This window comes from Occallatibacter riparius (assembly GCF_025264625.1).
GTDB lineage: Bacteria > Acidobacteriota > Terriglobia > Terriglobales > Acidobacteriaceae > Telmatobacter > Telmatobacter riparius.
Map to the genome: position 1 here is coordinate 57,672 of NZ_CP093313.1, position 115,343 is coordinate 173,014.

Here is a 115,343-nt window from a genome sequence, read left to right on the forward strand (position 1 = left end):
AAGGCGCGTATGGACTTGCCGAAGCTGGAAGTGGTCGAATACGTTCCAGTCTTGGAATTGAGCGCCAGTGAAAGATCAGAGTTGGGCAGGTAAAGATTGACGTAATTCAGGATGTTGAAAGCGTCGAGCCGAAGCTGCATCCGAGTCCGGTCCAGCAGGGAGAAGCTCCGGGCCAGTGAGACGTCTGAGTTGATCTGGTGCGGCCCGCGATAGGTGAAGCGTCCCAACGTGCCGTCCTGACCTAGCGAGGGTGTGGGGAAGGCGTTGGGATCGAACAGCCCTGTGAGGAACCGCTTGTGGGAAAACGAAGAGGATACGGTCCCTGGCTTCGGAGCGTTGGGACGATCGTAGTAGCCGCTGAAAATGGCGCCGCCCCCATCGAGGTTGTAATCGCCGCCTGTATTCATCAGCGTTCCGCTGGTGCAACCAGCAGATGGAGCCGGCGTCAGCGTACCGTTGTTGTTGCATTGCAAGTTGGAAGGGGCGCCGTTCCACACCGAGAAAGGACGGCCGGATTGAACCGCTGTAATGGTCGAGAGTTCCCAGTGGTCAGCGACGGCAGCAAGCAGACTCCGCTGCTTGACCGGATTGGGCGCCCAGAGCACCGATGCCGTGAAGCGCTGCGGAATGTCGAACATCGAATGTCCGCGTTCGCAATGCAGGCAGTTGAAATCCTCCGCACCTTTGGCGGGCTCGGAGCTGTCGGTGAACTGGCCCGGCTGCGTGTCGGAGTCTGTATCGAGCCACTTTGAGAAGCGATAGTTCGCCTGCAGCGACAACTGCCCAACATTGTGGCGCACTTCGACCGTGCCTGCGTTGTAGCTGGACGACACGCCATTGGTGACCCAGGTGAGCGTGCCGAAATTGGGGTTGATGCGGTGCAGTTTGCCAATCTGATTGGGGTTGCTGATCAAGTCGCCCTTCATCCGGTTGACATCGTCGAGCCGTTCAAGATTCACACCGGTGGTGCCTACGTAACCCACCTCGATGACCCAGTTTCTAGGAAACTCATGTTCGACGTTGAGGAACCAGCTCTCGCTGTATTGCGTCTTGATGGTCGGATTGACCACGAATCCGGTGATCTGCAGGCCTGGCACACCTCCCTGAGCGTTCAAGCCTCGGGCAAATTGGGGATTGTAGGGGACGGGAATACCGTAGTTGATCTGGGTTCCGATGCCCTGTGCGGGACTCAGCACGCCCTGAATAGCGTCCGGTGGCAACGCGCGAGCACCGGCGATCGATTGGCCGTGATGCGGTTGGAAAGCGAGGCTGAACCCCGCGCGGATGGAAGATTTGCCGTCTCCAAACGGGTCGTAGGCGAAGCCAACGCGCGGAGAGAAGTTGAGCTTTTGTGGAGTATAGAGCCGCTTGACTCGTCCCACAGCGCCAGTGGCCAGCCGCTCGTCGAAGGTGCTTCCGGTCCCAGGAATGAAGGACGAGAGCAAGCCATGTTTCTCGGATGCATCGCCGAAGTAGTCGTGGCGCAGACCGAGGTTCAACGTGAAGCGCGAGCTGATCTTCCAATCGTCCTGGACGAATAGCCCGCTCTCATAAACCGTGAAATAACGCGGAAACCCCGCGGGCTCGCCCGTGTAGGGATTGACAGTAAGGGTCTGCGAGAAGGGCTTATCTCCCGCGAAATCGGTCGCTGTCCTGAAAAAGAACGACCCTGCCGTGGGGGGTGCGAGAGAGATGCCTTTGAAGATCTTGCGGAACTCTCCACCGGTGCGGATGAGTTGGCGACCGTGTTGAATGCTCACAGTATCGCGCCATTCGTAAGTGCGGAGGCGCGTCCCGTTCAGGAAGATATCGCCGAATGGCGCCTGAATGCCGACTATGGTGATCTGCGGTACAACCGCCTTCGGGTTTCCAACTTCGGTATCCAACGCGAGGAAGGAAAACCGCGCGTCATTCACGAGGTGATCGAAGACATGAACATGTCCGAGATTTGCATCTCCGAAGAAGCCATTGAACGGCCCCAGGTAACCTCGAGCCGCCTCTCCCAGGGTGGCAGGTTGCGAGCTGTACCCACCGTTGTCATACTCGTTCTCTGAGATCCATCGGCCGATCACTTTGTCCTTGCCACCGTGGAAGGAGTGATCGACTCTTCCCAGATATTGATCGGCGGTGGAATAGTCACCCAGGATCACCGCAGCCGTCGCCAGTTCAGGGATCGGCGTGCTCGATCCCGAAGGAGTAAAATCGACTTCGCCCGCGTACTTCTGCCCATTCGTACCCGGCAATGGCCTGGGGGCCGGATGCGACTTGAGCAGGCCCGCCGCCACGCTCGAGGGCGCATTGGTCACAACGTAGTTGCTGAACTCGGGCGTCTCCACCTGGAACTGCAGAGCCTGTCCTGAGGCATTGCGGGTTCCTTCATACGAAACAAAGAAGAAAGTCTTGTCCTTGAAAATAGGCCCGCCGAGGATACCGCCGAATTGATTGAAAACCAGGGGAGTCCCGCGCGTCGCGAAGTAGTTCCGTGCGTTCACATCGGTATTGCGAATGTATTCCCAGGCCTTCCCGTGGAACTCGTTCGTACCGGACTTGGTGCGCAGGTTGACGACCGAACCGTTGCCTCGGCCAAACTCCGCAGAAAAGTTTCCGGTTTGTACCTGCACTTCTTCCACGGACTCAAGCGTCGGGACAATGGCGGGCTCGCCGGTGTTGTTGGGATTGGTATCCATGGAGCCGTCAAGCACAAAGTTGTTGCCCCGATAGCGATTCCCGTTCACTGTAACCACGGGTGAGTTGGAGAGCTTGGTGGAACTGGCATTCCCTGGTATGGCGGTTGCGCCTGCGCTCAAGCGAGTGAGACCCGTGACATCGCGCTGCGTGACAGGCAGATCGGTGAGTTGCTCCTGGGCGATGGTGTCAGCGAGCCGGGCATCGCTCGCCACGGCGACCCTGGCTTGATCGGCTTGGACGACAACCACCTCGTTGGCCCCGCCCACTTCCAATTGCGCGTTGAGCTCAGTGGTCTGGCCCACCTTGAGTTCCAGACCCTTCTGTTCGAATACCTTGAATCCGGGCGCCGTGACAGAAACCGTATACGCGCCAGGAGGAAGCTCGGGCATCGCGAATGCGCCACGATTGTCCGTGATGCCCTTGCGGGTCTGTCCTGTTTGCTCGTTCCTGACTTCGACGGAAGAGCTGCTGACAAGCTTGCCGGTGGAATCGGTCACAACGCCCGTGAGCGTCGCTTCCGTCAATTGAGCTGCCAACTGTACTGCGGCGAGCAACGACACTGCGCCTACGAGCCCTGTACGGGCAAGTGACCTCCAAAACATGAATTGCTCCTATCTTTCTGCTCTCTCTGCGATGGGCGCCCAGTTGACCTGCCGGGAGGCAGGCCGGGAAATGCCTGGACTACAGGGGCTTGTGCATCTCATCGCGGAGTATACGGAGTCAATACAGGAACCGGCCTCATCCAAACGGCGGGGTTGTAGATGGACATTTAGTTGAGAACTGGTGTAGATCAGCAGGATGACTGTCAGCATTCTTGGGCATCGATTAGTGAACGACCGCCAATCATGTCTTCTAAGCCGATTAGTACCCGCAAGTCGGCTTGTATTTAGGAATCATGACTTCGATTTGCGATATCAGACCGAGGCACTCATCTAACTCAAGTCGATCAGCGTTCCCGGCACATGTCCGTATAGCGGGCGACGCGCTCTCTTGATCAAACACTTCACGAGCCACGCGGCATAAGGGCGCGTCGGCGACTCTACGTCAATGTGGCCCGATCATCCATCGGTAAACGCATTGGATCGTTAACTCCCTGACGTCCCCGGGGGACCGCGGGCACGATGCCCGTTTTTCGATCCTTGTGCGTTTCTCATCCCAAAATCCCAGATTCAGTGTTCTGAACTGAGAGCATGTTGAAAGTTGGAGTCGCTCAATCAGTGCAAGGGGTTGATGAATCGATAGTCGCTCATCCGTGCGAAATCAAGAGAGATCGATCATGCAGGGTCGACCACACTCGTGGTGGCGCGCTCATCGCACAGAAGCGTCATTTGATGTTCGGGGCTTCCGCCTCGTAGAAAAGCCGCCCGAGGATGGTGAGCGTCTTCGATTGAGACGATGTCCCTGCCTGACAGGAAGCTGACGCACCAGCCGGCAAAGACGCGCGCTTTTCGTTCCCAAGTGGGTATTGCGTAGAGGTGATATGCGCGATGGATCAACCAGGCCAGGAAGCCGGTGAAACCGATTCGACCGGACTGGAAGGCACCTCGTCCCTTACCGAGGGTCGCAATTGTGCCTAGATTGCGATGAAGGTATGGCTTTGTCGGCTTCCCATGAAGAGACGCCACAATATTTGTGGCTAGGAGACGGCCTTGTCGGACTGCGTTTTGCGCGTTCGGCACAGTTCGAGCAGTCCGCGAACCTCCAGAAAGATCCGGAACGCTCGCGTCATCTCCTGCCCCCCAAGCATCGTTGATCACCCGATCTTCCGTTCCAACCTGGAGGTCCGGTCGGACGACCAAGAAACCGCGAGAATCTATGGGAAGATCGGTGTGCCTGGCGACAACTGGGTTGGCACCGTTTCCAGCGGCCCAAACTATGATATGAGCGTCGAACTGCTCACCCGTCGAAAGTACTACATGGCCATCAACTACGGAGACCACCTGGGTATTGAGATGTACGCGCGCTCCCCGGCGTTCAAACGACTTCCTGACGCGGGCGGCAATCTCCTCGGATACTTCTGGCATCAGCCGATTGGCCGCCTGTACCAATCGGAAATCGAGGTCCTCCAGTTTTAGCTCCGGATAGTAGCGCAGTAAGCTCACTGCGAGCGAGAATAACTCACCAAACCCTTCTATACCCGTGAAGCCGCCCCCGACAACCACCGCCGTAAGAAGGCGTTTTCGGTCGGCTCCAAAAGGCAATCCGGCGGCCCGGTCGAAGGAAGCGAGCATTCGATTGCGGATAGCGATCGCTTCCTCAACGTGCTTGAGGCCAATAGCCCCCTCTTTAAGCCCGGCGACGGGGTACAAGCGTGTAACAGCTCCCGCCGTAACCACGACGACATCGTAGTTCAATACGTAGTCGTTCCCCGCATACGGAAGTACAACCACGGATTTCTTTGCGTGAGATATTTCAATGACTGAACCTGAAATCACGCGTGTTCGCGGCAAGTTTTTCCGCAACGAGACAAGAGCGTGGCGCGCCTCAATGGAGCCCGCTACCACCTCGGGAAGAAACGGCTGATAGGTCATGTAGGGACGTGGATCGATCAAAATGACCTCAGCCCCATCGTTGCGCGAAAGCTTCTTTTCCAGTCCCAGGGCGGTATAGAACCCGGAATATCCTCCACCTACGATAACAATCTTCTTCATGGCGTCCCCTAGCATGATGTGAACGAGTTGTGGGTTCCTAGTCGTTGCGCCGTCGTTAACTTCGCAATATTACGGAGGAGATGCGATTTGAATGACTGTCGCGGAGTTACCGAGCACTCCCTTGGGCGACAGCCGCCGGCCAAAAGGGTTCTCCTTCGGGACCATTTCTATTGCAGGGTTCTGTGATGAGCTAACCTCCCATCGATGACTCTTCAGAGCCCGCGCCCGTTCTCTGATCCACCGGAGAAGGGCTTCGACCGCAGACTTCGCGAGCCGTCAAATCCGCCTGGCTTGGTTCGGTCTCGCAGCCCAAGACGGCTTCAAGATGAAGGTTCCCACGCAACAGGGACAGGAAGGCTTGCGACAGTTTTTCAAGCTCGCAATCATGAATGCGCTCGGCGGCCCGGCAGTGGTGAGAAACGACAGCGCTAACTGCTGTTTTCACCTGGAGTGGTCCGTGCGTAAAGAACGCCGCTGCGGCAGTGGGAAACCGGGATCCCTCAGATACAGCAAACCGGGGGAGTGCCAGATACCTTGGAGAGAACATGATGTTGGAGATACGTTCTGCGACGTTCATGAGAGCAGCTTCGGGCTCGAGTCTCAGAAGAGCAGGCAGATGGCCTAAGCCATCACTGATTATCTTCTGAGTCGCGGAGGTGATCGTCGTTTCAAGGAACTCGGTCAAATCGACTCGCTCAACGCCGCATTCTGCTGCGAGCCTTCTATATAGACCATGTGGCGTCCAGCACCAATAGGGGCGGCCCAGCATCAACGAGATTTGCACCGCACAATTTGCCCATCCGCGAGCCTGACTTCCGTCACCAGGTATCTGCTCCCTCACCCTTAATATGCTGCCGGTTGCCCCCCAGCGCAGGAATTTCACAGCTTCATCGATCCATAGGCCGGTCACCATGATGCGATTCCACCATGGCTCGTAAATGACCCACTGGCCCTCTCCAACTGTCTTCAGCGCGAAAACATGTTTGTGCTTTGGATGGGTGAACCTGTGCCACCATTGTCTCTGCAACCCGGGCACGAAACATACGAACCACTCGGAGGGGCGCGTGCTGACAGGGGAACCGTGAACGTCAACTTCCGTAGCCGATTCATCTGGGACACAGGGGGTGCCTTCATTCCGGTTCAGGTTGGACTGCGCGAACCTGTTGTTACGAAAGATGTGCGTCATTGCGCCTCCGCCAGGATGCCCCGGCAAAACAAGTCAACGGCCTCAATCACCGCATCGTCTTGATTCTGGACGCATCCTTTTCCTGCGCTGGCCCTCTCATTGAAGAGCTCAAGGTTGTCTCCTAGGAGGCTGAGGAATGCATCAGCGAGGCGCATCGAGTTGTCTATCTGACACCTGTTGAATTCTGCGGATATTCGTTCCAGGTATTGTGCAAGGCACGTAGTGAGTCTCCCAGGACCTCTCTCGAAAAACTTTCGGCCGATTCCCGAGTGTCTCGTGGCCTCGGTCAGCGCTATCCGATAGAGCGCAACCAGATGAGAGGTGGAGTGGGTGTCAACGACGCAACCTCCGAACTCGATGAGAACGTCACGCAATGTTTGGTGGATTTGTGAGCGATGCAAAGGCCGTACGAGCACGTCGGTCAATTCGGATATCATCTCCAGGATTAGGCCGTGCATCGATCCAAACACAGCAATGATTAACTCTCGATCAATGCCAGCCTTGCCGACCGCCGACTCGATATAAGTGGCTGTCGCCCGCTCTTGCCGCAGCACAAAGGCAACTTTCGCGATGATCTCGGTTCTCGCTTCATTGTTGGCTGTATCGTTTTCCATCAGAGGGCCCTTTCCAATGGGTGTGAATGAACGCCGAGTGAGTCGCCAACGATGTGCCGGCGAAATCGGACCGGAACACCGTAGGTTTTCGATGTTGCGGGGTAGTCACTCCTACCACCGTCTAGGAGTGCAAACCGCTTGCCAACAAACCCCGGTCGCGGCTTATTTTCGTGACCGACGGAACAAAGGACTTAGAACGTTCCGGTGCCTCTGCCGCACGCTCTCGCTTCCGGTATTTCGTCATTTGGCATCCGAAGGTTCTTCGCGTTCACGACATATCGTGCGTCACATGGCATGTGGCGAGCACAGCGCAAGCGGCCGGGGCACTCGAGATCGTGGTAAGGGTCCGGTCGGATCCAGTGCTGTCGGCTCGCTTGACGAAAACATCCGCCGCGTGTGTCCCGAGTATGTGGGCAGAACGGTCGAATGTCCCCACAGCTTCACTGGCCGCGTTGTCGCCCTGGGTTTGCAATTAGGTCGTTTGAGGAAGAGGAAATGGGCATCAAGGAATTGAACGGTACAGAGTAGCCCAACCTTTGTCAGTGTCCACCCACGGCACCTGTTATGTGCGCTTTCTTCATGAAGAAAAGAGCGAAGGCGCTTGCGAGCAACACGCAGCCCAGCATCAGAAAGCAATCACTATACGCGAGCAGAAATGCCTCGCGACGGACTATCCCGCCGAGCGCGCCAATCGCTCGCATTTTGGCCGAAGATGGGTCGCTGCCCTGGAACCTGAAGTAGGCTGCCGAGTGCTCCAGGCGTTCCTGGACGGCGCCTGAATAGACGGTCACTGATTCTCCGATCCGCTCTGAGTGGAACCGCTCTCTGACGGAGAGGAGCGTTGACAGTCCGGCAATACCAATCGAACCGCCGATGTTTCGCATCATGTTGAAGAGCGCAGAAGCCGAACCGCTTTCGCGCCCCTTCGCCATACCTGACGTTGTGACTGCGGAAAGCGGAACCATGATGAGAGGCTGGCCGATCGCGCGGATGACGAGCGGGATGTAGAACTGCGGACCGGCAAAATTCGTATCCAGGTGTGCGGTTAAGAAGGAACTGCCGCCGAAAAACAGGACGCCAATGCCAATGATGATCCGAGCGTCGATATGTTCCATCAGCTTCGGCACGAGCGGGATGATAATCAGTTGCGGCATACCCAGCCAGATGATGACCGTGCCGATCTGAGAGGCATCGTAGCCGTGAATTTGTCCGAGGTATAACGGCAGGATGAAGACGACGCCATAGAGGCCGATTCCAAGAATCACGTTAACGATGCTACCCATTGCGAAGGTCCGGCGCGCAAAGAGGCGAAGATCGACGAGCGGTTCTTTCTTGTCGAGCTCAATGAGGACGAAGGCGGGGATAAAGATCGCCGCGATCCAGGCCAACCTGACGATGCCTGGATCGCCAAACCAATCCTTACGATTTCCATCTTCGAGGACGACTTCGAATGCAGCCAGGCCGACTGCCATGGTAACGATTCCGCCCCAATCACCCCTCTTCAGCAAACCCAGTTTCATCGGCTGGTTTTCCATGGTGAACCAAACCGACGCGATCAGCAGGAGTCCGGGAACGACGTTCATGTAAAAGATGAATGGCCAACCGTAATTGTCAGTCAGCCAGCCTCCGAGCAGAGGTCCGATGGCTGGCGCAAATGTGGCGGTGATGCTGAACAATGCCATCCCTACGGGCTGCTTCGGTGCGGGCAAGTAGGTCAGTATGACGACGAATGAGAGAGGAATCAGGACCCCGCCTGTGAACCCCTGCAGGACTCGGAAGAGAATCATCAAGTCCAGCGAGTGCGCTTGTCCGCAACAAACCGAAAAGAACACGAACAAGATCGAGTTCACCAGCAGATATTTCTTCAGCGAAAAGGCCTCGGACAGCCATGCTGTAAGGGGGATCACGACGATCTCAGCGACCAGATAGGACGTCGGCACCCATGAAATCTCGTCTGCGCTGGCCCCAAGCGTCCCTGCGATGTCGCGCAGTGAGGAATTCGTAACAATGATATTCAGCACCGCCACAAAGCAGCCAAGAAGGACCCCGACCACACCGATCCACGTTTTCACCGTCACTCGATCCGAGGTGCCGGAAGGGCGATCTACCGCAGCTAGCTCCGGATTCATCGTAGTGGTTGCCAACGTAGATCTCCTTATTTCGTAGCTACGGTAACGACAGAAGACATCCCGGGCGAAATCAGGTTCTCATATCCGCGCGTGCTTTCCTGGTCAAGAACGATTTTGACGGGGATGCGCTGCACGATCTTGGTGAAGTTGCCGGTAGCGTTGTCCGGAGGCAACAGGGCAAATTGATTGCCGGAGCCGGGAGCCAGACTGTCCACATGACCGTGAAACTTATGCTTTGGGAAAGTATCGATCTCTACGTCAACGGGTTGACCGGCACGCATCCTATTCAATTGAGTTTCCTTGAAGTTGGCGACCACCCACGGCTGGTCTTCGATGATCGCCATCATCGGCTGTCCAACCTGCACACGCTGGCCGGCCTCTACAGACTTTTTGCCGATCCGGCCACTTACCGGAGCTTTGATGATCGTGTAAGAGAGTTCGAGCTTCGCATTCTCAAGGGCGGCAGCAGCCTCTGCAACAGCGGCCTGCGCGGTGGCAAACTGGCCTTCACGAACGTGAGTATCGAGTCGGGTAGCCTGTGCGGACTGCAATCGTCCTTCTGAGTTTGTCAGCTGGGCTGTTGCTCGAACGACGCCTTGCTGTGCGGCGACCAGTTGTGCCTCAGCCTGGCGTACCTGCTCCTTCGATGCGGCGCGGGCTGCCAGTGCCACTTGATAGCTTGCCTTCTGGTGATCCAGGCTTTGTTTTGAAACCTGCTCTTTCGCGTATAGGTCTTCGTATCTGTGCAGATCGGTCTCATCACGTTGTAAGGTGGCGTCTGCTTCGCTCAACTGAGATTCTGCGCGGGGAACTCCTGCTTCAGCAGCAGTCACGGCGGCTTTCGCCGCCTCGATCGTTGCTTTGGCGTCTCCGATGGAGCCCCGTGCCTCCGTGGTCTGCGCAATTGCCGACTGCGAATTGGAACGAATTGCAGCTTCAGCAGTATCCGCCTGCCGCTTCGCAGCATCGAGCGCGGCCGCGGCGTGATCGAGTCTTATCCTGTAGTCGTTGGGATCGAGGATCACCAGCGTCTGTCCTTCAACCACATGCTGGTTGTCGTCGATCATGACCTGCTGGACCGTGTCCGTGATGCGCGCGCTGATAGGATGCACGTGTCCGGCGAGATATGCATCATCCGTCGACTCGTGATGAGCGGACCAGAGAAGGTAGCGAGCGCCGAAGACCAGCAGGAGGGTCAGTAATGCGGCTCCTCCCCAGATCAGAAGAGTTCTTTTATGCGCAGCGAATTCAGCTCTCCGCGGAAGCTCTTCCTCAATTGCTGCCTTGTCGAGTTGTGGTTCAGCAACTACTTGACTCATGACCTTCTCCTTCCTCGCAAGGGGTCTCAGTGGCTATAGGCTCGTTCGACGGTGCCAACGGCGCGCGCCAACTGCGCTCGAGCGATGTTGTATCGAAACAGCGCGCCGATTTCAGCGTCATTGGCCCGCGCGAGCGAATCCTGAGCGACGATGACCTCGATGTTGTCAGTGACGCCCGACTGAAAGCGGCCCTGCGAGAGAGAAACTTCCTCGTTCGCCAGTTGTACCTCCTGACGTCCAAGGTCTACCTGGTGCAGGGCTGCCTGCAATTCAACTCGCCCATCTCGCACTTGTTCGGTTATGCGGTTGCGTTCCTGAGATAGCTGCTTTCGAGTTTGCTGCTCCACCAGCGCGGTTCGCTTTCGTTCGGCACTGAGCCGGCCGCCAGTGAAGATTGGAATGCCCAGAGTGACCCGGTACTGATATCCGGGAGTAGCCGTGTTGAAGGTCTGTCCCTGTTCATCCCAGAACCCACCAAAGGTCAACTTCGGCAAAGAATTTGCCTCAGCGGCCTTATGCGCGAACTCGGCGACCTTCAGGCCTTCCGACAAGGAGTGAAGTTCAGGCCGCTGTACGAGTGCTATTGGTAGAGAGTCTGAGAAATCGACTGGCGGGGTCGAGAAGAAATCTTGCCGATCAACGAATTCGATCTGCTGGCTATCGGGAATATTCAAGACGCGCTTTAACGCATACAGTGTGGTGTCAGCATCCCTCTGCGCGTCGATCAGTCGCTGCTGTTCTTCTCGCAGCCTCACTTGCGCACGCGACCTATCAATTTTGCTGGCCACCCCATCGCCCAATAAATCATCTGCCTGGTGGGCCAGGCGTTCAGCAAGTTCCATGCGGGACTGCGCAGCTGTAATGCTGGCGAGTGCACGAAGATGCGCCATGTAGCCGCTAACCGCTAGCAGCACCGTTTCCTCGCGGATGGTCTGTTCATCGGCGCGAGTAGCCAGCAGGCGGTGCCCGCTCTCTTGATATTGCCGGATCAGAGTCAGATCGAAAACCGGAGTAGAGAAGGTTGCTCCAATGTGAATTGTCTGAAATGGGCCGACGTCATGGGGGATGATCGAGGGCTGGACGCCGAGTTCAGCCTTTGTGTTGTATCGCGTGACTGTGTCATGCGCAACAAAGCTCGCATTAGGAAGCAACTCAGAACGGGCGATTGCGTGATCCTGCTGACGCGTTGCTGTTTCTATGTTGGCTATTTGGAGATCCAGGTTCTGTTTCAGCGCGAGATCCACAGCGCCCTTCAGGGTCAGGCTCTGCGTTGCGGCTGGCTGGTCCTGACCAATGGCCACTCTTCCTGATGCGGACCAAGCGAAGAGCTGGATGGCCGCCGCGAGTAAACACGATTTGAATCGTTGCCGGCCTGCGATTTTGATGATTATGAACATTTGAATCTCCGCTATCGACCACCCCGTAAGTCGAGGCGCACGCCGAGCCCCGAGGTGCGCCATATGCAAGTCGCGCCTCTGTCGAGACCCCGTCCTTTGATGGGTGTTTCCAGCCTGTCCCGAGAAAGCGAGTGAAACTGCCGCCTGGCACAATCGCTCAGGCTCTTTTCAATTCACGAGGACGTTCATTTTGCGCCCTTTGCACGAATTCCGTACGCGAAGCGCGTCCAGGCTCAGCTTGTCCGGCTTCAAGGTTGCAAGGAGGAACGGTGCCGCCGAGAATACAAAGACTTCGTAGTTGAGCGGCGCGTGAATTCCCAGTACGAACGTCATTGCCGCAGCGAATGTCAGGGCCATTATTCCAGTCAAGCAGCCTGTAACTCGCATCCAGACCCCCAGTATCAAGAGCAGGCCCAGTCCGGCCTCAGCAATAGTCACCACAACTCCAAGCAGTGGGAGGCATACGCCAGGGCACCAAGGATTCAGCTTGGCGGTATAGAGCAGAAAATTATGGAAATTCCCCCATGAAACCAGCGGGGTGCCCGGAGGTCCCCACCATCCCAATCGATCGGCAACTGCAGAAAGGAGCCCAACTCCAAGCCCTATTCGCAAAAAGGCGGCCGCGACGTCGTAGGATCGCGTGGTCGTCAATTCAGTTGAACTTATCTGGACATCGTTCACTGATCGTGCCATGTTCTGACCTCCTAAAGTGGAAACCTCTGTCCTGTCGAGCCCTGGGGAAAATGGCGGCGCCCACTCTGACCTGGATAGGAATTTGAACGTTATCCGTGAAGCCCTATGCGCGACGCGGGTCCTCCAACTGACGGCGATTCTCCTTCGTCGGTGGCAAGCGGAAGAAATCGCGAAAACTCCGCTCCCCTGCGTCCGCGCATAAGCTCCAAATGCCAGTCTTTTAGATGGAGAGAGACTCGATAGCTGGCCGAAATTGGCGGGCTCAGGCGGCCTTGCGGTCCTGATGTACCGACCTGATGAATTCCAGCAAATCCCGGTTAACTTGATCCGCATGCGTGGCTGTGAGGCCGTGCGGTAAACCCGGGTAAAACCGGCCTTTGGCTCCCTTGATGAGCTTGAGCGACTTTTTGCCCGAAAGATCGATCGGCACGATTTGATCGTCCTCGCCATGCATGATCAGCGTCGGGACGTCGAACTTCTTGAGATCTTCGTGAAAATCGGTCTCCGAAAATGCCCTGATGCTGTCGTAGACGTTCTTCAGACCTGCCTGCATGCTCCACAGCCAAAACTGCTCCACCATCCCCAGCGATACCTTCGCGCCAGGTCGATTGGCGCCATAGAACATGATGGCGAAGTCTTTCCAGAATTGTGAGCGGTCGTTGACGAGGCTGCCGCGCAATCCGTCGAAGACTTCGATTGGGATTCCCTCTGGATTTGCAGCGGACTTCACGAGGATTGGAGGGACAGCGCCGATCAAGACTGCCGCGGCCACCCGGCTTGTGCCGTGCCGCCCAATGTAGCGCGTCACTTCGCCGCCGCCCGTAGAGTGTCCCACCAGGGTAACATCGTTAAGATCGAGCGCCTCGATGAGAGCTGCCAGATCGTCGGCGTACCCATTCATATCGTTCCCGAACCAGGCCTGACTAGATCGACCATGGCCTCGCCGGTCGTATGCGATCACGCGAAATCCATTTTCAGCGAGGAACAAGAGTTGACTATCCCATGCATCCGAATTGAGAGGCCAGCCGTGCGAAAACGTGATGGCGGGGCCTTTGCCCCAGTCTTTGTAGTAGATTCGTGTGCCATCCTTCACTGTGATTGTGCTCATTCCAAGATCTCCTTAACTTTGCGGAAGTGCTCGCAGTATGGGTTCAGCTGGCGGGTACCAGCACAGGGGCCCCTTTGTCTTTCACAAGAAACACGACGAATCTCGCCGGCTTGGTCTGGCTCGCGTTCCGCCCAACGACGTGAACATCATCAGGTCCTTCGTAGAAGGTCTGACCCGCTTTGAGAGTCGTTTCCTTTCCACCTCTCACCTGCATCACGATCGAGCCTTCCAGCACGTAAACAAACGCATTCGCGTAGTGCCGATGGGTCGGGTCCGAGCTGCCCGGCGGGTATTCCACTGTAATCATCAGGCCTTCTTTCCCGGGAAGGTTTGGCAGGTCTTTCGACAAGATCGGCGTCACCTTTGCCTCCTGCGCTACCAGCGAGCTGGACATGAGACACGCCAGCGCCAGAACTACTTTCGTGAACGTCATGACTTTAACCTTTCGTGTGATTGATGCCAGTTGAATGTGCGTCAGTACCGACATTGGTGACCGGCGTAGCTTCTCATGGCCGGCTCACCCGGGGTGCCCAGTGCGACAGTATTAGCTGCCTTCTCCAGGGTCGTTCTACTTGGCCACTGCGCCAACGGGCGTAGACTGCGTGAGCCAGGTATCGAAGCGAGTCTCGCCGAGTCGCGCGCCTTTGTCAGGAATCAGGGCCCTCTCGCTCACCTCGATCCCGTAATAGCGCCCATGCGGATCGGAAATCACCTCGCGGGGATCCTGTCGCGCGGCCAGCGAACGGCGGGCAAGTTCATCCAGGCGAAACTGTTCGGGCCCCCCGATTTCGACCGTGCCATTCACTGGTGGGTTCGTCACAATCCTAGCCAACGCACTCGCCACATCATCGGCGGCCATCGGCTGAATAAGGGCCGGGGGCATGCGGACTTTATCGCCCTCTGTGGAATAGTCGACGATCTGCTTTATGAACTCGAAGAACTGCGTCGCGCGGACGATCGTGTAGGGGATCTTCGATGCTTTGATCAGGTTCTCCTGTGCAAGCTTTGCGCGGAAGAACCCGCTGGCAAGCAGGCGCTCGGTTCCCACGACGGAAAGTGCAACGTGATGTCCGACTCCCGCAGTCGCTTCACAGGCGAGAAGATTCCGCGTTGATGTCTCAAAAAACTTCAGCACCGCCGCGTCTTCCCACGAAGGGGAGTTTGTCACATCAACAACCACCGAAGCACCGTTCAGCGCATCTGCCAGTCCGTCCCCCGTAACACTATTTACGCCGGTATTGGGTGACGCGGCTAACGCTTCGTGCCCGTGCTCGCGCAATTTCTTGACAAGCTTCGATCCGATCAGCCCGGTACCGCCAATCACTACGATTTTCATGATCTCTCCTTGTTATCCTCCGAGTGGCTATTCGCTTCTGCCATTCGTATTCGCTAAGACCGAATGCGGTGACGTTTTGTGACACGAAAGAACACCATAATGGCTTCCTCGTTTGTGCTAATCCCAGCGGTCATTCGCGTATGATTTTTGTTCGCTGATTCGCCACGCCACATCGATCGGTCGCCGCATTGCTTTCTTAGCGGTGAGTTCGTGGCGATGGGAACTTATTAGTGCGGCCAACCGTCAGGCCGAGTGGGGGGACAATTGCTTCTCAATTCGCCTGTCAGGAATCACCCACATCAGTGCGGTGCCCACAAGAACCGCCTGGGCAAGCAGGGACGAACGCAGAGTCGCAACACCCGCCACTATGTACAGCACGAGCGACACCTTACCTTTCCAGTCGCGCCCGATCGCCCTTTTCAAGATTGAGTCTTGTCCTTGTGCCCGGATGATTACCAGCTGGAGCATGTAATACGCAACCGCGGCCATGAACAGTACCAACGTGTACAGCGCGGTAGGTAGCGCGGCGAAATGATTTTCACCCATCCACCCGGTTGTGAATGGAAACAACGATAACCAAAACAACAAATGCAGGTTCGCCCAGAGCGTTGCGCCTGTCACGACGGTGCAGACATGCAGCAGGTGGTGGTGGTTGCTCCAATAGATGCCCACAAAAACATAGCTCAGTACGTAGCTCAGAATTATCGGCAGCAATGGCTCAAGGTCTTTCAGACTACCGCCCCGCGGTACCTTCATTTCGAGCACCATGATCGTGATAATGATTGCGATTACCCCGTCACTGAACGCTTCTAACCGTCGCGCAGTCACGCTGCCTCCCTTGAACTCCCGGAGCGTCTCTGATAATGATTGGCCGCAATTTGAGTGACGAACTCACAACCACGGGCCACGAATTGATACAAAGCCACGCATTTCCGGAAAGCACCTCAGAGTATGAGGTGCTCAGCCGCGGTTTGCGATCTAGCTAAAACGCTTCCACGCAGCCACTTTCGCCTTCGACAACAACGGGGAAGGTCTTAAGAGGGTCTGCGGCCGGGTCCCTCAGTACGGCGCCTGTACACACGTTGAACTGAGCGCCATGCCAGGGACAAGTGACCGTCGAGCCGTCAAGGTGGCCTTCGCTTAGAGGACCTCCTCTATGAGTACATCTCGCCTGAGTCGCACAGAATTTCCCCGCTATGTTAAACACGGCTGCTTCGCCCACAGGTAAAGCAGATCCGGGCGGGAGCTCGCTCATCCGAAATTGATTCTTGTTGAGCATCCCTGACTCTTCGTTGGTGGAAGGCGAAACCTCTGTCTGATGTCGATTGATCTGCATAGGGATCCTCGCACTTTTTGATCGATTTGCGGTTAGACCCTCAGGATTGGGGCCTTGGTTCACGCAAAGACCGGGCAGCTCTTCAAAACGTGACAAGGAAATGCGGCCGCAAAAGATCTGATCGAGACGGTCACGAATCGGCGCGCCACCTGGTCTTTGCGTACACAAGCTGTAATGGAGTACTGCGATGGGCAAGCCAGGTTCGAGCGCTCTTCTCATCAGCGCGGCGCCTTCTCCGGCGAAGATGCAAATGCCTTCTCGTTTGGGTCGTACGATCAATTCTCTCGATGGCCTCCGGGAACATTTGCAATGGGCCATCGAGTTGGAGCATTCGACGATCCCACCGTATCTGTGCGCGCTGTATTCAATCGAAGCCGGACACAATTCGGAAGCTGCCGAAGTCTTATCTAGTGTACTTGTTGAGGAGATGTTGCACCTTGCGCTTGCCGCCAATTTACTGAACGCGGTCGGCGGTCAACCACGACTGGTTATCCCGGAGATGCTGCCGGGCTACCCCCGTTATCTGCCACATGGTGACCGCTCCTTTGAGATCTCATTGCTTCGTTTCAGCCCTGAAGCGGTCGAAACATTCTTGAAGATCGAGCAGCCGTCGCCAGCAGGCGCTCCTCCCGAAGATGACAACTATCAGACAATCACTCAGTTTTATGGCGCCATTAAACGAGGAATTTGCGATCTGTCGAGTTCACTCAGCGAATCGACCGTTTTCTGCGGCAACCCGATCCGCCAGATCACCGATCAGCACCTCTACAGTGGTGGCGGACGCATTATCGAGGTCCGTGATCTTTCTTCGGCTCTGCTCGCGCTGGACGAGATTGTGGAGCAAGGAGAAGGAGCTAACCATGATCAGGTTTGGGATGGAGACCGAGACGTATTCCATCCAGACCGTGATCAGGTTGCCCACTACTATCGCTTCCAAGAACTCAGACTGGGCAGGCGCTATCAGCGCGGCGATACGCCAAAGTCTGGCCCGACGGGTAATCCCATCACAGTGGACTGGAATGCTGTCCGACCTATGAGCGCCAACCCCAGGATTGCCAACCACGTTGCCGGCAGTCCAATTCGAATTGCCCAGGAACAATACCGCCTGACTTATTGCACGCTCTTGCGGGATCTAGAAGACGCGTTCAGCGGCGCCCCACAGAACCTAGGTGCCGCAATCGGCGGAATGTACATCTTGAAGGCGCAGGCCGAACGATTGATGCAAATGCCGATCGAAGACGGAACAGCAACCGCAGGTCCGGCATTCGAGTATGTCGATCTGCATCGCGGGAGTGTTTGAATTCCTGCGGGCGCGTGAGGAGTTGCATAGCCCGAACAAAGATCCAGCAGACCAAGACGCAAGTCAGCCGAAGCGATGATCGATAGGAACGCCCCTGGGAGCCAACACCAGAGAATGTCGAATACCAAAATGCTGAGCCATTCAAGGGAGGACACCAGATGCATAGAGCAGCCGAAACCAAACAGGACGAACTGAGCACAAATCACTCATTCAACAGCGAGGATTCCTCTCTGGTTGCTTCCGCCAGAGCGGGCGACTGCGAGGCTTTCGATGTCCTTGCTTCAACCTACCGGAAAAGAATTCTCAATCTCGCCAGACGTATCACAAGGAATCATGAAGACGCCGAGGACGTCACGCAACGGACGTTGATGAAGGCGTTTCTCAATGTGCGCGGCTTCAAAGAACCTGCGCGTTTATGACCTGGCTCAAGCGCATTGCGATCAATGAGGCGCTCATGCTGAAGCGGTACATAAAGAGCCGACCCGAAGTTGGCTGGCCACAGTCCCCTGAAGCTGGAGAACTTGGACTTTCCTTTGAATTTGCAGACGTCAGACCGAATCCCGAGCAGTGCTTTGAAACGCACGAATGGCGTCAGTTCCTGTTGGCTGAGATTAAGAAACTCACGCCAAACGCGCGATCAGCGATGGAAACGCGTTATCTGAACGAGTATTCGATGAAAGATCTGGCTGTCGCATTGGGCATTTCGGTGAGTGCAACAAAGGCTCGCCTGTTCCGAAGCCGAAATATTCTTCGGGCCGAACTCACACGTTCACTTAATACCAGGGGGACAGGACGTGACCAGCCAACAAGCCTTCCTGCATGAAGAGTCGCTCACTCCTCGCTAGGGCATAAAGTGGGGGGGGGGAATTCGTGGCGGTATTCGAGAATGCGCGAGTTGGGAGCGGCAATACGGAGCAGTGCTGCCAGCATAACTATCACTCATCCAAACTTTGAGTGGACTTTTATTTGCAGGATGGAGTTAGGAAACATCAATGTTCATCTTCGAGAGCAAGAACAGAAAAATGCGAGCCGACACAGATGCCTGCTACGAGGCCGTCGCAAGTCAGGAAGAAGCATACCTTGAAAACGCAGAAGAAGACCTGCGCATGATCTTGGAAGCCGACGATCCGGCTCCACACTCAGGTGCGGAGCCCGATCAACAACGAGAGAACGCAGTCGAAGAACTCATCACCGGCGATTCTGACGATCCTCCGCTTAGCGAAGACTCCGTTGCAGAAATGCTTCGGCCGCTTCTGTAGCCGAATCGAACCGTGCGCAGCACTCATCGGGCCAAGGGTTGAATCAGTGTCCTCCACGGGACCCTCGAGGTATCTGACACTCAAGGACGGCGAACTATGTCACTGGCTGGATTAGCCACGGAACCGAATCTGACGAGCCGTCGCGTCGCAGCGTCTGAGGAGAGCGATAATTTCCAACTTGGGGGAAGGACTTTCTCTGAGAGGTCAACTCGCCTTCCAACTGGAAACCTGATCAAGTGCGATTCTCGTGACGCACGACGAGGTGTTGCGTGAAGATTAGCCCTGACGCCGGGAAGCCGGCTGACCAGTCCGTGCTGGTCAACGTTCCGAAGCTCGTTACAGCCTACTACGAGTCGCGGCCAGATCCGAGCAATCCTAGACAGCGGGTTGCCTTCGGTACCTCCGGCCATCGCGGATCTGCGCTGGATGTTGCATTCAACGAGTGGCACATTCTGGCCATTTCTCAGGCGATCTGTGATTATCGCAAGCTCCGGAAAATCGATGGGCCGCTATTTCTTGGGATGGATACCCACGCGCTCTCCGAACCAGCATTCGCGAGCGCGATGGAAGTGCTCGCGGCTAATGATATCGACTTCATCACTTGAAGGTCTCGTGAGGCTCGGGGTCTGTGCCCGCGTTCCTGTCGTTCGCTTGCTCGAGACGTATCCCATTGCGGCCACAAAGCTAGACGCCAAGATGCAGGACTCGACAATGTTGACAAAGAACATTGAGACGCGAACCTCCAGCCAGGCTAGATCTTGCAGCGCTTATCGGGCAAGCCGCTCCAGCGGCCCAGCCTGGCTCTCAGGTATGCTTCGTGCTTACCACTTGCCAACATGCGCGCCGTCATCAACGTATAGAACCTCGCCGGTTACATGACTGGCCTCGCTCAGATATATAACGGCATCGGCGATGTCTCTCGGTTCAGCGATTGCCCCCATCGGAGAGAAGGAGTTCAGGAAATCCTTCGGAGTGCCCCTGTGCATAGGAGTGTCGACAATCCCGGGCGCGACCGCATTGAATCGGATCTTCTCTATTGCGTATTCAGCTGCCAGGCTGAGGGTAATCGAGTTCAACCCTCCTTTTGTGATCATCGGTATCGAGCCACGAGCTCCTGCGATGGGGTGGTCTGCCGTCGACGACGTGATGGTCGTTACGCTGCCTCCTGTACCCTGCTTCAGCATTTGTGCGACTGCCCGCTGGCTGATGTAAATGAAACCCTCCAGGTTCGTGGAGACAAATGCGCGAAAGTCCTCGGCGGTGTAGGCGGTGAATGGTTTCGATGCGAAGACACCCGCATTGTTCACCAGATGATCGATTGTGCCAAATCTGTCGACTGCAATCCTTGCGATCTTTTCAGCCGTCTCGGGAAGACCGATGTCCCCATCGACCAACGCCAATCTCGGCGACGGTGGCAGACCTGATTTGGAAATTGCACGTGAGGTCGCGATGACGTCATAGTCCCGATCCAGAAAGGCCTGGACAACCGCTGCCCCAATCCCTTGGGACGCGCCGGTCACGATAGCTGTCTTCTTCCGTGTCATTTCTCACTCCGTTCAGCAAAGGTCGAGTGCCGGAGGCTCTTGTTTTAGAAGGAGGGTTTTACACGTCCTGTCAGTGAGACTGGGCCGCTAGCGGTCTGGAGTAGACCACTGCGGTACGAGATGATTGTTAGCTCGGGTCAACGCAAAGGGTCCCACCGTTCCACAATTTTGATGACATCGTGGCAACGAACTTTTGGATGCGGTTAGGGCCGACGGCCCGGAACTGTGTCAAGGCTGCGGACCGGCTAGCCCCTGCAAAGGCCGCTGCATCCCTCGCGAGAACATTCTCAAGTGCCGAGAGATCTCCGATTTGAGCAGCCTGGATGAAGGCATCAAGAAGGCGCGTCTTTTCGACGGAGATAACGGACGAGCGCCTCCCTTCGGCAAGATGCTTTCGAGCTCTAACAACGAGTTGTCGACTGTTTGCTTCCGCAATTCTCAAAACTTCTGCAATTTGGCTGTAGGAATAATCGAACGCTTCACGCAGGATGTAAGCCGCACGCTCTGGCGGCGAGAGTCTCTCGAGCAGCATGGCGATTGCGTGCTCTAATCCGGCATTGCGGATCGCACCTAGTTCAGGGTTTGCCCGCGTCTCTATCAGCTCTGGAAGCCATGGACTATCGAAGGTTTCGCGACGCCAGCGCGCGGATTGGGCGATATTGAGACACAACCTTGTGGTAGTCGTCGCGAGGAACGCGGGCACATCCAGCACCACACTGCGATTAGTCTGTTGCCACCTCAGCCAGGCATCCTGCACTACATCTTCCGCCTCTGCCGCGCTCTGCAGGATGCGGAAGGCAATTGCGAACAGACGCGGACGGACTTCGGTGAATGCAGCGATATCGGTTGCAAGCTCGCGGGTGATCGTATCAAATGCCTGTGTAGGAAGTACCTCTGCAGTAGCCATGAAAAGCTCCTATTTGAACCGGCGTGTTTCCCTTCGACCGAAGGTGCTTAGTTGAATGCGGCTGATAAAGCGCGTTGAAGACATTCCAAAAGAAGCTGCGCAGTCTTAAGCTCCGACAAGTCGCCCGTTGCTTGAGTCGTCGCCATCGTGCGCTCGATTATCAGAACTGCAGCAGAGGCAGCTAGCTCAGGACAGTGAAGCCCCATTTTTGTCGCCGACAGTTCGATACATCGTCTTAACTGATCCTTCGGGGAGCTGCTGATTTCGGGGCTCTGACCATCGAAGTCACAATGTGAAACGATGCCCTTGATAAGGGCGGAGCAACGCAACTGCGAATTCTCGAACCATTCCCGCAGCACGTCAGCGATTATTTCCAAACCTCGCCCGGTATTCGTCTCGCTTCGCATGTTGATCTGGTATTGAAACCAGCCCACCCAGACTGCGTCTCGACCGTCGAGGAATGCTTGGATGACGCCTTCTTTCGTCCGCACTCCTTCATGGAGGGTCGATTCGTACACTCGGGTTCCATCCAGAGTCGGTAGCGCCTGTACTCTTTCAGAGCCTCGGTAGAAGACCACCAATGAACTCACAACAATGGAATCGCTCGTTCCCCTGCGCTGTATGATCCTGGCCATTGATCTCTCCTCCCCCACCCATTAGGGCCCGATTCGCTGCTCTCTTCGAGCATGTAGAGTGCACGCGGCTGACCAAAAGCTGTCGAGTATCGTCGAGAGCGTGAACTGCGCAGACAATGCACTTAGGTGTTTGTTCGGCAAGGCGGGGCCGATCATCGACGACGACATTTCGTGAAGCACACCCGTCCAGGGCTTTTAGTCACGAGATGGCGTGAGTGTCCTTACCATCCCGCACGTGTTAAACCAGCACCTGTTGGGGAGCTTTGATTTGGTTGTCGATGTGGCAAAGTGGCGATGAATGGCAACGTTTCATTGCGCCGCAAAGATGTCGATTAGCGGATTAGCGTCGAATCCGCGAAGGATGAAAGGATGGGGCAGTTCAGGCCGGAGTTGCAAATGAATGTAAGGTGCATGCGCAGAGCGGTCGAATGATCGTCAAGCTCACGAGTTCACGAGTTCATCGCGTGACGCAGCTTCACTCCATTGCCCACCCGCAGAGGCGCGCTGCTGCATATTGCTGCGCCAACTGTATTCAGTGAATGCATCGCGTCTCGTGCGGTAGCCGCTCTGTCACTCTGTGCAGGCGTCGCTCTCGCTCCGAGTTCTTTTCGCATTTCCGCTTCTGGCATGGCATGGAGACTGCGCCGAATTCAAAGAACTGTGCGACGTATTGTTCCGAATTCCCAGCCTGTCCATTAAGCTGCGCAGTGTGTTCGGGTGAATGTTGAGAATGGCTCCCGCCCCATTGGGGCCGCTGATCAGCCAACCGGTTCTATCCAGCACCCGAAGAATGTGTTGGCGCTGGATATCCTCCAGCGAATCTAAGTATGCTCGATCTGGCAAGGCTCCCGGCTTGGTCCTCCTACGGGAAACCTCAATTGCGCCCAGTTTGGGAGCAGAGCCCATGGCGACCTCCGCTGGCGAAAGCGGATTCGGGAGCACTCCATCGTCCGACCGGATAACGGCGCGTTCTACCAGGTTCTGAAGCTCTCGTACGTTGCCCGGCCAATCGTATGCCGCGAATGCATTCAATGTTGATTGTGGGACTTCCTCAATCCGCTTACCCATGCGCCTCGAAAATACATCCACAAAGTGCATGACCAGTTCGCGTATGTCATCCCGGCGTTGTCGCAGAGGCGGGATAGAGATTGGAAAGACGTTTAGCCGGTAATAAAGGTCGCTACGGAACTCGTTGCGCGCAACCATCTGGGACAAATCGCGATGGGTGGCGGCGACAAGGCGGACATTGATTCGATGTGTACGTCCGCTCCCAAGTCGCTCGAACTCTTGTTCCTGTATGACGCGTAAGAGCTTTGGCTGGAGGGCTAGGGGGAGATCACCTATTTCGTCCAGGAAGAGTGTGCCGGTATCTGCCATTTCGAAGCGGCCCACCCTGTGTGCGACAGCGCCGGTAAATGCACCTCTTTCGTGCCCAAACAGTTCACTCTCCAACAGATCAAAGGGGATTGCGGCGCAGTTTAGCTTTACGAATGGGCATCCGCAGCGTGTGCTCACGTTGTGAATCGCGCGCGCGATCAACTCCTTGCCGGTCCCTGTTTCTCCAAGGATCAGCACCGTGGAACCCGTCGGCGCAACGCGCTCAACTTCCGCGAGAACCGATTCCAGAGCCGCACTTGTGCCCACTATCTGGGCAAATTCCTGGTCTCTTTCCTCTTGCTGACGAGGCTGAGGTTTTCCGGTGGACGAGCCCACAAAGACCTCCAACAGAGACTGAGCCGGGGAAAGGCATCAGCCTTCAACTTGCTAGGGCTGCACGAACGGATTCAAGTAGAGCTTCACCGTCAAAAGGCTTAGTGAAAAATTTGACTGCGCCGGCGCGCATTGCCTGCATTCGCATCTTTTCGTCGCCGTGTGCGGTAATGAAGATGGTCGGGATTGGGCAGCGATCAGAGTTCAGCTTGGATTGAAGCTCAAGCCCAGACATACCTGGCATTCTGATATCAGTGATGAGACAGCCAGTGTCGTGTTGCCGGCCAGAGTTCAGGAAGGCTTCGGCAGAGTCAAACGCCTGTACCAAGAGACCTGCCGATTTGAGCAAACGCTGCACGGCGATTCGATACGATTCGTCGTCTTCGATTACGGCCACCATTTTGTCCCTGCTCTCCATAGCCATACAGATCAGGATCGAGTCGCTTCGCGCGAAACGCAATTATTGATAATCATAAGTTCGCTGATAGGTATTTATAGTGAGCGCCTCCTCGGATGAAGAAGGGTGCAGTGACGATTGCCAACGGGCGGCTAGTTGACTGATGGAAGCTTAAGCTTTTCTGCCATTCTTCCCAACTCAGCGGGAGAACTGGCCTGCATTTTGTGCATCACCTGCCCACGATGGACGGTTACCGTGATTTCTGTCGTGCCGAGAGTCGAGGCAATCTGCTTCGTGAGCATTCCAGAAGCGATGAAATTCATGACCTCGCGCTCGCGCGCGGTCAATCTCGCGTGACGCTCCTTCAATTCTGCAAGCTCGTTCTGCTCCTGCCTCGTTTCCCTGTCCCGCTTCAGGGCTTGCTGGATTGCATCGATGAGATCCTGATCTCGAAATGGTTTAGTCAGAAACTCCACCGCACCGGATTTCATCGCTTGTACGCTCATGGGAATATCCCCGTGACCGGTGATGAAAATGACTGGAATCTGAACTCCCATCTCGCACAACTTGCGCTGTACATCCAGCCCACTCATCCCTGGAAGGCGCACGTCCAGCAGAAGGCAGCTCGGACTATTGGAGAGTTTATGCCGCAGAAATTCCTCTGGCGTAGCAAACGACAGGGATTGCAGGCCCACCGTTCTCAGTAAACGCTGCATCGCCGCCCGCATCCGGGCGTCATCGTCAACGATAAATACAACAGCCGGACCGGCGGACGTCATTTACCGTCTCCCTCCGTGATCGGCAACGTGAACTGAAACGTTGCGCCTGGTCCGGAGTTCGCGTTGGCCCAAATTCGGCCGCCATGTGATTCAACAATGGAACGAGTAATCGCGAGTCCCAGACCGGTGCCTTGCGATTTGGTGGTAAAGAAGGCATCAAAGATGTGATCGACTTTTCCAGCAGGCAATCCAATGCCCGTGTCACTTACAGATATCAGCACTCGACTGTCTTGCCCCAGCTGCGATTCAATACTGAGCTCACCGGTCGTTTCCCGCATCGCTTCTATTCCGTTGACCATGAGATTCATCAACGCCTGCTGAAGCTGCACGCGATCCACCATCACGTGTGGAAGATGGCTCGCAAGATGCGTCCTTATCATCACGGAATGCAGATCCGCTTCCTTCAGGAACATCACCACCATATCGCGGATGACTTCGTTTACGTCAACTCGCTCTTGAGGCGAACAAGAGCCCTCTCGGAACAATGATCGAACCCGCTCGATGATCTCTGCTGCACGTCGGGCGTCCTTAACCATTTCTAGGGCGGCTTCTCGCGCTTCGGGTAGATCAGGCTTGTCGCGATTGATTAACCGCAAACACGCTTCCGCATTCGTAACGGCTGCTCCAATTGGCTGTTTGATTTCATGTGCCAACGAGGCAGTCAGTTCGCCCATGGTGCTCACTCGGTTCATGCGCGCGAGCTCCGCCCTCGCTTGGCGAAGCATTTCTTCCGCGCGATTGCGCTCTAGCTGTCTCTGCTCGATGTGGCGGACACGCAGAAGGTAGAACAACCACAAGGTCGTGATGATGGCAATACCACAGAGAATTCTAAATGTGATCGTCTGGTAGAACGCTGGCCGCACATCAAACCGAATCACTGTTCCAGCCTGATTCCAGACTCCATCGTTATTACACGCGATCACTCGGAACTGATAGGAGCCCGGGCCGAGGTTTGTGTAGAAAGCTTCCCGACGCGTACCCACATCCTGCCACTCATTGTCTTGCCCGACAAGCTTATATCGAAAACGAACCCGTTCTGGAACGGTGAGGCTGGTCGCCGTATAAACGATTTGTAAGTTTGCAATTCGGGGCGGCAACGTCAAATCAGCGGAGTTGTCATATCTCTTGCCGTTCGCGATAACAGATTCAATCAAGACGGGCGGCGGCACTGAGTTCCGCACAATTCGATTCGGATTGATCCATGCCAATCCTTTCATCGTTGCAAACCAAATGCGACCGTCTTCTGTTCGAACGGATGAAGGCGATGCTAGCGGTCCCCTGAGCTCTGTTGTCAGTCCATCTTGCACGCCGAAGCTCTCGAATTCGACTTTGCCGTATGCCGGCTGCCGAAGCTCTGATTCCGAAATGTGAATGATTCCCCGGTTGTCGGAGAACCACAGGCCGCCTTCGGAATCGACAACGAGTCCGGAGACGCCGTCGAAGGCACTTCCATCTGATGGAGCGATCGGATGGAAACGGCTTCCATCAAAGGATTCAAGACCGAACTCGCCGCCTATCCACAGATTCGCCCCTCTGCCTTGGATCGTCGTAATAGTCCCTACCTGAACGCCGTCCTTAGCTGCGAAGAGTCTAAGCCTGTTTCCGTCCAGCATCGCTACCTGGTTTGCAAATCCAAACCAGATTTTTCCGCTTGAATCGGTAAACTCCGCATTTGCGGTTCCTCGGGGACCACCCAGGCTCTCGAGACTGGTCCAACTGGATCTTTCCAGTCGAAAGGTTCCTGACTCCGTGGAGATCCACAACCTGCCCGATGCATCCCGGGTGAGTGCTTTAACACGCGACTGCTCACTGACGGTGATCCCGCCCGCTTTGGGCAGATCGATTTGCCGCAAGGTCTGCCCCTGCCCAACAGGCTCAACGCTATGGTATTTGTAGGCCACGGTTCCTGGCTTCGGTCTGATCAAATCCGAACGTTCGTCCGAAATGCGCAAAATAGAACGCCATGTCGCGACCCAGACAACTCCATCAAGATCGCGATATGCGCAATCAACGTTCTGATCACGCAATTGCGTCGCGATCCGGTCGTCCTGAATGTTCAGCAGAACCTCAGGCCCCCTACCCGCAGCCCAAAGTCCGCCGTGAGCATCTGCGGCGATCGCGCTCGCTGTAAAGGAACTCAATGATGGGATCGGAAGGGCACCACGATGAGAAATCGGTTGGAGAGGCAGCGAGACCACAGGTGTCTGTTGAAATCGATCCAGCCCACCGCTCGTACCGATCCATACATTCCCCTCGCGGTCCTGAAGCACGGAGTATACGTAGTCGCTGGTAAGGCCATCCTTCTGTGTGAACGCCTCCACCTCAGCATTGTGAAACATCCAGGCAGACGGCCCCCTGACCTTCGGTGGGTGCAGGCGCTCCGGATACGGAACTCGACGAATTCCATTGCCGGCACTCGTGATCCAAAGACTTCCCTGACTGTCAAATGCGATTGCCAGGGATCCAACGAGAACTGCCGGGCCCGTCCTTCCGCTGTTCTTTCCAGACAAGGGGACAGTTCTGACCCCGTACCCCCCTTCTGCCATCCACAAGATCCCGTCGGGCGCTTCGGAGAAGCTGTGTACAAAAGGCTTGAGGTGTTGTGCCGCAACCCTGAACCGATGTCCTCCCTCGACGAGATATGCCACAGTAGTTGGCGTTCCCACCCAAACGGTCCCCGCGTGATCCACGAAGAGGGAGTAGGCTTCGCCTGAGAACCCCCAATCAGTTCCGACCTTCTTCCACCGGGAACCTTCCAGTCGAGCCAGGCCATCTTTTCCCGCCGCTATCCAAATTGTGCCTTGCCGGTCCCGTGCGAAGGCCAACACGGCACGAGGGGGAATCCCATCGTCCTTCTCGTAATTGATCACCGTGCCATTTTTTATGAAACTAACCCCTCCATACCAATAGCCCACCCAGAGCCCCCCATCTGGCACAGCGAATAGAGAAGCCACATTCCGTTGGGGAAAAGCCTGTCCTGACTGCGGTGTATAACGCTCAATCCGTATTCCATCGAATCGAAACAATCCCGTTGCCGCACCCAGCCACAGGTAGCCATCAGTAGTTTGGGCCAGTGCATGTACCTCACCCGGCGCTCCTTCCATCTGGGTCCAGCCCGTGTGGTACAGCTGATCGAGCCGGCGATCACGATCGAGAGAACGTGCGGGGGCACACACGCCTAGACAAAAGATGCAAACCAGAATCCTCATTGCGATCGAAGGAGGAAGAATAACCATTTTCATTGTCCGCTCGTACAGGGCCCTCCACCACGCGAAGCCCTCCCTCTTTCAGGAGGGCGAACCCCCAAAGTCGGGAGGCTTCGGGAATCTTTGTGATGGAAGCCTCTCTTGACGGAGCGCACGTGAGCGGCCTTGTGGGCGACCGCACAGCCCCGGCCATCCCCGACGACAATCCGAACAATACATGAATCGGCAAAGGTCAAGCGGCAGCCTCGCGGGCTGGCAGAGAGAAGCTGAATGTTGCCCCTCCCTCGGAGTTTGCGGCGGCCCAAATGCGACCGTCATGCGACTGGATAATTGAACGCGTAATCGCCAATCCCAGGCCGGTGCCTCCGTTCTTCGTTGTAAAGAATGCGTTGAACATTCTATCTTGATTCTCTACTGGCAGCCCCACTCCGTTGTCGCTGACGGAGACGAGCAGAAAACCGTCTACATCTAGACGCGATTTAACTGTCAGGTCACCACCAGTTCCATGCATCGCCTCAATGCCATTGCGCATGAGGTTCAGCAATGCCTGTTGCAACTGCACACGGTCTGCCATTGCAGGTGGGAGTTCCGGTGCAAGATCAACTCGCATCGTTACAGCATTCAGGTTTGCTTCGTCGCCCATTATCGCGACCATCTCATCAATCACCTGGTTCAAATCAAGTATCTGCAGTTCAGAGGACCCTTTCTGGCACAATGATCGGACACGATCAACGATGTCGGCTGCACGCCTCGCATCCTTCATCATCTCCAGGGCGGCTTCTCGCGCCTCCGGCAGATCCGGTTCATCGCGATCAAGTAGCCGAATGCAAGCTTCGGCATTTGTGACTGCAGCTCCGATGGGTTGCTTGATTTCGTGCGCCAGTGAAGCGGTCAATTCACCCATGGTGCTCACGCGGGTGGTATGCGCGAGATCTGCCTCGAGTTGGCGCACGCGCTCACGTACCGCTTCGGCACGTTTTCGGTCTGTAACATCGACCATCGTGCCGAGCACTTGAAAAAGCTGCCCTGAAGGATCCAAAACTGGATGTGCAATGGCATGAATATATTTGAGGCTTCCGTCAGGCCTTAGGCTTCGGAACTCGACATCGCAATTTGCATGCGCGCGAAACGTCGCATCGCTTGCGGACACCACCTTCTCTCGGTCTTCCGGGTGTATCCGTTCTAGAAAATGCTCCCATTGAGGTGGCCCCTTTTGCGGGTCGAAGCCGAAAAGACGGTACATCTCTTCAGACCAGTAGACTGTCTGGCGGCTGGCGCCATCAATCGCGCAACTCCCCGTCTGGGTTTGCCGCTGCGCTTCTGCGAGATAAGCCTCGGAACGACGAAGAGCTTCCTCCGCGCTCTTTTGTCTGCTCAAATCGACAATGTAAGCCACTCCCTGGTTGGGCTGGTCTTCGAAGCAAGCAGCTCCGATCAGGACAGGCACACGGGTCCCATCTTTTCTAAAATATTCTTTCTCTCGGGCCTGCATCATGCCGGTTGCCTTGAGCTCTTCCGCCTCGTCGCGAGCGTGCACTTCCTGCCATTCCGGAGGCGTGATCTCAAGCCATCCCAGTCCATTCTGTAAATCGGAACGCTCGTATCCGACCATGCGAAGGAACGCGTCATTGGCATCGAGAATTCGGCCATCCAGATCCCAAATAACGATTCCAATGACATTCGAATCGATCAGCCGACGGATTCTCCGTTCACGATCCTCGAGATCGCGATAAAGCCATGTGTTCTTCAGGGAAATAGCTGCCTGGGATGCGAGCACCTTCAGTACAGCGATGCGATCTGGAGTGAAGACTCGAGGGGCCAGGTTGTTCTCAAGATACAGAACTCCCGTGAGCTTCCGTTGGTTGATCAAGGGCAAACAAATAATTGAACGAACTTGATGCTGAACAATAAACGGATCCGCAGGAAACGGGTTCTTAGAGGATGCATCTTCGACGATCACACTCTCCTGCGTGCGCATTACGTAGCGGATCACAGTTTCCGGCAAAATAGCAGAGTCGACAACAGTATCTCTTTGCAGCACCAGGACTCCGTTTTCGCCGCTCGTGGCCTCTGCTTCAATCACGAGCTGATCGCCATGTGGAAGGACCAGCAGACCGCGTTCAGCTCCGGCCTGCTGGATGGCCGCGCGCATAAGGCTGTCGATCAGCTTGTCCAGAACCATCTCGCCGGAGACTGCCTGCGAGACTTTGATCACAGTGGCCAGATCCAGGTATTCGGCAGGTGCCAGTATCGTGCTAGCCGGCGCTGGTTGCCTATAGAGCTGGGGATTCAGCTGGTCCAGTTGAGCCACCTTTCCATCTGCACCCCAACGCTGGTAGCAATATCTGGCTTCGAGTAAATATGCGTCTGCGAATTTCCGGAAACCGCGTGCCGAGTAGAATTTCGATGCAAGCTCGTACGCGATGGCCTCGTTGTGCACAAATCCGTTGTCGTGTGACGATCGAATGGCTCGTTCATAGAGGCGCTCGGCGTCGAGTACTCTGCCCTCGATACGGGCAATCTCCGCCCCTACCAGGGCCGCACGGTTCTCGAAGTTTTCTGGGCAGTTCTCTGCCCATATTTCGAGCTCTCTATGGTGGTCTGCCATGGCCTTGAGATGCTCCCCGTATTCCGTCGATCCCGATGACGAGCGATCGTCTTCTTCATCCACGGAAGCCGGCACATTGTGCGGCGGCCTCTCAGAGTTGCACGACGCGCCATGAGAGAGAGCGGCATAGTAGTGATACTCCGCCGTTTCAAACATCGCAGCCGATGTCCAGAGTATTGGTCGTGCCTTCGCTGCTGCCTCGAGTGCCGAAGGATGGTCTCCGGCGATGAAGCGTGCCTGCAGCTTGCGTATCCAGTACCAGCTCTCCGGCTGCTTTGCGCCCGGGTTGGCGCTAAAATGTTGCTCCAGTACTTCCTCGCTGAGCTGCCCATCATCGAAACAGCCGAATCTGTAAGTCAGTCCGCGCAGAGTTCTGATCAGACCGAGCTGTGTTGAGATCACGTCAATCAGGTGGCCGAACTGCGTCCTCTGCGCAAACTCGAAACCATCCTCTGCCTGGCGCTGTGTTTCGAGAAGTGAATCGCCTACCGCAAGATAGTTGGTATTCAGATTGTCATGGCAATATGCCAACACTGTCAGATCGCCGGCCGTAGTCGCGCCTTCGAGCGCTGACCGAATAAGATCGCGGCAAGTTCTGACATGTTTTGTCCACGGTACGACGAATTGCGCAAACCACAGATAGGTCCGCGCGTGGAAGCGCTCCATTCCGCGTTTCTCGACCAGTTCGTAGCCAACTTGACCGAATCTGAATCCAGCTTTGTAGTTGCCAAACCGCGGTCCTGCAATCTTGCCGAAAAACACGTACGCAACGCATGATCCATCGCTATTACCTTGTTCGAGGCTGAGATTAACGGCACGACAGATCGCCATGGAAAGAAGGTTGGGATCAGCCATCAGCGCCGACGGGTATACCTTCGTTAAGACATCCAGGGTCGCGAGAGATGCCTCATCGGTCATCAACGGAATCTCGAGGAGTTCCTCGATTTTCCGGCTTCCCAGTTGCTGCCATATCCGTTCGTATTCACGCCGCGCCTCTTCGTCCGTCGGATGAGGCGACCATTCAACTCCCAGATGGCGGAGGTAGTCGAGAAAGGCTTCTACCGCGTCGTCTGCCTGCTCGAGAGCCGTGTACAGATCGATACGCAAGCCCCCCACGGATGATCTCTCGACGATGTTCATGGCGCGGGATGCGAGCATCTTCAGACGCACTTCCGCTGCGGGCGGATTACCTGTGAGAAACTCGCACTCGGCGCGGTTGTACTCCAGTGCGAACAAGAGATCTCGCCGTTGGCTCCAGCCGTCCTCTCCCAACACCGCCACGCCGGCCTCAAGGTAGCGGAGCGCTGAAAGATAGGCTGTCGACGCCTTTGCCCGTTTGCCCGCAGTCAAGTTGTACTCTGCCAGTTGCTCCTTCTCATCGCGCGAGGTCATCAGGGGCCCACCGCGGTTAAGCTGATTGACGATTTCAAAGATCCGCTCATCCCGCTCGTCCCGAGGGGTGTGCGCCGTCAACAGCTTTCCAATTCGCAGATGAGCCTCCGCGCGTCCCGCCTCGGGAATCAGCGTATACGCGGCTTCCCGTACACGGTCATGGAGGAAGTGGTACGCGTCCTTTGAGCGAAACACAAAACCTGCATCAACCGCTTCGACAAGTCGATCGTGCATCTGATCCAACGAATCTCCGTAGACCAGGCACAGCATCGGTAAGCTTGCGCTATCGCCCAGACATGCGAGCTGCGTCAGTGCTTTTTGGGTCTCAGGCGCGAGGCGGATCAAGTTCGTGATCATGAACTCAACCACGTTATCGGTGTATCCCTTGCCTCGAATGCGGCTCAGATCCCATGCCCATTGCCCCTCGACATGATCAAAGGTCAGCATGCCGTCTTCAACCAGTGCAGAAATGAACTGGATTGAGAAAAAGGGATTGCCCGTCGTCTTCTGGTGAACCAATTCAACCAGCGAACGAACACGCTGTCGGTCGCAATGAAGAGAGTCGGCAATCAACTGCTCAAGGTCTCGGCGGGTTAGAGGTGGAAGTGCAATCTCCTGCACTGAAGCACCAGCCTGCCGAACCGCCTGCAACTTACGCATCAACGGATGTGCCGCGTCCACTTCATTGTCGCGATAAGCGCCGATCAACATCAGGTACTTCGTGTCTGGTTGCGAAACCAGTTCATCAACGAGGTCCAGCGTCGCTGCATCCAGCCATTGCAGGTCGTCAAGAAAGAGTGCGAGAGGATGCTCTGGTCGCGCGAATACGTTTATGAAGCGACGGAATACCAGGTGGAACCGGTGCTGTGCCTCCTGCCTCGGAAGCTCAGGAACGGGTGGTTGCTCTCCGATGATTGCCTTTAATTCCGGGACCAAAGCCAGAATCAGCTGTCCGTTGGGGTCGAGCGCATGGTGAAGGTCGGTGCGCCATCTGTTCAACTCCTCTTCACTCTTACTCAGGAGTGTGCGCGTTAAATTCTGAAGAGCTTGAGCAAGCGTGGAATAAGGGATATCGCGCTTGTATTGATCAAATTTGCCCGATGCGAAGAGAGCACGCGGAGGAACCAGAGCCTTGTGCAATTCGTTAACGACAGAGGATTTCCCAATCCCCGAATAACCGGAAACCAGTATGAGTTCCGGTCTGCCCCCGGCTACAACACGATCGAACGCACCGAGCAGAGTCTGGATTTCGCGCTCGCGTCCATACAATTTCTCGGGGATAAGCAGACGATCAGGGACGTCATGCCGGCCGAGTGGGGAATCTGAAATGGACCCGCCCGCCTCCCATTCAGATTGACAGCGCTGCAAATCATTCTGCACCCCGGAGGCAGTCTGGTAGCGATCCTCGGGAGTTTTGGCGAGCAGTTTCATCACAATCGCGGAGATGGCCGCCGGGAGGTCCTTTATTCGTTCATGGGGTGGCATCGGATGCTTGGCGATGTGGCAATGTACCCATCCAATAGGATCGAAAGCCGTAAAAGGCAGTTCCCCAGTCAGCATCTCGTAGAGCGTGATGCCCAAGCCATAAAGGTCACTCCGCGAGTCGATCGAACGATTCATGCGCCCCGTTTGTTCAGGAGCCATGTACGGAAGTGATCCGACGATGAACTCTGGAGGTTCGGGCGCCTGGTGCTCGCGCCGAAGGCGCGAAGCGATCCCAAAGCCCATGAGCCGGACCTGACCAGTCGTGGGATCAACCAGTACGTTGGTCGGTTTCAGGTCTTTGTGGATCAATCTCCTCGCGTGTAATCCTGCGAGCGCCGCTGAAAGGTTCACCGCGATGCGCAAGAACTGTGTCAGCTCCATCGGACCCGACAGGAGACCATCGAGAGTTTCGCCGCCAGGATCCTCAAGTACGAGCGTGATCTGCGCGTCCTGCTCGGAAAGCGCCAAAGGACGCACCGCCCAGGCGGAGTCCAGATCGGCCCTCAGCGAGTACTCGTGTTCGATCTTCTTTAATGTTTCGGAGTCGGGGCGAGGGGCGGAGGGCACAAGAATTAGAACAGGCGCCGACCGTACCCCATCCGCGTAGGCACGATAGAGAACGAATTCCCCGTCATCACGAAGGCGGGTAAAGGACCCCGAAGGCTGCAAAACAACCCCTGTACGGCATCGTGGCGCTCTCGAGTTTAGATCGATTCAGACTGGGCGAAGGGAAGGAGATGCCGTTGGCAGAATTCTAGAACTGTTCGCCAAGTTCGATCAACGAGCGCGCAGTGCCGCGCTTACCTGCTACGAATCCTGCACACAGCACATATCAGACAGCCGATTGATTATGCATCGTTTACCGAGATTGGAACGCCTCGAAACGCCAGCTTCACCTGTTGAAGTGGAAATAGCCCGTAGGCGGTACGCTCTCCCGGAATCTGCTGGATGCTCAGAGCCACCCCCTCGATCAAGCGTGAGTTTTGAGTGTTGCAAATCGAAGGCAACTCCTCGCGTTTTTGGTAAAGAGATCGGCTTCACTCCGGCAAACGTTGACTATCGATTCACGCGTAACCGCTGAGTCACTCGTCCCCAAAAATTGGTTGACTCTGTGGATGCCCGATACTTGGGCCCATCAAGTTGACGAGAAACGGGCTAACCGGATTGTTGGCGATGACCCGCCGCTGAGCTCCCGGAATGCAGCATTCCTCGGCGAGATGATCCCCGAAGGCAGTCAAGTGTCTTGGCTGTGTTCGCCGGACTGCCTTTTGAGTTTGGACAGAACTTATGAAGGAACCAGCAACTGCGTCCGAGCCACGCCCAGGCAGCCGCGAAACCAGGCTCTTCAGCGAGCGCGGTCCAATACAGATCACGAGCGCGGCACATCGTTTCTACGGAACGCTACGCTGCCAGTTCATTAGCCCGAAGAAACTTCTCATACGCGGATGGACGTATGCCGGGTTCGTCAAGAACAGGCGATTCGAAACGATAGCCGTGCTTGGAGACAGTGCGGATCGCATTCCTGCCGACGATCTTGCGCAAATCGCCAATTAAGTTGGTAAGGTTGGCTTCGCTGACGTGGACTGAGGGCCACAGGGTGGTCATGAGCGCCTGTTTGCTAACGAGATGCTGCGCGTTTCGAACCAGGCAGAGAAGCGCGTCAAGAGCTCGCGGCTGAAGCCGAACCTCACGGTCATGGCGACTGAGTCGCCGATCTTCAGGGCGATGTTCGAATGTCCCGAATCGGTAGGCAGAGCTGGAGCGGGTTTGATTTTCGTTTGAAAATCGGGAGCCCATATGTGGAGTAGCAACCCTCCCATCCAGCCTACACTGCAGAAAGTACGCATGTCGGAAGACCGCGATGCAGCGGAGGGTTCAAGATTGTCATTTCAAAAATGGGTGACCTTAGCGGCGATGTGCGGCTTCGAATGCGTCTTGCTCTTCACGGCTATTCCCTGCAAGGCCGTGGACTTAGAGAGCGGGACCAATCACACCGTTGTTCGCGATGGCCAGCATGATTTCGATTTTGACTTTGGGACGTGGAAGACACGCTCATCGCGTGTCCTTCACCCATTGAGCGGCTCGAAGGAATGGGTCGACATGAACGGTCTGACAGTCGTAAGGAAGGTATGGAATGGCAGGGCAAATCTGGCGGAGTACAAAGCAGATGGCCCTGCGAGTCACGTCGAATTGATGGCACTGCGCTGTTACAACCCCGATGGCCATCAGGGGGGTGTGGCCTTTGCGACTCCGGCCAGTGGAACGCCAAGCATGCCTTGCATCGGCGACTTTAGGGATGGTCGCGGCGACTTCTATGATCAGGAGGAATTCAACGGGCGGTATATCCTGGTTCGATTTTCCATCTGGAAGATATCTGAGACGACTGCGCAATCGGAGCAGGCAATTCCCGATGATGACGGCAGAACCTGGGAAGTGAATTGGATCAACAAATAGACGGGCACGAGCGATGAAACTGACATCGACTGGTCCGACAATCCATCCATTGCAGATGTCCCCGGCGCACGACTTCGATTTCAGCTTCGGATTCTGGCATTCGCACGTTCAACGGTTTTTAGACCCATTCGCCGATCAACGACCCTCGTTCGAATTCGAGGGGACAAAAGCCGTAAGAAAGATACGGGGCGGCAGAGCGATCCTAGAAGAACTTGAAGCCGACACTCCGAAAGGTCATTGGGAGGGTTGACGCTCTTCCTTTTCAATCCGAAATCGCATCAGTGGACCCAGACGTTCTTAAGCAGCCAGACAGGCGTGATCAGTTCGGGGTTGGTTGGCTCCTTTAAGGATGGCAGGGGCGAACTTGTTCAACAGGATACGTTCAAGGATCGCTCAATTCTGGTTCGCGGAGTATGGTCCGACATCCACGTCTGAGAGCCACCGCTACACCGAATCGTATTCTGACGACGGCGGGAAAAGCTGGAAACCGGCCTTCATGGCGGTGTTAATCAAGGCCAAATGATAGTCGCAGGGACACTCGGAGGTCGAGTGCCGATACGCAGAAGCTGACATCACTCCGCTTCCACGACAAGCGCTTTATCGCCGAGTCGCCCATCGAGCCTCAGTGACCGCCGTTCGGCAGAATCGTCAATCCGCGATAAGGTCCGTTATCGTTGGCTATCCGATTGCTTGCTTTAACCGGTGCTCGGTTGGTCGCTTTGATGCCATCGTTGACGATTTTGTCTCGATGGGTGCTTCGCGATCATGCGCGAAATGAAGATTTCTCAGAGCTAGCTGGCATCCTTTGCGCCAAGCATCCGAGAAGGCCGTTTTACGTCCAAATGAAACGGATTTGTAATTACTGACGGTTTGCCGATGCTTATCTCACTGTGATTAGTCCTTTATTGCAGCACCCGGTTGTTAATCGCAGGGTAGTAGGTTTCGAGTAGCTATTGGCAGAATAATCAATAGCTCTCGCTCGTTCTTCTTTTAGCTCTTTTAGTGCAAAAAATCTATTCTTGTGCCCAGAACAGGTCGAAATACTCCTGAGCTGAAGGGCGGAGTGGGTAACTCAGGGAAACTTCACTTACTCGGCCTCGTCGATGACCTCGATGGCCGATACCGTGGCAAAGTTCACAATGGGCTCGAACGTCAGGTCCAGTTTCCCCTCGGGAGAAGGACGCAGGTGGCTGAAGGTCTTGGTCACCGCATTCAGGGTTCCTGCTTCCTTGTACAAATCAAACCTGTCCAGCAGCGTGGATCCGTTGCAGATCACACGGAACACCCGACTCCCCACGCCGCCGGAACCTGAAGCTTTCGGGCCCCAGTAGAGCTCCGCAAAGTGAAGCACAACGCTGTATCGATCTCGTGGGTCCACAGGAATGGAATAGGTGAAGTGCCCATAACGCTCATGCGCGTAGAGATCGGGATCTGCCGTACTCCCAACACGTCTCGGAGTGTCCGACGTCACTCCGTTCTGGTAATAATTGTCCGGATGCCAGACGTTTCCTTCATGATCGGTCACCGCTGTCTTCTGCATGACAAGCCGTATAGGAAGTTGTTTGTGAGGGATCCCCGGTAATAACTCAATGGCGCTCACCGACGGCGATCCTAGTTCTTTCGTGAACTTAAGACTCAGGTATCCCCATTGGGTCGGATAGACGTCCCTGAACACTCGTTCGTCGGCGATGTTCACCCCAAGTGCGTCAGAACTGATATTGAACCCTGGCAGGAGGAGCTTCCAATTGGCGGCAACGTGGAAAGTGTCCTGATTAATGTCCTCCGGCTGAGACGCGACAAAGAATAAATGAAGCTCCCAAGGGCCACCCTGGAGCGGGATCTTGTACTCGAAGTCGCCCGTGCGCCAGTAGTCGAAGAGCATTGGGTCGCTGCTTCGGGCGACGGGTGGTCCTGGCCGTCGAAATGCAGCGCCGCCTTCGACGTAACGGTCGGCCTCCCAATACGCGCCCGTACTATCGATTCTGGGCGTGCCTTGGTATCCGGCGAGGATCCTGACCGGGCCCCTCGCGTTCACTGTGCTGACGTCTCTCGACTCGACCGGCGTTGCGGGTTTTGCTGTCGCAGCTCTAGACGCCGGCGCGCTTCGAGAGCGGACTGCCAACGCAATCACGGCACCCAGGACCAGAATCAGAACAGCCAGGGCGGCGACGACTCCTCCAAAACGCCCCAGGTATCGCTCGCGAAGTGTTGGAGGACCCGAAGCTGTGGATGAGAGCACGTTCTCGCTGCCATGAAGTTCCTCGACAGTCGATTCTTCAGAATTGCTGCTTTGGGTCCCGGTCTGGTTTGGTCCAGTCGGTTGTGGCGAGGTAGCCTGCGAGGAGCGGGTTGCGAAAGACGGAGTATAGCTGCCGCTCGGCAGGGAGATCTCGAGTTCGTGATTGCTCCCCTCAGTTGTGTAGTACTCCCTCAATCTCTTTCGCAGGCGGTATGCCTCGACCCGCACGATCGAGTCCTGAGACGGGTCAAACGTAGTCTTCGACCGAGCGAAGACTTCAGTTGCGATGTTGTATTCGGTGATCTCTTCGGTGCGGCCTCCAAAGTAGCGCTCGGCAACGAAGCTGAGCAGGTTAGCAAGCCTCGGTGTGCGCGTGAGAGCTCGGAGCACCGCGTCCAGTTCCGCGCGCTCCATCTCGCCTCGATTTGAAGCGGGTGCTTGAACCACACTCGATCTCCCAAGTGGAACCAATCTTACGAACGGGGCAGCAGATGTGACAAGCGAAGAAGCCGTGCCATGTTTCGAGCGCTCGCACAGGAGAGCTGGCCCACACATTTAACACCGCAGGCGGTATGTTTAACACTTCGACGCGATGGATGGAAGTCTAGAAACATGAGCGGCTTACACGCATTTAACACAACGCCGCCAACTATGTACATAATTAAACTTCACCAACCTGTTTACCCGCCACCACAATTCAGATCGACTTTTCCTTTACGGAAAGGCTGCACGCAATTCTCGCCAGCTCGATGGCAGTATCTGAACCTCGATTTTGATGTGGACCTCTTCATTCCCTTGCGCCCGTGCCAGCGGAGCCATCGACGATGTTTCCGGTGTCCGAATTGTGGCGTTCGCCACGACGCCCTTCGGGCCAGGCCAAAGGAGAAGGTCCGGGCTGAATCGCAGTTTCAGAGATTCATTTTCCAAGCAGTACCTTCCTTCCTGCCGAAGTGGAACTCCGGTCTTCGGCAGGACATTTTTTTTGATCCACAATCCAGGCGAATTGCTCGGAAGGTGTCAGGCATGAAATGTCGTTGGGCAGCATGGCTGGCTCGTTCGTGAGCGCATTCGGCCGATTCAGAACCATCACCTAGGAGAGCATCATGTCGAGTAAAGGTTCCCGCCAATCATGGACGTCTCGATTTCTTCGCGCGTTCCTCGCCGCAGGGCTGATCGGCATTCCAGCCCTTGCGCTGAGCCCAACGCAAGCAGCAGCCCAGGGTCCCTACCGGTTTCAGAACGTCGCCATCGGTGGCGGCGGCGGTTTTATCAGCGGAATTGTCTTCAGTCAAACAGCGCCGGATGTAGTTTACGCGCGCACCGATATCGGCGGAGCCTATCGGTTCGACTCGGAGACTGGCCGCTGGATTCCACTTCTCGATTGGATCGGCTCCTCAGACTGGAATCTGATGGGGGTCGAGAGCATCGCCATTGATCCCAAAGACTCGCGTCGCATTTATGTGGAGACCGGCACCTACAGCAATGACTGGACCACCCAAAACGGCGCGATTCTCCGTTCCAGTAACCAGGGGCATACCTTTGATCGGATCGATCTGCCGTTCAAGGTAGGCGGAAACATGCCCGGCCGCGGCATGGGCGAACGCCTTGCCATCGATCCTAATAACAATCAAATCCTCTATCTGGGGGCCCGCAGCGGACACGGACTCTGGCGCAGTCTGGACATGGGCCAAACTTGGGCGCAGGTTGCCGGGTTTCCTGACAGCGGCCCGTATCACGAACCGATTGCGTATCCCGGCGATACCTACGACGCAGACCCAATCGGCGTTGTCTGGGAGACATTTGATCCTCGCACAACCATCACCGTTGCCGGTGTAAAGGTCTCAAAAAATATCTACGTTGGAGTGGCCGATCCGGCAAGCAGCCTGTGGCAGAGCAACGATGGCGGCCAAACGTGGACGGCGGTAGCCGGACAGCCCACTGGCCTCATGCCTCATCACGGCAAGCTCTCGTCGACTGGCGTTCTTTACCTGAGCTATAACAACAACGCTGGCCCTTACGATGGCTCGGCAGGCGATGTGTGGAAGTATGACACAGGGTCGCAGGTGTGGAGCCGCATAACACCGCCGACGTCGCCACTGAGTGGCGGGTATGGCTTTGGAGGGCTTAGCGTGGATGCCAAGAACCCCAATGCCGTGGTCGTTGCCTCTCTGAATCAATGGTGGCCAGACGTGCAGTTCTTCCGGACATTGGACGGGGGAAACAACTGGAGCCTGATCTGGAACGCAAACTGGTCGAACCCATGGCCCATCATCATGGCGCCGAATTACTCGATCGATATATCTGCCGCCCCTTGGCTCACGTTCGGCCGAACACCGGCGACCTGCACATCGGCTACCTCCAGCAATTCGTCGTGCCCTGCGCCCACCCCCAACGTCGGCTGGATGGTAGATGCCCTTGAGATCGATCCTTTCAATTCCAACCACATGCTCTACGGCACAGGGGCCACCATGTACGGCATCGACAATCTGACCGCGTGGGACAACGGCGGTAAGGTCGGAATCTACGTCGCAGCCAATGGAATTGAGGAGACGAGCGTCCTGGACCTGATCAGTCCGCCCGCCGGTCCCGCCCACCTCATCAGCGAGGTCGGTGACATTGGCGGATTCACGCATAACGACCTGACCAAGCCGAGTGTGATGGATTCGAACCCGGTGTTCACTGCTGGGACCAGCGCTGATTTTGCCGAACTGAATCCGAGTTTTGTTGTTCGCGTGGGAGCCGGCGGCACAAACAACGAGAACATCGCGTTTTCCTCTGACGGCGGCCAAACCTGGGTGCCAGCCAACAGCCAGCCAGGTGGTGCTTCGGCCGGGACAGTGGCAGCAGCAGCCGACGGCAGCCGTGTCGTGTGGAGTTGCGGGCCAGGTGTGTACGTCTCCGCAGACCGAGGAAATACCTGGACGGCATCGTCAGGCGTTCCAGCGGGTGCAAGCGTTCGGTCTGACCGCGTGAATCCGCTGAAGTTCTACGCGTTCGCCAACGGGGCCTTCTACAACAGCACAGACGGAGGTCAGACCTTTGCAGCGACGGCGGCTGGGAACCTTCCTCCGGCGGGCGCATCAGCACAATTCAAGGCAGCGCCCGGCCACGAGGGAGACATCTGGCTTGTAAGCAGCACTAGCTGGGCTGTGTCAGGCGTCTGGCATTCTCTGGATGGCGGCGTCTCGTTTGAGAAGCTGTCAGGAGTCGATGCGGGTACCACAATCGGATTCGGCAAGCCCGCTCCCCACCACACGTATCCTGCTCTGTACAGCAGCGCTCTCGTGGCTGGCGTTTGGGGAATTTACCGCTCCGACGACGCTGGTTCTACCTGGACGCGCATCAACGATGATCAGCACCAATATGGAATGACCATGGTTGCCATCACCGGCGACCCACGGATCTACGGTCGAGTCTACTTCACGACGAACGGTCGCGGGATCATCTACGGCGATCCTGTGGCTTCCACTCATTGAGTCACAGAAACTCATGCCTGTTCCCGGGGGGGGCGAAGTCTGCCCCCCTCGGCAGGCACGCCTTCGCAAAATTCGGCTATCCTGATGGTTTTCTGATGCTGAGAGTTGTGCGTTCAAAAGGAAAAGCCACGATGCGGAATGAACTCGATGTGTGCGTACAACGATGATGCCTATGAGGGGAAATCGAGCACATCCTGGGCACAATTTTAGGCACAATGGGTATCGGCTACCCTGAAATGATCGGCTACCCTGAAATGCCCAATTTTCGAGGATTTTCGCTGGTGCCGGGAGGGGGGCGAACCCCAGCCGGGTATTCAAAAGACGTAAGTTATTGATTCCACGAATTGACAGAATCGCTCAAATCGCGACAACCGACATTCTCAGGCACAGTCTGGGCACAATCAACGCCTCCGACGCAAATGGATTCGGTTCCCGCTACGAGGTACCGACATCCAATTCCGTCGGTCGATCGTACCCTAGTTCGTGAAACCACCACATTCAGAGGACAAGCGCGATTCCTGCCTAATTGCTCCGTCTCTTGTCAAACCTTCAAGGAACGACCAGTGACGACGATCCGGACGATCCACGGCGAGTTTCACTTCTGTCACTCGAGGTAGATGTAAGCCGGGGTTAACAATCCGCGTCTACGCTCGGCGGGGACGACCTTATCTGCTTCGCTGCAGGGGCACGGGTCTGAAGGTGGTTGCACCGGCGAAGCGCACAAGAGGTCGCGCGCGAAGATGCGATACATTTTCTGGTCTCTCCAATAGCGCAGGTGGGAGAGCGGAAATGGAACGACATAGGGTCGGTGGTATTGCTCAATCGACTCGTAAAAGAAGAGCTTGCCGGAGACGATGTCAGAGGACGCCCAGAAGTTGATCCACGGGAGCCGCTTTGCCAGAACTTCGAGGGTCTTCGGTACGTGCACGGGCGCGACTGGCGTAGCCAGGTTTCTCGCGGGTGTGGCCAGGCGGAAAGAATGCAGGCCATCGATGAGTTGGGCGCGCACCAGTTCCTCTGCCGCGGACTGATCGCGGAAGAAGTAGTAAGTCTTGTTGAGCGGGGACCCGAAGGTGAGCAGGCCTCCCAGGTGGCTGCAGATCTCCATGGAAGCGACGGGGAAATTCGGTGGCGCATCCCCGTTGCCCACGGGCGGAGCGCTGATACGGGCGCGATTGAATAGATCGTTGAGGGTGTCGTAGGCGATAACTGTACCCAGCGAGTGTGCCGCGATGACAATAGTGAAGTCCTCACCGGAATCATGCAATTCCCCGCGGAGATCGAGGTAGAGCGAAGTGAGCGCGTGGCTGCATTCTTCCAGGATCTGCGCGCGGGTGGCGAAGTTGGCGCTTCGCTGGTTGAGATTGGTATAAATAGCGACGTCGCCGATGAAGTCAACGAAGAGCAAGCGAACAAGCGCGGCAAATCCCAGGCTCAGGAGCGGCAACAACAGGGGGAAGAACGAGTCGTCAAGCAGCAAAACCCGATTGAGCGGAGGCAGCAACATGGGCAGCCCCGGGAAAAAAGAGACGCGCCATTGGTTTATTGCGGGACCGTATTCGAACCAAGTCTTTCTCGCCGTTGATGACAGCCCTTCTCGGATCGTTGGAGGCGGTCCTCGAAAACAAGCCAGAAAGAACACTGCGCCTCATGGAAGGTGCCGACACGAAGGATGAACCAGAGATTCTGGTGTATTTGGCGCGGCAATACGCCGCACCTGGAGAAGTTTCGAAGGCAATCCGAGGTCTGCAGCGTGCTGCCCAGATCGGATTCATCTGCTCCCCGGAGATGTTGGTGGTGGACCCGTGGCTGAAGCGTCTTAAAGACCACAGGCGTTACGGGGGTTTCCTTTCAAATTGTGAGGCAGCGGTGAAAGCCGCAGAACAATCAGTACGTGCAGAATGTCCGCATGGGGCTCGGCATAGGGCGCAGGGCTTGAGCAGACGCGCGGGCTGAGGCCCTGGTCTGGTTGAATTCCAGCGCAGGCTGCAACGACTCAAGGCCGTAAGCGAGCAAGATTGTGTCGGAATGGAATCCGTCCGAAAGCTCAAGCATCATTCGGACCAGGAGAATGGCGATGACGAATTCTTTGCTTGGCGTTGTGAATTTCGCGTCGGAGTCTGAGACCGATCTATCTTATCGGCGGCACGTCAAGTTGATGTAAAACGGGCAAGGGGAAGAATGGATTTCTTTCGCCCTTGCTGCCCTAGAGTTCTTGTATATCGCCGCCGTTAGAATCTGGTTCAGCCGGCCCCGCCGATGATTCACCGCAAAAACTCTCCAGATACTTCCGTCTTGGGAAACAAGAAGAGTCGGGAAATGAGGATGCGGTGGAGTTGGCTGTTGGACGGCGGCATCTCGGCAATTTGATCTCGGCGGATTTCGGCGAGTGCATGATCCAATGCGTGTGTAGAGAGCAGGCAAGGCGGGCTTTTCTAATAGTTGTCGAGAGTGTCCGCAAAGACGCCTCCAGACGCTGCGTAACACTCCAATCATGGAACGATTCCGAGAGAGCGCAGAAACTGTGCAAATGCGCCGGCGGTTGCAAGACTTCCGGTTCCGCTGGTGGTGATCTTGACCGCCCCATGTGGGTCATCGCTGGCGATTGTGAACTCGGCATTGAGGTCGCCTGCTCCGGAGGGGGCGAACTGGATGGTGAAGTCGAGTTCGGCGCCGGCGGCGATGGGGGGGATGGGGGTAGGCAGGGCGGGGTTGATTGAGAAATCGGCGCTGCCGGAGGTGCGGGTGATTCCGGTCACATTCAGTGGGGCCGTGCCGACATTGAACACCTGCACGGGGATGGTGCGATTGGAGCCGACCTCGACGATACCGAAACCGCAGCTCGAGGTGGGGTTTACGGCAAGGCGCTGCTTCAGTTTGCTGTCTATTACGGTGCCGCTGAGGGAGATGAACTGGGTGCCGGAAGGGTCATTGGTATCGAACTGAAGCAGGCCATGCGGTTCGTGAGCGACGTTGTCAGTGAAGGTGATCTGGAACTTCTGTGTGGCTCCGGGCTGGATAGTGACGGGGATGGCGGGATCGGCTCCGACAGAAAACGGGACCGTGGCATGGGCCGCTGTGATCTGCAGGGCCGTGTCGCCGGAGTTATAGACGTAGTAAGAAACAGTCGCGGACTGGCCGGTAGCGATGACGCCACAGGCGAGATTTCCCTCTGCGGCATACTTGGGGCCCGTGGGGCGGGTGGCCTCAAAGCAGCTGCGGCCGTAGGTGCCGACGCGGAGCACGGCGGGCGAAACGCTGTTGTCGATGGCCAGGGATTTGCAGCAGACCATCGGCAGACCTGCGCCGTAGATCTTCCAGGTGGCGGTGCCAACTCCGTCGGTGATCTTGGCGTCGGTTGAGCGGAGGACACCTGCGTCGCCGGCGATGATGATGGCGGGGGGCTGGCTGGCGGTGCTGCCGGTGATGTCGAAGACGACGGAGCAGAGAGGCATGTCGGGGACGTTTCCGACGGGACCATTGCCGTCCGTGCCGCTGATGTCGGCCCAGGTGGCGCCGCCGTCGAGAGTGAGGAAGACGTGGCGGGTGCGGTACTTGGCGTGGACGTTGGAGAAGCGGTCGCACACGCACACGACGCGTTGAAGGTTGGTGGGATCGATGGCGATGCCGCTTATTCGGCCGATCTTGACCGCCCCGGCAGGCTTGGAGGTGAAGGCGCCGGTATCCCAGGAGGTGCCGCCGTCCGTGGAGCAGTGGATGGAGCCATCGGCGCACCCGGCCCAGATGATGTTGGCGGAGCCGGTGGTGGTGGCGAGGCTGCGGATGTCGTCAGGGGCGGCGAATGCAGTGGCGGTGAAGTTCTTGCCCCCGTCGGTGCTCTTGTTGAGTGTCTTGATTTCACTGACCCAGACGATGCGGGTGGCGGGGTTGTTGCCGGTCTGATCGACGGCTATGGCGCGGGGCGAGCCTCCATTGGTGAGGCCGATGCCGACCTTTCGGGCAGCGCCGGCGACGTTGGAGATGTCCCAGTGCGCGCCCGCGTCGGATGTCTTGATGAAGAACTGGTTGTCGAAGCCGTAGACAATCGTGGGGTCGGAGGGATCGACGGCGACGAGCCATCCATCGCCGTTAATTCCGGCGTGCCAGTCGGTAAGGGAGTCGGCTGGGCGGTGACCCGCCGTTCCAGTGTCCTGCATGCCACCGTAGGTATAGGAGTTGGGAATTCCCTTGCCGGTATTGTTGATGCCGCTGCCAATGCCGATGCCCTGGAAGAGATTGGTGGCCATTTTGCCGTTGATGCAGGTCCAGTTGCTGCCGCCGTCAGTACTTTTGGCGATACCGCCGTCGGTGCCGGTGTAGATGGCGGTAGGGGGGACGGGGCCGGAGGCGGGCACGGCTGGGCGGTTGGGGGCGGGGCTGAAGACCATCACGTGATTGTCCCAGTGGACTTTGCCGGCCGTGACGGAGGTGTTGAGAAAGTTTTGACCGCCGTCGATCGAGAGCCAGAGCTGCTGGAATCCGGCGTAGACGCGGTTGGAATTGAGGGGATCGACGCCCAACGTGAGGTCATAGGCGGACTGGTTGAATCCGTTGACCGCAGCGACGTTGGTTAGATTGGGACGGGGACTCCAGGTTGAGCCGGAGTTGGCCGAACGCCAGAGGCCGAGGAAGGTGTTGGCGCCGGTGGCGAGCCTGCCCTGAACGGCGACGTAGAGGACCGCGGAATTCGCGGTCGTGCCGTCGAATTGGGACTGCGCGACCACAAAGGAGCCGTAGGGCAGCTGGGGGGCGGTGGGGTCGGCGAACAGGTTGGTGGGGAACGTGATGCCGCCGTTTGTGGACTTCAGCAGGCCCATGGTGGCGACACCGGAATCGCCCGCGACTCCGCAATAAACGGTGCTGGCTGGAGTGGCGGCGTCAAGGAGGAGACAGCAGATCTTGCCCTGCAGGATAGGGTTGCGGTCGTTGAAGTCCGGACCATTCGCGCCGAAGTTGCGGCCACCGTCAACGGAGCGGTAGAGGCCGTTGTTGGTGGCGACCAGCAGGGTGTTGGCCATGGGGCAGACGATTTTGAGGATGCCGACCTTGGAGAATAGAGTTCCGAAGTAGCCTCCGTCGACGATGTCCCACGACAGGCCGCTGTCGGTGGAGCGGTAGATTCCGGCGCTGCGGGTGAAGGTGCCGCCGCCGTCGAAGAGGTTTCCGCTACCCGCGTAGAGGATGGAGGAATTGGCCGGGTCCATGGCGATGGCGCCCATGGAATTGGAGAACATGGGGTCGGTGAGGGGGAGCCAGAGGGTACCGCCGTTGGAGGTGTGCCACACACCCCCGTCATTGGTGGTGAGGTAGATGCTCTGGTCGTTCGCAACGCCCGGGTCGATGAAGACATCGGTGACTTCGCCCGCGTCAGGGCCGATGCCCATGTGGTTCTGGTCGGCATCGACAACGAGGGGTGCGGGACCGACCTGCTTCCAAAGGACACTTGCGTCGAGGTCGAGCTGATAGAAGTCGGCGACGGCCTGCCGCCACGCGTCAGGACTGGGTACGCCGGCGGGGTCTACGTACGCTTCGAGAAGATCCCCCTTGTCCTCTTCGACATCGGCTTCGCCGGTTTTGACTTCTTCATCGAGCTCGGGCATGGGGTCTTCTCCTCAGTTCGTGATTGGGTTGGGACGTATCGATCAAGATTTCGAAGTGCCGGGCGGAGGGGGTGGCATCATGCGCATCCAGCCCTCAGTACCTGTGGCGGGATCGGGGCGCAAGTGCGCATCCTGGGTGGCGGCAACGATGGGGTCTTCCTGCCAGGTAGTGATGTCCGCGCGATGGTCCCAGCTCCAAGTGCCGTGGATCTCGTTGGGGACGGGCATGCGGATAGTTTTGGGATCGACGAGTACGGGACCGAAGCGGAAGGTGGGCGAGATTGCGGCCAGCGCGGCGGCGACCCACTCGCGGCGCATGCCGATCTGCTTGCGGGGGAGGACGCCTGTGGTGGCGTGCACGAGGCAGTGCGGTTCGACGAGCAGGGTGAGGTTGACGATCTGGTTGGGGTGAATGGTCAGCAGGCCGCTGGTGTCGACGTAAGGATGGTTGACGGGGGTGTCGCCTTCGGTGACGTGGTCGCCGATGTCCTCAGAGAACTGCTGGTAGTAGTTGTCAGCGGCGGCAGCCTGATCAAGAAAGCCCTGGCCGGGGCCGACCTTGCGGGCAAAGCCAGCTACGGCTGCGTCGGCGCAGTAGAAGCGGGTGTAGTCGTCATTGACGAAATAGCCCAGTAAGCCATCCTGCCAGTGGGTGACCGCGCCGAGGCGAAGGGAAACGGAGCGGATGTCGAGTTCGGTGGGAGCGATTGGCTCCTGCACTTCGAGCTGCACCTGGGCGCGCATGATGGCGACGGGGTGACCGACGAGGAGAGAGAGGTGCTCGTCGGACGAGCTGGCGAAGGGATCGACGGCCCAAAGGGTGGAGTCGATGATGCGGAGGATGGCGGAGAGGGCGTCTTCACCCAGGCCGGTGGCGGTGGCATCGGCGAGGCCCCACTGAAGCAGGCCTTGGGCAATTCCCGCGGCGAACTGGTTGGGTATGGCGCGCTGGGGCGTTTGGCCAACGGTTGCGGCGACGCCGGGAGCGGCGTCCCAAATGACGCCTGCCTGGGGATCGGGCCGGACAAAGCCGAGGTTTGCGCCCGCGCCGTCAAAGAATTCCAAGTCGCCATCGAGGTGGTTGGGCATGAGGAATCCGCAGACTGGGGAGGTGGAGGCGTCGGCTTCCTTCGAGCCGTCCTCCGCGGTCATGTAGCGGAACCAGAGGCGCGAGGGCGAGGTGAAGCGGGGCGGCAGAGCGAGTAGTTCGGGGCGAGTGGGGATCTCGAGGGGCTCGGATTCAACAAGGTCGAGGGCGTTGATGTTGGTTGCGTCGGATGAGCCCGCCAGATCGAGGAACTGGCCGAAGCCGTCGACGAGGCGGAGGCGGAGGATGCGGAGGAAGCCGGCGCGGAGCGGGATGAAGGGGGTGGGGGGGATGGGTCCACTTGCGGGGACGGACTTGCCGTCGGGGAGATTGCCGCCGCGCATCTGCCGGGTGAGATTGTCGGCGGCGCCTGAGAGGACGTCCATGCTGTCGAGGGTGTCGAGAATGTCCTGGAGGGTGCTTCGGTCGATGGCGGAGCGGCCGTCCTGGGTGGAGGTGTTGGAGCCGGTGACGGTGATGCTGATGTCGGCGGCCATGGCGGCGTAGGCGTTGAGGGCCATCTCGGCGAACCCCGAGTGGTACTTGATGTGTTGATTGGGAAGCAGATTCCCTGCCCCTCCGGCAGCCTGGGCCTGGCTGATGGCCTGGCGAAGACTGGCGGCGGCTGTGGTGGCGGCGCCTCCGGTGAGGTGGGCCCGGCCGGCGAGGGTGAAGCTGCCGGCGGGCTGGGAGTCGGGGGTGACGTTGGCGGGAACCTGGATGGGGCCAGGGTCGGGCGTGGCCGGAGCTGCTTTGGGATCGGTGGAGTAGTCGATTTCGCCGAGACTCCAGTCGGCAACGGCGTGAGTGGAGGGGATGTACTCGATCTGCCAGTCGAGGTGGATGGGGTTCCAGGGGCGCACGGGCGGCGTTATGGCGATGGGGGACGGCAGGGTACCGGAGATTCCGCTGAGGGCAATGAGCTGGCTGTGGTCGTAGCGCGGATCGCGCGTGGCCCACCACGCGGTCTGCTCGACCATGAGGCTGCGAGCTACCTGATTGATGGTGGCGGTGCTGGGCGCGGTTCGGGCTTCGGCGGCAAACGGGGGGGCGTTGCGGGTGGTGGCTGATCCACGAAAAGGTGCCACTGGGTTGAGCGCGGATTCGGCGAGGTGAACGGCCGCGGAGGGGTCGAGGAGGATGCACTCGCGGAGAAGGTCTTCGCATTCGGGCGGGATGCTGCCGTTTTCGACGCCGCGGTCGAGGATGGCGTCCGGTGTGGAGCGAATGCGCGGGGGGAGTCCTTCGACGCCGGGGATGTTCTGGACGGCGGGGCAGCTCAATTCTGTGAGGCAGAAGCCGGTGAGGCGGACGGCGAGGGTATTGTCCTGGGAGAAGCGTGTGTCGCCGCCGTGCTTGAAGGTGCGGCTTGCGCCTTCAAGGAGGAAGACGGGCTCACTGGGATAGAAGAGGCGCGGGAGGGCGCGGCGCACTTCCTCAGTGTGCGCGGGGATCTGCTTCTGGACGGGCGTGGGCACGACGAAGTTGATCGCCGAGGCCAGACCGCCGGAGAGGATCTCGGTTTCGCGGATGGTCTGGAGGGATTCAGAATGCCTGACTGTGGAAAAGCCTTGCGCCTCGATCACGGTGTTGCGGAATTTGCCGCTGTCAAAGGCGGTCTGACGCGGGTTGCCGGCTTTGGAGCCGTGTGACGGGAAGACGCCGGGAGCCGGGTTGACGGGGTTGGGGAGGGGGGGTGGGGTGTCCGGCATGGCGGGAATATTGATGGTTTCGGTGGTGAAGCCGCCGTCGATGGACGCGAAGGAGTTGGAATGCAGCAGGACGTCGAGGCGGGCTCGGCCGTCGGGCTGCTCGAGATCGGCGAGAGAGCTGAGCAGGAAGCCTTCGAGGATTCGGGCTTCGTCGGGCTTGTTGTTGTGCTGGGCGACGAGGGCGGCGAGGGCTTCCGTGATGGTGTTGCCGATGGCCACGTTGACGGAAGAAGCGGCGGGCGGTCCGCCGACTTCGCCGGAGAGGAGGCCGCCCTCATTGCCTGGCCAGCCGATGCCGGGCCATCCAATGGCGACGACGGAGCCATGCATGAGCGTGGCATTGGGCCACCAGGAGCCATCCGTTGAGTAAGGACCCATGGCCATGCCCTGATCGTCGAACTCAGGCATGGAGGAGGGCTCGTCGGTGACGGCATAGCCAACGGCGTCCGCGTTCGCGTTGAGGGCGTCGTTGTAGGCGGTGGAGGAGTTTCGAACGTTGGATTTGAGACCGAAGCCGCGGGCAGCGACGACGTATTTGCGGGCGTGGTGGATGGATTCGTCGAGTTCTCCGGCGGCGAGCTGCCACTGAAGCTCTTTCATTTTGGCGTTGAACTGGGTGAGGGATTTGACGGAGTGGTCGCCGAGGGGGTCGAGGGCGGGGTTGGAATACCAGCCGCAGACGAGATAGCTGATGGGGCCAAGGCTGATGTCGCTGAGGGGGTCGTAGAAGGCGAGGCGGTCGACGCAGTTGTCGTAGTAGGCGGTCCAGGCGACGTCACCGAGGGAGGTGACGGTGAGCGGATTGTTGATGGCGTCCGGGGAAGGAGCACCTTCGGTGAAGGAGTCGAGGTCGATGTGCTGGGGGACTTTGTCGCCAGCGCGGAGCACCCAGCCGCGAATGGACCGCATGCCGGTTTTGCTGCCGGTGAAGGTGCGGCCGGAGGGCGACATGCGCAGAACCAGCCAGCGGTCAGGCAGCGCGGGGAAGGTGGCAGTGTCGCCTTCGGCCTGGCCGCGGGTGAGCGCGTCAGGCACGGCCCAGTGGAGATAGACGCCGGAGGCGCGTTGCTGGCCGAGTTCGGTGAAGGGGTCCGGCAGGATGTCATAGCGGGTGGGGTTGGGATCTTGAGGAGAGGGTTTCAGGCGGCAGTCGGCCCAACCCTGCGCAGCTTCATTCGGGCGGATGACAAGGGCGTCGAGCTGGACCGGAACGAGGACGCGCGGCGTGCGAATGAGGAACGGATTCCACGAGTTGATGACGCGCTCGTTAATGCCATAAGCGGCGGCCGCGGAGAAGGCAGCGGCCTTATCGGTAAAGCTGACTTTTGTATCAATGGCCATATTTAGTCACCAGCTTTTCGGTCTCGGTGAGGGTGGCGACTTCCGCAACGCGCTGGGCGATGTAGCCGTGCGCCACGAAACCGCCGGAGGTGTTTTGCGTCCCTGCGTTGTCCACCGTGCCCTCGAAGCGCTGGCGCCACGGTGGGTCGAGGACCGCGATGGCGTAGCTGGCGGAGCCAGTGACGGGAACGGCGGTGGGCACAGGGCCAATGCCGCTAACCGCGGAGGTGCGGACTTTATTGAGTCGGCGGTAGAGCTCGGTGACGTGCACGACGCGGGAGTTCGTGGCGCGGAATGGGACTTCGATGTCGTAGTAGGAGCTTTGCGTGTTGGGAACGGGAATCTGCTCGGCGAATTTGTCGCGCAGGTAGAGGCGAGGAATTCCGGAGCCATCGAGATGGACGCCGAACATGACGCCTGCGTGGGGCTCTTCGAGGGTGACGAGCTGCGGCACGCCCTGGAAGAGCGCGATCATGACGCCTGGGGAAAGGAGTTCAAGCCGGAGGGTGGTTAACTGCTGGGATTGCGGATAGGGGTCGGCAGGATAGAACTTCTCGGGGACGGCGGTCTTGTAGGCGCGCACGTCCATGTGCGGCCAGCCACTGACGGCGGAGGAGCGGAGCAGGAAGCCGGTGACGGTGTCAGCGGGCGCGGTGTGCTGGTCGTTAATGGTCTTGGCGTCAATGAATCCCTTAAGGCCGCGCTGGAGGACGCGCACGACGCGCTCAGTGAGGTCGAGCTGCTGGTGGACGGCGGGGGCGTGGCCGTGGTGGTGGGCCTGCTCGCGCGTTCCGATTTTGCCCACGGCGATGGCGCCGTCGACGAGGCGATCGGTCCAGGAGCGGTCGAGATAGAAGAAGCGGATGGATTCATCGGGGAGCAGGCGCTCGTCGGGAACGAGGTAGTCGAAGGGCACGCCGACGAGGAGACGCAGATGGGCGAGGAACTGCTCCATATATGGAGGCATTTCCGATTCGGGCTCGGTGACGGCGAGCTGAATGGGACGCTTGAGGCGTTCCGTGAGGGCGGTTCGCGATTGAATCCACGCTGGGCGCATTCAAATCCCCAATTTCTGCTGGACTGCGTTGAGGGCCAGGTCACGTGCGGACTGGAGGCGGTCGAGGGAGGCGGTGTCTCCGACGACCTGGGCAAGAGTTGTGGCGTTGCGCACGGTCTGCGCGGGCGCGCTGACCACTGTGCCGATAGCGCCGGGCTCGCCGCCGAGAATGGCGGTGGCTTCGTCGATGCTGGCGAGGCCCCAGGCCTGCTGAAGCTCGGAGGGGTTCATGCCCGGAGCGCGGCCGGCGGCGTTGAGACCGTAGGTGTCGGCAACCTGATCGACGCCTGTGATTACGCCTTTCGCAGCGTTGTAGGCAACGACAGATGCGACGGGCTTATGAATCTCCAGTTGCTGATCGAGCGGAATGGCGGCCTGGATCTGCAGCAAGGAGTCGAGACGCACGGACTGGCGATACGATTCTCGACGCCAACGCATGAGCTCCTGCGCGAGGCGCGGATCGGCAGCAGCGAGGAGGCGTCCGCACTCGAATGCGGCGGCGTAGCTGATGTCCTCCGCGCCTGTTTCAGGAGTGACGCGGCGGCATTGATCCGCGGAGTGGTACGTGAGCGGATCGCGCGTGAGAGGCACGGGCACGAGCGGGCCGCGATACCAGACGTCCTCTGGTTCGCCGGCGCGGTCGACGATCTTGATGGGAATATGACCGGTGTCGATGACGGGAGGATGGCCTGTCTCTTCGACCGTGCCCAAGGTGGAGACGTTGATGCGCTGCACATAATCGCGGAAGGTGCCGGTGCCGGTGCACTCGAATGTCCAGCTATGGAGTAGGACGAGCTGCTTGGTCTCGATGTAGAAGTGGAACTCCGGCCCGACGACAACATCAATGGCATCGCTGACGTTGCGATCAGCGACGGTTTCGAGGATAGCGCTCCGAGTGATGACTGTTGTGTCGAAGGCCTTGTTGAACCCTTGCTTTGCGTTGAATTCGGCAACGGGAGCGTGGCCGAGGAAGGGGTGCTCGTTGTCGGCCTCGGGAGGGTTGTCGTGTACGAGATTGGGCTGGTCGAGAATGACATTGCCGACGACGCCGAGGAAGTAAGGCACGGCGACGGGTGGAGGATCGGCCTTGACTAGGTCTGTGCGTTCTTCGAGCGAGACGAGGCAGGCGCGGTATTTTGCGTTGGGCGAGGGGAGGCGGTTGCTGGTGACGATGGCGTAGAAGCCGGTGCTGGACGCAGCGTTGAGCTCCTTGTCATCGACATTGACCTGGCGCACATGCGTGAGGAGCGAAAGCTCATCGAGGCTGGGGAGGATGGACTGGAGTAGATTGGCCTCGACCTCGATGGAATCGCAGACGATACCGTCGGGGACGTCAAGATTCGCGTAGCAGTCGGCGGGCATGATGCTCTTCAGCTGCACATTCTGGTGGAGCGTGTATTCGCCCTCGGCGAGGAGGAGGAGCGCGAGCCAGGGCGTGGGGGCGAACTCCCCGGCCTCAGGAAAGGGGTTCGGCTGCGGAGTCAAGGGATTGGAGCGTGACTTGGGCGTGCCGAATTTGCTGAGATCGACGCTGAGGCGGCGCTCCCAGGGAAGGGTGCGGCGCGAGATGGCGATCTGCGGAATGAATTCGTCGAAGCCGCCGTGGCCGTTGCGCGGAGGATAGACGCCGCCGACATCGGTGGCCGGGAGGGTGAAGCGCGGGCCTTCGATATCGAAGTAGCCGCTGTTAGCGTCAAGCGCGGGGCTCCCGCCATCGTAGGTAACGTCGGTGTTCACGTCGATGCGATAACTGCCATCGGTGAGTGGCGGCGTGACGCAGTCGTACATGTACATGGATCCAATGGGCGGCGTGCTCATACGGCGACTCCTGTGGGGACGATGTCAATGGTTCCAGCGTGCGTGCCGGCGGCGGATTCTCCGCCAGCAGAGAGGCGGATGGAGACACTGCCGTCGGGGGTGAGGGGGCCGTCGGCGACGACATGCTCGGGGACCTTGCCTTGCAGGTCAGTGGCCCACTCCTGCGCATTGCCGGGAAGGCCGACGACGCCGGACAGACGCCAGCCTTTTGTGCTGGCGACGCCGATGACGATGCGGGCGGCCTTGGGGTCGATTTTGGCAATGTCGTAGAGCAAGGCGCGGCGGCGTCCACCGAGGATGCGAATGGGATTGGAGGCGAGGGTCGCGCCCTGGGCGCTGATGGCGAGGTCGCCGTCGTCGCTGGAGGTGGCGTCCTGAAGGTCCAGCAGGATCATGACGGCGCCAATGTGCGTGGGCAGCCATGTTTCCGTGCCGATCTGGCCAGCGACTGCATCGGCAGCACGGACCATGGTTTGCGCGATGGCCTGACGCTCGCGGAGGGGGATGTGGGTCTGCGGCAGGACGAGGCAGGAGCCGCGGCTAAGGAGGGTGGTGGGACCGACCTGCGGCAGCAGATTGTTTGCCTGCCATCCGGCAACGGTTTTGCGGCCCGCGGGCGCGGCGGTGAAACTGATGGCGGCGAAGCCGGAGGTGCGTGCGGAAACGCCGGCGGGAAGATTGCCCAAGCACTCAACGGAGAACATGCCGCACTTGGGCGGGATCTGAATCTTGGTGGAGACGGCGGGAGGATACTCGGCGTCAGAGAGCACGGACCCGCCGCGGGTGAGGAAGGTGATGCGGAAGGCGGAGTCGCCGGTGATGACGAGGGTGTTCTGCAGGTTTGCGGGAACGTCCCAGACGTGGGTTGTGCCGGCGGGAACGGTAAGGCCGTTGCCGACGAGGTCGGCTTCGGCCTGCGCGATCTGCTGCTGATGTCCTTTGCCGGACACCCAGCCGAGTTCCGTGGAGCGCAGTGTGCTGGAGGCTTTGGCGATGCGCGTAGGCGCGGGGGCCGAGGCGCCCTTGACGCGCAGCAGACCGGAGCCGGGGACGTCGGCCAGGGGCGCGGCCATACGCAGCACGCCTGCCGCGGCAGCGACAGATTTGACGGTGGTGCGGAGGGTGGTGGGGACGTCGCTCACGACCTGCGGTAGTCCGCGTAGGACGGCGCGGAGGCGTGGGCCTTCGAGTGCGACGGGCAAAACGACAGGGGGCCGGCTGATTATGGGCGGTGCGGACAGAGCAGGGGCGCGCATGGTGAGGCCGGTGGTGATGGGAGCGATCTGCGGCGGAGACGAGCGGCGATAGAGCATGGCGCGGTTCGCAACCCGCGAGTTGCCGGGCGTGGGCAGACCGCTGGTGGTGCGCTGCTCTGCGAAGAAGCCACCCGAGCCACTGGTGATGGCGCTGGCGATCTCGTAGACGCTAGTGGAAGCCGTGGAGGCGGTGAGCGCGAGGTACTCTTCGGCGGCTAGACCGAAGGCCTGGTATTGCGCGTAACTAAAGGTGAAGTCGGTTGCGAACGGCAGTGGGCGGCTGTTGCCAACGTCGTAGAGCTTGGCGATGGGAATGAGGGCTGTCTGCTCAGTAAGCACGCAGAAGCCCTGGATGGTGAATCCGACAATCGCCGGAATCGTGTTGGCCGCGGCGGGCATGTGGGTGGGATCGAGCCAATGCCACGTTGCCTCGGAGACCTTGCCGATGATGGGGGTCATCGTCCAATGGAGCGAGTCGATTTGCAGTTCGGCATCAGCGGGCGGGCTCTGGACGCTGATCTGGACCCACTGATCGTGGTTGTCTTTGCCGAAGAGCGAGATGAACATGGTGCTGTCGACCGACTCTTTGTTCATGGGAGCCAGGTCGATTACGTGCACCTGGTCGCTGTGATCCTTCGTGCCCTGAACGAAGTCGGTGGTAATGCTGGCGGGGAGCTTGGTGTCGCACTGGAAGGAGAATTCGCTAAGCATCTTCCAGGGCTTGTCGATGGTGCCGGGGGCCGGCTCGGCTCCGGACGGAGACGGAGGCACGAGGCCCTTGAGGACATTGACGCGGAAGGCGTTGCCGTTGGGGTCGTTGCCGAAGAGGTACTTGGTGGCGAAGATGTTGAAGTCAGTGATGTAGGGCGGCTGCGGGTTGGCATCGGGTCCGAACGGGACGGTGATGGTGCAAATGCCGAGATCGACGGAGACGGTGCCATGCAGCGGCGGGCCTTCAATGGTGAGCGTTGCGCCCAGCGACAGCGTGATGTGGACGCCGATGCAGAAGCCCCAGAAGCAGACCTGAATGGCGATGGTTGCGCCGACGGAGACGCCGATGTCGATGGTGTAGTAGAAGGGGTCCCAGGAGATGAGGAAGTCAGCGAAAGCGGTGAACCACACGTACGCGCAGGAGATGCCGTAGGTGAGCTCGAGCTTTCCGCCGGCCATGATGCAGGTGTTGGTGAGCGCGAAGTAGTTTTCGCCCTTGATGTTGGCGCCGATGGGGAGAGCCCAGCGGAAGCCGAGACGGGGGACATCGGGGAATTGCGTGGGCTTGTGGAATTGCGGGTGGTAGCCGCCGATGGTGATGACGAACTGTCCCTGAGGGAACCACATGAAGTAGGCAAAGCCGCCGGTGAGCTGGCAATCTTTGTCGAAGATGTAGGAGTTGTCAGTGAGCTGCGCCTGGATGGAGAGGATGCCCTCAGCGGAGGAGAAGCGCGCCTTGATGGCAAGCTCGACGGAGACGAGTGCAGTGTCGTCTGAGGGCACCGCAAGTCGGGCGACGCCCAGAACGCCTACTTCGACGCCGCGGTCGAGCGCGACATAGACGATGGCGGTGACGTGCACGATGACGAAGGTGGTGCCGTGCAGACCAACTGCAAGCCAGAGGCTGCCCCGCTTGGCAGGGATGCTGTCGCGGATCTGCATGAGCTCGCCCATGGGGTCGTTGGCGAGCGCGCCGCCATCATCGAGGGCCGCGACAAGGATGAACTCGGGGATCTTGTTCATGTCGTCGGGAACGATGAGTTCGCGGTTGTACCCGACGCCGAGGCCGATAGCTTCGACTTCAATGACCGGCGGAATGCCGATGACGATGAACACGCCGGCGAATACGAAGATGCTGGTGTAGTCGCCCGAGGCATCGTGCGGCTTGGAGTACGCGCCGACGGCGACGAGGCCGAATTCGGTGATCTGGATGAGCAGCATGCCGTCGTACTCCACGGCGGGGCCGCTGTCGTTCTTTAGCAGAGCGCCTGCGATGGTGACACCGGGAGTTTGGAAGCTGAGGGCAAGTCCCTTTAAATCGAGCGACCATTTGTCGGGATGCATGAGGGACTTGTAGGGAATGGTGACGCCGAGTTCGTCGACCTGGCCGGTGAGCGGGCCGACCTTGACAGTGGCATCGAGGACGAGCGAGGCGGAGGTATTGCCGTTGAAGATGATGCCGATCTGGTCGAGATAGATGGGGCCAAGCTGCGCGTGGACGCCGATCCAGATGGGCTTGTTGTCGCCGGAGATGAGGATGTGGAAGGTGTCGTCGCCCGCGGGACTGGCCCAATACCAAGCGGCGACATCGACGCCAGGATTGACGGGTTGCGAATCGCCTCCGCCGTTGCCGCCATTGCCGCCGCCTCCGAGAAGGCCCGCAGCGACGGGATTGTTTCCACCTACGTTGCCGCCGGTGGCTTGGGAGAGCGGCAGGCCGAGCTTGTCGATTTCGACACCGGCGCCGGGGGAATCGAAGGTGAAGTTGCTGGAGGTTCCGTTGGTGAATCCAGCGTGGAAGAAGGAGTAGAGGCGCACGCCGCCAATGCGGAACCCGTTGCTGTTGACGAGCGGCGCATCGTTCGCGCCGGTGAGGCCGAGACCGAGGCCGGCAACGGTCAGTTCCGGAGTGAACTGGAATGAGGGGCTGATTTGGAGGAGTGACAGCGTGACGCCAGCATCGAAGGTGCTGCCCCACTCGGTGGGTGCGCCGAAGAGCATGGAAAGGTCGTAGTCGCCGACTGTGAAGTCAATCGCGCCCTTGAGATTGACACCGATCTTGCCACCGCCATTGGTGAGGCCGATGGAGAGGTGGTCAGTGATGTTGATGCTGATGCCCGTGGCGAGCGCGTTGAGGACACCGCTCACGAGCTGCGTGACGGTGGGGAATGAACCATTGAGAACGAGGTCGGGACCGCTGGGGACAGCAATGCCAGAGCCGGTGAGGACAGTTCTGACTTGCGGACCTGAGGGCCAGAGGTGCGTGTCAAAGGTGTTCTTGATGACGGCGGTCTTGAGCAGCGTGTTGCCGACCAGCGGGACCAGCCATTTCTCGATAAGCTTGGCGGGATCAGGATTGGTGACGCTGACAGTGGGCAGGAGATCAACGGTCATGGGGCCATTGCCGGTGTTGTCGGCGAGCGGATAGAGCGAGAGGTGGAAGGTGCCGCCGCTCTCGCTGAGCGCGATGGTCGGCGTGACGGAGATGCCGAGTGCAGCATCGAGGTCTGCGCCGAAGCTGGTGGAGACGGCGATGTTGCCGAGGGCGTATCCACCGGCGGCGGAGAGGACGAGCGCACCGGAGCCGAACTTGAGCTGGTTGATGCCGATGGTAGCTGAAGGACCGGAGGCATCCCAGCCGAGAGCGACATTGATGGTGCCGGAGTCTGCACCGCCCAGCGGGAAGTTCCATGTAACTACGCCGGCGGTGGAACTGACACTTCCGGGCAGGATGCCGGCGAGCGGCGAACCACCGCTGAAGAGAGCGGCGATTTTGCTTGCCGCGTTGGCAGGGTTCGCGGTGAAGGTCGACAGCCATGTGCCGTTGAGCATCGCCTTCAGATCGTTGGCGTGCGCGGCAAACTTTCCAGCGTTGTCGTAGATGCCCACCGCCGTGGCAATGTTCAGCACAAGAGTCGGCACGGGGCCAGGTCCGACTGCCGTGACAAGGGCGTCGAGGACCTGCGGCAGAAGGCTCTCGAGGGCGTTGGCGAGCGTGCCGAGGCCACTGAATGTGGGCAGGATCTGGATGGGAGCGGTGGGTGGAACGCTGACCGGAGCAACAGAGAGCGTGACACCCGCGGCGCTGCCGCCAAAATTTACGGTGACGGCGCTCCACGCGCCTGCAACGGCGGCGGGAAGCGGGATGGTGAAGGCGACGGAGCCGGTTGGGCTCGGGTGCAGCAGCGCGTCGAACGACACGCCGCCAGTGAGATTGAGCACACCGCCGATGGCTGCTGTGGTCTGAACTTGCAGCTTGATCGGGTCGACGGCCGTGCCCGCGCCGGAGGCGGTGATTTGGAGATCACCGGGGAGCGTGAGCCCGGGGCCGGCAGGGAGGCCCGCGAGATTGCCGATGAACTGCAGGAATTTTGTGAGCTTTGCGGAGTCGAGCGTGGTGCCATTGCCAAGCGCTGAGGGCTGCGTGAGGAGCGGGGACATCGACGTGAAGAATGTGTCGATGGGGCCGACATTAATGCCGGGGCCGGCGAGGGCTTCGAGGACCGCGGAGGTTGCGCCGGAGAAGAGCATGCGCGGGAGCGCGTTGGTGAGCATCGCCTGAAGGGAGGCGGGGCTGGGCGTCGGGATGAGCGTGATGGGCTGCAGCCACGGCTGAGCGGAGGCCGTGAGGTGCTGAGTAGCGGCGTCGAAGACGAGGCTGAATGCGCCGAGGGTGAAGGAGGCGTCGAAGTCGGGCGTGAAGCCGGGGAGGCTGACGCTGGCATCAAGGGTGATTCCGGTGGAGTCGGCGATGGACCATCCCGCGCCGGTGGTGCGGATGCCGACGGCCCAGGGGTTTGGAAGCACGTAGAGCTCAAGCGGCAGGCCGGCGAGTTGGAGCGTCCACTCGGGGACGGCGACCGCGCCGCGGCTGGGAATGATCTGCGTAGCCGAGATGAAGCCGGCGATGCCCGCGGCCGAGTTGATCGCGTTGGTGAACTGCTGGGAGAGGTAGCCAATGGGGTCGGCGATGAGGGCGTTGAAGGCGTCGGCGGAGATGCCGATGCCGCCGTGTATGTCGGCGACGGCGATGTTGAGTGCCTGGAGCGTGGTGAGAAGGATGTCGGCGGCCGAGCCGGAGGGCGGCGTGGGCTGGCTGATTCCCTGGAGAACGGCACCGAGCAGCGCTTGGGCGTTGGGATGCGCGATGTCGACCAGTTCAGTGACGGGACCGTGCCAGGAGACCTGGTGAAGGCTGATGACGGGATCGACCTTGAGCGTGCCGTCAGGATAGATGTCTGCGCCGATCTCAGCCCAGCGGACGCGCACGTCAACCGGCGGGAGGCCGGGAGCGGCAATGGCACTGGACGCGCCGATGAGCCATCCGTTCGGGTTGACGAGATTGGCGCGGACGAAGACGGCGTGCTTTGGGTGTGGCGGAGTGGGGGCGCCGGAGTGCAGAGGGATCTGGAAGAGATCGCCGCGAATGGTGGTGTCGACGGCGAGGGTTCCGGAAGCGACTGTGGCCTGATTCACGTGGGCGCGCGCGCCGATTCCGATGTGGGTGGGTGCGGGCGGCGTCACGGCCGGATTGGCGGCTGCGTGGGCCACAGCGGAAAGAGCGGGCTTGAGCGCGTCGAGGAGGCCGGAGCCAATCTGGCTGCCGAGCGCGAAAACAGGGCGGCCGCCGCTGTCGATGGATGCCGGAGCGGTGATGGGCGTGGGGAATGATCCGGCTGGGAATGGCGCGGCGACGGGAAGAGCGCCACCGACAGCAGGCAGATAGCCGTCGAGCGCGAGCAGGAGGAAGTCGATAGCGTCGCGGAACGATCCGGCGGCAATGTTGTCGCGCAGGAGCTTGATGACCCGGAGGGCATCGGCGATGCGGGTTTCGGCGAGCGAGTCGAGGCTGGAGCCAAGGTGCGGAGTGCCGAGTGTGATGAGTCCCTGCACTAGCGCGGAATTGGCCTGGGTGTACTTGAGGGCCGCGATGCCGGCTGTTGAGTGAGCAACGAGAGTGACGGGAGTGGCGCCGTTGAGCTGCTGCACGCGAGCGACAAGGCGGCCGATCTGGGCGACGAGGGAATCGGTGTTGCCGGTGGCGTCGTCCTGCAGATCGGCGGTGTACCAGGATGCCTGTGCAGTGACGGTGGTGAGATCGACCGACGCGGGATCGAGGCCGGGGACGCGCAAGTTGAAGCTGGTGTTTGCCGCGGTGGTTCCGTGGACGTTTGGATCAGCGAGAAGCGCGTTCCATATGGTGTGATCGCTGAAGGCGGGACCAAGGAGGAGCACCGTGCGCGCGCTGCCCGCACCTCCGGCCATGGTGTCGACCTGGGAGAGGATCTGGGAGATAGCCTGCGGGTCAGAGGGCTGCTTGTTATGCGCGCTGGTGAGGGTGGTTCCGGCGGTCCAGTTTGGACTGGTGGGAACCTGGGATGCGAGCTGGGAGACTCCGTCGCCATTTTCGAGAACCGCGGAAAGGTCGTTCAGCGCAGAGGTAAGCAGGATGGGATCGTTGTTGTAGATGGCGTTGCGGAGTTCGGGTAGGAACGCTGCGACCGATTGCGCGGTTTGGAAGAAGCTGAAGAAATTGTCGGCGCTGGTTGCCGCACTGACAAACGCGTTTGCCCACGAGGGCGGCGGGCCGGCGGGTTCGAGCCAGAGCAATGCATCGAGTCCGGCGCTGGAAGTGGTGGCGAGCGGCAGCGCCCATGGATCGTCGTAGGTTCCGGAGCCGGTGATGGGCAGGGTGAAATCCGGGAGAGGATCGCCGGGGATGTCGGGCAGTGCGTCTGCGAGGAGGCCGCGAAGCCACGGGAAGAGTTGAGGCAGGAAGGCCTCGCCTTCAGCAGAGACACCGGTGGCAATCTGCTGCAGCCACTTGCGCACGGCCGTGAATGGATCGCTGAGCAGAGAGCCGGCTGCGCCGGGGTCGGCGAGAGTGGGCCAGTCGGAGGGGAGTCCATCGAGGCCGCTGTGAATGCCGAGCAAGCCTGCAAGGGTGTACGCGGGCACTCCTCCCCAGGAGGCGAGGGCGCGCGTGAGGACCAGGCGCAGCAGCAGTTCGAGATTGGGAATGGTGATGCCGAAGCCAGCGGCGATTGCGGCAGGATTCGAAACGTCGAAGGCCGCAGCGTTGGGGAATCCGACAAAGGGGACATTGACTGTGCTGCCTGCGTAAGAGACGGAGATGTTGTGGACGCCAGCCGTCCACGTGACGGGGGAGCCGGGGATGAAGGCCATGTCGGCGGCAAGATCGCCGACGGAGATGGAGAGGCCTGCCACATCGGGAACGGCGGGGATGGGCTGGATGCCGATGTGGGCGTGCTGGCCGGCCATCAGCGAGACAGCGCCTGCTCCGCTTTGCGGCAGATCAAAGGCCAGCAGTTCACTCAGCCAGTAGATTTCGAACGGCGCCTGCGAGAAGGATGCCCGGAGACCAAGGCGGAGTTTTTGAGGATCGGCTGCATTGCCGCTGGTCTGGTCGTTCCAGGCGGCGAGCTCAACGTGGAAGCCGGATGGCGGCGCGAGTTCGAGAACCCAGGGATTGTTGCGCGTGCCGGAGCCAGTTACGGCGGTCGCGATGCCAACCATTCCGCCGATTTCTTCAAGCATGTGCGACCACGGATGCGCACCGTCGAGGAGCACCGAACGATGAACGGCGGCAATAGCGTGGGCGGGATTGGAGACGAGCTGCGCGAAGTTGAGAGTGTGCGGCGATGCGGCATCGTTCTCCGGCTTCACGATACCGATGAGGGCGGCGAGATTGCGCCCGGGACCGGTGTTGCCGAGATAACTTGCGAGGAGGTTGCCGACGGTGGCGGAGAGATCGCTGGCAACGCTGTCAGCATTGGTGAGATCGATCTTCGGGTAATGCGTGGTTGTGCCGGCGACGGTGAAGTCGACCGAGTCGATTTCGAGCAGCGGCTGAAGGGCCGTGCCTGTCCAAGTGAATCCAGCGCGCAGTTTTTGTGCAGCGATGGTGGCAGTGTTCACCAACGCGCCTGCGCCGAGCGCGCCAGGGGCGATCGCGATCACGGAAGCCGAAGGCAGTACGGACGCCGAACCCGTTCCAGTCACCGGGATGGAAGCGAGAATCGCGCTGCCTTCAATCCGCAGCGGAGGGTTGGGGCCGGAAGGAATCACGCGAGCCTGCAGGCCGAGAAGCAGCGATGTCGTCGATGAAACAGTCTTCGTGGCGAGCGTGATGTTCAGGCCTGAACCAGTCGTCGCTCCAAGAGCGAGGATCGGCACAACCCATGGGTCGGATTCGCTGCCGGTACCGGAGGTGGCGGCCACGGCGTTTCCGAGCAGGCGCGCCAGATGCTGAAGCCATGCGGCGATGGGTGCGGCGGCGCCTCCCTGCAACAAGGACGCGAACCACTGATTGAGGGCAGCAGGGTTGCCGAGTTGCTCGAACGGGAATTGCGGAATTGCGGAGTCTCCGAAACCGAGGAGAGGGAGGAGGTTGTCTGCGACTGCGCCGGCTACGCCTCCACCGCCAGCAAGGGAGTGGAGTTGCTGCTGCATGAAGGCGACGATGAGATGTATGGCCTCAGAGCCGAGGTTCGACGGGTCGAGGAAGACGTTCTTCTTGCCTGTGTTGTCGAGTTGCAGGCCCTGGAGTTCGACTGTGAGAGTGGCTGGATGCGGGCCTCCGAAGGGCGTGAGGCTCGCGATAACGATCACGTCATCCAGCCCGATCGGATCGGCGCCGAATGCTAGGCCAAGGTGAACGCGCAGGCTCAGGTCGAGCGGGCCGTCCGGTGTTCCGGCGACAGCTTCGGCGTTGCCGCCGTTGACGCTGACCAGAGGCAGATGCGCACGCAGCGATGCCAGGGGCGTTGAGCCGTCTGAATGGAAATCGCCGGCAAAACCGAAGGTGAGATTGTGCGCTGTGTTTACGGTGAGGTACGCGTTGCCGCGCGTCTGGTCGCTGAGAAGCGGGTGCCAGGTTTCGCTGGCGGGAAGATCGGGCAGACTGGCGGGCTCGAGCAGGGCGTCCAGGACGCGCAGGAACGCGGCTCGCTGCGTGTCGTTGGTGAAGATGGCTTGAATGTGATCGAGCGGGTTGCCGAACCAGTCGGCGTTGAGGCCGCTGTCGTTGAAGAGCCCAATGGCTTTAGCGAGATCGAGGATTTCGTTACCAAGCTGAGGATCGCTCATGCGACGCCTCCCGCAGACTGGGTGAGGGCCTCACCGGCTGCAAGATGAAGCTTGCCCGCGGACGCGGCGAGACCGCGCGGCGTCAAGTTGCGCTCGGAGGCGTGGTCCGATGCAAGGCTCATCAGGCTTGACCAGACGGCGCTCTGCAACTGCCGTCCCCAGCACGATGCGAGGGCGCCCAAACCGCGGGGCAGGTCATCAGTGGCGGCGATGAGGCCGCCCAATTCTCCGGGCCCGCCAACGGCGAAGGCGCAGACGAGCGGGGTGCGCCCGGTCTGGTCCGTTTCGAGGTCAACGGAAACGAGAACCGTGCGGTCGAGGATCTGCACCGAGGCGGAGTCAAGGTGGACGAGGACCTCGTTGCCGTGATCCACCCAGATCACCTTCTTCGGCGGCGCGCCCGTTGTGGACGCAACAGGCACACCGTTGGCCGAGGTGCCGACAAGGCGCACTGCGATTTGCGCGGTTACATCGGCCTCGGCCAGCTGGTCGGGGATTCGGTAAACCGGCGGGCATGGATCAGGCAATGGTGGTGGAATCGTCTGCCGCGAGCGCCGTGCAAGCCAGATGCCAATCAGAATGCCGACGAGCAAAACGAGCAGAAGGAGAACGATGAACAACAGAACACCTGTGCCCATGGGGACTCCGTGTGCATGAGTTTGATCCGGCAACAAAAGAGGTGCTCTGCCGTGGCGCGCAATCGCGGGGAAACGACGAGAACTCTGAAAAAGAACAGATTCAAACCATTACAGGGGCCAACGTGCGACCGTCAACAGGAAAAACTGTTGCGATACAGATTGCAAAGCTCCGCTAGATGACATGAGACCAGTGCCCACGGAGTAATGAGCAACCAACATGTTTATGTGGCCCCTTACATGCGCTTGTGACAGGCTCTGATGTGCGAAGAGCGTTTGTGCGTTGCGCGATCCTGCCTCAACAACGGTCTGCGGCCGGGTGCGAGAGTCCATCAAGGACTGCCGGAATTGAGAACGTCGGTCATCAAATGCTGGCGCGTCGGATCAGGGCGCTGCGACTTTACTTCAGACCAACTGAATCGCTGTCCTGCACGCGCATGGCGCGAGGCCGCGACGGCGGCGTCAGAATGCATGCGCGACATATAGCTCTTACGATCTCCCCGAACGCGTGCGTCCCGTCGAAGAGGAAAGCGGCGCGGTCGCTTCCGACAGCGGTGAAGGTGTTGTCGACGCGACATCCAGGTCTGACGAAAATCGTGGAAGCGGGTCGGCAGAGCCTGACGTCGGGATGTGCGTAAATCCGGTGTTGATTCTGACGGAGCGCGAGCTATTCGGCTAGTTTCACTTCCGGGGAATTCTCTGAGTTGTGCGGTACGGATTCGCAGATGGCGCGGGATGTTCATGCAGAGCGAGATCAGAGAGGTATGCGAATTCACACGGCCTCTAACCCGGAGCGTGCTGTCCTACTTAACTCCGCGCGCTCGCCGGGACAGTATCGCTGTTAGGCGCTGTTCACCAGAGCGCAGGAGAATCCCGAGATCTGTTGACATAGATAGTCTATGGCAGTAGGGTTGTGACATAGACTGTCTATGCCAGAGAGCTTTGTTCGAGCGAGGTGTTGCATGCAACGTGATGAGATTCCGCCGGGGACACTGGATTTGCTGATCTTGAAGACGCTAGCGCTGCATGGCCATCTGCATGGGTATGAGATTGCCAACTCAATTCAGCGCATGTCGGACGAGGTACTGCAGGTGGAAGAGGGTTCGCTGTATCCGGCACTGCAGCGGATGCTGATTAAAGGCTGGGCGACGGCGGAGTGGGGCATGACCGCCGGCAACCGACGGGCACGCTACTACAAACTGACAGCTGCGGGGCGGAAACAGCTGGTGATAGAGGTTTCGCAGTTTGAGCGCGTAATGGGAGCCATTACACGGGTGATTCAGACGGCGTGAGGAGATGAGCCATGAGTGAGCCACGCGAGCTTTGGCGCCGAGTGCGTATGCTGTTTCATCGGCGACGGTTTCAGGCGGATCTCGAAGAGGAGATGCGCCTGCACCTGGAGTTGAGAACGCAGGAGCATGCGGAGAATGGCCTGAGCGCAGAGGCAGCGCGACGGATGGCTTATCGGAAATTTGGCAATCCGACCGTAATCAGGGAGAAGAGCTATAAGGCATGGGGATGGGAATGGCTGGAGAGCCTGGTGCAGGATGTGCGGTTCGCGCTGCGGCAGTTGTGGAAGACGCCAGGGTTTACGGTGACTGCGATCCTGACGCTCGCGCTGGGCATTGGCGCGAATTCGGCGATCTTCACCCTGGTAAACGCCGTGCTGCTGAAGGATCTTCCGGTAGTCGACCCTCAGTCTCTGGTGCGTTTGGGCGACTCCGACCAGTGCTGCGTGAATCGCGGTCCCGAAGACGGCAATAACTACTCGATCCACTCCACCGATACTTGGCACCGGTTCCAAAAGAATCCTGAGTTTGAGGAACTGGCTGCAATGCAGGCGGGGCTGAACGCGCTGGTGGTGCGACGCGAGCACTCGGACGAGTCCGCACACTCGGTCAATGCGGAATTCGTCTCCGGCAACTACTTTCACATGTTCGGGCTGCGGACCGCTGCTGGACGGCTGCTCCAGAACAGCGATGACGTGCAGGGCGCTCCGGCCACCGCCGTGATGAGCTATGCGCTGTGGGAGCGTGATTATGAGCGTGACCCCTCAGTTGTTGGATCCATTTTCAGGGTCAACACCAACCCAGTGACTATCGTGGGCATCGCTCCGGAGCAGTTTTATGGCGATCGCATGCAGAGCACGCCGCCGGCGATTTATCTCCCTATCGAATCGATGTCGGCGATTCGAGGCAAGGACTACGTTGATGAGCCGGAAGCGCGGTGGCTCTACCTGATTGGCCGTGTGAAACCGGGCACAGCGCTCGCTCAGCTGCAGGTGAAGCTCTCGGTCCAGTTGCGGCAGATGTTCGCCACAAACAAATTTTTCTCGGGTGCCCACCGCCCCTTGATTGATCGCGTGCAGGTTCCTCTTACTCCGGGCGGTGCAGGCATCCAGAATATGCAGGATTCCTACCGGTCGAACCTGCATCTGCTGCAGTGGATCGCCGGGCTGGTGTTGTTGATTGCCTGCGCCAACGTCGCGAATCTTCTGCTGGTACGTGGCACGGGGCGCAGGATGGAGATGAGCCTGCGCACCGCGCTGGGTGCGGCTCGGGCGCGGATTGTGCGTCAGTTGCTTACAGAGAGCGTGCTTCTGGCATTGATCGGCGGCGTCTCTGCACTGGCGGTTTCGTATATCGGAGCGGAACTGCTGCTGAAGCTGGCTTTCCCGTCCTCGCAGGATCTGCCCATCCATGCGACTCCCTCGCCGACGGTGCTTGGATTTGCGATTGCGCTTTCGCTGGTCACCGGGGTGCTGTTCGGTGTCGCTCCGGCTTGGATCTCGGCGAGCGAACAGCCTGCGGATGTGCTGCGCAGCGGCTCGCGTACGACGACGGGAGGGATCTCGGTGCTTCAGCGCGCGCTGGTGGTGATACAGGCAGCGCTTTCGCTGGTGCTGCTGGTGGGTGCGGGTGTGTTTGCACAGAGCCTCAGCAAGCTCGAGCATCTAGACCTGAAGCTTGACTCCACCAACCGCTACATCGTTCACTTCGATCCGCAGTCTGCGGGCTATACTTCGGCGCAGTTGGCGGTTCTCTACCCGACGATCGAAGACCGCTTCCACCAGATTCCCGGTATGGTCAAGGTCGGTATCAGCACCTACACGCCGATGGAGATGTACAACGACAATATGAATGTCAGGATCCAGGGGAAACCGGATCCGGATCGAAGTTCGTCGTACGTATGGGTCAACTCGGAGTACTTTGACTCCGTAGGTACGCGCGTGGTCATGGGCCGCGGGTTCGCCGCGCAGGACACAACCAAGACGGCCGCTGTCGCGGTGGTTAACCAATCGTTCTTGAAGGCCTGCTTCAAGCCAGGGGAGAACCCGATCGGTACGCGCCTCGGAGGCACGAATTCGCCAGGCGATTTCGAGATCGTCGGTGTTGTGCAAGACACTACCTACGGCAGCGTGTATTGGAAGGACCACTCCATGTTCTTCCTTCGTCTGCTGCAGCGGCCGGCGGGGGACAAGAAGCCGACAAACTACGTGTTTGCCAGAGCGATTGTGCTGGAGACAGGCCAACCCATGGACAACATGGAGACGCTGGCGCGACAGACCCTTACCCGGATCAATCCGAACCTGTCTGTGGTGAAGTTCCAGACGTTCAGTTCGCAGATTGGAGAGCAGTTCACAGATGCGCGGATGCTCTCGCGGCTGATGACGCTCTTCGGCGCCCTCGCACTGCTGCTAGCGGCAGTCGGACTATACGGAGTTACCGCCTATGGGGTCGAGCGGCGCACGAGCGAGATCGGTGTGCGGATGGCCCTCGGCGCCGAGCGCGGTAGCGTCGTTGCGATGGTTCTGCGCGGCGCGATGCTGCAGACAGTGATTGGACTAGCGATTGGAGTGCCGGTGGCGTTCTACGGGGTAGCGCTGGTGAAGTCGCAACTTTATGAGATGAAGACGGTGAACTCCGGAGCACTGGCGGTGGCAATCGGAACTTTGCTAGCGACGGCGTGCGTCGCCGTATTGATACCGGCACGGCGTGCGGCCTCTGTCGATCCTGCGCGGGCGCTGCGGCAGGAGTAGAGGAGGTGTTCAAAATGTATCACGGAGCGACGCAAAAGATACGCTGGTTTCATCTCCATCGATTACAAGATTTGCGCTGGATCTGCTGCATCTCCTTGCCAAATAACGACTCTCAATTTGAATGTCAAGGGCAGCGCTCATCGAACGTGAATTCTGCGTCGATGGCAGGATAGCTATCGATAAACGGCTAGTCTCCATCTTTCCTCCGGTGGCCAGCGTGCGTATCACGGCCGACGCGCTCTCTTGATCAAACACTTCACGAGCGTCGCGGCATAAACCTCGATCACCGTCGCTCCATGCGTTTCGAGACCCAGCGCTGTAGATCTGGATGAACGGTATGGTCTTGCAGGCACAGAATGTACCAGGTGGGCTTCGATTCCAGGGAGTGCTCTGGAGCTTCTGCTGAGTGAAAAGGTCGGCGTGCGGCGGAAAATGCGTCGCCCAGACGAGCTTCTGCTCTTTGTCGGACAGATCTCCGCAGAAAATCTCGGTGCCATTCGGAAGCATCCAGGCATACCCGTCAGCGATCTCGACGCGAGAGAAGATATCCCAATGGCGAACGTCCTTCTTACGGTCGGCAGACGGCTTGGAGTGGAAATTGATCGGATGGAGATAGCACTGGAGAGATCAGAGGCATCTCCGCTTGATCAACCCGACGAAACCTTGCCGGACTAGGCCAGGCTCCTGCATTCTCGCCGCCGCGCATCGACACATGATCCGCCATTCTCTAAAGCTCGATCCCTCGACTGTTACTAACAGGACGAGTCACTCAACCAGAGCGGTTGCGCGCACGCTGCCAAGTTCGGGCAGCAATCGCTAGTTGAAGCCAGGCGGAAGCCAAGCCCTTTCGTCCTCGGAGCAGCCGACCGCGAGGCTACTCGGGCTGGCAAGTCGACTAAAAACGGGCTTCTCGGACACTTGGCCCCGGGAATGCAAGCTGGCGCTGGGAAAGCGTTTCCTGAGCATGCCGCTCGACACGGGTGAAGACCGCATGTGCAGCGATGGCAGCCGGTTTATGCACTTAGGCAACGATTACAGACAGTGTCACCTGGACCTTGCATCGACCTAGGGGTGGTCACGCTCTCTTGATTACTGAGATCGTGGCCGGAAGGGACTGAACCATTCAGACCAATGAACTCCTGCTGGCCTCAGGCCGATTCCACATCATTCCTTACAGGGTGTGGCAAAACTGAAAATGCAGATATTCCTCGACGGCGATAAGGACCAGCGTCAGGACAGATAGGGTGATTTGGATCGCGTCCATGCGCTTCTGCTTGCTCGTTCGCTGCTGCCTGCGCCACTGAGCAGCGGGACGATTCCGCAGTCGCCACGCATGGTACTGTACAGCGAGGGTTAGTAGAGAGCCAATCAAAGCGCCGAATAGCAGCGACAGCCTCAGCCAGGTAATCTCATGGAACCTGTCGAGTGTCGCACCCAGTCCGACGGTCATCGCCAATGATCCGATACCCAGCATCAGGCGAACTCCGTTAATGGTCACGACCGCTGTGCAGACACTCTGCAGAATAGAAAAAAGGAAGCTGGAACCGACGATGACGATTCCAGTGCCGGGTTTCGACGCGGCGGTCTCATCGGAGATTAACTCCCTCTCCTGTGCATCGAGCTCCGTTGACGTAACCCTTACGCTCATCCAATACCTCGGCCGAATCGCTTGCGGCTTGCTACATCATAACCCTTGCCGGAGAGCTGATGCGTGAGGAGCGCGGTGAACAGATTGCTGCAAACGCGCTTCGACGATCTTCGTTGAATGGTGTAACCATCTCGCCCCGTCCGCTTCTAACCCAGAAAGGTGTGCTTTCTTCACGAGAAGAGCACGCGTTCCAACACATGAAGATTCTGTGCGATAACGATTAGCAACGGCATAAACAAGGAGTGGATAGATGAACCGATTCGGAATACTGGTGACCCTGCAGGCAAGACCTGGAAGAGAGAGTGACGTAGAACAGTTCCTCAAGTCTGCGCTTCCTCTCGTCGAAGCTGAAACCGGCACGACTACATGGTTTGCGATCAGGATTGGACCATCGATGTTCGGCATCTTTGACACATTCAAAGACGAAGCGGGAAGAGCAACTCACCTGAGCGGAGAGGTCGCGAAGGCTCTCCTTGCCCGCGCCGACGAACTCTTCGTCACCGCTCCGGATATCAAGACAGTGGATATCTTGGCTGAAAAGCTGTAGAGCGAGAAGCAGTTTTGGAGTAACCGGCGGTCAGTGACACCGGTGAGTTCGAGCAACACCCGCCTCTCGCCGGTAACCCTGGTGTAATGTGTCCTTGGAAAGAAGCTTTTGAGACGAGGCTTTTCAAGTTCCTGTTTGATCCACAGCTCAGGATCGCCCGTTCCCACCTCTCGAATCGGCGCGAAAGTGAGAGGCGTGAAGAGCGTAATGATCAAGATCGAAAAAAGAAGAGTGAGCCGAGAGGTTTGGATGGCCATGGTTTCATTAGAGGGCAAAATAAGGCTGCGGCGATGGTGCGTGGCGCAGCCTTCTGTACAGGGAATTTAATTCGCAGCGAGGTGATCGAGTGCATCGTGAGCCGACTGGCAATCTCCGTGGCTGTGGCTGATCTTCTCGAAGGCGATCATGCCTTTCTTGTCGAGAATGAACGTCGAGGGGTAAGCCGTCTCCTGCGGCGCATCCCGACGTAGCGCGTAGAGGTTTGTCATCTTGTAGTCTGAGTCGGTTACGAGCACTATGTTTGCAGGAAGCTCAGGCTGCTTCGCCAGGAACTCTTTGGCATGCTGGTCGAGGTCAACGGGCGGACCGGGATAGACCAGGAGGACCTTAGTATGCTTGGCTGCGAAGTCCAACGCGTAATCTACAAAATCGTGAACCTGCTTCACGCAATAAGGGCATTGGTAACCGGGGAAGCCGCGCAGCAAACCAAGACCAAACCCTGCCTCTGGACCTCCTTGGGTAATTGAACGGTGTTGCCGGTCGGTGTAGTCAGGGTAAAGTCAGCAGCTTTTGCGCCCACTGCCGGCTTTTGGGCGAAAGCAATCGTCCCAAATATCGAAGTCACAAAGGCCAGAACGACGAGTGAGGCCTGCCGGAAAAACAGGCGAGTGAATGTGCTGAACCTCCTAAGATGAAACCGGATGCTGACATTGTGGGACGCTTCCGAGCCTGGATAGCCCTAAGACATCAGAGGGCGGAAGGTTACAGCTTCTTTTCAAGGAGCGTCCATGTTCAATCCAGTCTGTAATCGTCGAGCTGAGAGGTGGCCATCAGGAAGCAATAAAAAACGAAGGAATGCCTCTACATCACAGAAGTCGCTTGATGTTCAGAAATGGCTTCAGTGGTGCAAAACCAGCCGAGCTTTGAGGCATGAGCAAAACACTGTTGGACCAGAGCTGCTTGTTCATCTGGTTTCAAGCGACTTTTGGCAAATCCCGATGCGATCGCATCGGCAACGGAAGAACCTTCTCGGAATGCACTCAGTATGAGGAAAGTCTCCCGCTCAATCCTGCGGTAGTAGACTGAATCGTCGAAACGATGCACAGCAAGGTAAACACGCTGCTGGCGCATCGATGGAAGCTTCATTCGATACTGCGTATCTTTCTGGCTCGTCGCACTGCTCACGATATCGGTCTCGGGCATTCCCTTCTTTACTGCCAGGACAAGGGTGTCGACCGGATACGTGAGTTCGAGAAGTTGCAGATGAGGCTGCAGGAAAAGCCGGGAGTCGGGCCCGATCGTCTCAACTTCTTCAGCCGTCAATGGCTCCAGGCGTTTACTGTCAAAGGCGTCGACATATGCCCATTCGAGCTTCGCCACATCAACCGCGAGCTTATGACGCTTGCCCACGAGTTCTGGATGATCGACCAGAAAGGCAGGCAGCTTTGCTCCCAGATCCCGCAGCGTCCAAGATGTCGAGGGATGCGCGTGCAGGTAGGCGACTATGAGTGATTCGAAGCGTTTCGGCCCCAACACAGCGTTCAAGCTTGGATAGTCTTCAGAGACCGCGCTCATCAGGCGAAACCAGTACTGCCGGTTGTAGATCTCAAGACGCTCAAATGAAGAGAGTCGTGAGTTCGGTGCGATGTAGCTTGCTGCCAGCTCTTCGGTGGAACTGCCGTCCTCAGTGGTCTGCTGCATCTCATAAGCCGCCGTCAGCGGGCGGCGAACATCTTCTGCCATCCTGCGTTGAAGGTCGAGAAGGTTCATACAAAGGCCTCCTCAAACAAGGGCCGTCCATTTGGCACAACTGGCGACTCCGACAACAGAAATCGATTGGCTTTCAACGCCTCGGCATGAACCTCTTCAAATGACGGAATGCTGTCGTCCCACTCCAGCAAAGTAGCCGTTGGTCCGCAACGCTCGATCGCGCGCGCGTAGAGTGCCCACACAGGGTCAAGCACGGGATGATCGTGTGTATCGAGGGTGTAACGTTCAAACTTGGAGTGCCCCGCAATGTGAATCTGTGCCACACGTTCGACTGGAATGGCATTCACGTAGTCGAATGGATTGAATTCGTGATTCTGCGAGGAAACATAGATGTTATTTACATCCAGCAGAATTCCGCAATCAGCAGCGTGGACAACCTCATTCAGAAATTCCCACTCGGTCATCTCAGAGTCGTGATACTCCGCATAGCTGCTCACGTTCTCTACCGCGACCGGAATCTCCAGATAATCCTGTACCTGACGCACGCGCTCAGCGGTGATGCGAGCCGCCTCGAACGTATACGGGAGGGGCAACAAGTCGTGTGTATAGCGTCCGTCGACGCTGCCCCAGCAGAGATGATCAGAGAGCCAGGGCGTATTAGTGCGCCGCGTCAGCTCCTTAATGCGTTTCAGGTGATCCCGATGCAGCGGCTGGGCGCTTCCGAAGTACATCGATACACCGTGCTGAACCACGCGGTACTGGTCAAGAATCTGATCGAGGATCTTGAGAGGGCGGCCACCGTCGACCATGTAGTTCTCCGAGATGATCTCAAACCAATCGACCACTGGCTTCTTCGTGAGGATGTGATCGTAATGCGGCACTCTCAGGCCAATGCCGACTCCGTAGTCGGTAAATCCATTGAAGCGATTGGCTGGCATGTGTTCTCCCGGCTTCTCTGCTTTGTCGGTTGGTAGGAGGTCCGCAGCAAATGCCAGACCCCCTACACTGGGAAGGATTAGCTCTTCGGCTTGGAACCGTCGGTGGCGCAGGCTCCCTGTCCCTTGCAGGCGTTCTTGCCAGCGTGCTTCTTGTCGCCGCCGCCCTGTCCCTTGCAGTCGTTCTGCCCCTTACAGGCATGCTTGGGGAGCGTCTTCTGGTCATCCGCTGCCATGACACCGACGACTGCGGAGAGGCTGGAGGCCCCCGCGTGGCCGGAGACGGGCTGAGCGCTAAGACGGGCTGTGGTTCCACCGAGGAGGCCGGCGAAAGCCGCCGCCAGTGCGAGATTGCTTACCGTATTGGTCTTCATGAAGAGTTCCTTTCGGGTTAGGCCAGGGCGTCTGGCGGGTTGAGAGTGTTATGACCATAAGGGAGTCCGACCTGGGAGAACCTCTCCCTTACGCTTTCGGGCGCATGTCTGAAGCATTCGGTCACACAAAGTTACAAGTGGTTTTGAAAATTCGGAACGAGTGAATTGCTAGAGAGGCAGCGTCTCAGCACCCACAATGGCTCCCTGATGCGGCTCCTGCGCGAAGAGGATCAGGTGATGCGCCGCACGGCCAATCTGAAATCCGTCAGGGACAGCAATATGAATGGAGTGTTGCGCATCGTCCTTCACGGTAGCTATGCGGCTTAGAAACCGGGCGACGGAGACATGCTGGAGTGAGCGCCCGGAGTTCTCCCCACGGAGTACGTTCGAACGATCACTGTCATCTGTAAGAACCGCGATGACATCCAGAGATTTCGATACAGGGGCACTCAGCGAAAATGTCACGTCCAGGACTGACGTGTTATGAGACGACGAGATAATGTGAAGAGCTACATGGCTGCGTCGAGAGTCCTCTTCGAGCGCTCGCTTGAGTGCAGACCCGTCACTGCCCACGAACTGGTCCCGCCCATTCACGACCATCTGGGGGGTATATGAGCCTTCCGGGGACAGGCGCGAAGCGTACGCGCTCTGCCTGGCGGTGAAGGCAGGTAAAGAATAAGGGTCCTTCCAGCCCAATTCATTCCAATAAGTCACGTGCTCACTGATGCCGACGATGAGCTGCTTGTGCGAGGTCTGCTTTAGATTGATTTGCTGCAGGAGCATGTCGGCTGGTGGGCAGCTCGAACACCCCTCGGATGTGAACAACTCCACAATGGCGACTGACGCCGGCTTTTCCACGCTCGGACTCTGGGCGCTTACATGCCCCGAGCTCATATTTAGAGCGAATGCAACAAAGGACAGCGTGTATGCTGCGTGGGATCGCATCGAAGACCTCCTGCTTTCTGCGCCCGTCTGACGTGCCACGTCACCATTGGTTACAACGAATGTGCTCTGGAAAAGGTTGTAACCATACGACGCCTCGTCCCTCTAACGGTGCGAAAGAGCAAATTCCAGCCAATGCGGGAGTTGCTGAAAGAAAGGAATCTTGTGAACCAGCTGCTTCCCCTTTATCGGCGGTTCGTTAAAATCGCATCATCGTTGCAGTCTCCGATGCTGCTGGCTGTCCGCTTGTATTGGGGGTTCCAATTCGCCCAGACAGGTTGGGGCAAACTCCACGACTTGCCCAAAATCATCGGGTTCTTTGCGAGCCTGAACATACCGTTTCCGGCCTTCAACGCACACTTCGTGTCAGGCCTGGAGTTTGTTGGCGGCATTTTGCTGATGCTGGGTCTGTTCTCCCGCCCCATCGCACTTCTTCTGGCCGGCAACATGTTGGTTGCATACTGGACTGCAGACCGTGAGGCTCTGACGTCTGTTTTTTCCGATCCGGGGAAGTTTTACATCGCCGATCCTTATACGTTTCTGTTCGCTTCGCTGATGGTTTTGATCTTCGGAGCCGGATTCTTCGCGGTGGATACGTTCATCACCAAACAACTGGGAGCCACCTCCTAACATGGAGTCCAACGTCGAACGCAGGACAGAAGCCGAGATGATAACGGCCATACTCGCGGGCGATACCCAGCTCTTTCACGAGTTGATTCGCCCTCACGAACGGGCTGTCTACATGATGGCTTTGTCATACATGAAGAACGAGGCCGATGCGGAAGACGTCGCTCAGGAAGCGATTGTCCGCGCTTTCCGCCACCTCTCGTCCTTCCGCTCCGAGTCTCGTTTCAGCACCTGGCTAATCAGCATCACACTAAATGAGGCACGCGGCAGGTTGCGGCGGCAAACGACGGTTCGAATGGAATCCCTTGATACGTCTGTCGCCGAAGATTCGCCCGTCTCGCCTGCTCTCCTCCGGGACTGGCGCGAGATTCCCTCGGAGGCGGTCGAACGTTCCGAGGTGCGAGTATTGCTTCAGAAAGCAATTCAGAGTCTCCCCGATATTTATCGAGAGGTATTCTTCCTGCGAGATGTGGAGGAGCTCAGCATCAACGAGACCGCCGAGACATTAAAGATAAGCGTACCGGCCGTGAAGGTCCGACTGCATCGGGCCCGCATGATGCTACAAAAGCAGCTGGCACCACGACTAAAGACAGTGAACCCAGCGCCGAAAAGGAGGTGGCTGCCTTGGTCATAGAATGCAAACACGTTTGGGAGCACATCTCCGGATATCTCGATGGGACCTTGTCCGATGAGACGCGAGAGGTGGTGCAGAAGCATCTGGACCACTGTGAGATATGCTCGGCGATTCTCGACTCGACGCGGAACATCATCATCCTCACCGCCGACGATCACGTCTTCGAGTTGCCCGTCGGTTTCAGCGAGCGACTGCATGCGCGTATCGATCTGGAGTTTCCCGCCCGCTGATGCTAACGGGAGCGATTACAGGAAGCGTGTCAGCCCAGAAGAACAAGGTGATGCGAGATCTATTCTGCGAAAGCGGCACCAGAGTTGTGACTGCCGAGCCGATCTGGGCTGTATGCCTGAATGCGCCGTTCGAAATTTGCTGCACAATGGCTCGCGATTCCGCGCGCCCTTCATCCCTGGCCGATTCATCGCTTCGCCGCTGCACAACAGAGATAAGAGCCGCATGCGCTAATGAGCGCCCGTGCGGACCTGTACGGGGGGCGACCAGGAATGGTTGTTCTTACCGCGACCCCAGCGACTCCAGGCCCGCGACGCACGTAGCGGAAGCGGGAGCTGCCACCTTGCGCGACGCGGTAATTTGCTGCCAGTAGTTGTTCCTCGCATAGGAGAATACGTTCGCGGGGCGCTTGCCGAAGTCGGTGGGCCACTCGCCGCTACTCTTTACCGGCGATAGAGCGATGTAAACTTCGAGTGCCATCATGTGGTCAGCCGTGAATCGGGGTTTCCGTTTTGGGCACCGCAAGTCACCCTTGGAAGAGCATGCCTCGTATGAGGCCGTGCATCCTCTAAGCGGGGTACGGAGGAGATCTAATCGAGATGAGGGGCGGCAATGAGTCGTAGACGCGGCGGCGCTTCATGCAGGCAGGTGCGGCCGGAAGCGTACTTCTAAAGGCTGCGCAACATGGGCCCGGCCAGGAGTCGCCGCTCCCTGTGGAGCGCGATTCCATGGTCGACGTGCCTTTTGCTGGCATCGCGGGACATTGGTCGATATGATGACAGATATCGAAGTGGTCAGCGGCTCGACGCCAGGTATTGAAAAAGTTCTCGAGTTGTTTTCCCGCGAAGCCGGGAGCCGGAGCACGAGTTTATGGGTGTCGCGCAGGCAATGCCTGCAGACAAGTACGGCTTTGGGCCCGCTGCGGGAACCTTCGCGGCCTCGCAGGGCGTGAAGGTTGACGGGGCCCGCACGTTCGCGATGTTTTCGCGTGCCAAGGTATGGTCGATTCAAATCGCCATGGCCTGATGAGGTGAGTACAACGTGCAGTGAATGGCGTGGTTCCGTCCTTGATCTCATGTCGACCGAGTCCCCATCCATAGAGCGAGTCGTTCATTTGCCAGTTGACTGAACGGTTTGCAGGATGGCTTCGAGGATGGCTGCCGGAGTCGGAGGGCAACCCATTATCGAATGATTGACCGGAATGATATCCGCGACACCGCCTCTGGTCGCGTAGGTTTTGCCGTACACGCCTCCGCACGCTCCGCAATCGCCAACCGCAATCACAAGCTTGGGATCCGGAACGGCATCGAACGTTCTCTTCAGGGCTTCTTCCATATTCACCGAAACGGGACCGGTGACGAGAAGGAGGTCGGCGTGTCGAGGACTTGCCACGAATTTTATGCCGACGCCTTCGAGGTTGTAATAGGGATTATTGAGCGCCTGTATCTCAAGCTCACAGCCGTTGCACGATCCTGCATCGACGTGACGGATGCAGAGAGCACGGCCGAGAATCCTGAGGATGCGCTGCTGGAGAGCGCCAGTTGCAGCGTCTGCATTCGCTGGCGAGACCTGTTCGGTCAATATCCCTGAGCGGATCATCCGCGAGAGCGTGTTGATCATAAGAGCCTCAGAGGTCGTGCCCGGTGTAGGACAGGTTGAAAGATTTGTTGATCAATGGAAAATCGGGCACGAGATTTCCCAAAATCGCGTATTCGATCAGAGGCCAATTCTGCCACGACGGGTCATGCGCATGGCATCGGCGAATGCTGCCGTTCGGGCCGGTTTCAAGAGCGATGAGCACAGGACCGCGCCAGCCCTCGATCACTCCAATTCCGAGAAGGCCCGCGCCGGCGCTCGGAACAGCGCGGCGAATATCGCCGGCCTGAAGGTCCGCGAGCAAAGCGCGACAAATGCGTAGCGATTCGAGAACTTCATCGAAGCGGACCGACACGCGCGCTGCTACATCTCCGGAAGCCTGCGTCGACACATTCACATTCATCTTGTCGTAGGGCTGCCATGGAAAATCCGCGCGAAGGTCGTGCGGAACGCCCGAGGCGCGCGCCGCCAGACCTGCGGCGTCGAGTTCCCACGCAGTTTCGCGGGCCAGGGTCCCTGTCCCGCGGAAACGATCCTGAACCCCGGCGTGGTTATCGTAAATATTCCGCAAGCCGACGACATCGTGTTCGAGCAAGTTATAGCGATCGAGCACGGACCGAGGATCCGCATCGGGTAGGTCGGACACTACGCCTCCCGGCACGACAAAATCCATCAGGTAGCGGGCGTTGAAGCAGGCTTGGTTGGTGCGCAACAGATCTTCTTTCATGCGGGAGAACTGCGTGAGTCCAAAGGCAAAGCCCGCGTCGTTTCCAAGTGCCCCCAGATCCCCGAGATGGTTGGCGAGCCGCTCATGTTCGAGTGCCAGGGCGCGCAGTTGAACCCCACGGGGTGGGCAGATGACGCCGGTTACGGCTTCCAGAGCCGCAGAGTAGGCCCATGCGTACGCGACCGCGGAATCGCCACAAATACGCGCTGCAAGCGTATGGCCTTCCTTTTGAACCAAGCTCTCAAACCGCTTTTCGATTCCTTTATGCTTGTAACCGAGCCGCTGTTCAAGCCGTAGGACTTTTTCTCCAACCACCGAGAATCGAAAGTGACCCGGTTCGATGGTGCCTGCATGGACTGGACCCACAGCAATCTCATGCACGCCCTCCCCTTCGACCTGAACAAAAGGATAAGGCTCCGAAACCATGCCAAATTGAGCACTGCTGTCGAAGTCTCGCCGAAGCGGGAATACATCTTCAGGCCATCCGCCGTGGCGCAGCCATCCGCGATGATCTGGTTCCAGGCTCCTGATGCCGAGCAGATCGAACACGGCGCGTTCCATGCGCACAGCACTGGGGAAGAATTCACCGAGACTGGGCAGCAGCGGCTCAGCCCCGCCGTGCATGTCATGTTCAACCACCAACAGCCCGGCGGCATCCAGGAATGCCGCGTAGACGCGAAAGCGGCCATCGCGGTCGCGATCATCGGCGCCCCAGAGCGTCAAGAAGCGTCCGCCGGCGGCGCGCATCGACTTTGCCAACTCCCGGAACTCAACAGCGCTCGTGAGTGTATAGCGGCACGGCAGATTCGATGGCAGTCTTTTCGCTGCCTCGTCGATTTGTGCAGTCATATGGTCATCCAATCAGCCTCGCGGCCGCGCGATACCACTCTGCCAGCGCCGGGGGAATATAGAGGCCCAGAACCAGGACCATGGCCAGATGCACAAACACGGGTACCAGCGCAGGAGAGTGCGGAAGCTTGGGCGCATTGTTCTCTCCAAACGCCATCGGTTGCACCTTCATGAAGATCCCGGCAAATGCCACGCCGAGCGCAATAAGAAGGAACGGTGTCGACCATGGATGCTCCCGCATCGCCGTCGTAAGGATCAGGAATTCGCTCGCGAATACGCCAAAGGGCGGCATGCCGAGGATCGCGAGCGAACCGAGCATCAGGCCCCATCCGATCGTCGGGCTGATTCCCACCAGGCCACGTATTCCATCCATCTGCTGCGTGCCCGCGGTTTGGGAGGCGTGCCCGGCCGTGAAGAAGATGGAAGATTTCGTAAGGGAATGGACGGTCATGTGCAACAGCGCCGCAAAGTTGGCCACCGAGCCGCCCAATCCGAACGCAAAGGTGATGATCCCCATGTGCTCGATGGATGAATAGCCGAAGAGACGTTTGATGTCGCGCTGCCTCCACAGGAAGAATGCCGCAAGCACCGCGGAGAACAATCCGAAAGCCATCAGCATGCGCCCGGGCATCAGGGTGCCGATGGAGCCGACGGCGAGGACCTTGCAGCGGATCACGGCGTACAGGGCCACATTCAACAACAACCCCGAAAGCACCGCGGAGACCGGAGTCGGACCTTCCGCGTGTGCGTCAGGAAGCCAGTTGTGCAGCGGGGCCAGTCCCACCTTGGTTCCGTATCCAACCAGCAAGAAGACGAATGCGAGCGCCATGACGGTGGGTTCGAGATCGGCTTTGGCCGCGTTGAGATGTGTCCAAAGCAACGCTGTCATGCCCTGGCGGCCGAGGGTTCGCTCCGCGGCAAAGTAGAGGAGTATCGTTCCGAAGAGCGCCTGGGCGATACCTACACCGCAGAGGATGAAGTACTTCCATGCTGCTTCCAGGCTTGCCTTCGTTCTGTACAGCGAGACCAGAAGTACAGTGGAGAGAGTGGCGGCTTCCATTGCAACCCAGAGCAAGCCCATATTGTTCGTGAGCAGTGCAAGCAGCATCGCGAACATAAAGAGCTGATACATGCTGTGATAGAGGCGCAGGCGCCGCGCATTCAGACGGCCGTGGTGTTCCTCGATGCGCATATAGGGGCGCGAAAAGATCGCCGTAGTAAAACCCACGAATGCGGTCAGCGCGACCAGAAATACATTGAACGGATCGACAAAGAATTGTTCGTGACCCATCAAGAGAGGGCCGTTGCGAATGATCCGGACAACCAGGAGCGATGCCGCGAGCAGGGTGCCTAGGCTCATGCCCACGTTGACTTCAGGAGCATAACGGCGCGCGCCCACCGCGGCGAGCACGAACGTTCCCAGCAGCGGCATTCCCAACACGAGCCAGAGTTCCACGTCTACTCCTCCCTCAGAGATTCAAGGTGGTGCAGGTCGAGACTGTCGAACTGCTCGCGAATCTGGAAGAAGAAGATGCCGAGAATGAACACGGCTACCAGGAGATCGAGGGCGATCCCCAATTCGATCACCATCGGCATCCCATACGTGGCGCTGGTTGCGGCGAAAAACAGGCCATTCTCCATGGCAAGAAACCCAATCACCTGGGTGACAGCCTTGCGGCGGGTGATCATCATCAGGAACGAGAGCAGGATGACCGCAAGCGCAATGCCGATGGTGTGACGAGTGATGGTAGTAGCGAGCAGGCTGATGGGCTGCGCCAGGCCAAAGGCGAAGATGACCAGCACCAGCCCGACCAGCATGGTGACCGGAATATTCACCAACGGCTCGTTATCCCATTGCGCGCCCAGCCGCCTGATCAGGATATGAAGGATGAGCGGCAATGTGATCACCTTCAGGATCAGCGTGAGTCCGGCGGAGAAATAAAGCTCGGTGAGCCGCGCTTCATGTGCCACCAGAGTGGTGGAGAAAAACAAGATCGCGCCCTGCCACGCAAACAACGTAATCAGTTGCTGGATTCGCCGCGTAGACAGCATCGCAAACGAAATCAGCAGCATGCTCGCGGCCAGCAGCTTCAGCAATTCGACATGGAGAGGGGATTTAAGCAATCGTATTGGCTCCCAGCAGAAGGTGGACCAGCAACCCGAGCACCGCGATCAGAAAGGCCATGGCCATGAACTCGGGAGCGCGGAAGATACGCAGCTTGGCGGAGACGGATTCGATCAGCGCAATCCCGGCTCCGCAGAAAGCAAGCTTCACAAGCAATGCAGCAAGCGCAATCAGCACCGAGCCGACATGTGCACCATGGATGGCAATACCCCAGGGCAGAAACAGCGAAAGCCCTATACATGCGTAATTGAAGAGCTTCATGCTCGAAGCCAATTCGATCAGAGCAAGATGCCGCGCGGAATATTCCAGCACCATCGCCTCGTGAATCATCGTGAGTTCGAGGTGCGTAGCAGGATTGTCGATCGGGATGCGCGCATTCTCCGCCAGCAGAACCATGATGAACGCGATGGCGGCAAAGATCACGCTCGGGTCGATAACAGATGGATGCGTCGCGCGATTGTCCACCAGCGTGGTGAGAGCGGTGCTGCCGAAAAGAAGAAACGCGTTGAAGAACACCATGAGCATTGCCGGTTCGGCAAGAAAGCCGATCATCATTTCGCGGCGCGCGCCGAGCGTTCCAAACGCGGTGCCAATATCCATCGCGGCTAGGGCCTGAAACACTCTGGCGGTGGCGAAAAGCCCAATCAGCGCGATCGCGTCAGCGGCGCGAGCAAAGGGGAGATCTGTCACCACCGAAGGAATGATCGCCGCAGCCAGAACCATGGTCCCGAAGAGAACGTACGGCGCAGTGCGAAACAGCCGAGAAGCATTTGTAGCCAGTGCCGCGTCTTTGTAGAACAGCTTGTGCAGCATGCGATAGGGCTGCGTCAAGGGCGGCGCGGTCCGATTTTGCATCCACGCCCTGCACTGGGCGATCCACCCTGAAAAGAGCGGCGCCAGCGCGACGGCGAGAATCACTTCTCCGAATTGCCAGACGAATGCGATACCCCTCATAGAACGAACACCAGCAGCCCAAGCAGCGTGATGAAGCTGTAGAGCAAATAGAAGGCGAGCCTGCCGCCCTGCAGAAAGCTGACGGCGTCTGCCATTTTCTGCACGGCGGCGGCGACCGGCCGGTACAGCGCCCGCCAGAAGTGATCTTCAATGTGAACGCGATAGCGGGGCGTTAGGTCCGTAGGCGCCGGAAGGTCGCGCTCCATGCGGAAAAAGGCGCCGAACATGTGCCGAATCGGCTGGCCGAAGCCTTCGGCCGTGTCCTGCATGCGGTAGGTCTGCCAGGGGTACCCGCAGTCCCAGGCCGCGGTTCTACGAATACGCCCGTGGGCGAGCAGGCGCACCAGCAGAAACGTCACCGCGATGGTGACCAGGATGATGGCAAGAAAGATCCATCCGCTGTAGGAGGCCTGCTCCGGTGCAATCGGCGCGATGCGCCAGACAGAGGGATCGGGCGCGATGGTCTGTCCTAGTAGCATCCCTGTGGATTTTCCTGCAGCGTGGAGCGCGAGCTGCGGCTGCACTCCGATGGCGATGCAACCGGCGGCGAGCCACGACAGGCCGACCCGTTCCAGCCAGTTCGCATCATGGGCGTGCGCCAAAAATGTTTCGCGCGCGTTCCCCAGGAAAATAATGCCGTAAAACTTCACCATCACGTATGCGGCCAGAGCGACCGTGAGAGCCAGCGCCGCGGCTCCGAGAGGGATCAGCATGTTGATGAATGCGTGAGGCAGCTGCGGCGTGTAGAGGAAGGACTGGAGGAGCAGCCACTCGGATACAAAGCCGTTGAGTGGCGGCAAGCCCGCAATGGCAAGTGTGCCGATCAGCGCCAGGGCGGCAACCCAGGGCATCGGACGAATCAGCCCGCCGAGCTTGCCCAGGCTGCGCTGCCGGGTCGCGTGCAACACGCTGCCGGTGGTCAGAAACAACATGCTCTTGAAGAGCGAGTGATTGAGCGCGTGAATGAGGGCCGCCGCGAGCGCCAGCGCGCCGAACAGGCGCAGGTTGCTGCCCGCGAAGAGAATGGAGAGTCCAATGCCGGTAAAGATCAGTCCGACGTTTTCGATCGAGGAATACGCCAGGAGACGCTTCATGTCGGTCTGCACGGCGGCAAAGATGGCGCCGAAGAGAGCCGAGAAAAGGCCCAGCGCGAGCACTGCCACTCCCCATTGCCAGAACCGAACGTGGAGCAGATCGAACGTAACGCGCAGCAGGCCGTAAATGGCCGTCTTGAGCATCAAGCCACTCATCATGGCCGAAACCGGCGAAGGCGCTGCCGGGTGCGCCTCGGGCAACCAGACATGCATCGGCACTAGGCCGGCCTTCGCGCCGAATCCGAGAAGCGCCAGCGTAAACGCCACACTGGCCCAGAATGGTGTGAGCGAAGCGCTACGCATCGCGTCGAGCGTGAACTGCCAGCTTCCACCCTGCATGACTCCGAAGCTAAGCAGAATGCAGACGGCGCCGAGGTGCGCCATCAATAGGTAAAGGAATCCCGCGCGCCGAATCTCCGGAATGCGATGCTGCGAGGTTACGAGGAAGTACGAGGTCAGCGCCATCGTCTCCCAGGCCACCATGAAGAGATACGCGTCGTCCGCCAGCATCACTACCGCCATGCTGGCAAGAAAGATGTGGTAATGGAGGCCAAGCAGACCGGGGGCAGTTCCTTCGCCGCTGCGGAAATATCCCGCGGCAAAGGTGGAGATCCCCGCCCCCGACAAGCCCAAGATAATGAGAAAGAAGGCAGACAGGGCATCCAGCCGCAGATGGAAAGGAAGGTCGGGGAGGCCCAGTGGCAGCGTCAGCACTTCGGGCCCGTGGCCTGACATGAGAAAGCTTCCCGCCATCACGAACAGGGCTACGCAGATTAGCGCTCCCAGCGGGAAAAGGAATCGCGCAACATATCGAATGCTGCGGGCGCGGAATAGACAGGCAAGCGCAATAGCGGGCCAGCAGGCCACAATGAGAAGCGTCGAACTGAGTCGATGCTCTGCAACGGAACCTAGGGAAGTGGCCCAGAAATGCGCGTTCAACATGATTCTCCTGTGCGAGTGCACGGAACGGACGACAGGAGTGCCTTACACATTTCAGAAGGCCCAATCACTTGCCGTTCTCCGCCGGTGATTCGCCAATCTCGTCCAGAATGGCCAAAGCTTCAGACAAGTGCTTCTGAAAATACGTCCGCATCAGGGCAAGGACCTCAAGCAGGAGGGGGTCCCGAACCGAATAGAAGACCTGGTTCCCGGCCTTTCTGTTCACGACCAGTTGTCTTGAGCGAAGGACAGCCAGATGCTGCGAAACATTGGCCTGCTCCATCCCAAGCTCCTGAATCAGGTCGCCCGCAGAGACTTCCCGAGTCCCCAGCAACTCGATAATGGCGATCCGAGTGGGATGGGCCAGAGCCTGGAATACGTCAGCCTTGAAACGGCGTAGAGAATCGGGCATAAGAGATAATACTATTATATACGCATATGCGAGTTTTTGCATATGACCGACTGCGGGAGATCGTGTCGCGCGACGCACACTGCTGGTACGTTCCAAAAATAGGCGCTAAATGCTTGACGCGTCTCTGAACTTCATCGCTGGCGGTGGCTTCTTCGTTCGGTTCCATCAGCTGCCAGTCAATCTTGCGTGGGAGACAATTGGCGAGGCGAACGGCGTGCGGTCCCTCGATGAAATGCGGCAACGCATTGCCCACTACCGGCCTACACCAATGCTTCCGCCCGAGAATCCGAATATCGGCTGCATCATGCTTGCCGAACCGTTCTTCTGGCCAAGGGAAGCATGGATTGAATCTCCGGCTGATTTCAAACTGGATACGGTCCAGGGCAAAGGATATGACTCGGAATTGGAAACCGGTCGCGACCTGTGGAATCAGGTCTCGCAACGTCTTCAAACGTACGCCGCCAAGCAGCTTGAAACAGGCACCCCCGCGCTCTCGCCGCAGTCGAATCGAGTGGCAAGCCGCAGATCGTTCTTCCCCGCCCCGGCCAGGGATTGTTCCGCGTTCTCGTCACAGATGCCTACGATAAGCCTTGCGCCATCATGGGGGAGAGAACGCTTCCGGTGCTTGACGCCGCTCCCATCAAGCCATACAACGTTAGGGGTTGCCGTTATGCGCGGCAGAGGAAGCTAGAAACAGAGCCGTCCTGCGCCGTGCCATTCACACAGTCATGCAATCGCTGATTAGTTCGCATGGAGGTCTCCTTTCCTTGCACAAGAAAGCACGGTTTGGATTTTGGAGCAATGAATTAGCAATCGAGCTTGAACGAAAACCAGATTGGGGCATAATCGTAGGGCGAATCGACAACTTCACAGATCGATCTGCAACTCGACGAAGACCGGAGGAGACTATGTCGCCGATTGCCAATAGTCCGAAGCCGTCGAGCCTGCTCGTCGCCGCCTAATCCATCCGGCCGGGCTGGCTCCCAATTTCAACTCATGAGTTGAACCCGCACCTGCACACATGCGCAGGACGGCAAGTCGCGCCTGTGCGCGGCAGGGAGAAGTTTGTGAAGCGGCAAAAGCGTCGTAATCGAATGGCGGAGTCCGTGGATCCGGGGGTCGCCGAAGCACTTCTGGGGCAACGGCTCAGAAAAGAGCATCAACCGACCGCAAGGTAATGCGGAAGACCAAGCTATTCTATCGTCAGTTGCAACGCGCCCTGAACCTCGCGCTAGCAAGTGCAGACTCGCAATTTCATGGCTACGAGATCTTCGTCGAAGAAGTTTCTCCGGCTCCAGATTGTGGGCATCTATTGGCGCACGTTGGCATTTCCGAAGGTCGTTTCACCTCGGAGGCCATGACCTGGCTTCGACAAAATCAACCAGGGCTCAGCACCGAGGTTGCTATAAGCATTTCACGGAAGCGCGCTCCGGAGCTTGCGTTCGTTCCTGCCTTCATGACAGGAGTTGAGAATGACTGACCCATCATTGCCTCCAATCTGAATGTGGCTCAAAGCTCCGCTGGGCCATGAAGTCGCGGAAGCTCTGGGGCGTCTCCAGCGCGTCCCAGATGTTCAGCGGATTGCTGTCATGCCCGACGTTCATCTCGCCAACGACATCTGCGTGGGAGTGGTGCTGGCAGCCTCGCGACTGATCTATCCGCAAGCGTCGCTCTGGAGCAGCATGGCGCAAACAGGTTCTGAGTCCACCGGAAAGGAGCTATGACGCTGCAGGCTCGACCGCCAAGATCGCCAAACCACCAACGGATTCGCGGGTTCTGGTCATCGACAGGGGCAAATCGAGTTGCCGGTGAGTACATTGGCGATTTATCGCTCGTTGAGAAAGGTGGCGTTTGCCAGCTGGGGAAGATCACTTGTCCGAAAAGGCCCTTTTCTCGTCAACTTGATGGGCCCAAGTATCGCGCATCCACAGAGTCAACCGATTTTCGGGATAGTCTCTGTCGATGAGTGACTCGGCGGTTACGCGCTGATCAACCAATGACTGTGTTCAAGTGGTCTATGAGATGGAGAATGTCTTGGGCGCTCTGCTGCGGAGATTTCGGATCAAAAGGCTGCAAGACGCGCCAACAGAAGCACGGAATGAAGAGTGTGGCCCCCTCGAAGTGATTCTCCTTTGGACATTCCAAATGTGTGTGTGATACCTTTGCAGCAACCAAAGGAGTGATCGTGAGCGCCGACAAATCAGAAGTTCTGCAAGGCACGCTCGACATGATGATCCTCAAGACTCTCAATGTGCTTGGGCCGTTGCATGGGTTCGGCATTGCTCGACGCATCGAGCAAGTAAGCGAGGACATTCTGACCCTGAATGAGGGTACGGTCTACACCTCGCTTCTGAGATTGCAGCAGCAGGGATGGATTCAGTCCAAGTGGGGAACGTCGGAGAACAACCGCAGAGCGAGGTTTTACTCAATCACGCCGCAGGGACAGAAACAGCTTACGGTCGAGACGGAAAACTGGAAGCGGATCTCCGGCGTGATCGGGCGAGTGTTGGCCTTGCAAAATCAGGAGTAGTTGTTGAGTGATGGCATCCTGAAAGGGCATTCGATGCGTATCTTCCTTTCTAAAGTCTGTGCTCTCTTCACTCGCTCGCACCGGATGGGGGAGGAGTTTGAGACTCATATTGCTCTTCTCACGGAACGCTTTGCTGCCCAAGGGGTGGCACCAGAAGAGGCCGGCCTCGCCGCGCGCCGTCAGTTTGGCAATGCTGGCTTGCACCAGCAGAATCTGCGCGACCAAAGCCGGTTTCTGCTCCTGAACCATCTATGGCGCGACCTGCGCTATGCGGTACGCGGTATGCTGCGCAATCCTGGATTTGCGTTGACGGCGATTCTCACGCTTGCGCTGGGCATGGGCGCCAATGTCGCCGTTTTTGCCCTAATGGATGCCATTCTTCTGCGCTCGCTTCCCGTCGGCAGTCCGCAACGCCTCTACTTCGTCGATTTCGCCGGGGCGGCGGGGCTCGGCATCGCTCCTCCCTATCCCTTTCTGCAGCGTATGCAAAGGGAGGCGCACTCGCTCGAATCGGTAGCCGCCTATTCGGGACGGGCGCAATTAAAGATTCGCCCGGAGTCTTCAGCAAACTTCGAGACAGCGAACGGAGCTCGGGTCTCCGGCAACTACTACGAGGTGCTAGGACTGCGGGCCGCTCTAGGCCGCCTCCTTACGGCCCAGGATGAGCTACTGAACCCCGCCGTGGCTGTCCTCAGCTACGACTACTGGCAGACGCGATATGCGGGGAGCGCTGCGGCGCTGGGGAGTAGCTTCACCCTCGATGGAACGTCGTTCACGATTGTAGGCGTCGCACCGAAGGGATTCTCCGGCCTGCAGCCCGGTCACCGCGATGACATCACGATTCCGATTACAACCATGAATCTCGGTCCCCACGACGGGGCCGGTATGCTCGCAGATCACAACTCGCCCTGGTTTCAGGCCGTCGGACGCCTCGCTCCCGGAGTCTCGCCTGCAAAGGCGCGAGCTGAAATCGATACGCTCTTCCAAAGTTATATGACCGAGTTTCCTGTATCGGCCGAGGCACGCCGCGACCAGTTCAATCACATCGAGCTTGTCTCCGCCGCCAAAGGTCTCGGTGCACTACGCAAACAGTTTGAGCGTCCCCTGGAGGCGCTCATGGCGGTCGTCGCGCTAGTGCTGTTGATTGCCTGCGCCAACATAACAAATCTGCTGCTGGCCCGCGCCACCCGCCCGCGAACGCGAGTTCGCCGTCCGCATCGCGCTGGGAGCAGGACGCCGCCGACTGCTGCGTCAGCTCCTTACCGAGACCGCTCTACTCTTCTTTGTTGGAGCGGCTGCGGGCCTTGCCGTCGCCTTCGCTGTTGTGCGCCTTCTGCTGCGATTCTTCTCGACTGGGCCGCAGCCCATTCAACTCAGCTTTCATTTCGATGGGCCGTTGCTTGTCTTCGTCCTGGCGCTGCCGCTGCTAGCTACGCTAGTCTTCGGCGCTGCTCCCATCCTGCATATGCTGCGCACCGACCCTCACTCCGCGATGAAAGAGGGCTCAAGAATGAGCGAGTCCGCGCCTCGCATGAGCCTCGGGCGCGCCCTGATTGTGCTGCAGGTTGCGCTCTCGCTGATTCTGCTCGTCGGGGCATCACTTTTCCTGAGAACACTGCGCAATCTACACAGCATCGATCCTGGCTTCTCCGCAGGCCAGGTCGCCCTGATGCAAATCAATCTACTGGAATCTGGATATCCTGAATCTCCGGCACGCCTCGCTGCCTGGGATCGCATCCTCTCCGTAGTGCGTGTAACGCCGGGGGTGCAGTCAGCGGCGCTCTCCGCGGCGACGCCGTTCGACACAAGCGGACGCCACGCCGGCTTCATCGTTCCCGGATATCGCAGGACCTCGGACGCGGACAGCCTTATCAATCTTGATCACGTTAGCGAAGATTACTTCAAGACCCTCAACACGCCTCTGCTGCGCGGACGCGATCTCAGTTCAAGCGATGTGGACTCCGCACCCCACGTCGCCCTCCTGAACCAGGCAGCCGCCCGCCACTATTTCCCGGGTCGAGATCCTATCGGCGTCGAAGTCCACATCAATGATGCAGCTTACCGAATTGCCGGCGTCGTGCAGGACATCCACCAGTCCGACCTGCGCGAACCGGCAACGCCCTTCATCTCCCTCCCCGTGCGACAGCCCTATGATCGCAATTTCCGCCTGACTCTACTGGTTCGCACAACCCTGCCCCCCACGGCGCTTACTGCAACGCTTACCCGCCGGATCCACACCGTCGCACCAGACTCGCTCGTCAAGGAGCCAATCACGCTCTCCGAACAGATAGACGAAAGCATCGTCAATGAGCGATTGATTTCAACGCTGGTCGGCATCTTCGGTCTCCTGGCACTGGTGCTTTCCGCCGTCGGACTTTACGGTCTAATTGCATACACCGTCGCGCGCCGCACTCCGGAATTCGCAGTGCGGCTGGCGGTCGGAGCTCTGCCACAACAGGTGATCGGCAGCGTGCTGCTGGGAACGCTGCAGCTACTCGGGATTGGCTTGTTTATCGGAGTTCCCTCATCGATCCTTCTTGCGAGAGCTGTCCGCTCGTTGATTTACGGGGTTACGCCGACGGACCTCAGTGCACAGCTAATCGCTTCGACGATGCTTAGCACGGTATCGCTCATAGCCTGCGTCCTTCCGGCAATTCGCATTTCCAAGATCGACCCCGCCTCTGCGTTACGAACAGAGTAAAGGGCAAGATATCCATGCGAGTAGGCACTTCGGTGCCGCCTTCCGGCGTTTCACCATCTTCAATGTCCAGGCAGATTTCTGCAGCGCACAAATTCAATTGCAGCCAACACGGCAAATCGCTCATTGAGATCGGATTGCGATCTGAATCAGAGATACGTACCGGGAAGCGGGCCAATATTCGCGATCCCCCTTGACGTAAAGTCGCCTACGCGTCCTTCTGCCGAAGGCGCCCCCTAATCTGGAACCAAGAGAGCGGGTCGCCCGTTATACGTCAACTTGCAGCCGGAAGAGCATGCCGGTGATTCGACGATGAGTTGAACAATTGGGCAGCGGCCTCACTCTTGCTTCTTCAATCACTTCCCAAGGACCGACTTGAAGCACAAGGTATTCAGGTGAGGTTCGAAGTGTGCATGATCTATGAAATTGTTCTAGGAAAAGCCCGTTCTGTATCCTTGCCGCGGATCGGCTCCTTACATCCGGTTACTTGAACCGAGGAGGATGAGGACCCTCACCGCCCTCTATACTCGGCTGACTCCACCATGCAACATCGTTGCGTTCGTGGCTTGTCTGTTCGTCCGCTTTCTTTCTCCGACGCATGGATGCCGCAGTTTGAACTGCCCGAGAGTTCGGGAAGTTTTGCCCAGCAGTTCGAGCAGCCGTGCTTCTGCCGAATTACTGTAGGTTGGCGGCTCCGAACCGGCTCTTTACGTTAACGGCATACGCTCTTTCGAATTGCCCTCAGATGATGCCAGCTATGCCGCAACGCGTGATCTTCGATGACGAACTGAGCCGTAAGGGGAGCGCCGGAATTGAGCGAGAGAGGGGCTGCACGATCAAGATCTTCATCCGTGAAGGCACGCACTGCAGCCGCAGCCTCGCGGCTATTCTGGCGCAGGAGTTCGATAGCCGCGGCCTTCGATACATGTGCATTTTCGGCGGCGTGCTTCGCATTGATTTGTGCGACGAGTTCCCAGGTGACGTGCGCGACAGACTGGCCGTCCGCGACTGCTCGCGCCACACCGACCTCAATGGGATACATGCTGGCGACGTGATGAACGATGATTCCAATGGAACGTTTGTCTGTTGGCGATACGGGTGTAAGCCACTCCGCGTCTGAAAGCTGTTCAGCGAAAGCCTGCAGACCGGCAGCGCCCTCTTCAATGCGAGCAGCGAGAGACTCAGCGCGACGGCTCGCTGTTCTTTCGGTCTTCGTGTTGATCCCAGATTCAGTTAAAGAGTTGGTGGCGGTTGACATCGATTCTCTCCTTGGTTCTGTATGTGAATGGGGATTAAGCGCTCGCTTCGCATGGTTGCGGAGGGCTTTGAAACCCTACGACGATGCGCCGTGAAATACCTGAGTTTCGTTGCCGCGATGTATTCGCATTTCGGCGAATTGAGCCGTGTGAGGAGCAGGATCAATCCGGCGCTTCGTGCTCTCTCTCGCGCTCGGCTCGTCGGCGCTGGTTTCGATGTGCGTCAAGCGTTTCCTCAACGACTGGTTTTTGATCAAGAGCTCACAGATAATTCGTCTCTGCCTCTCGATCGTTTCCAGGAGCTGGCTGTTCGACGTTTCCGTGGGCAGTAGCTCCGACATAGGTCCTCCTTGCAGATTGCTGGTTCAAGCGCAGGAGGAACCCCTTATCGAAAGCTGCGCTCGCCTGCAGATCAAGTCACTCGTTTTTCGACAATGAAGACCGGCGATCAGGCGACGTCTTTGACTGCCGGCTTGTTTTCGTTGAGAGGCTGCGCTCCAATTGGCACCATCATCGGCACGCGGCGGCGATAGGCGGCGTATTCGCTGTGGAACTGGACAAGGTCGCGTTCCTCGTAGCGGATTGCAATGAGGATGTAGACGGTAAGCCCGAGAGCGAAGAGCAGGTGCGCGGCGGTCATGTCCGGCGTGGACCAAAAGACCGTGACCCAGCCTACATACAGCGGGTGGCGAACGAGCTTGTAAGGCCCTGGAGTGCGGAAGCGCAGCGCCGTGTAGGGGCGACCGATGAGTTGCAACACCACCTGGCGCAGTCCGAACAGATCAAAATGATCGATCAGGAATGTTGTTGCAAGCACCAGGGCCCATCCGAGTGCGTAGAGCGAATACAGCGCAAGCCTGCCGTAGGCGTTTTGAACGCTCCAGATGACTCCGCCCATGGGCTGCCACCACCAGAACATCACAAACATGGCAATGCAGGAGAACAAGACGTAAGTGCTGCGCTCCGCGGCCGGTGGAATGACTTTCGTCCACATTGCCTTGAATCCGGGACGGGCCATTACGCTGTGCTGAATCCCGAACAGCAGGAGCAAGGCAAGGTCAACGGCGAAGGCGATCCCCAGCGAAGACTTGCGCACCGAATCAATGGATGTGGGCACCACAACGTTCTCGAGGAACGCTGCCAGGTAGGCGAAGGTTGCAAGGGAAGCTACATAGCAGGCAATCCCATAAGTGAAGACAGCAATGCGACGGAACATGTGTTTTCTCCTGATTTGGAGTGCGGAGTTCGACCGCCTCTGTTTTTGAAATCGTGAACGGCACGGGAAAGACGACACGTTCGTCTCAAAGAAGTGACGCGGTGGAAGCCAGTTGCACGGAAGGCGCTCTGTACGGCGGTGGATGAGCGATAGGGGGAGGGTAAGGAGGCTGCGGCTGAGCGCATGATACATGCTAAGGTCGGAAGCTTGAGCTCGAGGGCGCTGCAGGGGAGCCGGGCCTGGCCGGCCCCAACTGCGCTCCCCACACGCGGTTCAGGGGCGAGCTTCGAGAATCAGGTTGAACGGCGTCTCCACCGCCACTCGCGTGTTCTGGAATCCGCCTTTGTTAAGGATTGCCGTCAACTGGGCGGCGCCGGCCTGTGCTCCCAGTGAGTAGTGTCCTCCCTGTGAGAGTGCGTTCTGCGTGCAAAGGGCGGTGGACGCGGAGTAGTAGAGCCTCGCCACCGGGCCTACGTTTTCGGCGGGTTGGTCCCTGGCGAAAGGCTCCACCAGCATCAGCGCGCCATCGGATGCGACTGACTGCCGGGCTGCCTGGACGGCTTCCAGCGGATTCCCCATGTCGTGTAACGAATCCATGAAGCACACCAGGTCGAATTTGTCCTCACTATCCGCAAGCACCCGCGGCGTAGCGACTTCAAACCGAATCTGATCGGCCACTCCAGCCTGCATCGCCCTTTCTCGCGCGACGCGGATCGAAGACTCGTGATAATCGATACCCAAGAATTTCGATTGTCGGTATGCCTTCGCCATCAAGATGACCGAAGCGCCGTGTCCGCAGCCGACATCCGCCACATATCCGCCGGCGGACAGCTTTTCCGCAACGCCGCGGAGAGAGGGAATCCAGGTTTGCGTCAGGTGCGCCCGGTAGCCAGTGCGAAAGAAGGCCTCTGTCCCAGAAAACAGGCGGCAGTCGTGTTCGTGCCAGCCCACTCCATCGCCGGAGAGAAACGCGGCGAGGATCTTCTCCTCGCCGAGCCACAGAGATGCGGCCACGTCGAACGCGGGGGAGAGGAATGCGGGACTGTCAGGATTCGCTAGCACAAAGGCGTGTTCGGGGGGCAGCACATATTGGTTCGTGACGGCATCGAACCGCACGTATCCACCCGCCACCTGCCCGCGCAGCCACTCGCGGACAGAGCGCTCATTCGTGTTCGTGCGTTGCGCCAGTTGATCGGAATGGATGGGACCACTGTCTGCCATTGCCTGGTAAAGCCCGAGTTTGTGCCCGATGTTGGTCATGGCGCCGGCCATGGCCGCTGCGAGATCGGTTACCACCTGGCCGGCGAACTGCTCGATCTTCTGGTGCATGTTCTCGCCATTGGAATTGGCTTGGGGGTTCTGCATTACTGACCTCCTGCGATCGCTGAGATTAGTGAAAACTGTCCTGCGAGGAATTCCGGCAAAGGAGCCCGTGTGATGGCCGAAAGGGAGTTCTCTACATCCCAGAATTGGGATTGGGCGCTTTCAACGGCGGGATGGTTGTGCACGGCCTGGATGACGGGATGGCTCAGGTAGCTCTGGGCGGCTTCGCGGCTGACAAACAGATATACGCCTCCGACCTCGGACTCCTGATCGCTGAAGACCCATATCTTCCAGATCAGGCCTTTTACCTTCGCGATGGCCGCGGCGGGTTCGCGACTGTGGGCAAGAAATACACCGGGCTCGACGCGCAATTTGAAGCGCAGCTGCAATATGGTGTAACAAAATGCTTTTTCTTCTGACATTCGTTTCTCCAGTTGTTTGGTTTGCGTCGTGGGCAGGCACTGATGATTGGCGACTGCCGAATTGCTTGATGATGACCGAGCCCATTGCTTCAAGGTGTTGCAGCACCGCGCGGGACTAGTCGCGTTATTGACTCCCGCCTCTGCTGGAAAGATCGCGAACGGCAGGATAAAGACGACACGGGATATCTTGGTGCTCCGGGACAAGCCTTGGAAGTTGCGGGCCAGATGGAGCGGGAGTGTGATCTGCGATCAGGAATTCCCGGCAGGAGTGATGTCCCTGCGCGGAGAGTGTCGTGTTTCAGTTGCGGGTTTCGATATCACGAGTACAGGGCATTGGATTTCTCCGGACGATCGCGTCGTCCCGTGGCTTCCATCCTTGAAGTTCACCAGGAGCGTCTACGATGAAACCCATCAAATCATTGAACAATAAGTTGCGATACTTCCTAATGACCGCGCTCGTTTTGATGAGCATCTTGCCGTCGAGCGCGCCGGCGCAGACCAGCCACGCCCACATGGGCACTGAAGAGACGGAGCTGACGCCGGAGCAAAAGACCGCGCGCAGTGCTCTCGTCAAAATAGTCCGGGAGTCTACCGAGCGCTTCAAGGACGTGGCGCAAGCGCAGGCGGAAGGCTATTCTCTTGTATTCGGTTGCGTCAGTGGAGACAGTGCGGGCGCGATGGGGATGCACTATCTGAATGGGAATTTGCTGAACGGCGCCCTCGATCCCACACGTCCTCAGATCGTGATTTACGAACCGACAAAGGACGGGAAGTTGAAGCTGATTGGCGCCGATTTCCTGGTGTTTGCCGATGAGTGGAACAAGGATCCCAAGCACACAGGGCCGCCGGAGCTTATGGGCCAGCTGTTTCACCTGTTCGATGCTCCCAACCGGTTTGGACTACCGGCGTTCTACACGCTGCACGTCTGGGCGTGGAAGGACAATCCGAACGGTGCATTTGTGAACTGGCACCCGAACGTGTCGTGTGAACAGTTCTCTGGACAAACTCCTTAATCTGGAGAACATGGCAGCCGTTTCGGGCGGCGTGATGTTCGGGACGGCTGATCTCGCGGTGTCGCAATTTCATTAGTGTATGAACTCGAATCCTCTATGTTTCAGCGGCGATTTTCCTGTCGCCCAGAGTACGGGCGAAGCTAGAATAACTCCGGTTGTGTTCCGCCGGAGAGGACCTCAGGTGAGTTCGACAATCTCTTCCCTGATCACTGCGGCCGAGGGCGGTGACAGCGGCGCGACGGATGCGCTCTTCACAGCTCTCTATGCCGAGTTACATCGTATGGCCAAGCGCGAACTGGCGCGGCAAGGGTCTCCGCCGAGCTTGAGTGTCACCACGCTTCTGCACGAGGCGTACATCGACATGTCTGGGCGGGGCGGGGTTACTTTTCCCGACCGAGCGCGCTTCATGGGATACGCCGCGCGGGTGATGCGCGGATACATCATCGACCATGCCAGAAGCCGCGGGGCGGTAAAACGCGGCGGCGAGTTCCGGCTTACCTCAGCTGACGGGCACGATGTGGCGAGTCCCGCAGACCCGAAGGAGCTTTCGGACATCAGCGATGCTCTCGATCAACTAGCGAAGGTCGAGCCGGAATTGGCTGAGCTGGTGGACCTCAAGTTCTTTTGCGGATTCTCGTTCGCGGAGATTGCCGCGCTGCGAGGGGTATCGGAACGCACGGTGCAACGGCAGTGGGAGAAAGCGCGTATTTATCTCCATCAAAGCCTTAGCACCGGCTTGCCGGAATGAGATATGAATGTCGATAAGCTCCGACAAATGGCTGCTTCTCAGCCCGTACCTGGACCAGGCGCTTGATCTGAGCGATGAGGAGCTCGCGCCGTGGTTGTCGTCGCTACGGAGCGGGGCTCCTGAAGTTGCTGAGCTGCTGGAGCCTCTGCTCCGCGAGCACCGCAAGCTATCCGACGATGGCTTTCTCCAAACCCTGCCAGCCGAACTTTCAGGGCAGCCAGGACTGGCCGGGCAGGTGATCGGCGCGTACAAGCTGCTATCACCTATAGGCGCGGGGGGCATGGGCAGCGTCTGGCTCGCGGAACGCGCTGACGGACGCTTCGAACGCCGCGTCGCAGTCAAGCTGCTGAACATCGCGCTTATGGGCAAAGCAGGCGAAGAGCGCTTCAAACGCGAGGGGAGTTTTCTCGGCCGACTATTGCACTCGCACATCGCGGAGCTCATCGATGCGGGCCTATCGCCGATCGGGCAACCGTATCTGATCCTCGAGTACGTAGAAGGCTATCACATCGATCGATATTGTGATCAGCATAAGCTCGATGTCAAAGCGCGCCTGCGGTTGTTCCTCGATGTTCTATCCGCGGTAATCAAGGCGCACGCCAACCTTATCGTTCATCGCGACCTCAAGCCGTCGAACATTCTGGTGCGAACTGATGGGCAGACGAAGCTGCTTGATTTCGGCATTGCCAAACTGCTGGAAGACGAGTCGCAACCTGACGCACGCATCGTCACGGTCGAGGGCGCCGCGATGACCCTCGAGTATGCGTCTCCAGAGCAGTTAAGGCATGAACCCATCACGACGGCAACAGATGTCTATGCTCTGGGAGTGCTGCTGTTTGTGCTGCTCACCGGACAGCATCCGGCAGGCCCGGGACCGCACGCGCCGGCGGATATGGTGAAGGCCATCGTGGAGCAGGAGCCGCCGCGCATGTCGCAGGTTGTGTCTGGAGGAGGCGCGGAACTCGCCGCTCTGAACGGAGCGCACCGCGGCACTAGTGTCGAGAAACTCCGCCGCCTTTTGCGTGGAGATCTCGACACCATCGTCGCCAAGGCGTTGAAGAAAGATCCGGGGGAACGTTACACCTCGGTTGCGGCACTCGCGGAAGATATCCGCAGATATCTTACTGATCAACCGATCAGCGTGCGCCCCGATTCATTTTCCTACCGTGCCGTCAAATTCGTACGCCGCAACCGCAAGGCAACGGCTCTCGCTACTCTGGCGATCTCGGCGGTCCTCGCAGGGGTTGCGGGAACGCTGGTACAGGCACGGAACGTCCGGCTGCAGCGCGATTTCGCTCTGCGCCAGTTGTCTCGCGCGCTCAACACAATCGAGTTTAATGAATTCCTGCTCTCCGACGCTGCACCCGCGGGGCAGCAATTCACGGTGAACGAGTTGCTGAAGCGCGCCGAGAACACGCTTGCACGCCAGAGCGGCGGAGACCAGATCGCGCGCGTGGAACTCCTGGCTGCCATTGGCGACCAATACTCCACCCAGGACGAAGCTGCCAGCGCCCGCCGGGTTTTGGAACAGGCTCACACACTGTCACGCCAGGTGCAGGACAGTTCCGCCCGCGCTGAGGCATCCTGTTCGCTGGCAGGCGCTCTCGCGCAGGATGGCGAATTAGCTCGCGCAGAGACCCTCATCCAGGAGGGCCTGCGGGAGCTTCCTCCGGGAGCGCAATATGACTTTGATCGCATCTTCTGTTTGCGGCGAGGCAGCGAAGTGGCCCAGGAGCGTGGCGATGCGCAGCAGGGCATCGCCCGCATGCAGACGGTTTGGGAGTTAGTCAAGCGATCTCCTTTTGACTCGGACGCGCTGGAGTACCAACCGCTGATGGAGCTAGGCGAGGCGTACCGGGTGGCGGGGCAGAATCAACTCGCCGATTCTACGTTCAAGCGTGCTTATGAGCTGATGTCGGCGCTGGGGCGTGATAACACACAGGGCGCCGTGGCGCTGTTCAATGACTGGGCACTTGTGCTCGACAGATTGGGGCGCCCTCTGCAGGCAGCGGCTCTTTATCGCCGCGCCATCGACATCAGCCGGGTGGGACCGACAGAAGATGCCGTTTCTCCGTTGCTCCTGAACAATTACGCGGCAATCTTGCGAGAACTGGATCGTCTTGATGAGGCAGCTGATTATTCTCAGCGCGCATACGACAAAGGGCTCAAAACCGGAGATCAGGATGCCATTTATCATGCCTTGAATACGCGTGCGCTGGTCTACATCGACCAGCATGATTTTGCGCGCGCAGCCAGCGCGCTGGCTGAACTACAGCCGATCGCAATGCGAACTTTTCCGCCGGATCACTACTGGATGGGATCGCTCGCCTCGGTTCAGGCGTTGGTCGCATCGGGCAGTGGGGACTACAACACAGCCCGGGACCTCGCTGACCGCTCTGTTCACATTGTTGAAGCGGCGAGCAACGCCGGAAGAGCGGGGCGCGATTTCCTTCCGATTGCGTATCTCCGCCGGGCGACGGTGGAGTTAGCTTCCGGAAAGCCGGAGCAGGCTTCTGAGGATGCCGAACGCGCGCTGTCGCTGCTGCAATCCGCGACCCCGTCCGGAGAGTCTTCCTATTTCATCGCAACTGCTTACCTGACTCTGGGCCGCGCCAGGCAGGCTCAAGGCATGTACAGCGAGGCGAGGAGCGCGTTTCGCTCGGCAGCTAATCATTTCCAGAACACGTTGGGCGCCGACCACGTTGAGACACGAACTGCGCTGCGACTGGCCCGGGTCGAGGCACCGTGACGGGAGTCTCTTTGCGGAGGGGAGCAGAGGGGCAAAGAAAGTGTCAGTCTGCCCATTCGAATAGCGAGGAGGAACCGCGCTGCGTCGCCCGAGAAGGGGAAGATGACGCGGTCTCAATGTCGTTCTTGACTGCGTCATCTTCATAAGGAAGAGGCGGTTTCGCAACGGGGCCTCTTACGGTTGCATGACGTCCATGGGAACCTGTTGATGCTCCCCCTGTTCAGCATGCTTCTGGTCCTTTGATGCTGTCAGTTCCACACTGCTCTGCTCGTGAGGAGTGGCCACGCGGCGCAGGAAGCGAACTCCATTCACCTCGTCGAACGACAGATAGCTTCTCCCGTCTTCAGAGAGCTCGCCTGGGTTGGCTACCAGAGTCACCATTCGATGATCCTCTTGGTTATCGAGCGTAAGGAACGCGCCGTGGCGTTCAATGCGGTACTGCCCTGCTGGGAGGTACCGGTTCGCGACCGAGAAAGCGAATGGCACGTTTACGTTCAATTGTGGTTCTGCGACCAGGCTCGAGGCCAGGGGGAACATGGTTGCGGCGGCAAGAAGGGCGGAAACTGCGATGCGGTTCATAGAAATTCCTCTTTCAATCTGAGGTAGCACTGAGTATGCGGTCAGGCTGGTTTGCGAGAGTCGCGGTGTTTCATGTGCTCCTACTCCTGAAATCGGGATCGGGATACTGAACACGACAGCGGCGACAGAAAAGCGCTCTTGCGGATGTTGGCCGTGATTTGCCTTTGCTTCTTGTCGCCTTCTCCGCATCTTTTCCGATCTCTCAGACAGGAGCGTCTATCGCGCCGCGAGGCGAGGTGGGATCTGCTCCAACTGAACGAAGCAATAACGGAGGTTTGTCGTGAAAGTCGTCTTGAGCTTGATTGCAGCTTTACTGCTTTCTTATTCACTGAGTGCAGAGCAAGGAGATCCGCAATGGAGCGGTGCCGTGCCGCGGATGTTGAACTTCTCGGGGAAGGCGCTGGGTGAGCAACGCCAACCCATCTCAGGCGTCAACAGCTTCAGCCTTGCCATTTACAAGGATCAGTTTAGTGCCGATCCACTGTGGTGCGAGACGCAGAACGCCACCGTAGATGTCGAGGGCAACTACAGCGTACAACTGGGTGCGGCCAGCCGTGATGGTTTGCCGGTGGAGCTATTCAGCTCGGCAGAGCCCCGCTGGCTTGGCGTGAGCGTGAACGGAGGCAGCGAGCAGCCGCGCGTTCTGCTGCTCAGCGTGCCGTACGCGTTCAGAGCGGCCGACGCGCAGACGCTGGGCGGGTATCCGGCATCGGCTTTCTTGCTGGCGGGGTCAAATGCAGCTGCCGGCGCTGCTGGTTCATCGAACGCATTGCCTAAGGTTGCATCGACAGCACCGTTGCCCGTGACTACCAGCGGAGGCAAACCTAATGCTTTGGCAAGATTTGATGGGCGCTCTGACATCGCCAACTCCCAGGTCTTCGACACTGGAACGAATGTAGGCATTGGTACCAGCGTGCCCTCAGTGAAGCTGGACGTGAATGGCGCCACCGTTATCCGCGGTGCCTTCCGACTCGCGCCCACCGGCACAGCGACGGTAGCGGCCGGCAACGCCTCGCAGCCGCAGAGATTCAGCGCTTCGTCATTCAACAGCGCCACGAGTGCTGCAGACTTGCAGACTTTTCAGTGGCAGGCGGAGCCAACCGGGAATAACACCGCAACTCCCTCCGCATCGATGTCCCTTTTGTTCGGCTCTGCGACCGCGACGCCGGCAGAAACTGGCCTATCGATCTCCAGCAATGGAATCATCCAATTTGCGGCTGGGCAGACCTTTCCGGGCAGTAGCGGAAGCGGCACGCTAACCAGCGTGGGGCTTAGCGCTCCGGCCTCTGATTTCGTGGTGAGCGGCTCTCCTGTGACCACCAACGGAACGCTGAATTTCCAGTGGCTGGTTCCGCCAAGCGATCAGAATGTGCCCGGCAGCATAGTCAAACGCGACGCGTATGGCCGGTTCAGCGCGGATACTGTCAACGCGGTCACAGCCGTCAACTCGGCACAGATCAGCGGCATCAACAGCAACCCGGTGAACTACTATCTTTCACCCATCGTCGGAGTGAATCAATCCTATGGTGATACCGAGGGCATTGGCGTGGCCGGAGTCGCCCAGTCCCAGCGGGGAGCGGGCGTGTTCGGGCGCAACACCGGCGGGGGCCCCGCCGTGCACGGCGAAACCGGAACCGTCAGTGGGCAGGGTGTCTGGGGCGAGAGCTTCGCAAGTCAAATCTCCCCGAGCGGATTCGGTCCGGACGGAGTTGATGGTTTTTCGCACAGCCCATTGGGATCGGGCGTGGCGGCCGTCAACTATTCAAACGGAGATGGACTCTTCGCGCAGAGCAACGGTGGATTCGCCGCATACTTTCTTGGCGACGTGTACGTGGACGGTAACCTCTCCAAGGCTGGCGGTTCCTTCAAAATTGATCACCCGCTCGATCCCGCAAACAAATACCTTTACCACTCGTTTGTCGAGTCGCCGGAGATGATGAATATCTACAACGGCATCGCAACGACGGATGGGCAGGGACTAGCCGTAGTGCAGATGCCGGAGTGGTTCGAAGCTCTGAACCGTGACTTCCGTTACCAACTCACTCCAATTGGCCAGTTCGCGCAGGCGATCATCGCCGGCAAAATAGAGCACAACACTTTCACCATTCAAACGGACAAGCCCAACGTTGAAGTTTCCTGGCAGGTAACCGGAGTCCGCCATGACGCATGGGCCAATGCAAACCGCATTCTCGTGGAAGAGATGAAAATCGGCAAGGAGCGCGGCTTGTACTTGCATCCTGAGCTCTTCGGCGAGCCTGCCGAGCGTTCCATCGCGGCTTCTCGCCATGCCATGGCCGCAGACGTGAAGAAGGGAGAACTCCGTACCCGGCCGCTTACCTCGGGTGATCGGCGCTGAAATATCCGGAACGTCGCGACTGAAAATGCTCAACGGCGCTATTTCGCCCAGAGAAAGCTGGTCTGGAGGATTGCGGCGTTCGTCTGTCAGTGGTCAAAATCATCGATCATCCAGGCGTTCGCCTCGACAGTGTTGGACCAGATTACAAGTCGCTTGCCATCCGGCGAAGGTATGGCCCCTAGGTAGTCTGCGTCGCGATCCTGAAAGACGGGCCGAGCTGCACCGTCTAAATTGACACGGGAGACGGACGCGCCGGAGGGTGTCAAGGCCGAGACAAACAGTGCCTCAGAATCAGGCGCCCAGTTCAGTTCGCCGAGATCGCTCTGGCCCTTCATGATGATCGTCTTCGTGGGGCCGCCACTCATCGGCACAAGTTTCACCCAATTATCATGCCGCTTCATGATCGCGATGGTCAGGCCGTCGGGTGCGAGTTGCCAGAAGTAGTCTCCGCCGAGATGAGCGTTTGTACCGGGCTCGACGGGAATTCTGAGCGCTTCATGTTTTTCGCCGGAGCCGGGGTCGAATCGAGTGATGACGAGCTCATTCGTGGCGGACGCCGCATCGCCAAACACGCAGAAGTTCGCTTCGACGCCGGTGCACCAATACAGAATGAATGCTTGGAAGGTAAGGAGTACGCGCACGTTTTCTCCGCTGGGCTCGGCAGTGTAGAGAGCGAAGTCTCTGCCGTTCGGGGATCCCTCTAAGAGCAACGCGGCTCGATTGGGTGTGAGCCGTGCCAGGTAGAAACTCATGGTCGATGATTTCGTGACCAGCTGCGCCGGAGTTTTCTGGTCGATGTTCCTTCTGTAAATCAGCCTTTGGTCCGATCGTTTGGAGGAGAAGATGACTTGCTTTGAGTCTGGAGTCCACGCGAGTGGGATGTTGACGTTTTCGTCCGCATTAAAGGGCTCCCAACTGAGAGTGCCGACTCTGTCCGGCGCCAGTTGGGCGACGGACATCGTGATATGAGCGCCACCTCTCAGAAACGCGAGATGCCGGCCGTTGCTGGTACTGCTGAAGTCAAACGCGGCGAAACCGGACCAGTCGGTTAGAACGCGAGGCTGCCCTCGCGGTACGCCTTTCTCATCCACCCTCATTTCGAAAAGCTTGTCGGAATCGGTCCCTCCGGGATCGGTCGTGCGTGAATAGATCAGACGCCCCGGTGTGGTCCAGACAAAGCCATCCAGACGCAGATCTTTCACCGCGGTGGTCACGTTCCGGCCCTCAAGATCGCAGCTCTTCACGGAGACCTCTCTTGCATCTGAGCTGTGACTGAAGTAGACGTACCCAAGCCGCCGTCCACCAGGCGCCCAAGCAAGGCCGGAAAAACTGGACTGCGGCCCGGCGGTTTGAATCAGGTGGGGAGACTCCCCGTGTGATCCCATCAGCCAGAGTTCGCGGGCGCCAGTCTGAACGCGTACACGGGTGTACGCGATGGTGTTGCCATCGGGCGATACCTTGGGCGAGCCCCAGAGTCTGTCGATTGAGGCGACCTTTTCATCTCCATTCCCGGTGAGCGAAATGGACCAAAGAGAAACCGGCATCTCCGGTTGGGAGAGAGCAACCAGAAATCTTTTGGAGTCCGGATACCATCCTGCAAACAACTTCTTCGCTTTGGCATTGAGCAGTTCGCTGGGAAGAGCAACTGCGACGGGGGCGTCCGTCCCGAGCGATTGCAGATGGATTCCAGTGGCGTCTGTATAACCCAGATACGCGCCATCAGGGGACACGACGGCGCTGAGTACAGGTAAGTCTTTGGGATTAGCGGTCAATCGTCGCTGCTTAATTTGAGGCAACGCCGTGGATTTTGGAGAATAGAATCGGCTCGCAACGCCCACGCCGATGACCATCAACATCATGATGGAGAAAGCCGCGGCGACACGGCCCTTGTGCCGGCGCAGGTATTTGCTGGTTCTATAGGCAAACGAGTCTGGCCGCGCACTGACGGGCCTACTGTGCAAATAACTATGCAGATCATCAGCTAGGTTGGAGACTGTGGGATAGCGCTCGCGCGGATCTTTCTTGATGCATTTTGCAAGGATGATATCGAGGTCGCCACTAAGCGCGCGGCTCAAGTTGTCGGGGGTCGTGCCCCGGCGAGCGGCATTGGTTATTGCCACCCCAGAATCATCAGTCTTGCCCAGTGCGGCATCAGAGGGCTTGACCGGGTCGGTTTCCAGAACGGCCTTGATGAATTCGGCGGGCGCATGCGTGTCTGCTGCAGTTGGGTGACGCCCAGTAAGCAACACGTACAGCAACACTCCCAATGCGAATATGTCTGTCGAGGCGGAAATCTGCTGACCCGTGAGTTGTTCGGGAGCAGCGTAGTGGGGAGTCAGTACCCGGCCAGCTTCGCCCGTGAGTTGCGGCACGTTCCCGCTTTCACCGATGTCCAGCAACTTGGCGATCCCGAAATCAAGTAGCTTCGCCTCTCCATCCTTTCGGACCAAGACGTTGGAAGGCTTGAGATCGCGATGTACTACGTGCCTGGAATGCGCGTGTTCAACGGCCTCGAGCACATCCAGGAAAAGCCGCACGCGCGCATGAACATCCAGGGTCCTCTCATCGCAGTATCGGTCGATATCGTCACCGCTGACGTGCTCGAGGACGAGGTATGGTTGCCCGGTGTCGGACACGCCCGCGTCGATCAACTGTGCAATATGAGGATGCGTGAGGCGACCGAGAATCAGACCCTCTTGCCTGAATCTTTCTCCGCCGCCTTTGCCGAGCAGGGAGATGTTCAGAAACTTTATGGCGACTTTCCGTTCGAATCGACCATCATTTCGTTCTGCCAACCAGACGGTTCCCATCCCGCCGCGACCGATTTCGGAGATCAGTCGATAGGCTCCGACCGACCGTCCAGCTAATCCACTTGATGGGAATGGCTCTCCGAGAGGAACGTGGAGAAACGCTTCCGACGCCAGCAACCTGCTGCTCTCGAGAAGTCGATGCAGTTCATCAGCCAATGCAGGGTCTTCCGTACGAAGGGAGGCGAGCCATGTCAGGCGTTCCTCGTCCGGCATCTCGAGCGCCTGTTCCAGGAATGGACTCAGGGCCCGCCATCGATTGGGATCAATTCCGGGCACAGCGCTTCCTCAGCGTGAAAGATGAGAGCGAACGCTCTGGAACAGGTAAAATCCGGCCCTTGTCCCGCCTTTCTCGGCAAACTGCGTTGGCGACGTGTGCACATCTTACATGACGTGTCCTCTTTTCCCAGCGGCTTGCGGTGGCCAGAGAGGGAGCAAAGCCCCAACTTCCGGAAAACTTCGGAAGGGGAGCTGTATCCCAAATCGTGCAAGCAACATAGTAGTTTTTGTATAAACTGCCCAACCCTTCAGAGTTTGGTCCAAGCGGGTTCCCGATCCCTGGTCTGCCGTTCCCGGTGAGCGCGAGTCAACTCCAATGCTGTGCAAGCGGGTTCGGGTTCGCAAGGAGCAGGACCCAACATTCATGGTCATCAAGGTTGACCACGAGGCGCGCACTGTGAACCTTGTCTTGTCAGTGGATCGACGCGGGTACTGGACAATGTACCTTTCGCTGAGTTGGTGAGAAAGGGCTAGTTATCTATGGTCCTTTATGGCTTGCGCGCAGAGTCCAAAGTGGCTGCAACCTCGCGCTGTGTAGCGGGTTGGAGATCGGCGGCGTCGAAGATTTCGTCTTTGAGCTTCCCCGCCTTCGAGCCAGCGGCAATATATTCCGGCTTCGTCAATGCCGAAGATGATCATCGCTGGGCCACCCGATTTCAGACGAACGCAGATTCCGGGATAGAGGGTCATAGGCACGCGTGTCCTTGGCGATTCCTGGCGCGAGCAGCGGAACGTCGGGCGCTAGGCTTTCGCAGCACAGTTGGCGAGGAAGGTCAGAAGTTCGCTCGGGTGAAACGGCTTCGCGAGAACCTGGGGCGTGGTGTGTCCAGTTGATTGCACAGCTCGCTGGTGTCAGGGTGGCCGGAGATGAGCAGCACGGCGCAATTCGGGTCGCGGTCTTTGAGCCAAGCGGCGAACTGGACACCATCCATCCCGGGCAGCATCACGTCTGAGATAACCACCTCAGGACGGAACTCTGGGAATATTCCTGTCGCTTGCTCTGCGCTGTGGGCAATGCAGGCGGAGTGGCCGTTGCCCTTCACAATCATGGCGAGCGTTTCCGCGATGGCTTCTTGGTGGTCAACGATAAGAACGCGGAGGGCCCGGGATTCGGAACGCAGCATCATCGGCTCGAGGGTTTGATATGGGGCCCGGGCCTCAGCTTAGCACCCGGCGAGGTGGCGGGTTAGTTGGGGAATACCCTAGGCGCGCGGATGATCAGAGCAGATAGCGGGCGGTCTAGTCTAACAATCAGGGTGAAAGATGCAGCAGACGGCAAACTGCTCGGAGAGCACTTCTTCCATTTCGACAGGCATTTGTGACCGTTGGTGTTCAGCTTCGCGGCATTGAGGTATTCGCGAACGGGCGCCGGCGGCAATTCGTGACATGGTCCAAAGAGGCGCGGCGCTGAACTGGGGTTCAGGTCGAATGGATGGGAGTTCCGAGCAAGAGGCCCCTACCAAGATCGTTGGAACGTACACCTATCTAAAGCAGGGCGCGGCGGTCTAGGCGTGGCCGGGCTCAGCCGCGCATGAGCCTAGACGCCATGAGCGTCCGGGACGGACAGTCGCATCATGCCCGACACTGCGGCTGGCAAATAGCAGATCGGACCACGTTCAATACGCTGTGATGTCAGAAGGCGGTCCAGTTCTCGAATAAGCCTGTCGCTACGCTCGATCATGACGAGGCTTGAGGCGATGGCACGGCGGGCGCGCTGGCGATGCTGGCGCGGCGCGATTCGAGCGCCGCGCATCTTTTGAGCATAAGGCCGCGGGAGGTCACAAGCGGGTCTTTCATTGCTGATTTCTCTGAGTTTCCGGGGGCGGATGTTACAACCATCGCACGGAGAGGCCCGCTTGTGACCTCGGCTGAACCCTAGATTTCAGGGTTCTCTCGAGGAAGCGTCAGAACCTTGGCGCGGTGAGGCGGGCGCGCTTCGCGAGAATGGATGACTGTGCACGATGGTTGAGCCGTCATCGTGGCTGGTAAACGAAACGGAGTTGGAGCCGCCGGACGCAAAAGCGCCTCCGAACTCATCGGCAAGACCGTGCGCGAGAGCCTGCCCAAGATTGGCACCCAGCCTTCCATTCATCTCCTCTACCGGACCGGAGAACCCTTCTTCGGCAGCGAAATGGAAGCGACACTAAGGGGCCGAGACGGGGCAACCGGATGAAGGATGATGCTCCGGCGATCCACTTGGCCGTACAGTCGCCTTCGCGCCCTTGTGCTGCGCGGCTCGTGAAGTGTTTTTACGAACGTTAATCCACTTGCCCTTAAAACGGGGCTAGGATTTCGCGATCCACGTTGACGCAAAGTCGCCATGTCGCGGATATGACCGATGATGTCCCCTAAGGCGAGGCTTGCAGTTAATGTTCGGCGCGTAATCATATTGCCTCTTACATGAGGTAAAAATTGGCCCATAGCGGGAAAAACCTTGTATATTAGGTATGTGCTGCCCTTGATTCAGATCGGCGAGATCGTTGCTACGAAACGTAGAGCGCTTGGTTTGAGCCAGGCTACGCTCGCTAAACAGGCGAGAGTCGGCCATTCAACACTGGACGCATTGGAGAATGGCCGAATTGGCGAGCTCGGTTATTCGAAAATAACCAGAATTCTTACAGCACTCAGCCTTGAGCTGACGATCCAGGAAGCAGCGAACCACCGCCCCACTCTGGAAGAGTTGATGGAAGAGGACCGCGATGATCAAAGTCTGGACCGACGGCGCTGAAGCCGGCTTGCTTGATCGCTCCGGACAGCGCGGCACCACATTTCTCTATCAACCCGGAGCCCCTGAGCCACGCGCCGTCTCTGTGACGATGCCCATGCGCCTAGCTTCATGGGACATCTCGTATGGAATCGCACCCATTTTCGAGATGAACCTTCCCGAAGGTGTACTGAGAGAACGCTTGCGTCTTGCTTTTGCGAAAGCAATCGGGACATTCGACGACTACGATCTGCTGGGCATTGTTGGCCGATCACAGGTGGGCCGCATTCGCTATACCGGGCAGGAAGAATCTCTCGCTGAGGACGTTCCCTTCCAGTCCGTGGACGAAATCCTCTCTCGTCGACGCCAAGGTAATCTCTTTCACCACCTCTTGGACAAGTTCGCTTCCTTCTCGGGCATCAGTGGCGTTCAGCCAAAGTTCTTGATCCGGGATGAAGATGCCTTTTCAAAAGCTGCATTCAATGGAGCGCGTCTGTCCGAAAGCTATCGCGGCGCGACACATATCGTGAAGTTCTGGGAGGAGCGAGAGTATCCGCAACTCGCAGCAAACGAGTACTTCTGTTTGAGAGTCGCTGAGAAGTGTGGCCTTGATGTACCGCCTTACCGACTCGCAGAGGATGGTGCGGCACTTGTCGTCGATCGATTCGATCTCCGGGCCGACGGCAGCTATCGAGGGTTCGAGGACTTCTGCGTCCTCAATGGCAAGGGGACTGACAAGAAGTACAGTGGCAGCTACGAGACTTCAATACTTAAGCGATTCGCACAATTTGCCAATTCGCCGCGTGTCAATACCGACCTGGAAAAGCTATTCACCCTTATCGCACTCAGCTGCGCCCTCCGCAACGGAGATGCTCACCTCAAGAACTTCGGCATCGTGTATGACGATGTTCTCAACGAAGCTCGCCTCGCTCCCGTGTATGACCTCGTGACAACATCGGTTTACATCCCAAAGGACGGGATGGCTCTGACGTTGAACGGAAGCACGCGTTGGCCCACCGCTCGAGAGCTTCAATTGCTCGGCGAAACTCGCGCAGCCTGTACTCCTGCTCAGGTAAGAGGTGTGCTGTCACGCATTGCGGAGGCTATCGAGGAAACTTCCTCGCAGGTGCAGAAGTACATCAAGAATCACGCCGCATTCGCTGATGTTGGCGAGGGGATGCTCAAAGAGTGGCGTAGAGGTATCGCGGAGTCGTTGATCCCTCGCCCCTCATAGTCTCGGAGGCCTCGCTCTAAGCGAAAGCAACGCGAAGGACACGAGGCAAACAGAACTAGGAACAAGTGGCGGAAGGCGAAGCCTTGAAGAGTCTAAAAAGATGGATGTAAACAAAGTAGCCCGTGCAATCGAAGTAGATGCTGGGCACGCGTTGCCAGGGCTACGTGAGTCGCTGGCACAAGCGAACAGTGGCCGGTTTCAGCACGTTCATACGCCTGAGCAGATCGTAGAACGCCGTCGCGGTCGCCGCATGGGAAGAAGAGGGGAGCTAGCTAAAGAGGTGGTCACAATCTGGTTGGATACCGATCTGATCGCTGTACTCCATGCAAGCGGCGACGGATGGCAAACGCGCGTCAATGATACGCTGCGCGCCTCTTTGTCTTTGTGTGGAAAGATCGCTCCCTCGTAAAGCCGAGTGCCCATAGACGGAAAGAAGCGCGCCTAGCGGTTCAGCGACCGTCTCCACGTCGACCTCACCCTTGCGCCGGGCATCCACACCGCGGCTTCTTCGAAGTCGGTGCCAGCGACCTCCACATCAAGAAGAAGATCTACATCACCGTGCCCTGAAGCAGCGCACCCCATCCTGTGCGGGTGCGGTTGACCCGATGGGTTCCAAAGCCAGGGAGAGGATTGCGAAGGCGCAGCGGAAGCGGTGGGCAGCACAGAAGAAAGCTGCAAAGTGAGCGTCGCGCCAGCTAATGTTGCCGGCGATGGAATCAAGGGTTAGCGCAGGCGCGTATCGGATTGGCACCGAGCATCGCCGCAAGGTTCGACAACGGGTTCGATTTGATGTTGCAGAGCGGGCAGTGGTGCGCGATAGACGAAATGTCGTGAGACGCCCGTGCACCGACTTCCCCTACTTCGTTCAATTGAAGCGGAACTCCCGCTGTGGATTGCGATCACCTCAAGTCGGCGTGCCGATTCCTTGCCTTTTCCCTCGTAATTGGCAGCAATTTGAGAGGTCAAAGCTGGAATGATGTTCTGCAAGCGAGGCGAATGAACGCTTGCAAATACGATAGGTATGGCTGTTCGCCATCCAGATGCAACAACGCTCGATGAGTTCAGTAGCCCGTGGCTCACTGAGCGGCCGGAAAGCCATATTGATTAGCTAGGCTCGCAATGAGGAACCACTCATTCTGCTCGCCGCCGGGTACGGGATCTTCGGGCGTTAATCCGGAGGCGCACACACCGCCAAACGGGCCGACGGGTACAGCAAAGACAGGAGCGTTCAAGTCCGGATGGTCAAAATTGAGTATGGCCGCCAGATTATTTGCGGAGGCGTCCCGCACCGTAAGCGGAGCGAGGTTCCATCGCCATTCAATGAGCTTCAACAGAGAGGTGTGATCGAACTCGCGCCGGCCCAGCGAGTGCCTTCGTGCGAAGGGCGAGATGATCAGCGCAGGCACGCGGAACCCTAGCCGGCCATCGCTCCCCACAGCGGCATCCGCCGCCGGGATCGGACCAAGAGGCGGAGCTACATGATCAAAGAACCCGCCCCACTCATCGAATGTCATGATGAGAAGGGTATTTTGCCATGCCGGGCTGCTGGTTACAGCGGTGTAGATCTGATTGAGAAATGCTTCGCCGTTGCGAATATCCGCGTGAGGATGGTCGTCGTTGGAAGTGCCACTCGCCTCGTCGATGAATCGCGGGTCTACGTAAGAAACCTGGGGAAGCATCCCGATCTCACACGCGGCAAGAAATTCGGCATAGGGGCGCGTTATGCCCAGGTACTTCGATCCCCAGAGAGCGGTAAACGGGACGTCGTTGAAGAAGTACCGGCCATCAATTCCGGCGGCGGCAAGGCGGTCCCAGATTGTCGGAAGCGTCGACAGATTTGTGCTTTGATCGAGACGATCGGTCTGAGCGGCGTGCATGTAGAAACGATTGGGATAGGTGGGCGCAAGGATCGCGGCGAAATAGTGATCGCAGGTCGTCCAGTAAGTCGCGGCCTGGCTCAAAAAGCTGAGGTCGCTCGCCTCATAGTAGCCGATGGGAAACAAATCGTTTGTCGCGGCGCGAAGCCAGCCGTCGCACCTACCCCCGTCAAACTGGATACGGCCACCGGCATAGGAGTGGTCGGGATCGGCCAACGCACAGTTCTGGTAGTCGGTGAGATGGTAAGTGGCATGGGGCTGCCCTGATTTGTTGAGATAAGTGAGACCGGCCTGCTTTCCGTTTGCATGCGGCAGCCAACCCAGGACGTGATCGAAGGAGCGATTTTCCATCGCCACGAAAACAATGTGTTCGATCCCAGAGTTGTGCGGGGAAGGCAATGCGTGCTCTTCTTCCTCGAGAAGGAAAGAGGAGACCGCCCCAGCATTAGCCGCTTTAGCCAACGACGCCGCACCCAATGTACCTAGAAACCCGCGCCGCGATATCTTGTGCATAAGGATTATGCCCTCGTTAGGTGGATGGAAAACAGCGGCGGTTGGTTGGCCGGTCTCTAATGCACCTAAGGTTCTTAGAGGGCAACTAACGACGCAACACCGCCCGGCTACTCGACCAGAAGCTCGATGCCAAGACGAAGCAGGGATATGCGATGAAAATGAAGGATGGATCCATGTTCGTGTTCGCGGGCTTACGCTCCTGCGCGTCCTTTGCGAAGCGAAGGAACTCGCTGGAGTCGAGCTCCTAGCGTGGTGCCCCGGATAGCTCAAGGGTGGCGGCATGACTTTGCGGCTTACCGGTGCTGGGTGAATCATTTTTCGATGAGGAACTTTGCTGATCATTCGCCCATGGCCGACAGCTGGGACCGTCTGCCGTGAACCACGGCGCGGAGTCTTCGGTGTATTACTGTCGGCGCGCCTGAGCGCCACGCTGTAACTCGGAGAACGTCTCACCGCCGAAGAATTTCACATTCTCGGACCTTGCCCCTTCCCTCCCCCTCATCCGTGCCGAAACCAGAGCCCGGGCTCGAAGCCCCCAAGCCCGGTGCCGGTGCTGCCCTTCCATCGTGTGATCTGGACGGCAAGCGAAGATCTTGATCGAATCCTCGTCACTCAGAATGGCATCGGGCAGCAGCGCAAATGTTGACAGGCTGGATTTCGCCTCGATAAGATCCGCTGCGAACTTTCAAGGCTTTCAGCGCGCTCACGGGGTGGCAGACTGCTGCTTTTCAAGTCTCTGTCGAGTGCGGGATTCGCCGGCGGGCTACGATCTCAGCGAGTGCAATTCTGCATTAACGAGCAGCAACCCACAGGAGCGGCAGTGCGCAAAGTTCGTCTTGTTATCTTTGCTTCCGTCATTTCTCTTGGCGCGGCTGCGTTCGCTCAGATGGGCCAGTGGACCACCTTCGGGCATGACCCGCAGCGCTCAGGCTTCACAGACGAAGAGCATGCATTTTCTCCGGCAAACGTGGCATCCATGTGGTTCGAATGGAATACGACCGTACCGAATCAGCCACTCTCGATGAACGGCCTGACTGCTCCCTGGTGGTGCGAGGCGTGAAGTCTACGCGGGGTCACAACAATCTCGTCATCGTGGCAGGCAGCTCGGATCACCTTTGGGCCTTGGACGCCGAAACTGGCGAGCTAGCGTGGAAGGTGGATTCCAAGCTGCGTGAACCACGGCCCGCGAATTGCGATTGGCTCTGCCCTAATGCTCTGAACGCTACTCCGGTGATCGATCCGAACAAGTCGCGCGTACAACAGCTTCATCAACAGCCCAAATAGGTCAGCGAGCATCTCAAAAGACTGAGGAACCAGCATGTTGATCGTTTTTGGAGCTTCAGGTCACATCGGCAATGCATTGTGCACGCGCTTATTAGCGCAAGGCAAACAGGTACTCGCCCTCACTCGCGACGCACAGAGGGCTGAGCAGTTCGTGAAGCGCGGAGCGGAAGCGGCAATCATTGACGTTCAGGATACAGACGGATTGCGTTCGGTTCTGCGCAGAGGTAAAAGAGCTTTTCTCCTCAACCCTCCTGCTCCGGTCTCTTCCGACACCGACAAAGAGGAACATCGAACCGCAAGAGCTATTCTCCAAGCGCTCCAGGGAGTTTCTCTCGAAAAGGTGGTTCTTCAGTCTACCTATGGTGCGCAGCCTGGAGATTACATCGGAGATCTGAGCGTCTTGTTCGAACTTGAGCAGGGTCTCCGGCGACAATCGACTCCGCTCTCTATACTGCGAGCCGCGTACTACATGAGCAACTGGGATCAGATGCTCACGCCAGCGAAACAGGGAAAACTGCTGACGATGTTTCCTGCTGATTTTCGCCTTCCCATGGTCGCTCCGGATGACATCGCAGCCGCCGCGGCGGAATTGTTAACTGCGCCGCCGGAACCATATGCAATTCACTACGTTGAGGGACCAGACATGTACACACCCTCCGACGTAGCGAAGGCTTTCAGCGCATCGCTCGAGCGAAGCGTCGAATTGGATGTGATCCCTCGCGAAAAATGGGAACAGACGTTTCTTAATCTTGGCTTCTCGCCAGAAGCGGCTCTGTCTTTTCGCCGAATGACGGCGTTAACGATCGACAGCGGCCCTGAGAAACCACGGTCACCCCGCAAAGGGCGAACTAGCCTGCAGGTTTACGTTAGAGATCTCATCATTCGTTCTGAAATGAAGAGCAAATGAACGACGACCGGCTACCTCGCGCGATTTGCCCCGGTCCAGAAAATCAGCTGTCGAATACTGGACAACTTGCGTTTCCGGCCCAGGCGGCCGGAAAAGGTGAGTGGCGATTTATCGTCCAGAATGGGGCCTTACAACCTGACGCCGTCTTGATTGGGCGTTCCGTATTTACTAGGGAGTCGTGCAGAATCGCATGACTTTTGTGTGGCATTTAGTCTTTCGCTGTGCCCACAGCATGAGTGGCAGGAGCACCAAGAAGACCGCCTACACTTTTGGGTAGTTGGTTCAGCCGCGGCGCAAGGAAATTGTGCAGAGCCTTGATCGGATAGCTGCCACTCCCGTGTTTTCCGAAGAGGTACGCGAGACATTCCACAGTCGCTCCTCGCAGGTCAGAGAGCTAGATGGTGACGCCACAATGCAATCTACACAGGATGACTTCCGACGGACCAAAAACTCATCCCTGATTACGGACGCGTTGTTTCGATTCCACCTTTGAAGTCCTCACCGATCTCTTCTTCCGCCGCTTCTGGGTCGAGATAGATCATCCTCCATTTGCGCGGCTCCCTATCGATGGCGGCGCCATCGTGTACCTCGCCGGGATTCATGCAGATCACATCTCCTGGAGCTGCTTCTGCCACTCCCACCTCGCTCCAAGAACGGTGCCCCCCAGGCCGTCGCGGGTGAGTAATTCGATCCATTGCCCACAGGTTGAAGGGACCCGTGCTGGAACCGCAGCCCCTCGTCGGAGAAACTCTGGCAAAATGATTTCGTGACAACAATCGCAATCTTTCATTCTGTTCTGGGGCTTCGGCCGGTGGAACGGGAAGCGGCAGAGCGGTTTCGCTCTCGACGGTATCAGGTGCTCTGCCGAACCTCTACGCAGGCAAACGCACTGAATCGATCGATGAAGGATTTCAATTGATGGCCGAGATCGGGTGGTCTGCCATCTATCAGAGAGCAACCGAAGCGATCAAAAAGCTACCCGGTTCATCTGTACTCGCAGGCTTCTCGATGGGGGCCGGTGTGATCCGGCAGCTTGTGGGGAGTGCGACCTGAGAGCACAGCAATTCTCCTGTTC

Annotated in this window: 83 protein-coding genes and 1 pseudogene (2 of these 84 cut by a window edge); 29 read left to right on the top strand and 55 right to left on the bottom strand. The window is 58.3% G+C overall.

The features are described from left to right. From MOP44_RS00195 to MOP44_RS27935, 13 genes are all read right to left on the bottom strand, one after another. On the bottom strand, positions 1 to 3,290 hold the 5' portion of the coding sequence (locus MOP44_RS00195) for a TonB-dependent receptor (RefSeq protein WP_260793872.1). The gene continues 43 nt to the left of window position 1, outside the view; 3,290 of the gene's 3,333 nt are visible here — the first part of the coding sequence; the start codon lies at positions 3,288 to 3,290; its stop codon lies beyond the left edge, outside the window. Between the two features lie 672 nt (positions 3,291 to 3,962). After that, positions 3,963 to 5,339, bottom strand: coding sequence for an NAD(P)/FAD-dependent oxidoreductase (locus MOP44_RS00200; protein ID WP_260793873.1), 1,377 nt, complete (start codon positions 5,337 to 5,339; stop codon positions 3,963 to 3,965). 190 nt (positions 5,340 to 5,529) lie between these two features. Continuing rightward, positions 5,530 to 6,525 carry a TetR/AcrR family transcriptional regulator C-terminal domain-containing protein gene (locus tag MOP44_RS00205; RefSeq protein ID WP_260793874.1) on the bottom strand — a complete coding sequence of 332 codons (996 nt, stop codon included), beginning with the start codon at positions 6,523 to 6,525 and terminating at the stop codon, positions 5,530 to 5,532. Beyond that, positions 6,522 to 7,139, bottom strand: coding sequence for a TetR/AcrR family transcriptional regulator C-terminal domain-containing protein (locus MOP44_RS00210; RefSeq protein ID WP_260793875.1), 618 nt, complete (start codon positions 7,137 to 7,139; stop codon positions 6,522 to 6,524). The genes MOP44_RS00205 and MOP44_RS00210 overlap by 4 nt, the downstream gene beginning before the upstream one ends. 539 nt (positions 7,140 to 7,678) lie before the next feature. Then, the gene (locus MOP44_RS00215) at positions 7,679 to 9,283 is read right to left on the bottom strand and encodes a DHA2 family efflux MFS transporter permease subunit (protein ID WP_260793876.1); all 1,605 of its coding nucleotides are present in this window, start codon (positions 9,281 to 9,283) and stop codon (positions 7,679 to 7,681) included. An 11-nt stretch (positions 9,284 to 9,294) separates the two neighbouring features. After that, positions 9,295 to 10,335 carry an HlyD family secretion protein gene (locus tag MOP44_RS00220; protein WP_390905459.1) on the bottom strand — a complete coding sequence of 347 codons (1,041 nt, stop codon included), beginning with the start codon at positions 10,333 to 10,335 and terminating at the stop codon, positions 9,295 to 9,297. 278 nt (positions 10,336 to 10,613) lie between these two features. After that, entirely contained in the window at positions 10,614 to 11,831 is a 1,218-nt protein-coding gene (locus tag MOP44_RS00225) for a TolC family protein (RefSeq protein WP_260793878.1), read from the bottom strand. A 321-nt stretch (positions 11,832 to 12,152) separates the two neighbouring features. Next, on the bottom strand, positions 12,153 to 12,341 hold the full coding sequence (locus MOP44_RS00230; RefSeq protein ID WP_260793879.1) for a hypothetical protein: 189 nt from the start codon (positions 12,339 to 12,341) through the stop codon (positions 12,153 to 12,155). A gap of 598 nt (positions 12,342 to 12,939) precedes the next feature. After that, positions 12,940 to 13,785, bottom strand: coding sequence for an alpha/beta fold hydrolase (locus tag MOP44_RS00235; protein WP_260793880.1), 846 nt, complete (start codon positions 13,783 to 13,785; stop codon positions 12,940 to 12,942). Positions 13,786 to 13,828: 43 nt separating this feature from the next. Continuing rightward, the gene (locus tag MOP44_RS00240) at positions 13,829 to 14,218 is read right to left on the bottom strand and encodes a cupin domain-containing protein (RefSeq protein WP_260793881.1); all 390 of its coding nucleotides are present in this window, start codon (positions 14,216 to 14,218) and stop codon (positions 13,829 to 13,831) included. A 135-nt stretch (positions 14,219 to 14,353) separates the two neighbouring features. Then, entirely contained in the window at positions 14,354 to 15,121 is a 768-nt protein-coding gene (locus MOP44_RS00245; protein ID WP_260793882.1) for an SDR family oxidoreductase, read from the bottom strand. Positions 15,122 to 15,364: 243 nt separating this feature from the next. After that, positions 15,365 to 15,949: a TMEM175 family protein gene (locus tag MOP44_RS00250; protein WP_260793883.1), complete on the bottom strand. Its 585-nt coding sequence runs from the start codon at positions 15,947 to 15,949 to the stop codon at positions 15,365 to 15,367. A gap of 154 nt (positions 15,950 to 16,103) precedes the next feature. Further along, complete coding sequence (locus MOP44_RS27935) at positions 16,104 to 16,676, bottom strand: Rieske (2Fe-2S) protein (RefSeq protein ID WP_390905460.1); 573 nt, start codon at positions 16,674 to 16,676, stop codon at positions 16,104 to 16,106. Between MOP44_RS27935 and MOP44_RS00255 the strand changes: the two genes are divergently transcribed. The 5 genes from MOP44_RS00255 to MOP44_RS00275 all read left to right on the top strand — a co-directional run bounded on the left by MOP44_RS00255 (position 16,645) and on the right by MOP44_RS00275 (position 19,621). After that, positions 16,645 to 17,757, top strand: a complete 1,113-nt coding sequence (locus MOP44_RS00255) for a ferritin-like domain-containing protein (RefSeq protein WP_260793884.1) — start codon at positions 16,645 to 16,647, stop codon at positions 17,755 to 17,757. The two genes, MOP44_RS27935 and MOP44_RS00255, sit on opposite strands and share 32 nt — an antisense overlap. Before the next feature lie 158 nt (positions 17,758 to 17,915). Further along, on the top strand, positions 17,916 to 18,176 hold the full coding sequence (locus MOP44_RS00260; protein ID WP_260793885.1) for an RNA polymerase sigma factor: 261 nt from the start codon (positions 17,916 to 17,918) through the stop codon (positions 18,174 to 18,176). Then, on the top strand, positions 18,173 to 18,580 hold the full coding sequence (locus MOP44_RS00265) for an RNA polymerase sigma factor (protein ID WP_260793886.1): 408 nt from the start codon (positions 18,173 to 18,175) through the stop codon (positions 18,578 to 18,580). Before MOP44_RS00260 ends, MOP44_RS00265 begins: the two co-directional genes overlap by 4 nt. A 169-nt stretch (positions 18,581 to 18,749) precedes the next feature. Beyond that, positions 18,750 to 19,016, top strand: coding sequence for a hypothetical protein (locus tag MOP44_RS00270; RefSeq protein WP_260793887.1), 267 nt, complete (start codon positions 18,750 to 18,752; stop codon positions 19,014 to 19,016). A 269-nt stretch (positions 19,017 to 19,285) separates the two neighbouring features. Continuing rightward, complete coding sequence (locus MOP44_RS00275) at positions 19,286 to 19,621, top strand: hypothetical protein (RefSeq protein ID WP_260793888.1); 336 nt, start codon at positions 19,286 to 19,288, stop codon at positions 19,619 to 19,621. A 216-nt stretch (positions 19,622 to 19,837) separates the two neighbouring features. Here the strand turns inward: MOP44_RS00275 and MOP44_RS00280 are convergent, their stop codons facing one another. The 9 genes from MOP44_RS00280 to MOP44_RS00320 form a co-directional block, all read right to left on the bottom strand. Beyond that, positions 19,838 to 20,560 carry an SDR family NAD(P)-dependent oxidoreductase gene (locus MOP44_RS00280; RefSeq protein WP_260793889.1) on the bottom strand — a complete coding sequence of 241 codons (723 nt, stop codon included), beginning with the start codon at positions 20,558 to 20,560 and terminating at the stop codon, positions 19,838 to 19,840. Between the two features lie 127 nt (positions 20,561 to 20,687). Further along, complete coding sequence (locus tag MOP44_RS00285; RefSeq protein ID WP_260793890.1) at positions 20,688 to 21,467, bottom strand: sigma-70 family RNA polymerase sigma factor; 780 nt, start codon at positions 21,465 to 21,467, stop codon at positions 20,688 to 20,690. A gap of 47 nt (positions 21,468 to 21,514) precedes the next feature. Further along, positions 21,515 to 22,102: a hypothetical protein gene (locus MOP44_RS00290; RefSeq protein ID WP_260793891.1), complete on the bottom strand. Its 588-nt coding sequence runs from the start codon at positions 22,100 to 22,102 to the stop codon at positions 21,515 to 21,517. A gap of 570 nt (positions 22,103 to 22,672) precedes the next feature. Continuing rightward, positions 22,673 to 23,815 carry a sigma-54 interaction domain-containing protein gene (locus MOP44_RS00295; protein ID WP_260793892.1) on the bottom strand — a complete coding sequence of 381 codons (1,143 nt, stop codon included), beginning with the start codon at positions 23,813 to 23,815 and terminating at the stop codon, positions 22,673 to 22,675. A 43-nt stretch (positions 23,816 to 23,858) separates the two neighbouring features. After that, positions 23,859 to 24,236 (bottom strand): response regulator transcription factor, encoded by a 378-nt coding sequence (locus MOP44_RS00300; protein WP_260793893.1) that lies wholly within the window; start codon positions 24,234 to 24,236, stop codon positions 23,859 to 23,861. 125 nt (positions 24,237 to 24,361) lie between these two features. Beyond that, positions 24,362 to 24,988, bottom strand: coding sequence for a response regulator transcription factor (locus MOP44_RS00305; protein WP_260793894.1), 627 nt, complete (start codon positions 24,986 to 24,988; stop codon positions 24,362 to 24,364). Further along, entirely contained in the window at positions 24,985 to 28,230 is a 3,246-nt protein-coding gene (locus MOP44_RS00310) for a sensor histidine kinase (RefSeq protein WP_260793895.1), read from the bottom strand. Before MOP44_RS00310 ends, MOP44_RS00305 begins: the two co-directional genes overlap by 4 nt. Positions 28,231 to 28,426: 196 nt before the next feature. After that, complete coding sequence (locus MOP44_RS00315; protein WP_260793896.1) at positions 28,427 to 34,246, bottom strand: AAA family ATPase; 5,820 nt, start codon at positions 34,244 to 34,246, stop codon at positions 28,427 to 28,429. An 834-nt stretch (positions 34,247 to 35,080) separates the two neighbouring features. Then, on the bottom strand, positions 35,081 to 35,476 hold the full coding sequence (locus MOP44_RS00320) for a winged helix-turn-helix domain-containing protein (protein WP_260793897.1): 396 nt from the start codon (positions 35,474 to 35,476) through the stop codon (positions 35,081 to 35,083). A gap of 48 nt (positions 35,477 to 35,524) precedes the next feature. Here MOP44_RS00320 and MOP44_RS00325 point away from each other — a divergent pair, with 48 nt between their 5' ends. After that, entirely contained in the window at positions 35,525 to 36,133 is a 609-nt protein-coding gene (locus MOP44_RS00325; protein ID WP_260793898.1) for a hypothetical protein, read from the top strand. Between the two features lie 1,087 nt (positions 36,134 to 37,220). On the opposite strand, the gene MOP44_RS00330 is transcribed toward MOP44_RS00325, so the two are convergent. Then, a complete protein-coding gene (locus tag MOP44_RS00330; RefSeq protein ID WP_260793899.1) occupies positions 37,221 to 38,819 on the bottom strand; it encodes a malectin in 1,599 nt (532 codons plus the stop codon). A 656-nt stretch (positions 38,820 to 39,475) separates the two neighbouring features. Here MOP44_RS00330 and MOP44_RS00335 point away from each other — a divergent pair. Then, positions 39,476 to 41,848: a WD40/YVTN/BNR-like repeat-containing protein gene (locus tag MOP44_RS00335; protein WP_260793900.1), complete on the top strand. Its 2,373-nt coding sequence runs from the start codon at positions 39,476 to 39,478 to the stop codon at positions 41,846 to 41,848. 604 nt (positions 41,849 to 42,452) lie between these two features. Here MOP44_RS00335 and MOP44_RS00340 read toward each other — a convergent pair. The 7 genes from MOP44_RS00340 to MOP44_RS00370 form a co-directional block, all read right to left on the bottom strand. Then, on the bottom strand, positions 42,453 to 43,355 hold the full coding sequence (locus MOP44_RS00340) for a hypothetical protein (protein WP_260793901.1): 903 nt from the start codon (positions 43,353 to 43,355) through the stop codon (positions 42,453 to 42,455). A gap of 985 nt (positions 43,356 to 44,340) precedes the next feature. Continuing rightward, the gene (locus MOP44_RS00345; protein WP_260793902.1) at positions 44,341 to 47,448 is read right to left on the bottom strand and encodes a choice-of-anchor D domain-containing protein; all 3,108 of its coding nucleotides are present in this window, start codon (positions 47,446 to 47,448) and stop codon (positions 44,341 to 44,343) included. A gap of 42 nt (positions 47,449 to 47,490) precedes the next feature. Beyond that, the gene (locus tag MOP44_RS00350; protein WP_260793903.1) at positions 47,491 to 51,588 is read right to left on the bottom strand and encodes a hypothetical protein; all 4,098 of its coding nucleotides are present in this window, start codon (positions 51,586 to 51,588) and stop codon (positions 47,491 to 47,493) included. Continuing rightward, complete coding sequence (locus tag MOP44_RS00355; protein ID WP_260793904.1) at positions 51,578 to 52,645, bottom strand: hypothetical protein; 1,068 nt, start codon at positions 52,643 to 52,645, stop codon at positions 51,578 to 51,580. Before MOP44_RS00355 ends, MOP44_RS00350 begins: the two co-directional genes overlap by 11 nt. Then, complete coding sequence (locus MOP44_RS00360) at positions 52,646 to 54,463, bottom strand: hypothetical protein (RefSeq protein WP_260793905.1); 1,818 nt, start codon at positions 54,461 to 54,463, stop codon at positions 52,646 to 52,648. Continuing rightward, the gene (locus MOP44_RS00365) at positions 54,460 to 64,539 is read right to left on the bottom strand and encodes a DUF6603 domain-containing protein (protein WP_260793906.1); all 10,080 of its coding nucleotides are present in this window, start codon (positions 64,537 to 64,539) and stop codon (positions 54,460 to 54,462) included. Before MOP44_RS00365 ends, MOP44_RS00360 begins: the two co-directional genes overlap by 4 nt. Then, a complete protein-coding gene (locus tag MOP44_RS00370; RefSeq protein WP_260793907.1) occupies positions 64,536 to 65,177 on the bottom strand; it encodes a hypothetical protein in 642 nt (213 codons plus the stop codon). The genes MOP44_RS00365 and MOP44_RS00370 overlap by 4 nt, the downstream gene beginning before the upstream one ends. A gap of 959 nt (positions 65,178 to 66,136) precedes the next feature. Here MOP44_RS00370 and MOP44_RS00375 point away from each other — a divergent pair. Together MOP44_RS00375 and MOP44_RS00380 are read left to right on the top strand one after the other, a co-directional pair. Beyond that, on the top strand, positions 66,137 to 66,466 hold the full coding sequence (locus MOP44_RS00375; protein WP_260793908.1) for a PadR family transcriptional regulator: 330 nt from the start codon (positions 66,137 to 66,139) through the stop codon (positions 66,464 to 66,466). 11 nt (positions 66,467 to 66,477) lie between these two features. After that, positions 66,478 to 69,213: an ABC transporter permease gene (locus MOP44_RS00380; protein WP_260793909.1), complete on the top strand. Its 2,736-nt coding sequence runs from the start codon at positions 66,478 to 66,480 to the stop codon at positions 69,211 to 69,213. A gap of 1,171 nt (positions 69,214 to 70,384) precedes the next feature. On the opposite strand, the gene MOP44_RS00385 is transcribed toward MOP44_RS00380, so the two are convergent. Then, entirely contained in the window at positions 70,385 to 70,861 is a 477-nt protein-coding gene (locus MOP44_RS00385) for a hypothetical protein (protein ID WP_260793910.1), read from the bottom strand. 250 nt (positions 70,862 to 71,111) lie between these two features. On the opposite strand from MOP44_RS00385, the gene MOP44_RS00390 reads away from it, so the two are divergent. Further along, positions 71,112 to 71,408: a putative quinol monooxygenase gene (locus MOP44_RS00390; RefSeq protein ID WP_260793911.1), complete on the top strand. Its 297-nt coding sequence runs from the start codon at positions 71,112 to 71,114 to the stop codon at positions 71,406 to 71,408. A 323-nt stretch (positions 71,409 to 71,731) separates the two neighbouring features. Here the strand turns inward: MOP44_RS00390 and MOP44_RS00395 are convergent, their stop codons facing one another. The 5 genes from MOP44_RS00395 to MOP44_RS00415 all read right to left on the bottom strand — a co-directional run bounded on the left by MOP44_RS00395 (position 71,732) and on the right by MOP44_RS00415 (position 75,591). Further along, positions 71,732 to 72,073, bottom strand: coding sequence for a peroxiredoxin family protein (locus MOP44_RS00395; protein ID WP_260793912.1), 342 nt, complete (start codon positions 72,071 to 72,073; stop codon positions 71,732 to 71,734). 415 nt (positions 72,074 to 72,488) lie between these two features. Further along, positions 72,489 to 73,397 carry an HvfC/BufC N-terminal domain-containing protein gene (locus tag MOP44_RS00400; protein WP_260793913.1) on the bottom strand — a complete coding sequence of 303 codons (909 nt, stop codon included), beginning with the start codon at positions 73,395 to 73,397 and terminating at the stop codon, positions 72,489 to 72,491. After that, positions 73,394 to 74,275, bottom strand: coding sequence for an MNIO family bufferin maturase (bufB, locus tag MOP44_RS00405; protein ID WP_260793914.1), 882 nt, complete (start codon positions 74,273 to 74,275; stop codon positions 73,394 to 73,396). The genes MOP44_RS00400 and bufB overlap by 4 nt, the downstream gene beginning before the upstream one ends. 77 nt (positions 74,276 to 74,352) lie before the next feature. Then, positions 74,353 to 74,646 carry a hypothetical protein gene (locus MOP44_RS00410; RefSeq protein ID WP_260793915.1) on the bottom strand — a complete coding sequence of 98 codons (294 nt, stop codon included), beginning with the start codon at positions 74,644 to 74,646 and terminating at the stop codon, positions 74,353 to 74,355. Positions 74,647 to 74,814: 168 nt separating this feature from the next. Beyond that, a complete protein-coding gene (locus tag MOP44_RS00415) occupies positions 74,815 to 75,591 on the bottom strand; it encodes a DUF1223 domain-containing protein (protein ID WP_260793916.1) in 777 nt (258 codons plus the stop codon). Between the two features lie 213 nt (positions 75,592 to 75,804). Between MOP44_RS00415 and MOP44_RS00420 the strand changes: the two genes are divergently transcribed. Genes MOP44_RS00420 through MOP44_RS00430 form a run of 3 tightly spaced genes read left to right on the top strand, consistent with a single transcriptional unit; the run spans position 75,805 to position 77,079 of the window. After that, complete coding sequence (locus MOP44_RS00420) at positions 75,805 to 76,218, top strand: DoxX family protein (RefSeq protein ID WP_260793917.1); 414 nt, start codon at positions 75,805 to 75,807, stop codon at positions 76,216 to 76,218. Between the two features lies 1 nt (position 76,219). Beyond that, positions 76,220 to 76,849 (top strand): sigma-70 family RNA polymerase sigma factor, encoded by a 630-nt coding sequence (locus MOP44_RS00425; protein ID WP_260793918.1) that lies wholly within the window; start codon positions 76,220 to 76,222, stop codon positions 76,847 to 76,849. Next, positions 76,840 to 77,079 (top strand): anti-sigma factor family protein, encoded by a 240-nt coding sequence (locus MOP44_RS00430; RefSeq protein WP_260793919.1) that lies wholly within the window; start codon positions 76,840 to 76,842, stop codon positions 77,077 to 77,079. The genes MOP44_RS00425 and MOP44_RS00430 overlap by 10 nt, the downstream gene beginning before the upstream one ends. Positions 77,080 to 77,359: 280 nt before the next feature. Here MOP44_RS00430 and MOP44_RS00435 read toward each other — a convergent pair whose 3' ends face one another. Continuing rightward, positions 77,360 to 77,560 carry a hypothetical protein gene (locus tag MOP44_RS00435; protein ID WP_260793920.1) on the bottom strand — a complete coding sequence of 67 codons (201 nt, stop codon included), beginning with the start codon at positions 77,558 to 77,560 and terminating at the stop codon, positions 77,360 to 77,362. Positions 77,561 to 77,947: 387 nt separating this feature from the next. Here MOP44_RS00435 and MOP44_RS00440 point away from each other — a divergent pair, with 387 nt between their 5' ends. Then, positions 77,948 to 78,103 (top strand): hypothetical protein, encoded by a 156-nt coding sequence (locus tag MOP44_RS00440; protein ID WP_260793921.1) that lies wholly within the window; start codon positions 77,948 to 77,950, stop codon positions 78,101 to 78,103. Positions 78,104 to 78,187: 84 nt separating this feature from the next. Here the strand turns inward: MOP44_RS00440 and MOP44_RS00445 are convergent, their stop codons facing one another. The 7 genes from MOP44_RS00445 to MOP44_RS00475 form a co-directional block, all read right to left on the bottom strand. Beyond that, positions 78,188 to 78,697 carry an NADH-quinone oxidoreductase subunit B family protein gene (locus MOP44_RS00445; RefSeq protein WP_260793922.1) on the bottom strand — a complete coding sequence of 170 codons (510 nt, stop codon included), beginning with the start codon at positions 78,695 to 78,697 and terminating at the stop codon, positions 78,188 to 78,190. 7 nt (positions 78,698 to 78,704) lie between these two features. Next, positions 78,705 to 80,249 (bottom strand): hydrogenase large subunit, encoded by a 1,545-nt coding sequence (locus tag MOP44_RS00450; protein WP_260793923.1) that lies wholly within the window; start codon positions 80,247 to 80,249, stop codon positions 78,705 to 78,707. 4 nt (positions 80,250 to 80,253) lie between these two features. Continuing rightward, complete coding sequence (locus MOP44_RS00455) at positions 80,254 to 81,705, bottom strand: hydrogenase 4 subunit F (protein ID WP_260793924.1); 1,452 nt, start codon at positions 81,703 to 81,705, stop codon at positions 80,254 to 80,256. A 2-nt stretch (positions 81,706 to 81,707) separates the two neighbouring features. Beyond that, positions 81,708 to 82,373, bottom strand: a complete 666-nt coding sequence (locus MOP44_RS00460; RefSeq protein WP_260793925.1) for a hypothetical protein — start codon at positions 82,371 to 82,373, stop codon at positions 81,708 to 81,710. Beyond that, entirely contained in the window at positions 82,366 to 83,328 is a 963-nt protein-coding gene (locus tag MOP44_RS00465; protein WP_260793926.1) for a respiratory chain complex I subunit 1 family protein, read from the bottom strand. The genes MOP44_RS00460 and MOP44_RS00465 overlap by 8 nt, the downstream gene beginning before the upstream one ends. Beyond that, positions 83,325 to 85,364: a hydrogenase 4 subunit B gene (hyfB, locus tag MOP44_RS00470; protein WP_260793927.1), complete on the bottom strand. Its 2,040-nt coding sequence runs from the start codon at positions 85,362 to 85,364 to the stop codon at positions 83,325 to 83,327. Before hyfB ends, MOP44_RS00465 begins: the two co-directional genes overlap by 4 nt. Before the next feature lie 64 nt (positions 85,365 to 85,428). Then, positions 85,429 to 85,773, bottom strand: coding sequence for an ArsR/SmtB family transcription factor (locus MOP44_RS00475; protein ID WP_260793928.1), 345 nt, complete (start codon positions 85,771 to 85,773; stop codon positions 85,429 to 85,431). 1,502 nt (positions 85,774 to 87,275) lie between these two features. On the opposite strand from MOP44_RS00475, the gene MOP44_RS00480 reads away from it, so the two are divergent. The 4 genes and pseudogenes from MOP44_RS00480 (at position 87,276) to MOP44_RS00495 (ending at position 91,004) form a co-directional block, all read left to right on the top strand. Continuing rightward, positions 87,276 to 87,497: an RtcB family protein gene (locus tag MOP44_RS00480; protein WP_260793929.1), complete on the top strand. Its 222-nt coding sequence runs from the start codon at positions 87,276 to 87,278 to the stop codon at positions 87,495 to 87,497. Between the two features lie 461 nt (positions 87,498 to 87,958). After that, entirely contained in the window at positions 87,959 to 88,303 is a 345-nt protein-coding gene (locus MOP44_RS00485; RefSeq protein ID WP_260793930.1) for a PadR family transcriptional regulator, read from the top strand. Between the two features lie 282 nt (positions 88,304 to 88,585). Continuing rightward, a pseudogene (locus MOP44_RS27940) lies at positions 88,586 to 89,269 on the top strand (ABC transporter permease); the annotation flags it as partial. Positions 89,270 to 89,549: 280 nt separating this feature from the next. Next, positions 89,550 to 91,004 (top strand): ABC transporter permease, encoded by a 1,455-nt coding sequence (locus MOP44_RS00495; RefSeq protein ID WP_390905511.1) that lies wholly within the window; start codon positions 89,550 to 89,552, stop codon positions 91,002 to 91,004. A 709-nt stretch (positions 91,005 to 91,713) separates the two neighbouring features. On the opposite strand, the gene MOP44_RS00500 is transcribed toward MOP44_RS00495, so the two are convergent. The 4 genes from MOP44_RS00500 to MOP44_RS00515 form a co-directional block, all read right to left on the bottom strand. Further along, positions 91,714 to 92,259 (bottom strand): DinB family protein, encoded by a 546-nt coding sequence (locus tag MOP44_RS00500; RefSeq protein WP_260793932.1) that lies wholly within the window; start codon positions 92,257 to 92,259, stop codon positions 91,714 to 91,716. A 446-nt stretch (positions 92,260 to 92,705) separates the two neighbouring features. Next, positions 92,706 to 93,473, bottom strand: a complete 768-nt coding sequence (gene mddA / locus MOP44_RS00505; RefSeq protein ID WP_260793933.1) for a methanethiol S-methyltransferase — start codon at positions 93,471 to 93,473, stop codon at positions 92,706 to 92,708. Positions 93,474 to 93,746: 273 nt separating this feature from the next. Continuing rightward, the gene (locus MOP44_RS00510; RefSeq protein ID WP_260793934.1) at positions 93,747 to 94,838 is read right to left on the bottom strand and encodes a class I SAM-dependent methyltransferase; all 1,092 of its coding nucleotides are present in this window, start codon (positions 94,836 to 94,838) and stop codon (positions 93,747 to 93,749) included. Further along, positions 94,838 to 95,311, bottom strand: a complete 474-nt coding sequence (locus MOP44_RS00515) for a YdhR family protein (RefSeq protein WP_260793935.1) — start codon at positions 95,309 to 95,311, stop codon at positions 94,838 to 94,840. The genes MOP44_RS00510 and MOP44_RS00515 overlap by 1 nt, the downstream gene beginning before the upstream one ends. A gap of 308 nt (positions 95,312 to 95,619) precedes the next feature. Here MOP44_RS00515 and MOP44_RS00520 point away from each other — a divergent pair, with 308 nt between their 5' ends. The 3 genes from MOP44_RS00520 to MOP44_RS00530 all read left to right on the top strand — a co-directional run bounded on the left by MOP44_RS00520 (position 95,620) and on the right by MOP44_RS00530 (position 99,728). Beyond that, entirely contained in the window at positions 95,620 to 96,231 is a 612-nt protein-coding gene (locus tag MOP44_RS00520) for a hypothetical protein (protein ID WP_260793936.1), read from the top strand. A 181-nt stretch (positions 96,232 to 96,412) separates the two neighbouring features. Next, entirely contained in the window at positions 96,413 to 96,979 is a 567-nt protein-coding gene (locus MOP44_RS00525) for an ECF-type sigma factor (protein WP_260793937.1), read from the top strand. Positions 96,980 to 96,986: 7 nt separating this feature from the next. Continuing rightward, positions 96,987 to 99,728: a serine/threonine-protein kinase gene (locus MOP44_RS00530; RefSeq protein ID WP_260793938.1), complete on the top strand. Its 2,742-nt coding sequence runs from the start codon at positions 96,987 to 96,989 to the stop codon at positions 99,726 to 99,728. Positions 99,729 to 99,902: 174 nt separating this feature from the next. On the opposite strand, the gene MOP44_RS00535 is transcribed toward MOP44_RS00530, so the two are convergent. Then, on the bottom strand, positions 99,903 to 100,307 hold the full coding sequence (locus MOP44_RS00535) for a hypothetical protein (protein ID WP_260793939.1): 405 nt from the start codon (positions 100,305 to 100,307) through the stop codon (positions 99,903 to 99,905). 280 nt (positions 100,308 to 100,587) lie between these two features. Between MOP44_RS00535 and MOP44_RS00540 the strand changes: the two genes are divergently transcribed. Beyond that, positions 100,588 to 102,663 carry an autotransporter outer membrane beta-barrel domain-containing protein gene (locus tag MOP44_RS00540; RefSeq protein WP_260793940.1) on the top strand — a complete coding sequence of 692 codons (2,076 nt, stop codon included), beginning with the start codon at positions 100,588 to 100,590 and terminating at the stop codon, positions 102,661 to 102,663. 86 nt (positions 102,664 to 102,749) lie between these two features. Here the strand turns inward: MOP44_RS00540 and MOP44_RS00545 are convergent, their stop codons facing one another. From MOP44_RS00545 to MOP44_RS00560, 4 genes are all read right to left on the bottom strand, one after another. Next, positions 102,750 to 105,749 carry a serine/threonine-protein kinase gene (locus tag MOP44_RS00545; RefSeq protein ID WP_260793941.1) on the bottom strand — a complete coding sequence of 1,000 codons (3,000 nt, stop codon included), beginning with the start codon at positions 105,747 to 105,749 and terminating at the stop codon, positions 102,750 to 102,752. Positions 105,750 to 106,237: 488 nt separating this feature from the next. Then, on the bottom strand, positions 106,238 to 106,372 hold the full coding sequence (locus MOP44_RS00550) for a hypothetical protein (RefSeq protein ID WP_260793942.1): 135 nt from the start codon (positions 106,370 to 106,372) through the stop codon (positions 106,238 to 106,240). A gap of 150 nt (positions 106,373 to 106,522) precedes the next feature. Beyond that, complete coding sequence (locus MOP44_RS00555) at positions 106,523 to 106,876, bottom strand: response regulator (protein ID WP_260793943.1); 354 nt, start codon at positions 106,874 to 106,876, stop codon at positions 106,523 to 106,525. A 410-nt stretch (positions 106,877 to 107,286) separates the two neighbouring features. Continuing rightward, entirely contained in the window at positions 107,287 to 107,502 is a 216-nt protein-coding gene (locus tag MOP44_RS00560) for a hypothetical protein (RefSeq protein WP_260793944.1), read from the bottom strand. A gap of 696 nt (positions 107,503 to 108,198) precedes the next feature. Here MOP44_RS00560 and MOP44_RS00565 point away from each other — a divergent pair. From MOP44_RS00565 to MOP44_RS27945, 3 genes are all read left to right on the top strand, one after another. Then, the gene (locus MOP44_RS00565) at positions 108,199 to 108,477 is read left to right on the top strand and encodes a helix-turn-helix domain-containing protein (protein WP_260793945.1); all 279 of its coding nucleotides are present in this window, start codon (positions 108,199 to 108,201) and stop codon (positions 108,475 to 108,477) included. Then, positions 108,449 to 109,687 (top strand): type II toxin-antitoxin system HipA family toxin, encoded by a 1,239-nt coding sequence (locus tag MOP44_RS00570; RefSeq protein WP_260793946.1) that lies wholly within the window; start codon positions 108,449 to 108,451, stop codon positions 109,685 to 109,687. Before MOP44_RS00565 ends, MOP44_RS00570 begins: the two co-directional genes overlap by 29 nt. A gap of 100 nt (positions 109,688 to 109,787) precedes the next feature. Next, positions 109,788 to 110,096 (top strand): BrnA antitoxin family protein, encoded by a 309-nt coding sequence (locus tag MOP44_RS27945; RefSeq protein ID WP_390905461.1) that lies wholly within the window; start codon positions 109,788 to 109,790, stop codon positions 110,094 to 110,096. A 667-nt stretch (positions 110,097 to 110,763) separates the two neighbouring features. Here the strand turns inward: MOP44_RS27945 and MOP44_RS00575 are convergent. Next, positions 110,764 to 112,419 (bottom strand): alkaline phosphatase family protein, encoded by a 1,656-nt coding sequence (locus MOP44_RS00575; RefSeq protein ID WP_313901041.1) that lies wholly within the window; start codon positions 112,417 to 112,419, stop codon positions 110,764 to 110,766. 478 nt (positions 112,420 to 112,897) lie between these two features. On the opposite strand from MOP44_RS00575, the gene MOP44_RS00580 reads away from it, so the two are divergent. Genes MOP44_RS00580 through MOP44_RS00590 form a run of 3 tightly spaced genes read left to right on the top strand, consistent with a single transcriptional unit; the run spans position 112,898 to position 114,268 of the window. Beyond that, on the top strand, positions 112,898 to 113,137 hold the full coding sequence (locus MOP44_RS00580; protein ID WP_260793948.1) for a hypothetical protein: 240 nt from the start codon (positions 112,898 to 112,900) through the stop codon (positions 113,135 to 113,137). Next, positions 113,134 to 113,361, top strand: coding sequence for a PQQ-binding-like beta-propeller repeat protein (locus tag MOP44_RS00585; RefSeq protein ID WP_260793949.1), 228 nt, complete (start codon positions 113,134 to 113,136; stop codon positions 113,359 to 113,361). The genes MOP44_RS00580 and MOP44_RS00585 overlap by 4 nt, the downstream gene beginning before the upstream one ends. Positions 113,362 to 113,395: 34 nt before the next feature. Further along, a complete protein-coding gene (locus MOP44_RS00590; protein ID WP_260793950.1) occupies positions 113,396 to 114,268 on the top strand; it encodes an NmrA family NAD(P)-binding protein in 873 nt (290 codons plus the stop codon). 461 nt (positions 114,269 to 114,729) lie between these two features. Here MOP44_RS00590 and MOP44_RS00595 read toward each other — a convergent pair whose 3' ends face one another. Then, entirely contained in the window at positions 114,730 to 114,903 is a 174-nt protein-coding gene (locus MOP44_RS00595) for an AraC family ligand binding domain-containing protein (protein WP_260793951.1), read from the bottom strand. 407 nt (positions 114,904 to 115,310) lie between these two features. On the opposite strand from MOP44_RS00595, the gene MOP44_RS27950 reads away from it, so the two are divergent. Continuing rightward, a protein-coding gene (locus tag MOP44_RS27950) for a dienelactone hydrolase family protein (RefSeq protein WP_390905462.1) crosses the window boundary here: on the top strand, positions 115,311 to 115,343 show its 5' portion. 258 nt of this gene lie beyond the right edge of the window; only the first 33 of its 291 coding nucleotides appear in the window; it begins with the start codon at positions 115,311 to 115,313; its stop codon lies beyond the right edge, outside the window.

Excerpts from the sequence above, each read along its gene's own strand:
- MOP44_RS00435 (WP_260793920.1), bottom strand. The coding sequence starts at position 77,560 with ATGATGGCACTCGAAGTTTACATCGCTCTATCGCCGGTAAAGAGTAGC.
- MOP44_RS00500 (WP_260793932.1), bottom strand. The coding sequence starts at position 92,259 with ATGTCAACCGCCACCAACTCTTTAACTGAATCTGGGATCAACACGAAG.
- MOP44_RS00355 (WP_260793904.1), bottom strand. The coding sequence starts at position 52,645 with ATGCGCCCAGCGTGGATTCAATCGCGAACCGCCCTCACGGAACGCCTC.
- MOP44_RS00390 (WP_260793911.1), top strand. The coding sequence starts at position 71,112 with ATGAACCGATTCGGAATACTGGTGACCCTGCAGGCAAGACCTGGAAGA.
- MOP44_RS00210 (WP_260793875.1), bottom strand. The coding sequence starts at position 7,139 with ATGGAAAACGATACAGCCAACAATGAAGCGAGAACCGAGATCATCGCG.
- MOP44_RS00305 (WP_260793894.1), bottom strand. The coding sequence starts at position 24,988 with ATGACGTCCGCCGGTCCGGCTGTTGTATTTATCGTTGACGATGACGCC.
- MOP44_RS00350 (WP_260793903.1), bottom strand. The coding sequence starts at position 51,588 with ATGGCCATTGATACAAAAGTCAGCTTTACCGATAAGGCCGCTGCCTTC.
- MOP44_RS27935 (WP_390905460.1), bottom strand. The coding sequence starts at position 16,676 with ATGAGAAGAGCGCTCGAACCTGGCTTGCCCATCGCAGTACTCCATTAC.
- MOP44_RS00480 (WP_260793929.1), top strand. The coding sequence starts at position 87,276 with ATGTGGCTCAAAGCTCCGCTGGGCCATGAAGTCGCGGAAGCTCTGGGG.
- MOP44_RS00200 (WP_260793873.1), bottom strand. The coding sequence starts at position 5,339 with ATGAAGAAGATTGTTATCGTAGGTGGAGGATATTCCGGGTTCTATACC.
- MOP44_RS00285 (WP_260793890.1), bottom strand. The coding sequence starts at position 21,467 with ATGGCTACTGCAGAGGTACTTCCTACACAGGCATTTGATACGATCACC.
- MOP44_RS00265 (WP_260793886.1), top strand. The coding sequence starts at position 18,173 with ATGACCTGGCTCAAGCGCATTGCGATCAATGAGGCGCTCATGCTGAAG.
- MOP44_RS00400 (WP_260793913.1), bottom strand. The coding sequence starts at position 73,397 with ATGAACCTTCTCGACCTTCAACGCAGGATGGCAGAAGATGTTCGCCGC.
- MOP44_RS00410 (WP_260793915.1), bottom strand. The coding sequence starts at position 74,646 with ATGAAGACCAATACGGTAAGCAATCTCGCACTGGCGGCGGCTTTCGCC.
- MOP44_RS27945 (WP_390905461.1), top strand. The coding sequence starts at position 109,788 with ATGGATGTAAACAAAGTAGCCCGTGCAATCGAAGTAGATGCTGGGCAC.
- MOP44_RS00255 (WP_260793884.1), top strand. The coding sequence starts at position 16,645 with ATGGGCAAGCCAGGTTCGAGCGCTCTTCTCATCAGCGCGGCGCCTTCT.
- MOP44_RS00385 (WP_260793910.1), bottom strand. The coding sequence starts at position 70,861 with ATGAGCGTAAGGGTTACGTCAACGGAGCTCGATGCACAGGAGAGGGAG.
- MOP44_RS00590 (WP_260793950.1), top strand. The coding sequence starts at position 113,396 with ATGTTGATCGTTTTTGGAGCTTCAGGTCACATCGGCAATGCATTGTGC.
- MOP44_RS00360 (WP_260793905.1), bottom strand. The coding sequence starts at position 54,463 with ATGAGCACGCCGCCCATTGGATCCATGTACATGTACGACTGCGTCACG.
- MOP44_RS00415 (WP_260793916.1), bottom strand. The coding sequence starts at position 75,591 with ATGCGATCCCACGCAGCATACACGCTGTCCTTTGTTGCATTCGCTCTA.
- MOP44_RS00380 (WP_260793909.1), top strand. The coding sequence starts at position 66,478 with ATGAGTGAGCCACGCGAGCTTTGGCGCCGAGTGCGTATGCTGTTTCAT.
- MOP44_RS00570 (WP_260793946.1), top strand. The coding sequence starts at position 108,449 with ATGATCAAAGTCTGGACCGACGGCGCTGAAGCCGGCTTGCTTGATCGC.
- MOP44_RS00440 (WP_260793921.1), top strand. The coding sequence starts at position 77,948 with ATGGGTGTCGCGCAGGCAATGCCTGCAGACAAGTACGGCTTTGGGCCC.
- MOP44_RS00245 (WP_260793882.1), bottom strand. The coding sequence starts at position 15,121 with ATGAAAATCGTAGTGATTGGCGGTACCGGGCTGATCGGATCGAAGCTT.
- MOP44_RS00370 (WP_260793907.1), bottom strand. The coding sequence starts at position 65,177 with ATGGGCACAGGTGTTCTGTTGTTCATCGTTCTCCTTCTGCTCGTTTTG.
- MOP44_RS00280 (WP_260793889.1), bottom strand. The coding sequence starts at position 20,560 with ATGACACGGAAGAAGACAGCTATCGTGACCGGCGCGTCCCAAGGGATT.
- MOP44_RS00290 (WP_260793891.1), bottom strand. The coding sequence starts at position 22,102 with ATGGCCAGGATCATACAGCGCAGGGGAACGAGCGATTCCATTGTTGTG.
- MOP44_RS00300 (WP_260793893.1), bottom strand. The coding sequence starts at position 24,236 with ATGGCTATGGAGAGCAGGGACAAAATGGTGGCCGTAATCGAAGACGAC.
- MOP44_RS00325 (WP_260793898.1), top strand. The coding sequence starts at position 35,525 with ATGTCGGAAGACCGCGATGCAGCGGAGGGTTCAAGATTGTCATTTCAA.
- MOP44_RS00530 (WP_260793938.1), top strand. The coding sequence starts at position 96,987 with ATGTCGATAAGCTCCGACAAATGGCTGCTTCTCAGCCCGTACCTGGAC.
- MOP44_RS00230 (WP_260793879.1), bottom strand. The coding sequence starts at position 12,341 with ATGGCCCTGACATTCGCTGCGGCAATGACGTTCGTACTGGGAATTCAC.
- MOP44_RS00475 (WP_260793928.1), bottom strand. The coding sequence starts at position 85,773 with ATGCCCGATTCTCTACGCCGTTTCAAGGCTGACGTATTCCAGGCTCTG.
- MOP44_RS00375 (WP_260793908.1), top strand. The coding sequence starts at position 66,137 with ATGCAACGTGATGAGATTCCGCCGGGGACACTGGATTTGCTGATCTTG.
- MOP44_RS00240 (WP_260793881.1), bottom strand. The coding sequence starts at position 14,218 with ATGACGTTCACGAAAGTAGTTCTGGCGCTGGCGTGTCTCATGTCCAGC.
- MOP44_RS00465 (WP_260793926.1), bottom strand. The coding sequence starts at position 83,328 with ATGAGGGGTATCGCATTCGTCTGGCAATTCGGAGAAGTGATTCTCGCC.
- MOP44_RS00340 (WP_260793901.1), bottom strand. The coding sequence starts at position 43,355 with ATGTTGCTGCCTCCGCTCAATCGGGTTTTGCTGCTTGACGACTCGTTC.
- MOP44_RS00520 (WP_260793936.1), top strand. The coding sequence starts at position 95,620 with ATGAAACCCATCAAATCATTGAACAATAAGTTGCGATACTTCCTAATG.
- MOP44_RS00425 (WP_260793918.1), top strand. The coding sequence starts at position 76,220 with ATGGAGTCCAACGTCGAACGCAGGACAGAAGCCGAGATGATAACGGCC.
- hyfB (WP_260793927.1), bottom strand. The coding sequence starts at position 85,364 with ATGTTGAACGCGCATTTCTGGGCCACTTCCCTAGGTTCCGTTGCAGAG.
- MOP44_RS00535 (WP_260793939.1), bottom strand. The coding sequence starts at position 100,307 with ATGAACCGCATCGCAGTTTCCGCCCTTCTTGCCGCCGCAACCATGTTC.
- mddA (WP_260793933.1), bottom strand. The coding sequence starts at position 93,473 with ATGTTCCGTCGCATTGCTGTCTTCACTTATGGGATTGCCTGCTATGTA.
- MOP44_RS00260 (WP_260793885.1), top strand. The coding sequence starts at position 17,916 with ATGCATAGAGCAGCCGAAACCAAACAGGACGAACTGAGCACAAATCAC.
- MOP44_RS00575 (WP_313901041.1), bottom strand. The coding sequence starts at position 112,419 with ATGATCAGCAAAGTTCCTCATCGAAAAATGATTCACCCAGCACCGGTA.
- MOP44_RS00450 (WP_260793923.1), bottom strand. The coding sequence starts at position 80,249 with ATGACTGCACAAATCGACGAGGCAGCGAAAAGACTGCCATCGAATCTG.
- MOP44_RS00335 (WP_260793900.1), top strand. The coding sequence starts at position 39,476 with ATGTCGAGTAAAGGTTCCCGCCAATCATGGACGTCTCGATTTCTTCGC.
- MOP44_RS00510 (WP_260793934.1), bottom strand. The coding sequence starts at position 94,838 with ATGCAGAACCCCCAAGCCAATTCCAATGGCGAGAACATGCACCAGAAG.
- MOP44_RS00365 (WP_260793906.1), bottom strand. The coding sequence starts at position 64,539 with ATGAGCGATCCTCAGCTTGGTAACGAAATCCTCGATCTCGCTAAAGCC.
- MOP44_RS00235 (WP_260793880.1), bottom strand. The coding sequence starts at position 13,785 with ATGAGCACAATCACAGTGAAGGATGGCACACGAATCTACTACAAAGAC.
- MOP44_RS00220 (WP_390905459.1), bottom strand. The coding sequence starts at position 10,335 with ATGATCGACGACAACCAGCATGTGGTTGAAGGACAGACGCTGGTGATC.
- MOP44_RS00445 (WP_260793922.1), bottom strand. The coding sequence starts at position 78,697 with ATGATCAACACGCTCTCGCGGATGATCCGCTCAGGGATATTGACCGAA.
- MOP44_RS00270 (WP_260793887.1), top strand. The coding sequence starts at position 18,750 with ATGTTCATCTTCGAGAGCAAGAACAGAAAAATGCGAGCCGACACAGAT.
- MOP44_RS00310 (WP_260793895.1), bottom strand. The coding sequence starts at position 28,230 with ATGAAAATGGTTATTCTTCCTCCTTCGATCGCAATGAGGATTCTGGTT.
- MOP44_RS00320 (WP_260793897.1), bottom strand. The coding sequence starts at position 35,476 with ATGGGCTCCCGATTTTCAAACGAAAATCAAACCCGCTCCAGCTCTGCC.
- MOP44_RS00205 (WP_260793874.1), bottom strand. The coding sequence starts at position 6,525 with ATGACGCACATCTTTCGTAACAACAGGTTCGCGCAGTCCAACCTGAAC.
- MOP44_RS00555 (WP_260793943.1), bottom strand. The coding sequence starts at position 106,876 with ATGATGCTGCGTTCCGAATCCCGGGCCCTCCGCGTTCTTATCGTTGAC.
- bufB (WP_260793914.1), bottom strand. The coding sequence starts at position 74,275 with ATGCCAGCCAATCGCTTCAATGGATTTACCGACTACGGAGTCGGCATT.
- MOP44_RS00560 (WP_260793944.1), bottom strand. The coding sequence starts at position 107,502 with ATGCGCGGCGCTCGAATCGCGCCGCGCCAGCATCGCCAGCGCGCCCGC.
- MOP44_RS00345 (WP_260793902.1), bottom strand. The coding sequence starts at position 47,448 with ATGCCCGAGCTCGATGAAGAAGTCAAAACCGGCGAAGCCGATGTCGAA.